The organism is Rhizobium sp. 10N414 (assembly GCF_056394785.1).
Genome location: NZ_JBFTIN010000018.1, coordinates 1 through 111,001, shown reverse-complemented (window position 1 = coordinate 111,001; position 111,001 = coordinate 1). Strand labels below are relative to the sequence as shown.

At 59.5% G+C, this 111,001-nt stretch carries 115 protein-coding genes and 1 pseudogene (1 of these 116 cut by a window edge); 64 read left to right on the top strand and 52 right to left on the bottom strand.

Annotation, left to right across the window (positions count from 1 at the left end):
- Both AC1DE4_RS17755 and AC1DE4_RS17750 read left to right on the top strand, forming a co-directional pair.
- Window positions 1–389, top strand: the 3' portion of a protein-coding gene (locus AC1DE4_RS17755; RefSeq protein ID WP_062368227.1) for a nitrate reductase cytochrome c-type subunit. The gene continues 115 nt to the left of window position 1, outside the view; only the last 389 of its 504 coding nucleotides appear in the window; its start codon lies beyond the left edge, outside the window; its stop codon occupies window positions 387–389.
- A 5-nt stretch (window positions 390–394) separates the two neighbouring features.
- Window positions 395–1,108 carry a NapC/NirT family cytochrome c gene (locus AC1DE4_RS17750; RefSeq protein ID WP_162706186.1) on the top strand — a complete coding sequence of 238 codons (714 nt, stop codon included), beginning with the start codon at window positions 395–397 and terminating at the stop codon, window positions 1,106–1,108.
- Between the two features lie 256 nt (window positions 1,109–1,364).
- Here AC1DE4_RS17750 and AC1DE4_RS17745 read toward each other — a convergent pair whose 3' ends face one another.
- The 10 genes from AC1DE4_RS17745 to AC1DE4_RS17700 form a co-directional block, all read right to left on the bottom strand.
- Window positions 1,365–2,177 (bottom strand): c-type cytochrome, encoded by an 813-nt coding sequence (locus tag AC1DE4_RS17745; protein ID WP_192240808.1) that lies wholly within the window; start codon window positions 2,175–2,177, stop codon window positions 1,365–1,367.
- Entirely contained in the window at window positions 2,177–3,799 is a 1,623-nt protein-coding gene (locus AC1DE4_RS17740; RefSeq protein WP_477882323.1) for a b(o/a)3-type cytochrome-c oxidase subunit 1, read from the bottom strand. The genes AC1DE4_RS17745 and AC1DE4_RS17740 overlap by 1 nt, the downstream gene beginning before the upstream one ends.
- Window positions 3,789–4,346 (bottom strand): cupredoxin domain-containing protein, encoded by a 558-nt coding sequence (locus AC1DE4_RS17735; RefSeq protein ID WP_192303316.1) that lies wholly within the window; start codon window positions 4,344–4,346, stop codon window positions 3,789–3,791. Before AC1DE4_RS17735 ends, AC1DE4_RS17740 begins: the two co-directional genes overlap by 11 nt.
- Window positions 4,346–4,513 (bottom strand): hypothetical protein, encoded by a 168-nt coding sequence (locus AC1DE4_RS17730; RefSeq protein ID WP_018856232.1) that lies wholly within the window; start codon window positions 4,511–4,513, stop codon window positions 4,346–4,348. Before AC1DE4_RS17730 ends, AC1DE4_RS17735 begins: the two co-directional genes overlap by 1 nt.
- A gap of 7 nt (window positions 4,514–4,520) precedes the next feature.
- On the bottom strand, window positions 4,521–5,780 hold the full coding sequence (locus AC1DE4_RS17725; protein ID WP_192303318.1) for a c-type cytochrome: 1,260 nt from the start codon (window positions 5,778–5,780) through the stop codon (window positions 4,521–4,523).
- Window positions 5,777–6,487, bottom strand: coding sequence for a c-type cytochrome (locus AC1DE4_RS17720; RefSeq protein ID WP_477882320.1), 711 nt, complete (start codon window positions 6,485–6,487; stop codon window positions 5,777–5,779). The genes AC1DE4_RS17725 and AC1DE4_RS17720 overlap by 4 nt, the downstream gene beginning before the upstream one ends.
- Window positions 6,488–7,035: 548 nt before the next feature.
- Complete coding sequence (locus tag AC1DE4_RS17715; RefSeq protein WP_477882318.1) at window positions 7,036–8,547, bottom strand: mechanosensitive ion channel domain-containing protein; 1,512 nt, start codon at window positions 8,545–8,547, stop codon at window positions 7,036–7,038.
- A 455-nt stretch (window positions 8,548–9,002) separates the two neighbouring features.
- Window positions 9,003–9,956: a C45 family autoproteolytic acyltransferase/hydolase gene (locus AC1DE4_RS17710; RefSeq protein WP_477882316.1), complete on the bottom strand. Its 954-nt coding sequence runs from the start codon at window positions 9,954–9,956 to the stop codon at window positions 9,003–9,005.
- Between the two features lie 340 nt (window positions 9,957–10,296).
- Complete coding sequence (locus AC1DE4_RS17705; RefSeq protein ID WP_477882314.1) at window positions 10,297–10,779, bottom strand: hypothetical protein; 483 nt, start codon at window positions 10,777–10,779, stop codon at window positions 10,297–10,299.
- Window positions 10,780–10,794: 15 nt separating this feature from the next.
- Window positions 10,795–10,950: a hypothetical protein gene (locus tag AC1DE4_RS17700; protein WP_018856222.1), complete on the bottom strand. Its 156-nt coding sequence runs from the start codon at window positions 10,948–10,950 to the stop codon at window positions 10,795–10,797.
- Between the two features lie 297 nt (window positions 10,951–11,247).
- On the opposite strand from AC1DE4_RS17700, the gene AC1DE4_RS17695 reads away from it, so the two are divergent.
- From AC1DE4_RS17695 to AC1DE4_RS17670, 6 genes are all read left to right on the top strand, one after another.
- Window positions 11,248–11,787, top strand: a complete 540-nt coding sequence (locus AC1DE4_RS17695) for a cytochrome c oxidase subunit 3 (protein WP_169680306.1) — start codon at window positions 11,248–11,250, stop codon at window positions 11,785–11,787.
- Entirely contained in the window at window positions 11,784–12,071 is a 288-nt protein-coding gene (locus AC1DE4_RS17690) for a cytochrome C oxidase subunit IV family protein (protein WP_477882312.1), read from the top strand. The genes AC1DE4_RS17695 and AC1DE4_RS17690 overlap by 4 nt, the downstream gene beginning before the upstream one ends.
- A gap of 347 nt (window positions 12,072–12,418) precedes the next feature.
- Entirely contained in the window at window positions 12,419–12,871 is a 453-nt protein-coding gene (locus AC1DE4_RS17685) for a c-type cytochrome (RefSeq protein ID WP_018856218.1), read from the top strand.
- An 18-nt stretch (window positions 12,872–12,889) separates the two neighbouring features.
- Window positions 12,890–14,230 (top strand): cbb3-type cytochrome c oxidase subunit I, encoded by a 1,341-nt coding sequence (locus AC1DE4_RS17680; protein WP_018856217.1) that lies wholly within the window; start codon window positions 12,890–12,892, stop codon window positions 14,228–14,230.
- A gap of 27 nt (window positions 14,231–14,257) precedes the next feature.
- The gene (locus AC1DE4_RS17675; protein WP_062368241.1) at window positions 14,258–15,070 is read left to right on the top strand and encodes a CbbQ/NirQ/NorQ/GpvN family protein; all 813 of its coding nucleotides are present in this window, start codon (window positions 14,258–14,260) and stop codon (window positions 15,068–15,070) included.
- A 7-nt stretch (window positions 15,071–15,077) separates the two neighbouring features.
- On the top strand, window positions 15,078–16,970 hold the full coding sequence (locus tag AC1DE4_RS17670; RefSeq protein ID WP_477882309.1) for a nitric oxide reductase activation protein NorD: 1,893 nt from the start codon (window positions 15,078–15,080) through the stop codon (window positions 16,968–16,970).
- A 525-nt stretch (window positions 16,971–17,495) separates the two neighbouring features.
- On the opposite strand, the gene hemN is transcribed toward AC1DE4_RS17670, so the two are convergent.
- Window positions 17,496–18,848 (bottom strand): oxygen-independent coproporphyrinogen III oxidase, encoded by a 1,353-nt coding sequence (gene hemN / locus AC1DE4_RS17665; RefSeq protein ID WP_169680310.1) that lies wholly within the window; start codon window positions 18,846–18,848, stop codon window positions 17,496–17,498.
- A 219-nt stretch (window positions 18,849–19,067) separates the two neighbouring features.
- On the opposite strand from hemN, the gene AC1DE4_RS17660 reads away from it, so the two are divergent.
- The 5 genes from AC1DE4_RS17660 to AC1DE4_RS17640 are packed head-to-tail and all read left to right on the top strand — an operon-like array spanning window position 19,068 to window position 21,828.
- On the top strand, window positions 19,068–19,352 hold the full coding sequence (locus AC1DE4_RS17660) for a DUF2249 domain-containing protein (RefSeq protein WP_062368245.1): 285 nt from the start codon (window positions 19,068–19,070) through the stop codon (window positions 19,350–19,352).
- 15 nt (window positions 19,353–19,367) lie between these two features.
- On the top strand, window positions 19,368–20,741 hold the full coding sequence (locus AC1DE4_RS17655; protein WP_477882306.1) for a hypothetical protein: 1,374 nt from the start codon (window positions 19,368–19,370) through the stop codon (window positions 20,739–20,741).
- Entirely contained in the window at window positions 20,725–21,243 is a 519-nt protein-coding gene (locus AC1DE4_RS17650; RefSeq protein ID WP_477882304.1) for a DUF2249 domain-containing protein, read from the top strand. Before AC1DE4_RS17655 ends, AC1DE4_RS17650 begins: the two co-directional genes overlap by 17 nt.
- A complete protein-coding gene (locus AC1DE4_RS17645) occupies window positions 21,236–21,538 on the top strand; it encodes a metal-sulfur cluster assembly factor (RefSeq protein WP_025660776.1) in 303 nt (100 codons plus the stop codon). Before AC1DE4_RS17650 ends, AC1DE4_RS17645 begins: the two co-directional genes overlap by 8 nt.
- A gap of 29 nt (window positions 21,539–21,567) precedes the next feature.
- Window positions 21,568–21,828 carry a DUF6522 family protein gene (locus AC1DE4_RS17640; protein ID WP_025660777.1) on the top strand — a complete coding sequence of 87 codons (261 nt, stop codon included), beginning with the start codon at window positions 21,568–21,570 and terminating at the stop codon, window positions 21,826–21,828.
- 181 nt (window positions 21,829–22,009) lie between these two features.
- On the opposite strand, the gene AC1DE4_RS17635 is transcribed toward AC1DE4_RS17640, so the two are convergent.
- Window positions 22,010–23,224 carry an NnrS family protein gene (locus tag AC1DE4_RS17635; RefSeq protein ID WP_477882302.1) on the bottom strand — a complete coding sequence of 405 codons (1,215 nt, stop codon included), beginning with the start codon at window positions 23,222–23,224 and terminating at the stop codon, window positions 22,010–22,012.
- 201 nt (window positions 23,225–23,425) lie between these two features.
- Between AC1DE4_RS17635 and nirK the strand changes: the two genes are divergently transcribed.
- From nirK to AC1DE4_RS17610, 5 genes are all read left to right on the top strand, one after another.
- Entirely contained in the window at window positions 23,426–24,574 is a 1,149-nt protein-coding gene (nirK, locus tag AC1DE4_RS17630; RefSeq protein WP_062368251.1) for a copper-containing nitrite reductase, read from the top strand.
- A gap of 78 nt (window positions 24,575–24,652) precedes the next feature.
- A complete protein-coding gene (locus AC1DE4_RS17625) occupies window positions 24,653–25,612 on the top strand; it encodes an SUMF1/EgtB/PvdO family nonheme iron enzyme (RefSeq protein ID WP_477882300.1) in 960 nt (319 codons plus the stop codon).
- Complete coding sequence (locus tag AC1DE4_RS17620; protein ID WP_025660781.1) at window positions 25,602–26,297, top strand: Crp/Fnr family transcriptional regulator; 696 nt, start codon at window positions 25,602–25,604, stop codon at window positions 26,295–26,297. The genes AC1DE4_RS17625 and AC1DE4_RS17620 overlap by 11 nt, the downstream gene beginning before the upstream one ends.
- A 6-nt stretch (window positions 26,298–26,303) precedes the next feature.
- The gene (locus tag AC1DE4_RS17615; protein WP_169680317.1) at window positions 26,304–26,684 is read left to right on the top strand and encodes an Rrf2 family transcriptional regulator; all 381 of its coding nucleotides are present in this window, start codon (window positions 26,304–26,306) and stop codon (window positions 26,682–26,684) included.
- Window positions 26,685–26,869: 185 nt separating this feature from the next.
- Entirely contained in the window at window positions 26,870–27,040 is a 171-nt protein-coding gene (locus AC1DE4_RS17610) for a hypothetical protein (protein ID WP_477882297.1), read from the top strand.
- A 230-nt stretch (window positions 27,041–27,270) separates the two neighbouring features.
- Here the strand turns inward: AC1DE4_RS17610 and AC1DE4_RS17605 are convergent, their stop codons facing one another.
- Genes AC1DE4_RS17605 through AC1DE4_RS17590 form a run of 4 tightly spaced genes read right to left on the bottom strand, consistent with a single transcriptional unit; the run spans window position 27,271 to window position 30,369 of the window.
- Window positions 27,271–28,644: a 4Fe-4S binding protein gene (locus tag AC1DE4_RS17605; protein ID WP_477882295.1), complete on the bottom strand. Its 1,374-nt coding sequence runs from the start codon at window positions 28,642–28,644 to the stop codon at window positions 27,271–27,273.
- Window positions 28,641–29,495: an FTR1 family iron permease gene (locus tag AC1DE4_RS17600; protein WP_477882293.1), complete on the bottom strand. Its 855-nt coding sequence runs from the start codon at window positions 29,493–29,495 to the stop codon at window positions 28,641–28,643. The genes AC1DE4_RS17605 and AC1DE4_RS17600 overlap by 4 nt, the downstream gene beginning before the upstream one ends.
- A complete protein-coding gene (locus AC1DE4_RS17595) occupies window positions 29,492–29,827 on the bottom strand; it encodes a cupredoxin domain-containing protein (protein WP_025660786.1) in 336 nt (111 codons plus the stop codon). The genes AC1DE4_RS17600 and AC1DE4_RS17595 overlap by 4 nt, the downstream gene beginning before the upstream one ends.
- Window positions 29,827–30,369, bottom strand: coding sequence for an iron transporter (locus AC1DE4_RS17590; protein WP_477882291.1), 543 nt, complete (start codon window positions 30,367–30,369; stop codon window positions 29,827–29,829). The genes AC1DE4_RS17595 and AC1DE4_RS17590 overlap by 1 nt, the downstream gene beginning before the upstream one ends.
- A 161-nt stretch (window positions 30,370–30,530) precedes the next feature.
- On the opposite strand from AC1DE4_RS17590, the gene AC1DE4_RS17585 reads away from it, so the two are divergent.
- A complete protein-coding gene (locus tag AC1DE4_RS17585) occupies window positions 30,531–31,211 on the top strand; it encodes an NnrU family protein (RefSeq protein WP_477882289.1) in 681 nt (226 codons plus the stop codon).
- On the opposite strand, the gene AC1DE4_RS17580 is transcribed toward AC1DE4_RS17585, so the two are convergent.
- Both AC1DE4_RS17580 and AC1DE4_RS17575 read right to left on the bottom strand, forming a co-directional pair.
- On the bottom strand, window positions 31,166–31,801 hold the full coding sequence (locus tag AC1DE4_RS17580) for a UbiX family flavin prenyltransferase (protein WP_477882287.1): 636 nt from the start codon (window positions 31,799–31,801) through the stop codon (window positions 31,166–31,168). The two genes, AC1DE4_RS17585 and AC1DE4_RS17580, sit on opposite strands and share 46 nt — an antisense overlap.
- Window positions 31,788–33,296: a UbiD family decarboxylase gene (locus AC1DE4_RS17575; protein ID WP_477882285.1), complete on the bottom strand. Its 1,509-nt coding sequence runs from the start codon at window positions 33,294–33,296 to the stop codon at window positions 31,788–31,790. The genes AC1DE4_RS17580 and AC1DE4_RS17575 overlap by 14 nt, the downstream gene beginning before the upstream one ends.
- 101 nt (window positions 33,297–33,397) lie before the next feature.
- On the opposite strand from AC1DE4_RS17575, the gene ubiT reads away from it, so the two are divergent.
- The 6 genes from ubiT (at window position 33,398) to AC1DE4_RS17545 (ending at window position 36,945) form a co-directional block, all read left to right on the top strand.
- A complete protein-coding gene (gene ubiT, locus AC1DE4_RS17570) occupies window positions 33,398–33,904 on the top strand; it encodes a ubiquinone anaerobic biosynthesis accessory factor UbiT (protein ID WP_169680324.1) in 507 nt (168 codons plus the stop codon).
- Window positions 33,895–34,872 carry a ubiquinone anaerobic biosynthesis protein UbiU gene (gene ubiU / locus AC1DE4_RS17565; protein ID WP_477882283.1) on the top strand — a complete coding sequence of 326 codons (978 nt, stop codon included), beginning with the start codon at window positions 33,895–33,897 and terminating at the stop codon, window positions 34,870–34,872. Before ubiT ends, ubiU begins: the two co-directional genes overlap by 10 nt.
- A 3-nt stretch (window positions 34,873–34,875) precedes the next feature.
- On the top strand, window positions 34,876–35,805 hold the full coding sequence (gene ubiV / locus AC1DE4_RS17560; protein WP_477882281.1) for a ubiquinone anaerobic biosynthesis protein UbiV: 930 nt from the start codon (window positions 34,876–34,878) through the stop codon (window positions 35,803–35,805).
- A complete protein-coding gene (locus tag AC1DE4_RS17555) occupies window positions 35,802–36,218 on the top strand; it encodes a hypothetical protein (protein ID WP_477882279.1) in 417 nt (138 codons plus the stop codon). The genes ubiV and AC1DE4_RS17555 overlap by 4 nt, the downstream gene beginning before the upstream one ends.
- Window positions 36,215–36,397 (top strand): hypothetical protein, encoded by a 183-nt coding sequence (locus tag AC1DE4_RS17550; RefSeq protein WP_477882277.1) that lies wholly within the window; start codon window positions 36,215–36,217, stop codon window positions 36,395–36,397. Before AC1DE4_RS17555 ends, AC1DE4_RS17550 begins: the two co-directional genes overlap by 4 nt.
- Before the next feature lie 191 nt (window positions 36,398–36,588).
- On the top strand, window positions 36,589–36,945 hold the full coding sequence (locus AC1DE4_RS17545) for a hypothetical protein (protein WP_477882275.1): 357 nt from the start codon (window positions 36,589–36,591) through the stop codon (window positions 36,943–36,945).
- A gap of 86 nt (window positions 36,946–37,031) precedes the next feature.
- On the opposite strand, the gene AC1DE4_RS17540 is transcribed toward AC1DE4_RS17545, so the two are convergent.
- The gene (locus AC1DE4_RS17540) at window positions 37,032–37,244 is read right to left on the bottom strand and encodes a hypothetical protein (protein WP_018856187.1); all 213 of its coding nucleotides are present in this window, start codon (window positions 37,242–37,244) and stop codon (window positions 37,032–37,034) included.
- A 123-nt stretch (window positions 37,245–37,367) separates the two neighbouring features.
- Between AC1DE4_RS17540 and AC1DE4_RS17535 the strand changes: the two genes are divergently transcribed.
- The 3 genes from AC1DE4_RS17535 to AC1DE4_RS17525 all read left to right on the top strand — a co-directional run bounded on the left by AC1DE4_RS17535 (window position 37,368) and on the right by AC1DE4_RS17525 (window position 39,127).
- Window positions 37,368–37,931, top strand: a complete 564-nt coding sequence (locus AC1DE4_RS17535) for a threonine transporter RhtB (protein ID WP_477882273.1) — start codon at window positions 37,368–37,370, stop codon at window positions 37,929–37,931.
- 95 nt (window positions 37,932–38,026) lie between these two features.
- A complete protein-coding gene (locus AC1DE4_RS17530; RefSeq protein ID WP_025660797.1) occupies window positions 38,027–38,359 on the top strand; it encodes an ArsR/SmtB family transcription factor in 333 nt (110 codons plus the stop codon).
- Window positions 38,360–38,404: 45 nt separating this feature from the next.
- Window positions 38,405–39,127, top strand: coding sequence for a CBS domain-containing protein (locus AC1DE4_RS17525; RefSeq protein ID WP_477882270.1), 723 nt, complete (start codon window positions 38,405–38,407; stop codon window positions 39,125–39,127).
- A 292-nt stretch (window positions 39,128–39,419) separates the two neighbouring features.
- On the opposite strand, the gene hutC is transcribed toward AC1DE4_RS17525, so the two are convergent.
- Together hutC and AC1DE4_RS17515 are read right to left on the bottom strand one after the other, a co-directional pair.
- Window positions 39,420–40,142, bottom strand: a complete 723-nt coding sequence (hutC, locus tag AC1DE4_RS17520) for a histidine utilization repressor (RefSeq protein ID WP_477882268.1) — start codon at window positions 40,140–40,142, stop codon at window positions 39,420–39,422.
- Window positions 40,143–40,198: 56 nt separating this feature from the next.
- Window positions 40,199–41,560, bottom strand: coding sequence for a formimidoylglutamate deiminase (locus tag AC1DE4_RS17515; protein WP_477882266.1), 1,362 nt, complete (start codon window positions 41,558–41,560; stop codon window positions 40,199–40,201).
- A 121-nt stretch (window positions 41,561–41,681) separates the two neighbouring features.
- Here AC1DE4_RS17515 and hutI point away from each other — a divergent pair, with 121 nt between their 5' ends.
- From hutI to AC1DE4_RS17470, 9 genes are all read left to right on the top strand, one after another.
- On the top strand, window positions 41,682–42,944 hold the full coding sequence (gene hutI / locus AC1DE4_RS17510) for an imidazolonepropionase (protein WP_477882264.1): 1,263 nt from the start codon (window positions 41,682–41,684) through the stop codon (window positions 42,942–42,944).
- Window positions 42,941–44,476, top strand: a complete 1,536-nt coding sequence (gene hutH, locus AC1DE4_RS17505; protein ID WP_477882262.1) for a histidine ammonia-lyase — start codon at window positions 42,941–42,943, stop codon at window positions 44,474–44,476. The genes hutI and hutH overlap by 4 nt, the downstream gene beginning before the upstream one ends.
- Before the next feature lies 1 nt (window position 44,477).
- Entirely contained in the window at window positions 44,478–45,278 is an 801-nt protein-coding gene (gene hutG, locus AC1DE4_RS17500; RefSeq protein WP_477882260.1) for an N-formylglutamate deformylase, read from the top strand.
- A gap of 26 nt (window positions 45,279–45,304) precedes the next feature.
- Window positions 45,305–46,993, top strand: a complete 1,689-nt coding sequence (gene hutU / locus AC1DE4_RS17495) for a urocanate hydratase (RefSeq protein ID WP_018856178.1) — start codon at window positions 45,305–45,307, stop codon at window positions 46,991–46,993.
- 185 nt (window positions 46,994–47,178) lie between these two features.
- The gene (locus AC1DE4_RS17490) at window positions 47,179–47,787 is read left to right on the top strand and encodes a HutD/Ves family protein (RefSeq protein ID WP_477882258.1); all 609 of its coding nucleotides are present in this window, start codon (window positions 47,179–47,181) and stop codon (window positions 47,785–47,787) included.
- Window positions 47,788–47,998: 211 nt separating this feature from the next.
- On the top strand, window positions 47,999–49,012 hold the full coding sequence (gene tauA / locus AC1DE4_RS17485; RefSeq protein ID WP_113471735.1) for a taurine ABC transporter substrate-binding protein: 1,014 nt from the start codon (window positions 47,999–48,001) through the stop codon (window positions 49,010–49,012).
- Window positions 49,013–49,086: 74 nt separating this feature from the next.
- The gene (locus tag AC1DE4_RS17480) at window positions 49,087–49,878 is read left to right on the top strand and encodes an ATP-binding cassette domain-containing protein (protein WP_112644600.1); all 792 of its coding nucleotides are present in this window, start codon (window positions 49,087–49,089) and stop codon (window positions 49,876–49,878) included.
- A complete protein-coding gene (locus AC1DE4_RS17475) occupies window positions 49,875–50,729 on the top strand; it encodes an ABC transporter permease subunit (protein WP_113161653.1) in 855 nt (284 codons plus the stop codon). The genes AC1DE4_RS17480 and AC1DE4_RS17475 overlap by 4 nt, the downstream gene beginning before the upstream one ends.
- Before the next feature lie 65 nt (window positions 50,730–50,794).
- Window positions 50,795–52,150, top strand: coding sequence for an LLM class flavin-dependent oxidoreductase (locus tag AC1DE4_RS17470; protein ID WP_477882255.1), 1,356 nt, complete (start codon window positions 50,795–50,797; stop codon window positions 52,148–52,150).
- On the opposite strand, the gene AC1DE4_RS17465 is transcribed toward AC1DE4_RS17470, so the two are convergent.
- The 3 genes from AC1DE4_RS17465 to AC1DE4_RS17455 all read right to left on the bottom strand — a co-directional run bounded on the left by AC1DE4_RS17465 (window position 52,151) and on the right by AC1DE4_RS17455 (window position 54,794).
- Window positions 52,151–52,804 (bottom strand): methionine ABC transporter permease, encoded by a 654-nt coding sequence (locus AC1DE4_RS17465; protein WP_477882253.1) that lies wholly within the window; start codon window positions 52,802–52,804, stop codon window positions 52,151–52,153.
- Entirely contained in the window at window positions 52,785–53,867 is a 1,083-nt protein-coding gene (locus tag AC1DE4_RS17460; protein ID WP_477882251.1) for a methionine ABC transporter ATP-binding protein, read from the bottom strand. The genes AC1DE4_RS17465 and AC1DE4_RS17460 overlap by 20 nt, the downstream gene beginning before the upstream one ends.
- A gap of 93 nt (window positions 53,868–53,960) precedes the next feature.
- Entirely contained in the window at window positions 53,961–54,794 is an 834-nt protein-coding gene (locus tag AC1DE4_RS17455; RefSeq protein ID WP_477816997.1) for a MetQ/NlpA family lipoprotein, read from the bottom strand.
- Window positions 54,795–55,076: 282 nt separating this feature from the next.
- Here AC1DE4_RS17455 and AC1DE4_RS17450 point away from each other — a divergent pair, with 282 nt between their 5' ends.
- Window positions 55,077–56,501 carry an FAD/NAD(P)-binding protein gene (locus AC1DE4_RS17450; protein WP_477882249.1) on the top strand — a complete coding sequence of 475 codons (1,425 nt, stop codon included), beginning with the start codon at window positions 55,077–55,079 and terminating at the stop codon, window positions 56,499–56,501.
- Between the two features lie 30 nt (window positions 56,502–56,531).
- Here AC1DE4_RS17450 and AC1DE4_RS17445 read toward each other — a convergent pair whose 3' ends face one another.
- The gene (locus tag AC1DE4_RS17445) at window positions 56,532–57,068 is read right to left on the bottom strand and encodes a carboxymuconolactone decarboxylase family protein (protein ID WP_477882247.1); all 537 of its coding nucleotides are present in this window, start codon (window positions 57,066–57,068) and stop codon (window positions 56,532–56,534) included.
- 214 nt (window positions 57,069–57,282) lie between these two features.
- Between AC1DE4_RS17445 and AC1DE4_RS17440 the strand changes: the two genes are divergently transcribed.
- From AC1DE4_RS17440 to AC1DE4_RS17420, 5 genes are read left to right on the top strand one after another with little or no spacing between them, the layout of a single operon-like run.
- On the top strand, window positions 57,283–57,954 hold the full coding sequence (locus AC1DE4_RS17440; RefSeq protein WP_018856166.1) for an amino acid ABC transporter permease: 672 nt from the start codon (window positions 57,283–57,285) through the stop codon (window positions 57,952–57,954).
- Window positions 57,954–58,625 (top strand): amino acid ABC transporter permease, encoded by a 672-nt coding sequence (locus AC1DE4_RS17435; protein ID WP_477882245.1) that lies wholly within the window; start codon window positions 57,954–57,956, stop codon window positions 58,623–58,625. Before AC1DE4_RS17440 ends, AC1DE4_RS17435 begins: the two co-directional genes overlap by 1 nt.
- Window position 58,626: 1 nt before the next feature.
- The gene (locus AC1DE4_RS17430; RefSeq protein ID WP_477882243.1) at window positions 58,627–59,361 is read left to right on the top strand and encodes an amino acid ABC transporter ATP-binding protein; all 735 of its coding nucleotides are present in this window, start codon (window positions 58,627–58,629) and stop codon (window positions 59,359–59,361) included.
- A gap of 8 nt (window positions 59,362–59,369) precedes the next feature.
- A complete protein-coding gene (locus AC1DE4_RS17425) occupies window positions 59,370–60,287 on the top strand; it encodes a glycosylasparaginase (protein ID WP_477882241.1) in 918 nt (305 codons plus the stop codon).
- Window positions 60,288–60,307: 20 nt separating this feature from the next.
- The gene (locus AC1DE4_RS17420; protein WP_477882239.1) at window positions 60,308–61,099 is read left to right on the top strand and encodes a transporter substrate-binding domain-containing protein; all 792 of its coding nucleotides are present in this window, start codon (window positions 60,308–60,310) and stop codon (window positions 61,097–61,099) included.
- Window positions 61,100–61,137: 38 nt separating this feature from the next.
- On the opposite strand, the gene AC1DE4_RS17415 is transcribed toward AC1DE4_RS17420, so the two are convergent.
- Window positions 61,138–62,139, bottom strand: coding sequence for a LacI family DNA-binding transcriptional regulator (locus AC1DE4_RS17415; protein ID WP_477882237.1), 1,002 nt, complete (start codon window positions 62,137–62,139; stop codon window positions 61,138–61,140).
- Window positions 62,140–62,291: 152 nt separating this feature from the next.
- Between AC1DE4_RS17415 and AC1DE4_RS17410 the strand changes: the two genes are divergently transcribed.
- Window positions 62,292–63,656 (top strand): Xaa-Pro aminopeptidase, encoded by a 1,365-nt coding sequence (locus AC1DE4_RS17410; protein WP_477882235.1) that lies wholly within the window; start codon window positions 62,292–62,294, stop codon window positions 63,654–63,656.
- A 48-nt stretch (window positions 63,657–63,704) separates the two neighbouring features.
- On the opposite strand, the gene AC1DE4_RS17405 is transcribed toward AC1DE4_RS17410, so the two are convergent.
- The 4 genes from AC1DE4_RS17405 to AC1DE4_RS17390 form a co-directional block, all read right to left on the bottom strand.
- Window positions 63,705–63,959 carry a DUF2934 domain-containing protein gene (locus tag AC1DE4_RS17405; RefSeq protein WP_477882233.1) on the bottom strand — a complete coding sequence of 85 codons (255 nt, stop codon included), beginning with the start codon at window positions 63,957–63,959 and terminating at the stop codon, window positions 63,705–63,707.
- Between the two features lie 111 nt (window positions 63,960–64,070).
- Window positions 64,071–64,484 carry a VOC family protein gene (locus AC1DE4_RS17400; protein WP_477882231.1) on the bottom strand — a complete coding sequence of 138 codons (414 nt, stop codon included), beginning with the start codon at window positions 64,482–64,484 and terminating at the stop codon, window positions 64,071–64,073.
- Window positions 64,485–64,487: 3 nt separating this feature from the next.
- Complete coding sequence (locus AC1DE4_RS17395) at window positions 64,488–65,585, bottom strand: Gfo/Idh/MocA family protein (protein WP_477882229.1); 1,098 nt, start codon at window positions 65,583–65,585, stop codon at window positions 64,488–64,490.
- Window positions 65,586–65,595: 10 nt separating this feature from the next.
- Window positions 65,596–66,606 (bottom strand): Gfo/Idh/MocA family protein, encoded by a 1,011-nt coding sequence (locus AC1DE4_RS17390; RefSeq protein WP_477882227.1) that lies wholly within the window; start codon window positions 66,604–66,606, stop codon window positions 65,596–65,598.
- Window positions 66,607–67,439: 833 nt separating this feature from the next.
- Here AC1DE4_RS17390 and AC1DE4_RS17385 point away from each other — a divergent pair.
- From AC1DE4_RS17385 to AC1DE4_RS17365, 5 genes are all read left to right on the top strand, one after another.
- On the top strand, window positions 67,440–69,314 hold the full coding sequence (locus AC1DE4_RS17385; protein ID WP_477882225.1) for an adenylate/guanylate cyclase domain-containing protein: 1,875 nt from the start codon (window positions 67,440–67,442) through the stop codon (window positions 69,312–69,314).
- Window positions 69,315–69,415: 101 nt separating this feature from the next.
- Window positions 69,416–70,747, top strand: a complete 1,332-nt coding sequence (locus AC1DE4_RS17380) for a gluzincin family metallopeptidase (protein ID WP_477882223.1) — start codon at window positions 69,416–69,418, stop codon at window positions 70,745–70,747.
- 17 nt (window positions 70,748–70,764) lie between these two features.
- Window positions 70,765–71,358, top strand: coding sequence for a hypothetical protein (locus AC1DE4_RS17375; RefSeq protein WP_477882221.1), 594 nt, complete (start codon window positions 70,765–70,767; stop codon window positions 71,356–71,358).
- 30 nt (window positions 71,359–71,388) lie between these two features.
- On the top strand, window positions 71,389–72,072 hold the full coding sequence (locus AC1DE4_RS17370) for a hypothetical protein (protein WP_477882219.1): 684 nt from the start codon (window positions 71,389–71,391) through the stop codon (window positions 72,070–72,072).
- A gap of 744 nt (window positions 72,073–72,816) precedes the next feature.
- On the top strand, window positions 72,817–73,068 hold the full coding sequence (locus AC1DE4_RS17365; protein ID WP_477882217.1) for a helix-turn-helix domain-containing protein: 252 nt from the start codon (window positions 72,817–72,819) through the stop codon (window positions 73,066–73,068).
- A gap of 432 nt (window positions 73,069–73,500) precedes the next feature.
- On the opposite strand, the gene AC1DE4_RS17360 is transcribed toward AC1DE4_RS17365, so the two are convergent.
- The 4 genes from AC1DE4_RS17360 to dgoD all read right to left on the bottom strand — a co-directional run bounded on the left by AC1DE4_RS17360 (window position 73,501) and on the right by dgoD (window position 77,362).
- The gene (locus AC1DE4_RS17360) at window positions 73,501–74,262 is read right to left on the bottom strand and encodes a FadR/GntR family transcriptional regulator (RefSeq protein WP_477882215.1); all 762 of its coding nucleotides are present in this window, start codon (window positions 74,260–74,262) and stop codon (window positions 73,501–73,503) included.
- A 110-nt stretch (window positions 74,263–74,372) separates the two neighbouring features.
- Window positions 74,373–75,152 (bottom strand): SDR family oxidoreductase, encoded by a 780-nt coding sequence (locus tag AC1DE4_RS17355; protein WP_477882213.1) that lies wholly within the window; start codon window positions 75,150–75,152, stop codon window positions 74,373–74,375.
- 94 nt (window positions 75,153–75,246) lie between these two features.
- Window positions 75,247–76,128 carry an aldose 1-epimerase gene (locus AC1DE4_RS17350; RefSeq protein WP_477882336.1) on the bottom strand — a complete coding sequence of 294 codons (882 nt, stop codon included), beginning with the start codon at window positions 76,126–76,128 and terminating at the stop codon, window positions 75,247–75,249.
- Between the two features lie 85 nt (window positions 76,129–76,213).
- On the bottom strand, window positions 76,214–77,362 hold the full coding sequence (gene dgoD, locus AC1DE4_RS17345) for a galactonate dehydratase (RefSeq protein WP_477882211.1): 1,149 nt from the start codon (window positions 77,360–77,362) through the stop codon (window positions 76,214–76,216).
- Window positions 77,363–77,549: 187 nt separating this feature from the next.
- Between dgoD and AC1DE4_RS17340 the strand changes: the two genes are divergently transcribed.
- The 10 genes from AC1DE4_RS17340 to AC1DE4_RS17295 all read left to right on the top strand — a co-directional run bounded on the left by AC1DE4_RS17340 (window position 77,550) and on the right by AC1DE4_RS17295 (window position 88,071).
- Window positions 77,550–78,533: an arabinose ABC transporter substrate-binding protein gene (locus AC1DE4_RS17340; RefSeq protein ID WP_025660836.1), complete on the top strand. Its 984-nt coding sequence runs from the start codon at window positions 77,550–77,552 to the stop codon at window positions 78,531–78,533.
- 65 nt (window positions 78,534–78,598) lie between these two features.
- The gene (araG, locus tag AC1DE4_RS17335) at window positions 78,599–80,125 is read left to right on the top strand and encodes an L-arabinose ABC transporter ATP-binding protein AraG (protein ID WP_477882209.1); all 1,527 of its coding nucleotides are present in this window, start codon (window positions 78,599–78,601) and stop codon (window positions 80,123–80,125) included.
- A gap of 2 nt (window positions 80,126–80,127) precedes the next feature.
- A complete protein-coding gene (araH, locus tag AC1DE4_RS17330) occupies window positions 80,128–81,078 on the top strand; it encodes an L-arabinose ABC transporter permease AraH (RefSeq protein ID WP_112644552.1) in 951 nt (316 codons plus the stop codon).
- A 663-nt stretch (window positions 81,079–81,741) separates the two neighbouring features.
- A complete protein-coding gene (locus AC1DE4_RS17325; protein ID WP_477882207.1) occupies window positions 81,742–82,614 on the top strand; it encodes an LssY C-terminal domain-containing protein in 873 nt (290 codons plus the stop codon).
- 167 nt (window positions 82,615–82,781) lie between these two features.
- On the top strand, window positions 82,782–83,108 hold the full coding sequence (locus AC1DE4_RS17320) for a hypothetical protein (RefSeq protein WP_477882205.1): 327 nt from the start codon (window positions 82,782–82,784) through the stop codon (window positions 83,106–83,108).
- A gap of 522 nt (window positions 83,109–83,630) precedes the next feature.
- On the top strand, window positions 83,631–83,915 hold the full coding sequence (locus tag AC1DE4_RS17315) for a helix-turn-helix transcriptional regulator (RefSeq protein ID WP_477882203.1): 285 nt from the start codon (window positions 83,631–83,633) through the stop codon (window positions 83,913–83,915).
- The gene (locus tag AC1DE4_RS17310; protein WP_477882334.1) at window positions 83,905–85,233 is read left to right on the top strand and encodes a type II toxin-antitoxin system HipA family toxin; all 1,329 of its coding nucleotides are present in this window, start codon (window positions 83,905–83,907) and stop codon (window positions 85,231–85,233) included. Before AC1DE4_RS17315 ends, AC1DE4_RS17310 begins: the two co-directional genes overlap by 11 nt.
- Window positions 85,234–85,528: 295 nt before the next feature.
- The gene (locus AC1DE4_RS17305; protein ID WP_477816215.1) at window positions 85,529–86,095 is read left to right on the top strand and encodes a TadE/TadG family type IV pilus assembly protein; all 567 of its coding nucleotides are present in this window, start codon (window positions 85,529–85,531) and stop codon (window positions 86,093–86,095) included.
- Window positions 86,082–86,675 carry a TadE/TadG family type IV pilus assembly protein gene (locus AC1DE4_RS17300; protein WP_477882201.1) on the top strand — a complete coding sequence of 198 codons (594 nt, stop codon included), beginning with the start codon at window positions 86,082–86,084 and terminating at the stop codon, window positions 86,673–86,675. Before AC1DE4_RS17305 ends, AC1DE4_RS17300 begins: the two co-directional genes overlap by 14 nt.
- A gap of 22 nt (window positions 86,676–86,697) precedes the next feature.
- On the top strand, window positions 86,698–88,071 hold the full coding sequence (locus tag AC1DE4_RS17295; RefSeq protein WP_477882199.1) for a TadE/TadG family type IV pilus assembly protein: 1,374 nt from the start codon (window positions 86,698–86,700) through the stop codon (window positions 88,069–88,071).
- A gap of 281 nt (window positions 88,072–88,352) precedes the next feature.
- On the opposite strand, the gene AC1DE4_RS17290 is transcribed toward AC1DE4_RS17295, so the two are convergent.
- The 3 genes from AC1DE4_RS17290 to AC1DE4_RS17280 form a co-directional block, all read right to left on the bottom strand.
- Window positions 88,353–88,646, bottom strand: coding sequence for a type II toxin-antitoxin system RelE/ParE family toxin (locus tag AC1DE4_RS17290; RefSeq protein WP_477882197.1), 294 nt, complete (start codon window positions 88,644–88,646; stop codon window positions 88,353–88,355).
- On the bottom strand, window positions 88,646–88,900 hold the full coding sequence (locus AC1DE4_RS17285) for a type II toxin-antitoxin system ParD family antitoxin (protein ID WP_477882195.1): 255 nt from the start codon (window positions 88,898–88,900) through the stop codon (window positions 88,646–88,648). Before AC1DE4_RS17285 ends, AC1DE4_RS17290 begins: the two co-directional genes overlap by 1 nt.
- 812 nt (window positions 88,901–89,712) lie before the next feature.
- A complete protein-coding gene (locus AC1DE4_RS17280; protein ID WP_477882332.1) occupies window positions 89,713–90,165 on the bottom strand; it encodes an MEKHLA domain-containing protein in 453 nt (150 codons plus the stop codon).
- A 207-nt stretch (window positions 90,166–90,372) separates the two neighbouring features.
- Between AC1DE4_RS17280 and AC1DE4_RS17275 the strand changes: the two genes are divergently transcribed.
- Window positions 90,373–90,657, top strand: coding sequence for a hypothetical protein (locus AC1DE4_RS17275; protein WP_477882330.1), 285 nt, complete (start codon window positions 90,373–90,375; stop codon window positions 90,655–90,657).
- 236 nt (window positions 90,658–90,893) lie between these two features.
- Here the strand turns inward: AC1DE4_RS17275 and AC1DE4_RS17270 are convergent, their stop codons facing one another.
- The 14 genes and pseudogenes from AC1DE4_RS17270 to AC1DE4_RS17205 all read right to left on the bottom strand — a co-directional run bounded on the left by AC1DE4_RS17270 (window position 90,894) and on the right by AC1DE4_RS17205 (window position 105,590).
- Complete coding sequence (locus tag AC1DE4_RS17270) at window positions 90,894–91,634, bottom strand: MOSC domain-containing protein (protein WP_477882193.1); 741 nt, start codon at window positions 91,632–91,634, stop codon at window positions 90,894–90,896.
- A pseudogene (locus AC1DE4_RS17265) lies at window positions 91,635–92,647 on the bottom strand (GlxA family transcriptional regulator).
- A gap of 16 nt (window positions 92,648–92,663) precedes the next feature.
- The gene (locus tag AC1DE4_RS17260; protein ID WP_477882191.1) at window positions 92,664–93,515 is read right to left on the bottom strand and encodes an ABC transporter permease; all 852 of its coding nucleotides are present in this window, start codon (window positions 93,513–93,515) and stop codon (window positions 92,664–92,666) included.
- Window positions 93,512–94,360: an ABC transporter permease gene (locus AC1DE4_RS17255; RefSeq protein ID WP_477882189.1), complete on the bottom strand. Its 849-nt coding sequence runs from the start codon at window positions 94,358–94,360 to the stop codon at window positions 93,512–93,514. Before AC1DE4_RS17255 ends, AC1DE4_RS17260 begins: the two co-directional genes overlap by 4 nt.
- Before the next feature lie 23 nt (window positions 94,361–94,383).
- Window positions 94,384–95,475 carry a quaternary amine ABC transporter ATP-binding protein gene (locus AC1DE4_RS17250; RefSeq protein ID WP_477882187.1) on the bottom strand — a complete coding sequence of 364 codons (1,092 nt, stop codon included), beginning with the start codon at window positions 95,473–95,475 and terminating at the stop codon, window positions 94,384–94,386.
- A gap of 83 nt (window positions 95,476–95,558) precedes the next feature.
- Window positions 95,559–96,410, bottom strand: a complete 852-nt coding sequence (locus AC1DE4_RS17245; RefSeq protein ID WP_062368316.1) for a glycine betaine ABC transporter substrate-binding protein — start codon at window positions 96,408–96,410, stop codon at window positions 95,559–95,561.
- 80 nt (window positions 96,411–96,490) lie between these two features.
- The gene (locus AC1DE4_RS17240; protein WP_477882185.1) at window positions 96,491–97,837 is read right to left on the bottom strand and encodes an NAD(P)/FAD-dependent oxidoreductase; all 1,347 of its coding nucleotides are present in this window, start codon (window positions 97,835–97,837) and stop codon (window positions 96,491–96,493) included.
- Complete coding sequence (locus tag AC1DE4_RS17235) at window positions 97,834–99,351, bottom strand: aldehyde dehydrogenase (RefSeq protein ID WP_477882183.1); 1,518 nt, start codon at window positions 99,349–99,351, stop codon at window positions 97,834–97,836. The genes AC1DE4_RS17240 and AC1DE4_RS17235 overlap by 4 nt, the downstream gene beginning before the upstream one ends.
- Entirely contained in the window at window positions 99,344–100,258 is a 915-nt protein-coding gene (locus AC1DE4_RS17230) for a dihydrodipicolinate synthase family protein (protein WP_192303469.1), read from the bottom strand. Before AC1DE4_RS17230 ends, AC1DE4_RS17235 begins: the two co-directional genes overlap by 8 nt.
- Window positions 100,255–100,971 carry a GntR family transcriptional regulator gene (locus AC1DE4_RS17225; protein ID WP_169680419.1) on the bottom strand — a complete coding sequence of 239 codons (717 nt, stop codon included), beginning with the start codon at window positions 100,969–100,971 and terminating at the stop codon, window positions 100,255–100,257. Before AC1DE4_RS17225 ends, AC1DE4_RS17230 begins: the two co-directional genes overlap by 4 nt.
- Before the next feature lie 388 nt (window positions 100,972–101,359).
- Window positions 101,360–102,706 carry an NAD(P)/FAD-dependent oxidoreductase gene (locus AC1DE4_RS17220; RefSeq protein ID WP_477882180.1) on the bottom strand — a complete coding sequence of 449 codons (1,347 nt, stop codon included), beginning with the start codon at window positions 102,704–102,706 and terminating at the stop codon, window positions 101,360–101,362.
- Between the two features lies 1 nt (window position 102,707).
- On the bottom strand, window positions 102,708–103,595 hold the full coding sequence (locus AC1DE4_RS17215; protein WP_477882178.1) for a dihydrodipicolinate synthase family protein: 888 nt from the start codon (window positions 103,593–103,595) through the stop codon (window positions 102,708–102,710).
- A gap of 155 nt (window positions 103,596–103,750) precedes the next feature.
- Window positions 103,751–104,458, bottom strand: a complete 708-nt coding sequence (locus AC1DE4_RS17210) for a GntR family transcriptional regulator (RefSeq protein WP_477882176.1) — start codon at window positions 104,456–104,458, stop codon at window positions 103,751–103,753.
- A 244-nt stretch (window positions 104,459–104,702) separates the two neighbouring features.
- Window positions 104,703–105,590: a LysR substrate-binding domain-containing protein gene (locus tag AC1DE4_RS17205; RefSeq protein ID WP_192303475.1), complete on the bottom strand. Its 888-nt coding sequence runs from the start codon at window positions 105,588–105,590 to the stop codon at window positions 104,703–104,705.
- A gap of 108 nt (window positions 105,591–105,698) precedes the next feature.
- Here AC1DE4_RS17205 and AC1DE4_RS17200 point away from each other — a divergent pair, with 108 nt between their 5' ends.
- From AC1DE4_RS17200 to AC1DE4_RS17185, 4 genes are read left to right on the top strand one after another with little or no spacing between them, the layout of a single operon-like run.
- Window positions 105,699–106,952, top strand: coding sequence for an aromatic ring-hydroxylating oxygenase subunit alpha (locus AC1DE4_RS17200; RefSeq protein WP_477882173.1), 1,254 nt, complete (start codon window positions 105,699–105,701; stop codon window positions 106,950–106,952).
- Window positions 106,942–108,030 carry an FAD-binding oxidoreductase gene (locus AC1DE4_RS17195; protein ID WP_477882171.1) on the top strand — a complete coding sequence of 363 codons (1,089 nt, stop codon included), beginning with the start codon at window positions 106,942–106,944 and terminating at the stop codon, window positions 108,028–108,030. The genes AC1DE4_RS17200 and AC1DE4_RS17195 overlap by 11 nt, the downstream gene beginning before the upstream one ends.
- Before the next feature lie 51 nt (window positions 108,031–108,081).
- Complete coding sequence (locus AC1DE4_RS17190) at window positions 108,082–109,356, top strand: M24 family metallopeptidase (RefSeq protein ID WP_477882169.1); 1,275 nt, start codon at window positions 108,082–108,084, stop codon at window positions 109,354–109,356.
- Window positions 109,357–109,414: 58 nt separating this feature from the next.
- Window positions 109,415–109,909, top strand: coding sequence for a DUF1643 domain-containing protein (locus AC1DE4_RS17185; protein ID WP_477882166.1), 495 nt, complete (start codon window positions 109,415–109,417; stop codon window positions 109,907–109,909).
- 43 nt (window positions 109,910–109,952) lie between these two features.
- On the opposite strand, the gene AC1DE4_RS17180 is transcribed toward AC1DE4_RS17185, so the two are convergent.
- A complete protein-coding gene (locus AC1DE4_RS17180) occupies window positions 109,953–110,903 on the bottom strand; it encodes an electron transfer flavoprotein subunit alpha/FixB family protein (protein ID WP_477882164.1) in 951 nt (316 codons plus the stop codon).
- Window positions 110,904–111,001 lie beyond the last annotated feature (98 nt).

The following is a 111,001-nucleotide window of genomic DNA, read 5'->3' as shown; positions in this document are numbered from 1 at the left end:
CGGCACCGCAACTGGTCGGGCGAGTGCCGTCGATGGCGATCGGCCCGGCGGCGCCACTGCCGAAGTGGATCGTGGACGACCGCCGCAGGATGCGCGCCTATCCCGACCAGCCACCAGTGATCCCTCATTCGATCGAGGGATACGAACTGTCGGTGAACGCGAACCGATGCCTTTCCTGCCACAAGCGCGAGTTCACCCAGGACTCCGGTGCGCCGATGATCAGCGTGACGCACTACATGACCCGTGACGGCCAGATGCTCGCGGATGTCTCGCCCCGGCGCTACTTCTGTACCGCCTGCCACGTGCCGCAGGCGGACGTGCGCCCGCTGGTGAACAACCTGTTCAGGGATATGAGCGAAATGGGCGTCAAGCCTGCCGGAAGCGAGTGACGCCGATGATCTCATGGATCAAGAAAGCGATTGTCTGGGCCTGGTCGATCCTGACGACGCCTGCGGCCACGATTGGGCTCGGCGTCCTGACGCTCGGTGGTTTCATTGGTGGGGTGATGTTCTGGGGCGCGTTCAATACGGCGCTGGAACTCACCAATACCGAGAAGTTCTGTACCTCCTGTCATGAGATGCATGACAATGTTTACCAGGAGCTGTCTCGCACGATTCACTTCTCGAACCGCTCAGGCGTCAGGGCCACCTGTCCGGATTGTCACGTGCCGCATCAATGGACCGACAAGATCGCTCGCAAGATGCAGGCATCCAAGGAGGTGTGGGGCAAGATATTCGGCACGATCAATACGCGGCCCAAATTCCTGGAGAAGCGGTTGGAGTTGGCACAGCACGAATGGGCGCGTATGAAGGCCAACGACAGCCTGGAATGCCGCAACTGCCACACCGCGGTGGCAATGGATCTGCAGAAGCAGACGCAGCGGGCTGCCGAGATTCACACCCGATATCTGCTATCCGGACAGGCAACCTGTATCGACTGCCACAAAGGGATCGCCCATGAGCTTCCAAACATGGAAGGCGTCGACCCCGGCTGGAAGATGCCGAAAGAGCTGGAAGGCAATGCGATGACGAGATCGACGCCGATCGAGGATCTGCAGGATGCCATAGCCAGAGCGCATGGATCCGCCTCTTCGCAGATGGTTGATTGATCTGCCGCGGAAACCGCACGCGAAGTGGCCATTCATTGGAAGGACGGTAAGTGGATGAGACCGCCTTCCGCGGAGTGACCGATAGCCGAACACGATCGCGGTGAGGACCTCGCCCTACCCCGTCAGAGGAAATGTTTTATCGGTCGTTCTTCTTCACGTGGCGTGTAACCACACGGGCGCGATCGAACGAGATGACAGTCGCCATTCAAGCACCGTTCGAATCACCGGCATTTTGACGACACTGCGACGGATCGGTTCATTCGGTGGACAGATAGGGCGGCGGCTGGTTAGCGTAGTACCGGGCGGCCTCTTCAATCTCTTCGGGCGTCATCGCGCGCGCAACGTTGCGCATCTGACTGCTGATGTCGTTCTGCCGCGAGCCAGATACGAAGGCCTGGAGCTGGGTCTTGAGGTAAAGTTCGGACTGGCCCTCGAGCCACGGACTGCCCAGCTTGTTTTCAATAGTGCCATGACACGAACCACAGGGCGCGATTCCTCTCGTTGGCGCGCCGCTGATCACGATCCGCGGGGCCGGATTGGCCCCGGCGGGATGAAAGCCCGGCAGTCGCGGCAAGAAGGCATAGTATGCAGCAAGATCCTGCATGTCCCGCTCGGTCAGTTTCGCCGTGAACGGGCTCATGACAGCATTGACACGAACGCCGTCCTTGAAGTCGCGAAGCTGTTTATAGACCACGCTGGCATACTGGCCGGCCAGATTCGGGGAGTCTGCGCGGCTTACGCCTGTGGGGCCGTGACAGATGGCGCACTGCTGCGCAAGCGTGGCCCCTCTCCCTATCGCCTCCTCGTTGCGAGTTCGCGAAACTGCGGTTGCAATCTTCACAAGAGAAGTCTTGTAACCTGGCTGCACGGGTTCAGAAGCTTCTCCGCGCTGCGGCAGCCCGGCTGCCCGGCAGATGGTATCCCATAAGCCCACCACCTGCTCCCTTGCGTCAAGGCGCGGAAGCAGCACAAAGCCCAATAGCGCGGCGACAACGAAGATTGCGGCTGTGACGAAGACGCTGGTCAGCGTCCACCGGTTCCGAAAGCTGGTCAGCCTGTCGCCGTTCATCACCTTTCTCCCACATATACCGCTGGCACGGAGGTGTCATTGCGTATGGCAAGTTGAAGGATCGGATATCCATAGTTCGTGATCGTCAGTGCTACCATCAGGCCAACCCAAAGACCGTAGCTGTTCAGGGCCGCAGGAACTCTGGTGGTAGGATGGACGGCCAGCGCGAACCGATACTCCTCCGGCTGGCTTGGCGAAGCGAGATGCGAGCGGATAAGAACGACCAGGAAAAGAATACCAGAGGCAACGAGTATGAACCCGCCAATTGCCGAGAGCACGACCGAAACCGCCTCGTTCGCAAGCGCCGGATCGGTATAGTCGAAGAAGGACATCCGGCGCGGCATGCCGAGGATCCCGACATAGTGCCATGGGAAAGTCGTCACGATCATTCCGATGAACCAGAGCCAGAGCTGAAGCCTGACCAGACCAAGGCTGACGAGAGGACGTCCCGTCAGATGGGGCCACAGGTCATAAGCGATGGCGAAATACATTATGACGATCGCGCCGCCGAAAATGAGATGAAAGTGTCCGGTGATCCACTGTGTGTTGTGGATCGACGCGTCGAGCTGGTAGCTCATGTTTATGAGCCCCCCGGCCCCGCCGAAGCCGAGCATGATGAAGGAAAACGTCACCGCCAGCATCATGGGGTTGCGCCAGGGAAGCGCGGTCAGCCAGCCGAAGGCGCCCCTGCCCCCTCGCGCACGCGCCGCGATTTCCACAGACGCCAGTATGGTGAAGACCGTCAGCAGCGTTGGAAGTGCGACCAGGGCGGTGAAAGTGGAATGGATGAACTTGAAACCTGCACCGACCTGAGGGTCGGCGAAGGCGTGGTGGATGCCGATCGGCATGGCAACCACGAGAAAAAGGATGAACGAGATACGCGCCATGGTGTCGCTGAAGACGCGACCGCCGATCGCCCGCGGAACGATCGTGTAGTAGGCGATATAGGTCGGCATGAGCCAGAAATAGACGATTGCGTGCAATGTCCACGAGAAGAACACGCGCGCAAGACCGGCGTCGATCGTCGATTTGAACCCGAGCGCAACCGGGATGATTTGCAGCAGTAGCTCCAGGGCGGCGCCGACGGCGGTCCATGCCCATAGATACGAGCCGGCCACGTTCGCAAACATGGCGAGTGGCACTGGAGCGCCCGGATTGGCCTTTTTCCAAACTCTCAGATTGATGGACATGAGAGCCACCCAGATCCAGGAGCCGACAACGACCATCACAACGCCGATATAGTAGAGCGCGCTTCCGATCAAAGGCGGGTAGAAGGTATAAAGCACTGACGCCCGACCAAGGGACACGGGGATCATCGCGATGACAGCGCCGACCGCAATCAGCCAAAAACCGGTCCAGGCCCAGCGGACTCCAACGAGGGCCTGTTTCAGGGAAGCCTCGCTGATCGCATAGCCGAAGGCCATTGCGACAAGCGTTGGGAACACATAACCCATCACCGTGCCATGGGCGGTCAGGGAACGGTAATACCATTCAGGATTGCTGATCCAGGGGGAGAGCGGACTGCGGACGTACATCTGCCAGGCGCCGAGCGGCAGGGCAAGGCCAAAGGTCGCGAAGGCGAGCCAGAAGTGCGCCAGAATTAGCCTGCGATTATGGAGCACAGGAAAGCCTCCTCTTGTCCGCAATTTCCGAAAGGAACTGCTGCTTGTCGACGGCCTTCACTTTCGCCCACATGCCTTCGTGGCCAACACTGCAGAACTCCTGGCATGGCATGAGGTGTTCACCGGGTTGGTCGAAGCTGGCCTTCTGAACCGATACGTAGCCAGGAACGAGCATCGTGTTGATGTTGGTGCCCTGGATGAGGAAGCCATGCACGACGTCGGCGCTGGTGGCCCTGAAGGTAACCGGGGTCTGAGTTGGAACGACGATGCAGGGCGGGGAGAACGAATACTGCTGGCCGATCGCCCTTACCGTCACGGAGCCATCCTGCTCCACCGCGCTGCCMAGATTGGATTCAATGAACTCGCCCTGGAGATGGATCGTGGTCGGGTCGATGGTTTCGACCGCTGTCTGCGGCATGGTCGCCTGATGTATCCCGGCGAACGCCGCCATCCCCGCCAAAAACACAATAATCAAGATCGCAACGGTCGCCCAGCGCCGTTCGATGCGCTCAGCGACCGCCGCCGCTTCGTTGTGAACATCGCTCATCAGACGCTCCGGGGCACGAACACAAGCAGATAAAACAAGACCCACATTGCAACGACGGCGGCGGTCGCAATCCCGGCCACAACAACTGCTCCTCGTGGCCCTTCAGCGACAATGCGTTCGACCATCCGGTCGTCGGGGATATGGGCAGGCTCGTCAGGATTGATCATGTCGTCCTCATTGCAGTGGAGCAGATCGAAGCTTGTTCGCCTCGGCGGCGCTGACCGGGGTGCCACGGTTGCCCCATGCCGTCCTGATATATGATGCTACCGCGGCGACCTCGTCATCGGAAAGCGTGACGGCAAATGGCGGCATGCCATGCGGCATGGGGTTCTTGGCGGTAGCCGGCGGATATCCGCCGTTAAGAACCATGCGAATACCATTTACGGCCGATTCCATCTGGATCGACTGGTTTCCGGCTAGCGGCGGGTAATGAGGAGGCTTTCCTTCGCCCTCAGCCCCATGACAGCTCGCGCAGTGCTTGTCATAGACGGTCTTCCCGAGACTGATGAGGAGGCTTGCTTCTTCGGTCCTGACGGAAGGTTTTGGCGGGGAAGGTTCATCCTGCGCGATGCTTTTCAGATAGACGGCCATTGCGCGCGTGTCCTCGTCGGTCATGTACTGAAGACTGTTGTACACGACCTCGGCCATCGGCCCGTAGACCGCTCCGCGCGTCGATATTCCCTTCTGCAAGAGATCCGAGATCTCCTCGATCGACCAGTCGCCCAAGCCTGCTTCCTTGTTCGATGTCAGTGATGGAGCATACCAGTCCTGCATCGGAATCAAGCCGCCCTGAAATGCTTCGGACTCGCGACTCCCGCCGAGTGCGTTGATGGGCGTATGGCACATGCCACAGTGGCCAAGCCCCTCCACGAGATAGGCTCCCCGGTTCCACTCGTCGGACTGCTTTGGATTCGGCTTGAACTCGCCCTCATTGAAGAAGAGGGTTCGCCAGCCGAGGATCAGAGACCTGTTGTTATATGGGAATTGCAGGTCATGCGGCCGGTTCGTCTGGCGCACGGGCGCAATCGTCTTCAAATAGGCGAAGATCGCATCGCTGTCGTCGCGCGTGACCTTTGTGTAGGAGGCAAAAGGCATCGCCGGATAGAGGAGACCGCCGTCCGGGAACCTTCCGCTGTGCATCGTCCTGTAGAAATCGTCCGCCGACCATTTCCCGATGCCCGTTTCGGCGTCGGGCGTGATGTTCGAAGTATACAACGTGCCGAAAGGCGTGGGCATCGAACGACCCCCAGCAAATAATTTGCCCTCGGGCGCCGTATGGCATGCGACGCAGTCCCCGGCTCGCGCCAGATACTCTCCCTTTTTTACGACATCGCCCGATTGCGGCGACTGTGCGGCAGCCGGCACCAGCGTTGCGGCTATCGCCAGCATCGATGACACGACAAGAGCGGTTGATATTCGAAAACGCGCGCTCATGGCGTCCTCCCCTTCTCGGGCTGGCTGCCGCACGCAAAGGGCAACGAATAAGATCCGGCGGCAGATGGCGCAGGATCGGCGGGCTGAGCCTGATTGGCGAGATAAGCTGCGACGGCTCGAACATCGTCTTCCGTCAAACGTCCCGCGACGAGCTGCATGCAGTCGGGCGCAGTGGCCGTGCGTGTTCCATATCGCCATCCTCCGAGCTGAGCGCTAATGTAACTGGCGCGCAAGCCGAGGAGGCCGGGAATGCCAGGCTCCTGGCCAGTCAGGGAGCCGCCATGACAGCTCACGCAGGCCGGAATGGAGCGGTCCAGGTCGCCCTGCGTCACAAGCGCGTGCCCGTGATCAAGCACTGCTGCGCTGGCATCCGTTGGCGGCTTCTCGGGAAGCGCCGGCCGCTGATCGGCGAAATATGCCGCAAACTGCCGCAGATAGTCGTCCGTCAGGAACGCGAGGAGATAGTTCATCGGCGGATATTTCCGCCTGCCCGATTTGAACGCTTCCAGCTGGTTGTAGAGATATCCGGCGGGCTTGCCCGCAAGCCGTGGGAAATACGGATCGTTCGTGCCCTTTCCCTGCTCCCCGTGACAGGGTGTGCAGGCCTGGACACGGTCGGCCATGTCCGGAGGATAGGCCTCCTCAGCAGACGCCACCGCGCCCAGGAGGCTTAGACAGCTTGCAAGGAAAACCCCTCGTACGAACACCAGCGTCACCCCACAGCATCGCACTTTGCTAAAAATCGTGATGCGATAGGATATCGCGCGAAGGCGCCTGTCAAGAGTGCCGAGGTATAGCTTTTCAGTCGGCGGTCGGTCGGCTAGTCAAAGCAGTTTTGTCGCTTAAGGGCAGAGTTTCTTTAGCTGACTTTGCCAACGAAGCCGCGCTTTCGATTAGTAACCTAGCACGGGCAAGCCCATGACGATCGGCGTCGGCCTTTCCGGCTGCCGGGATGGCAAGCCGTAGAGATGTCGTTGACGACACAGCGTAACCCGAAGACGCGTTCCATGGCTGCTTCGGCAGCGCTTCGTGTTGATCGTGCGAGGTCGACGTCGCGGATCTTTTGTGTTCCGTAGTGGAACTGCTCAACAAATCCCGGTTTGGGCACTGTTTCACTGCCGAGAGCAAGCTTACGCCATTGATCTAACCGACCACGCCATTCACAAGGCAGCGAAATGAACACACTGAAAGATGCCCGCGCTTGCGCCGCCGTCCCTCCAGGACCACGGTCGAATAGGGGTTCAGGATAGACACGTCATCCGAGACCAAACAAATGCCGGATCCTTGCCGATACCGACGACGCATGTTGCAGAGGAGAAAGATGGTTCGCCATGTGCAAGCGCTCCTCCGCTTTCGACCGAGCGGACAATAGCATCGCCAGTTCTTCCGCAATGGCGGGACGTTCTCGCATGATCACGCCGAGCCGCTCCTTGGGAATCTCATATACTACGGCGGCTGTGATCGCCTTGATATCGCCCGGCTCCAGTGCTCCCATCAGCACTCCGCGCTCACCGAAGACGTCACCCGGAGCAAGGCGTTCAAGCTCGATGGTTTGGCCATCCTCAATCTCCTCGACTGTCATCACACCGCTTCGAAGGATCATCAGCGACGTCAAAGAGGTGTCCCGATGGGCGGCGATATCGCCTTCTTTGAACGACAGCCTGTTCATAGTGGAGGCCAACTCTTCTCGTTCCTCGCTTGTCAGAGAGGAGAACAGAGAAATCGCATCCAGAAGACGACGCCTTGACGTTTGACGTGGGACACTCATCTCGGGTGTCTCCTGGGTGAGGACTACCCTGGTAGCTCCTCCGTCGGCGGCAAGCTGAAGACCTGACGCCTCGGTGTGACGAAAGACGAGATCGTATAATTCGTTTCGAGCACGAGGCAGTTGACCGCGTTCCGACACCCGAAATGACAGTTCGATCTCCAGATAATTCGCATCCATCGCCGTAAAATTCGCGGTGGGAGGGGGCGTTTTCATGATCGCATTACTGCTCAACAGTACACGTTCCATGGTCAGGAGGATTACCGATGGCGGCTTGGTCGGGGCCAGCTTGAATTTCAAGGTTGAGCCGTGTGTGTTGTCCGGACTACTGATGTTGACGATCCGGCTCTTGGCGAGGACGCTATTGGGCACAATGATGAGGTCGTTGGTGCCGCTAAGGAGTTCGGTGGACCGCCAGTTGGTTTCCACAACGCTTCCTTGCGTGTCGTCTTCCAATCTGATCCAGTCACCTACGGACAGGGGCTTTCCGAGATTCAGCGCAATGCCGGAAAAAACATCGTTGAGGGTACTTTGCAAAGCCAGACCCAAAACGATAGCGAACACACCGGAGGTGGCGATGAGGGTGCCCACTGGTAAACTGAAGACGTATGCGATGATGCTCAACGCGGCGCCAAGATAGACAATCCCGACTACCAGGTCCTGCAGAAGTCGCCCTTCCCTCGGTTTCCGTTCGAGTGTCAAAAACGTGCGGACCAAACTGGCAAGGAGCATCGCTCCTCCGATCCACCAGATCGCTTTGAGTATCCCGGAGCCGATACGATCAGCCACCGTTTCCGCAGTTATATCAGGCGCATACGGCGGAATTCTATGGTAAAGGAGCAAAGCCGTTAGGGCGACGAAAAATATGATGTTGGCCGCGAGCCGTCCAATTACGCGATCGCCCGTCAATGGCGTCGCGAGCATTCTCAGAAGAACGAGGATGGCAAACTGGACAACAGGCTCTTTCAGCAGACTGGCGAACTGATCAGAATACGATAGCATCAACCGTGACCTTGTCTAAAATCTCAGCCCGTAGCGAACTTCTCGACCTTTCTGATTTCAAAAGCACTATTCCCTCGCGCACGCAACTGCGTCGCAAGTCTGCGGCCCCGGCAACATCATCCGGGACCGCGGAAGCCACCACGAACCTGCCCAAGAAGACCAAGCCTTCCCCCGGGGAGAGAGCCACGAAAACACACGTCGGCAACGCCGCGACCTGCGACACGAAGTGGAAGAACGCGAACGACACCTCGACCGCCGGCGGCAAGATCCTGGGGGCTGGCAAGCTTATGGACGGAGCAGGCGTAGTTGCGAAGCCCACTCGGTCAGTCTCCGCCAACACGCCAGCCATTTGCTGTCGATATGCGCGAAGATAGACACGATATATCCGCCGAGAGAGGTGGCGACTGCTGCTGATTGTTCGGTGGCAGAACTATCGCTGTGGAAGGAGTGAGTGGCTAGCCATAGCTGTGCATATACTCGTCTTCTTCGAAATCCTCGAAACCTTGGGACCAGCGCTTGCCGGGCCAGATATAGTCCACTCTCCCTTCCACGGGGCGGTAGACGGCAGTGTAAAGCGTCGGAAAGGAACCGTTCCTGGAATACAACGGCGGTAAAAGAAATAGATCGGTCAGTCGCGAGAGTGTCATGGTTGGATCATCAATCGCCTGCTGAATCAGATGCTGGCGCGCCAATGATGACGATGAGGGCCTGGCGGTTCGCTGATGGTTCGTGCAGGCCTTCAACCTGGTAACGATCGGCCGCTGGTGGGGAGCGAGCAGCACTGTGGCGTAGTTCCCTGAACGGTCGAGGACGGTCACGTTTTGTGGGAGCGCTACTGGTATTCGGCAGAGCGTCGCCACCGCCTGACTTACATCGTGGCAAGTTTCGAGGATGTAGCGGACGATCAAAATGATCGAGAAGCCAAGTCCTTGAGCACGGCTGCCGCCAAGGGTGACACTGGCGACAAGTCCGTCCTCGTTCATACCATCGACACAGCCTCCCCAGGGCCGCTGCGCCTTGCAGATCACCCGCATTCCCGACCAGGCTGTGATCTCAAATCGTTCCGAAACAATATCGGGCGGGTAATCGAAATTGCGGATGAGGGCTGGCCCTCCTCTTCCCAACCAGACGGCCTGACTGCAGCCATGGCGTTCTGGCGCAGGACGGAAGTGACTGAGCATTCGATGCGCCACGTCATCGTCGCCAACGAGGTCGCAGGCGCGGTCGTAGTGGAGCGTCAACTTCGGCATGTAATTCACCAAGGCCGCGCGGCAATCCTTCGCCGTTGGCGTCGGTGATGCTTGATGGCCGAAATACCATCGTTCCGCTTCCGCTCGCCCTGCAACGAACCGGGAAAGCCAAGCCTTTCCGGGGCGATCTTCCCGTTCCATGAGGAATCTCTTGAACATTGTGCAGCTATTGTAACCCGCTGCAAGCGGTGCGGCTACGTCGCTCTATTGCTCCAAACAACAACCGGTCGTTCGGTTCTGCTGCGGCGGCAACTCGGCGTAGTCACCCGGTTCAAGTACAGGCTGCACCCGCTGGGCCTGGTTGCCTGGTCGCGCGCAGCTACAATTGGAAAGGAGGATTTTGGGCGGATATCACAGATGAGGCGATTGATTCGTGGCCCGGTTGAAGATTGGCGGCCCCATTGCCGAGCTGCTCGAGGGTGGCGTCGGTTCCGCCTTTAAAAGGTCGCCGGCGACGACATCACAATCACCCCGAAGTTTACTGTTCAAACAGACGCACTTAGACGATCTCAGTCGCGAGCTGTGCGTTCAGAACGGTCATGCCCTCATGTCGCGCAAGTGCTTTCCGGATCTGCCCTACGATTTCCCGTTCGGCCTTGATGCGTCGCCGCATCAAGCAGAAGAACGATCGCAGGAGATATCCGATGGCATCCCACGACAGCCTGCAGTCGCCGTTCTTCAAAGCCAGCAGGACGTCGACTACCTCTTGCGCGGCATCCATGTCGAACAGGCGTTCGGTGGATCTTCTATTTTCGGCCTCCACGCGATCATGGTCCGGCATGATTGCATGCAGTGACGCAGAAACAACATGTTCCTCCAGGCCATGGGTTGCCTGGAGCAGCGGGATCAGGCCGCCCGTCACGGTGTCACACAGCCTCTCGTCTACGTGGCAGGGAAGAAAATCGGCAATCGCTTCCAGAAGGTCGCACCACGATACAAGCTGCCCGTAGCAGGCCTCGAGCTCGGCGAATTTGTTCGGCATTTGCATGATCGCCATCTACCTTTGCAGAAAGAGGCTTGCGGCGATCGCAACGGCGGCAAGGACGGCTGACACGACGCCCGTCCGCTGCAGGACGCCCATGCGGTAGAGCGTGATTGCGAAAATGACGATCACAGGGGTGGCTATGGAAAGTCCGATCTGGGCGTCGGTCATTATGTTCTCCTTTGAAGCGGACCATAGGCCGGTCGAGAACAGACGTCTTTGAGATCGATCAAAGAGACAACAGCAGGCCCGGAAGCGACGGAAGGAGCAAGAAGAAGTGGGGGAACGGGCTGGCTACTCAATACGAAATGCCAGCCTTTGCCGTCCCGGATATCGTCTAGGACGGCACCAAGGTCTCATGTCTTGGTAAACAAAACCTTGCCGACAGGATTGACCGCTGATGCGAGGACCCTGGGGTTTTTGCGTTTCCTCAAAGAAGAAAGTAGATCCATTGCCTATCGAGGGCGCATGACCTCGACGACATCAGACGATCTCGCGGAGCCTGGAACTGGCGACCTGCTTGTTTGGATTCTTGCCTGGAGCGAACTGGCCGCGTTCGGGGCTCTCCTGGCTGCGTTTGTGATAGCCTCCTGGATTAGTCCGGAGGACTTCCTCGCAGGCAGGGCAAGGCTGGACACCACCATACCCATGGCAAACACGGTCGTCCTGCTTGCAAGCGGTTGGTTTGCCGCAATGGCCGCCCGGCAAACGAAATTGTTGGAGCGGCGGTTATTGTTGCTCGCAGCTGCGGCAGGAGGGTTTCTCTTCACTGCCCTGAAGGTCCATGAGTACGGTCGGGAGGGAGCGTCCCTTCTTTCAAACGACGCGTTCTCGACGCTCTATGTGCTGATAACGGGCTTCCACCTGGCGCATGTGCTCTTCGGCTCTTGCGTGCTCGCCCTGATAGCTCGCTTCCCTTCCCGTGAGAACGTCCACCTGATGACGACCCTGTGGCACGTCATCGACATTGTGTGGCTCGTAATGTTTCCGCTGGTCTACCTTCTATGAAAATCGAAACCCGGACTTCCGCACGTCCGACCAAGGCGCTTGCCTATCTCTTCGCGCTCACCGGATGCATTGCCATCGGATCGACCTATCTGGGCGTCGCATCAAGACCGGCGTTCATGGCGCTTGTGGTCGTTGTTGCGATCGCAAAAGTCAGGTTGGTTGCTGCCGATTTCCTTGGACTTCGCGGTCGCCGTTCGCCGATTTACCCAGCCTTGATTGCATGGGCGATGACCATCCTTTCCATGGCATTGCTGAAGACCCTCGCTTCGGGCACGTTTTTCTAGATCGCACGGGTCCAGAGCAGACAAAGCTATCCGTCGAGCGCGGCAAGGTAATCGGGTCGGTGCTGGCGCAGGTGCCCCTCGCAATGACGTGACGCTATTTTGCTATCGACGGAGCGGGCTTCGACGTCTTCCCGGTGTCCAGCCCGGCAACGTTGGTCTGTCGACATCCGGCTGCCTTTCTATGACGTCCGCCGCCGTGCTCATACCTCACCAACAATGCGTAATCCTTCGCTTACTTGCGAATTGACAAAGACCCCCCGGCGGAATTCGGCCATCCACCAATAACGAGCCCCTGGCTCGATTTCCGACGTCACGGCGGCACCGCCACTGACATGAAAGGATGATCGATGGCTGAACGCCTGACCAAAACCGCGGCCCGAAACGTGTTCTACGGCGGGTCCGCTTTCTTCTTCGCTATATTCGTGGGCCTTACGGCCCACAGCCACTATTACATTCGAACGGTGTCCACCAACGAGGCGACCCTGACAGAAGGCGTCGCCCGCGGAAAACACATCTGGGAAAAGAACTCCTGCATCAACTGCCATACGCTTGACGGTGAAGGCGCCTACTTCGCGCCGGAACTGTCGAACGTCTGGATACGCTGGGGCGGCGACAAGGATCCGGCAAGTGCCCGCGAGGCGCTTCATGCGTGGATGGCCGCTCAGCCATCAGGCATCGAGGGGCGCAGGCAGATGCCACAATTCAATTTGACTGACCAGGAGGTCAACGACCTTGCCGATTTCCTCGAATGGGTCAGCAAGACGAACACCCAAAACTGGCCACCGAACCAAGCCGGCTGACAGGGAGAGGTTTTTAAGATGAAGTACAAGACTCAGAGCGTTGCGATGCTCTACTTCTACGGAGCGCTCGGCCTCTTCATGGCACAGCTCCTGTTCGGCGTGATCGCGGGCACAATCTACGTGTTGCCCAACACTCTCTCCGTCATGCTGCCTTTCAACATCGTTCGAATGGTACATACGAACGCACTGATCGTATGGCTGCTCATGGGCTTCATGGGCACCACATACTTCCTCCTTCCCGAGGAGTGCGAGACGGAGCTTTACAGTCCGAAACTCGCAAAGGCGCAGTTCTGGATCTTCCTCGTGGCCGCCGCAGTGGCGGTCGTCGGATACCTCTTCCATATTCACGAAGGCCGTGAATTCCTGGAGCAGCCCTTTGCCATCAAGGTCGGTATCGTCATTGTCGCCCTGATGTTCCTGTTCAACGTCACGATGACGGCTCTCAAGGGGCGCAAGACCACCATCACCAACATCCTTCTGTTCGGTCTATGGGGCGTTGCAATCTTCTTCCTGTTCGCCTTCTACAACCCCGTAAACCTTGCTCTGGACAAAATGTACTGGTGGTACGTCGTTCACCTGTGGGTCGAAGGCGTGTGGGAACTGATCATGGCCTCGGTTCTGGCCTTCCTCATGATCAAGTTGAACGGTATCGACCGGGAAGTCGTCGAGAAGTGGCTCTATGTCATCATCGGCCTGGCCCTCTTTTCGGGGATCCTCGGCACCGGCCATCACTATTACTGGATCGGCGCACCGGGATACTGGCAGTGGATCGGCTCGCTGTTCTCCACCCTCGAAGTCGCACCGTTCTTCACCATGGTCGTCTTCACCTTCGTCATGACCTGGAGGGCTGGACGCAAGCATGAGAACAAGGCGGCCCTCCTCTGGTCGATCGGATGTTCTGTAATGGCCTTCTTCGGGGCCGGCGTTTGGGGCTTCCTGCATACGCTGTCGTCGGTGAACTACTACACCCACGGCACGCAGGTCACCGCCGCTCACGGTCACCTCGCCTTCTTCGGTGCATACGTGATGCTGAATCTCGCCGCCATGGCCTACGCCATTCCGCAGATCCGCGGACGCGCGCCATACAACCAGTGGCTCTCGATCAGCAGCTTCTGGATCATGTGCGGGGCGATGTCGGTCATGACTTTCGCGCTGACCTTCGCGGGCGTCATCCAGGTTCACCTGCAGCGCGTTCTCGGTCAGTCCTACATGGACGTCCAGGACCAGCTCGCCCTCTTCTACTGGGTCAGGCTCGGCTCCGGCGTCTTCGTCTTCATCAGCGCGCTGATGTTCATCTGGTCGGTGCTTGTCCCCGGACGCGCACGCATGCCCAACGCAGCAGTACAGCCCGCCGAATAAGGCGGGCCCCCTCACTGGAGATCAGTCATGACAATAGCCCTCAATCATCCGCTGCATCCAAAGGACGAAATTCCCTACTATGCGCCTCAGGGCAATGAATGCGCCCTTTTCGAGAGCGCCTGGACCCGGCAACTTCCGGTCCTGCTGAAGGGCCCGACAGGATGTGGCAAGACCAGGTTCGTACAGCACATGGCAGCCCGCCTGGGGCTGCCCGTATCGACGGTATCCTGCCACGACGACCTTACCGCGGCAGACCTGACCGGTCGCTACCTCCTGAAGGGAGGCGAGACCGTATGGATCGACGGCCCGCTCACAAAGGCGGTTCGCAACGGTGGCATCTGCTATCTCGATGAGATCGTCGAGGCGCGCAAGGACGTGGCGGTGGTCCTCCATCCGCTAACCGACGACCGCCGGATCCTTCCCCTGGAAAGAACAGGCGAGCTTCTCGAGGCACAGTCGGGCTTCATGGTCGTCGTTTCCTACAATCCCGGCTACCAGAACCTTATGAAGGCGCTGAAGCCCAGCACGCGGCAGCGTTTCGTCTCGATCGAATTCGACTTTCTGCCGCGGGACAAGGAAATCGCCACCGTCTCGCGCGAGAGCGGGCTTCCTGAAGCCAGGGTCGCGTCTCTCGTCGATCTCGCCCGACGGCTCCGCTCGTTGAAGGGACAGGATCTCGAGGAAGGCGTTTCGACCCGGCTCCTGATTTATTGCGCGACGCTTGTCGAGGCCGGAATTCCCATGGTCGAAGCCGTCAGGGCCGCAATTATTGAACCACTGACCGACGAGGCCGATGTCAAGGCGGCGCTCGTTGAAGTTGCCAAGGCGACGATAGGCTAGGTGCGAGATGCTTGAGTTTCTGGAGCTGGAAGAAACCGTTGGACGCACCTGGCATCGCCTCGTAGGCGATACCAGCTCCTGGAAGCGCCATCCGGAGCATGCTGTCCATCTTGCCGACCTAAAGGCGCAGCTCGCGGTCTGCTTCCGCGCCTTTGGTGGCGGGCGCACGCTTCAGATCCAGAAAGCGCGCCAGAAAACCTCGTCTCATCGTCTGCGGCTTCGCCAGGTTGTCGGTCTCGGCGAGGAAAGAAGCGATCATCCATCCTGGGACAGTTCCGCGATCCATCTACCGGCCACGATCGACCTCTTCCACGACGAGAGGCTCAATCGTGACCTCTACTTCTGGCTCGCGGGATATATCGCTGTCGCACAGATGCCGGGGCCGGCCTCCAGCGACAGGATGCTGGGCGACATCGCCCGGATCGAGGCGGGGCGCAGCAATTGTGCGCGGTTGGTCAGGGAATTCCCCGGAATGGCAGAGCGATATGCCCGCCTCAGCCATGCGGTCCTTTCCTGCCGCGTTCGGGGGAAACTCCCTCAGGCAGAGATGCTTGTTGAAGATTTCGTGAAGAGTGCCCTCTCGTTCCCCTTGGAGCATGCCCTCCCGTCGGGGTGCAGGCCGGCTCTTGCGGCGGCTCCTCCCGGATACCTGCCGATGCTTCCCGTTCCCCTCTGGCCCGACTTCACCGGGCGGGCGGAATGCCAACCGACCGACCGAGACGACCTTCCATCCGACGACACATCATCTGATGACGATGGAAAGCGAGTTTCTCACGAGGCAAAGCGAAAGGACGATGCCGCCGACCGAAAGCGCGACCCGTTTATTCTCAACCGCTTCGAGAAGATCCTCGCCATGGCGGAAATGGTCAATGTAGACCGCCCGACGGACGACAGGGAGGACGACGAAACGTCGGCTGCCGACGAGCTCGACGACATCACGCTCAGCGGAACCAAGGAGCGGCCGAAGTCAAAGTTCCACTTCGATCTCGACCTCTCCCCCGAAGCCGTTGATCCTTCGCGAATAGAAGGCGAGTTGCTCTATCCGGAATGGAATTTCAGGACACAACAGTACGCTGAAGACCATTGCCGGGTCGTGCTCGGGACAATTCAGGACACGGAGATTTCCCCGATTGCAGGCGACCAGTCCGTGATCCGGAAGGTACGCAAGCAGTTCGAGATCCTTCGGCCACGACGTGAGATCTGCCGAGCACAGTTGGACGGAAACGAAATCGATCTTGAAGCGGTGGTGCGCTCGCGCATCGATCTTCTGGCCACCGGTTATCCCGATGACCGCATCTACGAATCTTCGCGTCCTGCGGCCCATGAGCTGGCCACATCCATTTTGGTCGACGTCTCGCTATCCACGGATTCGTGGCTCGACAATCGGCGGGTGCTCGACGTGGAGATGCAGGCGCTTAACGTGCTGGCTCGTGGCCTCGACGCCTGCGGCGACAGCTTTGCGATCGACACGTTCACGTCTCGCCGACACAGCTGGATCCGGGTGGACAGTGTAAAGCGCTTCGAGGAACAGTTCTCCGCCACGACCGCCAGGCGCATCGCCAGCTTGAAGCCCGGCTACTACACCCGCATGGGCGCGGCGATCCGACACGTATCTAAGCAACTCGACTTACAGGGGGCAAGGAAGAAGCTGCTGCTGATTCTGACCGACGGAAAGCCGAACGACGTGGATCATTACGAAGGCCGGTTCGCGCTCGAGGACTCCCGACGGGCGGTGATGGAGGCCCGCAATCGCGGCCAGGCAGTGTTTGCGGTCACAGTCGACCGCAATGCTGGCGATTACCTTCCCGCGATCTTCGGGCGGTCGGGCTTCTCGCTGGTCTCAAATATTGCGAAGCTTCCGAGCGCTCTTCCTGTGATCTATCGAAACCTGACGGCATAGCGGGGCTACGATCACTGCCAGGGGCGTATGTGCGGTCGCCTGTGCGGGCGGTCCAGGCGGTCCTTTTGGCATTGGATGGGGGCCGACGTCGAGGCTGAGGGGTTGGGAAGATTTCTGGCGGCGATCGCGCGCAAGCCAAGTCGCCCTTGGTTCTGCGGCTGGTCACCCGCAAAAGGGGCGCCGGACAGGAGCATCGAAACAATGATGTTGCCATCTCGCGGACCATCCCCCATGTCACGCCGATCATTTGACGAACGATGCCGCCTTCTGGCGGCGAGTTTCACCGAAACAGGCTCACCGAACTTCCATCCACGAGATGCTGCGCGGCAGGATTGAGATTGGCAGCGCGGCGACGGTGCTCGCAAGGGGAGCCTGGCCGCCAACCCTGCCAATGGCGACGAGCGAGACCCCAGAGATTGCCGGAAATGGCGGATACGGTCTGGCGGGTTGCGTCTGGCCGAAACCGTCCCGGCCAGCAGATAACGCGAAAGGTCAACACCCCATGAAGAAGCGGGCGCGACCAGCTTAGGCTGCCTTGCTGTGAGACCGTCCCAAGGACCCGAAATAGGCGTCGAACGCGGCAGCAACCGCCCTGACCATAAAGCGGGAACTCCTTGAAACGACCACCCGGCCCTCCTCGATCGTGACTACGCCGTCCGAGACAAGCGCCTGCAACCGGTCGTTCCTGTCGAGCAGAAAACCGCTCTCGTATCCTGATTCCTCGGCCAGCTTCGGCAGATCCACCTCGAAGTCACACATCAGGCGCTCGATCACTTTGGCACGAAGCTTGTCTTCCCCGGTTAGCATATAGCCTTTCGCCGTGGGCAAAACACCGGATGCGACCCGTTCAGCATAGCGGCCCAGCGCCACGTGATTTTGGTAGTAACCGGACGGCAGCCTTCCTATCGCGGAGGCGCCAAGGCCGATCAGGGTGGCACAGTCATCCGTGGTGTAACCTTGGAAGTTCCTGTGGAGGGTGCCGGCGCTGGAGGCGACTGCGAGCTCGTCACCTGGCAACGCAAAGTGATCCAGGCCAATGCGGACATAGCCACAGTTGACAAGTTCCTCCGCCACCGCCTCGGCCTGCTCGTTTCGCTGCGCGGCATCCGGCAACGCGGCTTCATCTATAAGCCGTTGATGCTTCTTGAAGGCCGGGACATGAGCATATCCAAAAACAGCGAAGCGCTCGGGGCTCAATTCGACTGCCTGTCTGACCGTATCCACGCACGATTGGACAGTTTGATGTGGCAGGCCATAGATCAGGTCGAAATTGATGCTCGTCACCCCGAAGGAGCGCAACCCTGCGACGGCTGCCTGGGTCTGACCAAAGGTCTGGATGCGGTTGATGGCCTTCTGAACGACGGGATCGAAACTCTGCACGCCGAGGCTGGCACGATCAACGCCGTTCTCTCCCATCGCCGCGATCATTTCTGGCGCGAGTGTGCGCGGGTCGATTTCGACTGCCACGCTGGCGTCGTGCTCGAACTGAAAGGCGCTCCTGAGTTTCATCATGAGCGCCGCGAACTCGTGGGGCTTCATGATCGTGGGTGTTCCACCTCCGAAGTGGACGTTCTTGACCGGCACATTGTTTCCGGCCGCAAACGACACCAGTTCGATCTCCTGGCTCATGACGTCGAGATATTCCAGGATCGGTGCGTCCTGCCGGGTGATGGTCGTGTGGCATCCACAGTACCAGCACATCGAGCGGCAAAAGGGCACGTGCAGATAGATCGAGACAGGGTCCGAGGCGGATATGGCTTGAAGCCCTTGCGCGTATTCGTCAGGTCCAACTGTCGCAGCGAATGCCGGTGCGGTTGGATAGCTTGTGTAGCGCGGGAGTCGGGCGTCGCCGTATTTGGCGACCAGAGCTTCCGACATGTCGATCTCCTTTCTTGAGGATCATCGCGCTCTTATGTCTGCCCGCCGCCTGCATTTCCTTGTCATATGTCAATGAAAACGAATTCGCACGGGTCAAACCTCCTCGATGTTTGTTCGCTGTCAAAGTGCCCCAATCCGCGCAAGCCTATCGTTGCCAACTGACAACGGATGCGCCGCGGTCCCGTCGATCATCATGCCAGCGGCTGAAGGAACAATCACATGACTGACGCGCCCTCCACGCAAAGCGAAATCACGCATATCGACGTGCGTGTACTACCGCCATTTGAGCGTCATCCCCAAATCTTCGGCACGCTGCATACGCTGACGCCTGGAAAGGTTTTGCATATCACCAGTGATCACGAACCCCGGCCGCTTCAATACCAGTTGGAAACGGCACTTCCTGGAAAGTTTTCCTGGGAATACCTGGAGCAGGGGCCGGAGGTCTGGCGTGTGGAGATCACCCGTCTCGACGCCGGCTGCGACTGCTGCTGCGGCAGCCACTAGCACCGGAGAAGCACGATGATGCCAATGGGCGCCAGTCTGTCGCGATGGACCATGTGCTACTTCGGCGCAGCTCTCCTCTTTCTGCTGTTTGCGGAGGTTCTGCTTTCAACAGGAAGCTGGGCGCCATCCGTCGACGTCAGCGATCCTCGCGCCCTCATCGTCGTGCACTCTGTAACGATTGGATGGCTTGCCCTCTTGATGATCGGCGCGCTGCTCCAGTTCGCACCGGTTCTTACGGGGTTGAGCCTTCCCAAAGGACGGTACGACGTCCTTGGCCTCGGCGGCATCGTCGCCGGGCTTGCTCTTCTGCTGCTGGGCTTCCATTTGATCGACCGTGGATCCGAACTCGCGGGCGGGGTGATGCTCGCTGCGGTCGCCACTCTGGCGCCTTCGCTTTCCTGGGTGGGAACTGCGTTGCTGCTGGTGCTGTGGCGCGGTCGCAAAAGTCATCCGGCATCGCCCCTCGTCCTGATCGCAATCGGTTGCCTCGCGGCAACAGCCGCCCTCGGCTCGCTCTTTGCTGTCACCGTTTCGGGTGTCTCCCAGGCACCGGTTTTCATCGTCCTTCTGCTCCATGGGATTCCCTTCCACGCAAGCTTCGGCCTCGGGGGGTGGATGACGTTGGCGGCCATCGGCGTAAGCTATAAATTGCTCCCGATGTTCCTGTTGTCCGACGACATGAAGCGGGCGCAGCTTATCGCCAACATGGCTGGCGTGAGTATGGTCGTGCTGGCGGTGGCGACTGCGATTTCACTGACGTGGCCGACCGTTTCCCAATGGTTGCTGGCAGCGGCAGCAATAGTGTTCGCTGTAGCGATCGCCATATATGTACTGGAGTTGATATCGGCCTACAAAGGACGCCGCCGCGGGCCTCTGGAGGTGAACATGTCCGGATCACTGCCGGCCTTCACGCTACTCGGACTGTCAATGTCGATGCTGGCCACAGGCCTCGCATCCAATGTGGGGAGCCATTTTCTCGCAGCCGCGGTCTATCTGTTCGTCTTCGGCTGGCTGACGGGCCTGGGTCTTGCCCAATTGCTCAAGATCGTTCCCTTCCTGACGTGGATCGAGGTCTTCGGCCCCCTCCTCGGACGCCGGCAGACGCCGCGTCTCTCCGATCTCGTATCGGGAGGCCGGGCCGCGATCTGGCTTTGGCTCTTCTACGGCGCGGTTGTCGTCGCGTCGTTTGCAATATCTTTGGCTTTCGACGGCCTTTTCCGTGTTGCCGTCATCCTCCAGACCTTCTCGACCGCTGCTCTCATCATCGAGCTTGTCCTTGCTCGCTCACTCGCAAATATAGATGCTTCGATGAAGACAGCACCATTCAAAAAGCCGGCGCTTCTTTTCGCCGTTAATCAAAGGGGTAACGCCAATGGTTCAGCTTCGTGAACTCGACGTACGTCAGATCCTGCGGGACGGCGGGATGCCGTTCCAATTGATCATGGATACCGTCTCCAGCCTTGATCCTGGCGAGGGACTTAGGCTCCATGTGATATTCCAGCCGGTTCCCCTGATCCGTCAGCTCGAGCAGCGGGGCTACTCGCACGTCGCTCGAAAGCTTTCGGACGATGACTGGGAGATCGATTTCGTCCCCGGCGTCCAAGCTGTCGAACCTGACCTGGCGGCCCCGGCGACGGAAGCCATCTGGCCCGATCCGGTTTGGAACCTCGATCTAACCGACCTTCCGCCTCCCGAACCGATGGAGCGTATCCTCGCGCGGCTCGAGACGATGGAAAGCGGCGAAGTCCTTTTCGCCCTGCTGAACCGTGAACCGGTTTTTCTCTTCAATGAGCTGAAGGACCGCGGCCATGAGTGGATCGGGAACTTCGACGACAGCGGAAAGGTTTACAGGATCATGATCAGAGCGACGCCGGCAGGTTCGGATGGCTGATCTCTCTCGGAATATGATCCTCGACGTGCTCCGGGGAATCAAGGACCCGGAGGTAGGAACCAGCATCGTGGACCTGGGTCTCATCTACGAGATAGATACCGACCCCACAGGCATCGTAAGGATCAAGATGACCACGACCACGCGCTTCTGTCCGGTATCGGGCTTCATCGTCGAGGCGGTAAAGAACCGTGCCGCCGAGGTCGACGGCGTGATCGATGTCGTTGTCGATCTCGTCTACGATCCTCCATGGTCGCCAGACATGGCCGCGCTGTTTTCAATCGAACAGCCAGCCTGACGACGGCCAAGATAGAAAGGCATCAAACTGTGAACATCGACCTTGATAACCTGGCCGTAGATGCTTCCTATCTGGCAGGCCGGTTTGGCCTGTCGGCAGAGACGCTTCGAGGCTACATGAAGCGGGGCCTTGTCCGTGGCACAGTCGAGGCCGGTGTTGGTGACGACGCCGGCAGGACGCGCCTTTCGGTCCGTTTCGGCAACCGCATGTGGATTGCAATCGTGAGCTCAAACGGCAGCATTTTGAGCGAAGAGACAAGATTTGTCGCAAAGGGACCGCAGGGCTCGTAATCGGGTACGAAGCGGTTGCCCCGCCCTGTCGCTTGTTCCCGCCCGTCTCTCTGGAGCGTTCGCTTGCTGATGGCCCCGACCTCGTGAGCGCCACAGGACCGTCATCGCGCGTCTTTCCGCTTCCCCTTTCGGCTGTCGGACGACCGCGCCGAAACGCTCGGCGCGGAACGCTGCCCGACACTCATTTTCCCCTGACGGTCAACGGCTTGCGGCCAGTGCAGAGCATCGGGGCATGCTCGAATGCAAACATTGCCAACGCAGCCATCCATCCGATCGCCGAAGTCATCAATATCTGTGCAGTGAACGATGGCGCGATTTCTGCAAGCGGTCGCAGAAGAGCCACGAAGGCAAGAACGACATAGGATGCGTTCGTCATCCTGCTCGATTTGAGCTTGCGTCCGGTATGGCCGCGAGTGGCACGCGTCATGACGGCCAGCATCATCAGCGAAATGGCGCCGATGGCGAAGACATGCAGCACTGCGATCTGGGGTAGTCCTGCGGCACCAAGAGCGACGGCGGCAAATCCCAATGGAACGAAGGCAAAGGCGGCATGTAGAACGAACACGATCGGCTCCGCCCAAGTGGTCCAGCCGCGCCAACGGTACAGGCGAATGACATTCATCACCGTCGCGACAGCGGCGACGATGCCGGTCGCGATCGCGTCTGGCCAGACCGCCCAGGATCCGAGCGCGACTGCGCCCACGATGATCGTTGCCGCGTCATACCGATTGTACGGTACGGGAAAGTCGGTTCGCCCGAACTGGTTCAGCCAGTTGCGGGTAAAACTGGGAAGGATTCGGCCACCGACGATTGTCACCAACAGCACGTAGGCGCTCAGCCCGAGACGAATAGGCAGCTCGGGGTTTATCCCGTTGATTGCCTTCACCTGGAAGCAGATGTTGGCGACAGACAGGATGAAAAGTCCGGCGACAACCTTCAGGTCCTTCCATTTCTTGCCTGCGACTACTTCTCGCGTGCACAGGACAAGCATTGCGGGCAAGAAGAGGGCGTCGACAAAAGCGGCTGCCACAACCCCTGTAAGACCGCTCGCCAACATCGCGAGGCGACCAGCGCACCAGATCGAGAACAGGAAGGCCAGCGGTCGCCCAGCTATCGGAAGTCTGCCCGTCCAGTTCGGTATTGCCGTGAGCAGAAATCCCGCCAGGATTGCCGGCGCGAAGCCGAACAGCATCTCGTGGGCGTGCCAATATAGTGTCCCATAGTCTTCAGCGACCGGAACGCCAAGCGTCAGATAAGCGGTCCAGAGGCCCATACTGACAATGCCCCAAAGCGCGGATGCTAGAAAGAATGGCCGGAAGCCATACGAGAAGAGGACAAGGCCGGTCCGCGACATGCCGCGGGGGACGCGCGTCTCGGCGTCCATGGTCTTCTGCATGATCGTAGTCTCCAAATTGACGGCCAAGCAATGCCAAGTTTTGGAGCGCAGGTCGTTGATATTACGCAAATAGGGACAGTACAACTTTGCGCTGCCACAAATAGCAAATTTGCGCCAAGTCAAAGAGTTTGACCGCCTTTTCTCTACTCTCCTTCTCGACAGGGCGGGGTTCGCTCGCTCTTCGACCACAGGAGTTGGGAAATGACAAACACAATGCAAATGACCCGGCGCACCATGCTGACCGGCGCCGCTGTCGCAGGGGCGCTTACACCCATCATCGTCGCGAGCACCGCTGCCCATGCCGACGATCATGCCGCCCCCGCGGAACTCAAGGGTGCCAAGAAGGTCGACCTGTCGAAGCTGGCTCGTGAAAAGGTCGAACTCGTAAAGCCGCCGTTTGTGCACGCTCACGATCAGAAGGCCAAGGGTGGCCCAAAGATCAAGGAATTCACGCTTACCATCGAAGAAAAGAAGATGGTGCTGGACAAGGACGGCACGGAAGTGAACGCCATGACGTTCAACGGCTCGGTCCCCGGCCCGCTGATGGTTGTCCACCAGGATGACTATGTCGAGCTGACGCTCGTCAATCCCGAAACCAACACGATGCAGCATAACATCGACTTCCACGCCGCGACCGGCGGCCTTGGGGGTGGCGCTCTGACCGTCGTGAACCCCGGTGAAAGCACCGTCCTGCGCTTCAAAGCCACGAAGGCAGGCGTCTTCGTCTACCACTGCGCTCCTCCCGGAATGGTGCCTTGGCACGTGACATCGGGGATGAACGGGGCAATCATGGTGCTGCCGCGTGAAGGCCTGACAGACGGTCACGGAAAGCCGCTCGTCTATGACAAGGTCTATTATGTTGGCGAACAGGACTTCTACATCCCTCGGGATGAAACCGGGAAATTCAAGAAATACGAAAGCCCCGGCGAGGCCTACGAGGACACCGTTGCGGTGATGAAGACCCTTACGCCGACCCATATCGTCTTCAACGGCGCGGTCGGTGCACTGACTGGCGACAATGCGATGACCGCCAAGGTCGGCGAAACGGTCCTGATCATTCATTCGCAGGCCAACCGCGACACGCGTCCGCATCTCATCGGTGGCCATGGCGAATACGTCTGGGCAACCGGCAAGTTCGCCAACGTGCCCGATATCGACCAGGAGACCTGGTTCATTCCGGGCGGTACCGCAGGCGCTGCGATTTACACCTTCGCTCAGCCTGGCATCTACGCCTACGTGAACCACAACCTGATCGAGGCGTTCGAGCTTGGTGCGGCGGCCCACTTCAAGGTCACGGGGGACTGGAACGACGATCTCATGACGTCGGTCAAGAGCCCGCAAGCAAGTTGACCATTGGCGGGGGAGGTGCGCGGACGGGGGTGGTCCGCGCACCGTTTTTTATAAGGAGGCGCTACTCGCGAAAAGACCATGAACAGGCACGCTGAGACTGGATCGGTTTCAGGCATTTCGATCGCTATTCCACTCGCTCTTCTGGCCGCGCTCTCCGGAGCGGTTGCCGTGAAGGCGGGTTTTGCTTCGTCCGGTCAACACGACGGTGAAGTTACCGCTCCGGAAGTGGTCACCATACAGCCTCATTCTTTCGAGTATCGCGAGGCGACCGAATACTTTCGCAAGGGGCTTGCCGTCGACGCGCCAAAGCACGACGCGAAGGTCCGCCTCCCGCTCGACGTCATGAAGTTTCAGACGAGCCGCGCAGAATATCAGCGCTGCGTGCTGGACGGCGCGTGTGCACCGGCCGAATATGAAGGCCAGGCCGGGCCTGACCTGCCGGTCACAGGGGTGAGCTACGACGATGCAGTGCAGTACGCGGCATGGTTATCGCAGCGGACAGGCGAGAACTGGCGCCTGCCGAGCGACTTTGAACTTGCATACGCCGCAGCCGACCGCTTTCCTGACGATGCGCTCGGCATCGACGCCGACGACACGAACCCGGCGACACGTTGGCTTGCCGATTACGAGCGCGAGGCCCGCCGCGCGGCGTCGACCAACCCCAAGCCGCAGCCGAGAGGTTCGTTCGGCATCAGCACGACCGGCCTTGTCGACTTCGCGGGCAATATCTGGGAATGGACCTCCACGTGCAACAGGCGCGTCGATCTAGACAAGGCAGCAGAGACGGAGACACTGGATCCGGCAGGCTGCGGCATTATAATAGCTTCTGGTAAGCACAGGTCGCCGATGAGCAGCTTCGTTCGAAATCCCAAGGGCGGTGGCTGCGCAGTCGGAGCGCCGCCCGACAATCTCGGTTTCCGGCTCGTCCGCCGTCCCACGTTTTTCCAGAGCGTGGTGGCGTTCGCCCGCAGGGCCGCAACGGACGCTCTTGGCCCCCATATCAGCGCCCAGACGGAGCAGAACGAAAATGAAGGTTGATCGCGCAGTAGTGAAGTCCCTGCCGCTCTTCGAGCGGATGACGGACACCGACCTCGACACGATGCTCGAGCATGCTGTGCCGCGTCGCATCGCCCAAGGAGATACCGTTTTCGAGCAAGGGGCACAGGCGAAGTCGTTCTTCCTGCTGCTGCATGGGCGGCTCAAGGTGACGCAGGTGACGCAGGACGGCCAGCAGATCATTGTCCGGATGGTACACCCCGGCGACTTGTTCGGTTTCGCCATGGCGTTTCGCAGGACCGACTACCCAGGCACGGCCCGTGCCGCGGCCGAGAGCTTGATCCTTGGATGGCCGACGGACATGTGGGGACGCTTCGTCGAACAGAACCCACGCCTGGCGATGACCGCGATGCAGACCATCGGCCAGCGGCTTGAAGAGGCCCACGTCAGAATTCGCGAGATGTCGACGGAGGAAGTTGAAAAGCGCGTCGCGCACGCCGTGCTGCGCCTGTCCAAGCAGGCGGGAAAGGCCGACGGTGTTGGCATCCGGATCGACTTCCCGATATCGCGGCAGGATATCGCGGAGATGACCGGAACGACGCTTCACACGGTCTCACGCATCCTCAGCGCGTGGGAATCAAAGGGTATCGTCGAGGGCGGGCGGCAGAAACTCACCGTCACCGATCCGCAGCGCCTTCTGAAACTGGCCGACGGCGAACGCGAGTAGACCGCCATGGCCGTGATGTTGGACAACGGCATACGGCTGCTTCTTTTGGCCGCTGGGCGCCATCCCTTCCGGGTTACGATCGCCGAGACCGCCGAGGCTTTCGGGGCGTCACACCCACACCTTGCGAAGGCAGCGAACCTTCTGGTTCGTCGCGGTTTTTTGGCGAGCCGGCGCGGCAAGAGAGGAGGCCTTTTCCTTGCGCGGTCGCCAGAGACGATCTGCCTTGCGGAGGTTGCCGCAGCGCTCGTTTCCTGCGAGGCCAGGTCGGATGCGCTGGACACTCTCCAAGGATGGCGGACGATAGAGCAAGGAGCTGCCCTCGCCTATAAAGGTCATCTGGCCAGACATACGCTCGCTGACCTCCTTGAACCCGCCAATTCCAGGTAGCTCCCCCTTACACCTTTGAAGCGCTGCGGCATGCGGGATGTCTTCGCCAGGGGCGCATGCGTCGATATTCGCCTTCCGTTTCCCGATAACGTTGATGGAGGTCAAAGTGCGCTCTTGCCCGCTTCGCTAGGCTTCGTGCAGGCACTGAATCAATTGCTCGCTCAAGCGGGTTCAACGGAAAAGAAATGAAAAGAACCATGAGACCACAGCAGAAGCCGCTCGTCGTAGAGATCAAGAAGCGCAGAGCTCCCCGTGCAGCCGGAGCCGAACACAAGCCCGACCTTGATGCGCGCACCGGCAAGGTCGACACGGACAAGCTTTGCCGGCTGGTCTTCGGTCGTCTGCAGCGTTCCTGAGACAGGCTGATGCCTTGTGCGCGGCCGGCGATTTTTCCAAACCTTCCGGGCACTCAGAAATCCCTCCGCTCCAGCGGTTTTCCATCTCGATAGTGTTTTGCGATGGAGAGCTTTGATCGGTCGCAATCGATGGTCACCGCATCTGATTGGTTTGCCTCGCCGACGGCTGAATGATGCCCTCTTCCCACAAGAGGTGTCCTTGTCAACAGACCAGCAACCCTGGAGCGTCGCTAGCTGAACGCCGCCCAGCCGACTGCAAAGGTCAACGTCGGAAGCGCCAAGAGGCACGTCGCCAGGAGCCGCCGGCCGAAACACCGGTCGTACAGACCAGTGATCTGATGGCAAAGTGCGACAGACCAGACGGCGGCCGCCAGAACCAGAGCGCTTCTTAGATCGTCGGCGATGGGCAACATGATCCCGTCCATCCGCAGCTGCGATATCGTGAGCGACAGTAGGCCCGTGAACAACGAAGCGGAAGCAAGGGGAATAAGGGATTGTGCGAGGTGATGCATCGGGCGGACGCGATCGCGAAGGATCCAGGCGCTCGCTGCCAGAGGGAACCCAAAAGCGAGGGTCGCCAAGGCAGCTGACAATGCGAGAAGCGCAAGCAGGGACACCGCATCGACGACCGTCATGATATCGCCGGCTGCAGGATAGTTGGTCAACAGCCACCATGGCAGCCGTAACGAAAGCGGCCACATCAGCTGTGCGTCGAGGCAGACTTCCACCAGCCACTGGCGTATGGCCAGAAACCAGTCGCTGCCCGACCAGGTGAGCGCTGCCGGGACGAGACCAAGCATGACCGGGAGCAACATCGCAGTCTCCCATCCGGTCGCCATCCGGCCGGATCCTCGCACGATGTCGATCGCCGGCTTTCGCCACGCCAGCCGGATCGCGCCCCTATGTCCGGAACAACGGCCGCACATGTGACAGGCGGCAGCGCCCTGCATGGTCTTGATGGGGACCAGGGGCGCACAGTTCACGGCGTCGGGTCGGCCGCCTGGCGCGTGGCGCCAGCTCGCGGGATCCACCCTGAAATGGAGGGGCGCTATCTTCGACACGATGCCGAATATGCCGCTGACAGGACACAGGAACCGGCACCACACTCTCTTGGCCTTGCCATATCGAGCGCCAACGGCGATTGCTGCGAATGTCGAGCCACCGAGCAGAAGTGCGGCCGGCTTGGGATACTGATAAATGCTCGTAAGCTGACCGTACACTGTGGTGGAAATGAACGACAGGACCGGCCAACCCGACCACTTCATCCAGCCAGGAATCGCCCTCCCCGCGCCCCGTTCACTGGCAAACTCCGAAAGCGCGCCTTCCGGGCAGAGTATCCCGCACCAGAACCTGCCGACGAGCGCCGTTGCGAGGATCACAAACGGCCACCAGAGGCCCCAGAACACAAATTGAGCAAAGCGCGTCAGGTTCGTCCATATGAAATCGGTCCTCGCAGGAAGAGGCAGGACGACGGGCACGGCCAGAAGCGCCGCATAGCCTGCCACGATCCCCCATTGAAGGCGCCGGATGAACACCTGCCACCGCAGGAGAAGATCGCCAAAGCCGCCAAGAAGCGCCTGCGCGCCAATCTGGATGGAGGTCATGCAGGAGCCTTCGCGCTTAGCGGCGGCATGTAAGCCAGAGAGGCGGTGAGCCAGTAGGCGCCGATGCCCAGAAGAGGAAGAAGTTCTGGACGGGCCCGATAGCCTGCGAGCCCGGCGAGGAAGGCGCCGCCCCCCCTGCCATCGTCGAGAAGCCAGCTCAAGTCCCATAGCGGTGCGGTCAAGGGCGTCAGGATCCCAAGGGAAATCGACTTGTCGATGACGGTCATTGCCAGGCCGCTGCCGAGGATGATGAGGAGCGCCTGACTGATCCGCGACAACACCTTCTTGGATGCCATCGCCGCACCGGCCCTAAACGCCCAGAACGTTCCCGCGGCCAGCACCAGACCAACTGCTCCCGACACGACGACAATGCCGGTCTGCCACCCTTCGGACCCAGAGAGCATTCCATAGAGAAAAATGACTGTTTCGGCTCCTTCCCGGGCTACGGCAAGCGCCGCCAGGGAAGCCAGACCCAGCCAGTTGCCAGCCCGTACATGCCCGAGCGCCTCATTGCGCAGTCCCCCGGTATCGCCCTGTTCCATCCGGCGCATCCAGAACACCATTCTCAGCATGAGGACTGAGGCCAGCGACGCCATGATCATCTGGAGTATTTCCTCGGCATCCCCGTCGAGCAGTGCGGAGGCCCGGCTCATGATCAGCGCCAGGGCGGCGGCGAACAGGATGCCAGAGGCAACCCCCGCGGCAATCCATCCGACGGCTGTTCTTTGAGCGGAAGGCCCCTCCCGCAACGACCAAGTCAAAAGGATTCCGACGACGAGCAAGGCTTCAAATGTTTCCCGCCAGACCACGGATGCGATCTCGAAGGACTGCAGATAAAGATTCGCGCTCATTTGGCGACCATGCTCGCCGGTGGCATGTCGAGGTGAAAGTCGTCGAAGAAGGCATAGGTTCCGACATCCAACGAGCGAAACACGAGAAAGCTTGAGGCGCCCGGAGCGAGCACCTTTTCCTTGCGCAGCGGAATGCTTTCGAATTCGACCGGCGTCGAGCCGTCGTTGTGAAGCTCAAGCTTGAAACGCGTGTTGGCTGGCACCTCGATGACGGACGGCGAGATCATCCCATTGCTGAAGTGAATCTGGATGACCGGATCGTCGCCCTGCGCAACGGCGGGCGTGACCGCGAGGCAGACCGAGAGCCCCGAAACGAGTGTTCGCAGCCACATCAGTAGCCGCCCTTCTTTCCGACGCCGGCAAACACGAATTCATATTTCAGGGTAAATGCTTCAGGCCACGCGGCCACTCCGGTCTCCTTGTCGACATGCCGGCCGAACGACATCATGCCGTGACCGCCGGGGTGCACGGTGAGTTCAAGCGCATAGCGGCCCGGCCCTGAGAGCTTGACGTTGTCGCCGTAGTGCGGCCCGTCGCTTGCGACCATCGCCTCAAGGGCACCCCCCTGTTCGGCGCCGTTGTCCAGGTTCTTCACCCTGTATTCGACATGAAGACCCGGCACCCAGTCGCCCTCGGCAAAGCCATTCGCGTTCTCGGCCGTGGCGTGTATGTCCGCTTCCAGATGAACGTCGGATTCGGCCGTTGCAAGCATCATTCCCGGAGGATCCATTTCGACCGGCTGAAGATAGACGGCTGCCACTTCCATCCCACTCGCGAGCTGCGGCGCTCCGATCGGATATTCCGCGGCGCGCACAGCAAAAGGCATGGCGGCGAGAAGAACAGGCGGGAGGCAAAGGCAGGTAGCTCGAAGCATTGTGTGTGATCCGTAAAAGGTGACTGAACGGCTCACCTTTATCAGCGCAATTGCCCCACTCTTTGCGCTGGCGCAAAGATGAGGACTTCGCAAGGCTGATTTGACATTCCTCAACGCCCGTTCGTGCAGATCGTGCCATCGACAAGAAAAAGGAGGCGAGCGTGACCGAATTTCTAGCCGCGTTTGTGGTGTTTCTGGCGCTTCATTCGATCCCTGCTACACCAGCGGTTCGAGCAGGCATCATCAGTCGGATTGGCAGGCGGACCTACTTCGTCGCCTATTCAGCGGCCTCGCTGCTGGCCCTGGCATGGTTGTTTGCCGCTGCGCTAAAACTTGACTACGTGCCTTTGTGGGACCTGCAGCCCTGGCATGCGGCGATCACGTTTGTCCTGGCCCCCCTGGGCGGCTTCCTGGTGATTGCAGGACTTATTAGTCCCAATCCCCTTTCGATCACCGTCCGGTCATCGGAGAGACCTGGCGCCGTGGTTGGCATCACCCGCCATCCGGTACTCCTCGGGTTCGCGATCTGGGCAGTGGGACACATCATCGCCAATGGCGATCTGCGGTCCATTCTGTTGTTCGGCGGTTTCGCGCTCTTTGCCATCGGCGCCATACCGATGATCGAGAAGCGGGCAAAGCGGCGGCTTGGATCACGGTGGGAGAGCCTGGCTGCGCCGACCTCGATCCTGCCTTTCCGGGCGTTTCTGGCTGGAAGGCGACCCGCCTTCGACGTGCCCTTGGTCGCCTCCATTCTCCTGACCGGTATCCTTGTTGGCTGGCTCTTGTTTGGCGGCGGTCATGCCCTGCTTTTCGGCGCCGACCCTTTTGCAATATTCGGCTGATCGAATAACGCCTCGCCAAGCCAGGCGCGCGATTGATGCGGGACAGGAAGTCCAAGCAGATCGACTGCCCGACGAGCGAGGTGGTCTACCACGTCCTGGATGGACTCGGGCCGATTGTAGAATGCCGGCACGGGCGGCATGACGATCGCTCCCATTTCCGTGACGGTGACCATGTTGCGAAGGTGTCCGAGGTGCAACGGCGTCTCGCGGGTGAGCAGGACCAGCCTGCGCCTTTCCTTCAGTTGAACATCCGCCGCCCGAGAAATCAGGTTTTGAGACAACCCCGTGGAGATCGCTGCCAGCGTCTTCATGGAGCAGGGTGCAACAATCATGCCGGTGGCCGGAAACGAACCACTCGCGATAGCCGATCCAATGTCGTTGTTGTCATATGCCCTGTGTGCCTTGAGCAGCATGCGCCCGTGGGCTTCAGCCCCAACTTCGTGAGCGAGTGTCCGGCAGCCACTGTCGGAAACAACGAGATGCACCCTCACATTCAGCGAGACCAGCAAATCGAGCGCGGCGACGCCAAGCGCTGCGCCTGACGCTCCTGTCACTGCAAGCACGACATCCTTGTGTTCAGATACCCGCATCACGTCGCAGCCTTTCCCATATTCGCGCGGCCTTTTCCTCAAGGTTTTCGGGCATCTCCAGCACTCGACCCCATTCCCTTTCGGTCTCAGCACCGATCTTGTTAGTGGCGTCCAAGCCCAACTTGGCGCCGAGCCCGGACTTCGGAGACGCGAAGTCGAGGTAGTCGATTGGCGTGTTTTCCAGCACCACCAGGTCCCGCGAGGCATCGAACCGGGTTGCGACCGCCCACATGATCTCCTCCCACTTCCTGACGCTGATATCCGGATCGACGACGATGATGAGCTTCGTATAGTTGAACTGCGGGAGCATCGACCAYAGCCCCATCATGATGCGGCGTGCCTGACCCGGATAGCGCTTGTCGATCGAAACGACGACTGCCCGGTAGGAGCAAGCTTCCGGCGGAAGCCACAGATCCCTGATCTCCGGAAACTGGCGCTTCACGATCGGGATGAAAAGCTCGGTCATCGCCTCGCCCAGCCGTGATGGTTCGTCTGGCGGGCGCCCGGTATACGTCGAGAGATACACCGGCGAGCGCCGCGTGGTTATCGCACTCAACCTGACGACTGGAAACGGTTCCACGCAGTTGTAGTACCCGGTATGATCTCCATAGGGTCCCTCTGGCGCCGTTTCCTCAGCGGAAACGTAGCCTTCGAGAATTATTTCGGCATTTGAAGGGACCGCAAGCGGGACGGTGAGCGCGCTCGAGACCTCGGTTCTCGATCCGCGCAGAAGGCCGGCGAAGTTCAGTTCGCTCATGCCTTCGGGAAGTGGAATGACGCCGGCGAGAAGCGTCGCCGGATCGGCCCCGATCACAACGGCGATCGGCATATCGAGGCCCTTACGCTGCCACAGCCGGAAATGCTTCGCGCCACCACGATGGGCCAGCCACCGAACGATCAGCGACGAGCGGTCGCGGACCTGCATCCGGTATATGCCCACGTTCACGTCCCTGGGGTCGTCGGGATTGCATGTAATCACCAGCGGCCAGGTCACGAGAGGCGCCGGCTCGCCTGGCCAGCACCATTGTACCGGAAACTGCCCGAGATCGATCTGCGGTCCCTTGTAGACGACCTCCTGCGAGGCAGCCGCCCTGCGCAAGCGAGGTCGCATGCTGCCCACCGCCTTGAGCATTGGCAGCTTGCTCCATGCATCGGCGAGCGACACGGGTGGTGTCGGCCGCTGAAGCTCGGCCAGGTCATTCGCGAGACCCGTCAATCCCGCTTCGCCGACGCCAAAGCCGAGCTCGATCCGCTGCCTTGTACCGAACAGATTTACAGCGACGGGTATCGGGGAGAACCGTCCGTCGGCGTGTACGGGTTTTTTGATGAGGAGGGCGGGGCCACCCTCGGAAAGCACTTTCTGGTGCAGGGCGGTCAGTTCATGCACGAGCGACACGGGCTCCTCCACGACAAGCAGCAGCCGTCGCTGCTGCAGATCGAAAAGGAAGGACTGCAGGTCGCCATGCCGTTTGGCTTTTGGTTCTTCATTACGCATGACGCTGAAATCGACGAGGAAACCGTCCTTGTCTTTGTCTCAGATCAAACAGAGCCTCGCCAAGAAAAACTAGGATGGCTTGTTCAATCTGAGAGGCCGTAATGCTCGCCCCATCTCGCCTGATGGCGACCGCCCGCATCATTCCATTGCCGATCGTCGGGCGCATCGCCGACTTCCTGCTCAAGGAGGTTCTTTCAATTCATCCGAAGCTCTTCGACCGGCTCGGTGAGTACAGCCAGTCCCGCTTTGCATTCGTGCCGTCGGACTTCCCGTTTTCATTCCTGATTTGCCCAAAAGATCGCACTGTCCAAGCCTTTCGTCGCGGTACCCACATGGCCGCTGACACCACCATCTGCGGACCGCTGGTCCTGATGCTGGCCCTTGCCGAGGGCAGGATTGACGGCGACGCCATATTCTTCGCCAGAAAGCTCACTGTCACCGGTGACATGGAGGCGGTGCTGGCACTTCGAAACGCCCTTGATGACAATGAAATAGACCTCGTTGACGCCGTCGGGAGATTGTCGGGCCCGATGACCCGTTCCATCACCGGAGCCCTCGGTTCGGTCCGTCGGCAAGCGCTGAAGGCGCATGGTGTCCAATGGAACTGATCTGCCCTGCAGGAACCCCTGCATCGTTTCGCGAGGCCGTCGATGCGGGGGCTGATGCCGTCTACTGCGGCTTTCGCGACGAGACAAACGCGCGCAACTTCCCGGGTTTGAACTTTGATGTCGCCGAGCTTCGTGATGCAATCGGCTACGCACGCGCGCGAAAGGTGAAGACGTTTGTCGCTCTCAACACTTTCATGACCGCCGGCAAGGAAGATCTCTGGTACCGCAGGGCAAGGGAAGCGTCGGAAGCGGGCGCCGACGCCCTCATTGTTGCAGACTTCGGATTGATGGCGCATGTCGCGGAACATCACCCGGCACAGCGCCTCCACATCTCCGTTCAGGCGTCTGCCTCCAATCCCGAGGCCCTTTCATATCTGGTCGACTGTTTCGGTGCTGCCCGCATCGTGCTGCCGCGTACCCTCACCATCCAGGACATCGCCCGCATTGCACGAAGCGTAGACTGCGAATTGGAGGTTTTCGTCTTTGGCGGATTGTGCGTCATGGCAGAGGGGCGCTGCTCGCTGTCCTCCTACGCGACCGGCAAGTCGCCAAATATGAACGGCGTATGCTCGCCAGCCAGCCACGTACGCTACCGGCAGGCCGGCGGCGACCTGGTGTCTGAACTGGGTGGCTTCACCATAAACCGGTTTTCCGAAGAAGAACCCGCTGGCTATCCGACGCTGTGCAAGGGTCGCTTCGCAGTGGGACAAAGCGCGACCTACGCTTTCGAGGATCCGGTGTCGCTGGACGTCATGGACCAGCTCGACGAACTTCGGGCGGCCGGCGTCAAGGCATTGAAGGTCGAAGGCCGTCAACGCGGCAAGGCCTACATCTCGGAGGTCGTTTCCACGCTTCGCGCCACGCTGAAGGCGGCGCCTGCGGACCGCCCGGTCCTCATGTCACGCCTTCGCAAACTCAGCGAGGGACAACAGACGACAAAGGGCGCCTATGAGAAGCGCTGGAGGTAGTCGATGAAATCTCCCTTGAAGCTTACCTTGGGGCCGCTCCTCTATCTTTGGCCGACAGAGCGCTGGCGCGACTTCTATTTCGCAATCGCCGACCAGTCGCCTGTCGACGTCGTGGTGCTTGGCGAGACCGTCTGTTCCAAGCGGTTGCATTTCATGGAACCCGAGTTCGTGGCTGTCGTTGAACGCCTGGAGGCGGCGGGAAAGGAAGTCCGTCTCTCCACGCTCGCCCTTGTAACCCTCGATCGTGAATCGAAATATCAGAGATCAGTTGCAGCCGATGAAGGTCACCTGGTCGAAGCCAACGATCTTTCCGCCCTTCAGATGCTGAAGGGCCGGCGTCACACCGTCGGACCCTTCGTCAATGTCTATAATGGACCATCGGCCAAGCTTCTCGCACGAAATGGCGCGGCCAGCATCTGCCTGCCCCCGGAGCTGCCGGCAGCGTCGGTCGCCGAGATCACGCGATCCTGCCCCGGAGGCGATTTCGAGCTCTTCGCGTTCGGCCGCTTACCCCTCGCCATCTCGGCGCGCTGCGCGCATGCCCGATCCAAGGGAAAGACCAAGGACAATTGTCAGTTCGTTTGCCAGGAAGATCCCGACGGCCTTTCCGTAGGCACGCTTTCAAACCAGCCGTTTCTCGCATTGAACGGCGTACAGACGGTCTCCCACTCCTGCCAGGCGCTCCTGGAAGGGCCGGAGGAGTGGGACGCACTGGGCGTCAGCTCACTGCGCCTCTCGCCGCAGGATTGCGACATGGTTGCCGTGTCCGCGCTCTATCGCAAGATGCTCGACGGTCACCTCGAGCCGGCGGAGACGGGCTCAAGAATACGAAGCATCTATCCCGACGTCCCGTTGTCGAACGGATTTCATCACGGGCGCGCCGGTGCGGAATGGATCGCAAGACAAAGGAACACAGAAGGAGCGAGCAGATGACAGGGAAGCAATCGCGAAGCGGCAGTCTCGCCGATAATCATATTCTTGCAGCGGTTCGCCAGATCAAGGCTTTTGCGAAAAATCCGGCGGTCGATTGCGGCTGCTCCACGGTTGTGGGCCAGGTCCTGGTCAGCCTGGTGCCGAAACAACGCGCTGCAGTCGTCCAGGAGCTCTTTCTGTCTGCCATGCGACAACGGGACAAAGTGTCGACCCTTATGGAACTTCTGAAGGAACTCGACCAGTTCGGACCGGCAACAGAGATCGGGGAGGTTGAGGAGGCGGCGTTGATCTTCGACGACCTGGCCCAGCAGGCGCGGTTGGGATCGCAGCTCCTGAGAGCCTTCGCCTTCAATCGAAACGACATACTCGCTCCATCAACCAAGCATGTTGAGGTGCAGGAGGCCTTGTCGTGAATTCCGAACGGAGCTGGCAGAGACATATCGACGCTCTGGAGTTCGTCAGCCTTTGGGGAGCGTCTGGCGGCGAGCAGCGGGCCGTCCTGGAGGCGTACCTTTTCCACACCCGCGGGTGGTTCTCGAAAGATCCGGGTGACCTGCAGGACCGGCTTTGCAGGGAACGCTCCGGTGAATAGCCTTCATTCCAGTTCGCGTTCATCGAGTGCGAGTTCGAGCCGGCTTCACGAACGTATTTGGGCCCGGCAGGTATGATGTCACGGTTTGACGCAGATCAAGGTTTTGGGAGAGCGCATCGCTCATCTTCGCAGAACTTCGGCAAGGGATCGGCGTCAGCGGCGCTATGGTGCGCGGCAAGGAGGGAGCAAGTTTGCGGTATACGGTAGTCGCTGCGTGGCTGGACGGAAAGGAGAGATCCGGACGCATCGTTTTGCAGGCAGCCGGTCGTTCACGGACGATCGTTGTCACGCGACGTGCGCTCCTCAATGTCGACACCCCTCCCCGCGCCACGGAGGAACGTCTCCTTCAACATCTTGATAGTTTCTGTGAGATGGCGCTCGCCTTCATCGGCGATCGCCAGGACGACTGCGAGACGCTCCTTGTCACAGCGACCGACGTTCGCAACCGCAGAAAAGCAGAACCGGTTCCGGAGCCGCTGTGGACCTGGCAAGACCAGTGGGGCTCCTGGAAGCAGAAAGGCAGTCGTTCTCGGCTCGGGTTGGTCTGAGCGGCAGGATCGCCCTGGTCGTCAATACTAGCGCCGCTCGGCGCTCATGCCTTCGGCTTTGCGCATTTGCGCCGGACTTTCGGCGTTCAAGGTTCATCAAGCCACAGCGCCGTCGCCAGGTAACCGGCAGCGATCGTGCTGCCGAACAGATAGACAAACATGCCCTGGGCGACATAATAGTCGGGCACTTCAATACCTGCGCCCCAGGAGCCGACCCTCCAGATAGCCAATCCAGCCACGGATCCGATTGCGAATCCGGCCGAAAGGCGGGTAAGCAGAAACCAGATCAAGTGAGGCATCGCGGTACCTCCATCCATGTCCCAGCATAACACGTCGTGTGGCGACAAGTTCTCCCAAAATGATCAATGTCAATGTGGCCGACGTCGCATCGTGCGAGCAGCGAGTTTCACAGGATACGGACCATGAATGACCTCAGCTTTGCACTTGGTGCTTTCACACTTCTGATACTGCCGGGACCGACCAACGCATTGCTCGTCATGGCGTCGCACGGCCTATCTCGCATTGGCTTGCTTGAGGTGCTCGCCGCTGTTGTCTTCGCTTACCTTGCGATCATAATTCCCGTTTCAAGCGTCGCTGGTCCTTTCCTGCATGCTCACCCTCTCGCGCTGCAAGTCGTGAAGGCCATCTCCGCCGTCTGGGTGATCTATCTTGCATTCAAGCTTTGGGGGCGCAGTACCGTCGCCTCGACGGAATTTGCGGGTCCCCGGCACGTGTTCGTGACGACATTGCTCAATCCGAAGGCAATAATAATCGGATTGACGATCATTCCCTCCGCGCAGGATGGACTTGCGCTCAGCACGATGATGGCGTTCGTCGCCGTGGCACTCTCGACTTCCCTGATTTGGCTTACCGCCGGCAGGCTGGTGATCGGCGAAAGCGATCACATGCCCTTGATCGCCAGGCGTTGCGGTTCAGCAGCCTTGATGATCTTCTCCATCGTTTTGACGGCGAGTGCTCTTCGCTAGGAGACGAGCCGTCTTTCCCCAGCAATTTGCGCTGGCTCAATGAAGGGATCCGGGAGGTCGCTACTATTCGCTCCGTTCATACCGGAGGAAATGCGATGCTCGGCGACGACGGCGAACTCGCTGCATATTTCTCGGCGCTCGCGAATGCCCATCGCCTGGCCGTGTTGAGAACACTCGCCGAGGGAGAAATCTGCGTCAGGGAACTCGCGTTCCGCATCGGTCTGGGCCGGTCTGCCCTGTCGCAGCACCTGAACATCCTTCGACGGCATCAGCTGGTCAAGCAGCGTCGTGAAGCGCAGACGATCTACTATTCGCTGTCTGGCAGCAGAAGCGACAAGGCGCTCCTGCTCGTTAACACCATTCTTTTTCCTTATGGAGTCCAGTTGTCGATGTTCGGGTTCTCGGACGTCACGCGGGACGGCGTGTAGGCATTCCTAGAAGCGGATCCCGTTTGCGCCCTGGAGGTGCCTGAAATGCGCGTAAGTCAAATCATGACTGAAGGCGTCATCACGATCACTGAGCGGGCGACCGTGATCGATGCTGCAGAACTGATGCTCTACCATCGCATTAGTGGCCTTCCGGTGTTTGATGCGCGGGGCGGCCTGGTGGGCATGCTGAGCCAAAGCGACCTGGTGCGGAGGACGGAGGCGCAGACCGAGACGCGCGGTTCATGGTGGCTGCAACTCTTGACGGGTCAGGACTGCCTTGCCGACGAATATGTGGCCTTGCGCGAACGGCGCGTTGGTGAAGTCATGTCGCGTCCGCTTGTGACCGTCTCTCCTTATGCGACGCTGACAGAGGCGGCAGAATTGATGGAGCAGACAAGTGTAAAGCGGCTGCCGGTGGTCGTGGGGGACAGCCTCGTCGGCATCATTGCCAGGAAGGACTTCCTCAAGCCGCTTCGACAATCGCGATCGGTCTCGGTCTTTCCGATTGATGACAGGACGATCCTATCGAACGTCGAGGCGGAATTGCAGACCAGAAAATGGGCTCGATGTGGACAGATCCGCGTCAGCGTCAATGCCGGCATTGTCGTGTTGAGAGGGACGGTTCCCGACGAACGGGTGCGGGCGGCCGTAAGAGTGGCGGCGGAGAATGTCGCCGGCGTGCAGGACGTTCGGGACGAACTCACCTGGATCGATCAGAGCTTCAGGATTTTTGCGCCGTCACCAACCGTCGACGAGAGGCTGAACTGAACGCGCCTCAACCGGCGGCTTGACCGTTCCGGAAAGCCGCATGGCCGGCCCCGACCCGATGACGGGAGAGGCAAAAGTGCTGACGCCAATATGCATTGCGGCAGTCTTGCCGGCGATGGCGAGCTTGCTGCGGCGTGCGAGACATCAACCTTCTGCAGTTTGAGATGTTTTGCGTCACGTTCGGTTGCGTTCACTGGCGAGCCACGAAACTCGGGTAGGAGACTTGCGCTTCGAGGAACCAGGTGTCTTGCTGACAAGGCCGTCTGACAGCGCCGTCTGACAAGCCCGTTCGCTATTGCGACGCCGGGGTGAAGCGCGCTACCAGTGCGTGCCGGTCGCCGGGATAGGTGAAGCGCACGTGAGTGACTGGCCCGACATTGCTCCAGGTGCGGCGTTCGACGACCAGACAGGCCGTGTTGCGCGGGATGTCCAGGGCGACAGCCTCGTCCGCGCCGGCCGATACGGCATGGATGCGGTGCTCGGCGCTACTCCATGGGATCTGATTGATCAGCCAGGCGCCGGGTGCCATCTCGGAAAAATCGGCGTCGGCTGCCTCGGGTACGGTCGACAGACTGATTAGCCTTTCCTCGAGGCAGAATGGCCGTCCGCCCGCGTGATGAATGCAGGCCACGTCGACAACGGAAGAGCCCGGCATGACGTCCAGGCGTCCGATGTCCTCGGCCCTGGCCTTGCGTTGCACGCGCTTTGAGACCGTGAAGGCATAGGTGAGATTCAATGACTTGACCTCGGCGCCGATGTCGTGGATCTCGAGGACGGCCGATTGTGCCTGCGGCTGTGTGACGAAGCTGCCGGACTTTTTCCGACGCTCGATGAGGCCCGCCTTGGCGAGCTGGGTCAGCGCCTTGTTCACGGTCATGCGCGAACAGTCATATTGCTTGGTGAGATCCACTTCGAACGGGATGCGGTGACCCGGTGGCCATTCGCCCGAGACGATGCGGCCTTCGATGTCACTCACGATCCGCTGATGCAAGGTGATGTCCTTGCTTTGGTTCATCGTCACGCTCCGGTTATACCTCCCGCTCTAATGTGAATGTCGGGACCTGGAAAGCCCTATGCTGAAAGAAGCTCGCCCATCGCCTTCAGGAACCGGCGATTGATTGCCTCGCGCGCTACGTGGCGGCCGCCTTCCACCTGCTTGCGGCCGAGCGCCCAGACACTATCGACCGCGACACCGCCGGCAAAAATCCAATGATCGAGCAACTGGTCGCCTGAAAGGTAGGGCACGGCCGTCGTGTCGAGCGAGATGAGATCGGCGTGATGACCGACGGCAATTCCCCCAGGGGCCTTCAGGGCGGCGCCGCCGCCGGTTATTGCATGATCGAACAGGCTGCGCGCCGTTGAGCCGCCGGGTGCAGCCACCACATTGCGGGCCCTCAACGCCAGACGCTCTGAGTATTCAAGCTGGCGCAGTTCGCCGGAAAGCGAGATCGCCACGTTGGAATCGGAGCCGACGCCGAGACGTCCGCCTTCCTCGATGAAGAGCGGTGCCTCGAAGGTGCCATCGCCGAGGTTGGCCTCGGTAATCGGGCAAAGGCCGGCGATCGCGCCGCTACGGGCCATGCCACGGGTTTCCTCGTCGCTCATGTGCGTCGCGTGGATCAGGCACCAGCGATCATCGACGGGTTGGTTGGCAAGCAGCCATTCGACGGGCCGGGCGCCCGACCAGGCAATGCAATCCTCGACTTCCTTGACCTGCTCGGCAATGTGGATGTGGATCGGGCCGTTGCCGGCAAGCGGGACGACCGTGGCCAGTTCCTCGGGTGTGGCGGCGCGCAGGCTATGTGGGGCAAGGCCGAGCTCGGCACCTTGAAGCCTCATCGTCACCTTGCGGCAGCCGTCCATCAGGGCGGCAAAACTGTCCAGCGAATTGATGAAGCGCCGTTGACCCTCGATCGGTGCGGCGCCACCGAAGCCAGAATGGGCATAGAATACGGGAAGCAGCGTCAGGGCGATACCGCTGACATTTGCCGCCGCCCCGATGCGCTCGGCCAGCTCGGCAATGTTGGCGTAGGGTGTGCCGTTCTTGTCGTGGTGCAGATAGTGGAATTCGCCGACCCGGGAAAAGCCGGCCTCCAGCATCTCCATGTAGAGCTGGGCGGCAACGGCTTCGACATGTTCGGGCGTCATCGACAATGCGAACTTGTACATGACCGTGCGCCAGCTCCAGAAGCTGTCATTGGCTGGTCCCCGCACTTCGGCAAGGCCGGCCATGGCGCGCTGGAAAGCGTGGCTGTGGAGATTGCCCATCGCGGGCACAAGCGTGCCGTGACGATCATCGGCTGGCGTCGGAGCGACGTTGGCCTCGATGGTCGCAATCAGGCCGTCCTCGATCGTCACGCGCACGTCCTTGCGCCATCCCTGCGGCAGAAGTGCCGCGCTCGCATGAAGTCTGGTCGCCACCGTCTGAGCCATAACGCTTTTTCTCCTCTTTGGCGCCGCGCATCTTTCTTTTCCATGGAAGCGCACAAAATTTCACTTGTCATCGGTTTATTATGTATATACATGTTTCCGCATAAGGAAAGGCGCAAAGCTGATGAATGGGAACAAATTTTCAAGCCATGAGTCATCCGGCGACGTCCGTCCGCATCTGTGGCGGAATGTGCGCTTGGCAACACTCGACCCGCAAAAGCAGGGCCTCGGCATCGTCGAAAAAGGCGCCCTCGTCACCGAGGGTGGGCGAATAAGCTACGTCGGCTCCGAGGCCGAACTGCCGGTTGCCGCGATCGAGCGCGCCGAGATCACGGATCTCGAAGGCCGCTGGATTACACCGGGCCTCGTCGACTGCCACACCCACATCGTCTTTGGCGGCAATCGCGCCCGCGAGTTCGAGATGCGCCTCGAAGGTGCGACCTATGAAGAGATTGCGCGCGCCGGCGGCGGCATCGTCTCGTCCGTCAAGGCAACAAATGCGCTCTCGGTCGAAGGCCTCGTCAAGGCGGCGCTTCCCCGCTTGGATACGCTGATCCGCGAGGGGCTGACGACGATCGAAGTCAAGTCCGGCTATGGGCTGAACGTCGATGGCGAGCTGAAGATGTTGCGCGCTGCCCGCCAGCTTGAGCGCCTTCGCCCGGTGCGCGTCGTCACGTCCTATCTCGGCGCTCATGCAACGCCGATCGAGTACAGGGGGCGCAACAGCGACTACATTGCCGAGGTCGTCCTCCCAGGCCTCGAATACGCCCATGCCGAGGGCTTGGTCGATGCAGTCGACGGGTTCTGCGAGGGCATCGCCTTTTCCACCGCCGAGATCGCCCGGGTCTTCGACAAGGCAGAGGCACTCGGTCTGCCAGTCAAGTTGCATGCCGAACAATTGTCCAATCTTGGCGGCGCCAAGCTCGCCGCCTCCCATGGTGCGCTCTCTGCCGACCACCTCGAATATCTCGATGCCGAGGGTGCTGCCGCCATGGCTGCGGCCGGTACGGTCGCCGTTCTCTTGCCTGGCGCTTTCTACGCCATCAACGAAAAGCAGAAGCCGCCCGTTCAGGCGCTGCGCGACGCCGGCACCCGTATTGCCATTGCGACCGACTGCAATCCCGGCACCTCGCCGCTCACCTCGCTGCTTCTGACGATGAATATGTCAGCCACGCTCTTCGGCCTGACTGTCGAAGAATGCATTGCGGGGGCGACCCGTGAGGGTGCACGCGCCCTTGGGCTTCTGGGCGAGACAGGAACGCTCGAGACCGGCAAGTCCGCGGACTTTGCGATCTGGGACGTCGAAAGCCTCGCGGAGCTCGTTTACCGCATCGGCTTCAACCCGCTTCATGCACATGTTTTCAAGGGCGAAAGGATCGACCGTTGACCATTACCCTTCATCCAGGCTCCGTCTCGCTCAGGGATCTGGAGACGATCTACTGGACCGGTGAACCGGCGAGGCTCGACGCATCTTTTGATGCCGGTATAGCCAAGGCCGCTGCCCGCATTGCAGAGATCGCGGCCGGCAATGCACCGGTCTATGGCATCAATACCGGCTTCGGCAAACTTGCTTCGATCAAGATCGACAGTGCTGACGTGGCGACGCTCCAGCGTAATCTTATCCTGTCCCACTGCTGCGGCGTCGGCGCGCCATTGCCCGAAAACATCGTTCGCCTGATCATGGCCTTGAAGCTCGTTTCGCTCGGTCGCGGCGCCTCCGGCGTCCGGCTCGAACTGGTGCGGCTGATCGAAGGCATGCTCGAAAAAGGCGTCATCCCGGTCATCCCGGAAAAGGGTTCCGTGGGCGCTTCGGGCGACCTTGCGCCGCTGGCCCACCTGGCCGCCGTGATGATGGGCGAAGCCGAAGCCTTCCTTGCGGGTGAACGCCTGTCAGGCGCGGCCGCCCTTGCGAAGGCTGGCTTGAAGCCCGTTGTGCTGGCGGCCAAGGAAGGCCTTGCGCTCATCAACGGCACGCAGACCTCGACGGCATTGGCGCTTGCCGGTCTCTTCCGGGCTCACCGCGCAGCTCAGGCAGCACTGATTACCGGTGCCATGTCGACCGATGCGGCGATGGGCTCGTCCGCGCCTTTCCATCCCGATATTCACACGCTACGCGGCCACAAGGGCCAGATCGACACGGCCGCGGCACTTCGCGCGCTCCTCGAAAGCTCCGCCATCCGCCAGAGCCATATTGAGGGCGACGAGCGTGTGCAGGATCCCTACTGCATTCGTTGCCAGCCGCAAGTCGATGGTGCCTGCCTGGATGTTCTGCGCTCGGTCGCGCGCACACTGGAGATCGAGGCAAATGCCGTCACTGACAACCCGCTGGTGCTTTCGGACAACTCGGTTGTCTCGGGCGGCAATTTCCATGCCGAGCCGGTTGCCTTTTCAGCCGACCAGATCGCCCTCGCCATCTGCGAAATCGGCGCGATCGCGCAGCGGCGCATCGCCTTGCTGGTCGATCCCGCGCTTTCCTATGGACTGCCGGCCTTCCTGGCAAAGAAGCCGGGCCTCAACTCAGGCCTGATGATCGCCGAGGTAACGTCGGCAGCGCTGATGTCTGAGAACAAGCAGATGTCACACCCGGCCTCCGTCGATTCGACGCCGACATCCGCCAACCAGGAAGATCACGTTTCGATGGCCTGCCATGGCGCGCGTCGTCTGCTCCAGATGACCGACAACCTCTTCAGCATTATCGGCATCGAGGCATTGACCGCAGCACAGGGCGTGGAATTTCGTGCGCCACTCACAACCGGTCCCGAACTGCAGAAGGCGATCGCCACCATCCGCAGCGTGGTACCGACGCTGGAGCTCGATCGCTACATGGCGAACGATCTGAAGGCGGCGGGCGACCTCATCGCGACAGGCGCGCTCAATGCATCAGTCTCAAGCGGCATCCTGCCGGCTCTGGAGGTCTGAGATGGCTGTCGTCGACGTCAAACAGGGTTCTTCACCCATTATCCTGGGTTTTCCGCACACCGGCACTGACGTGCCCGCCGGCATCTGGGAGCGTCTGAATGATAACGGCAGGATTCTTGCCGATACCGACTGGCACATCCACGACCTCTATGACGGCCTGCTTGCCGATGCGACGACGGTGCGCGCGACGTTCCATCGCTACGTCATCGACGCCAACCGAGATCCGGCAGGCGTCAGCCTCTATCCCGGCCAAAACACCACCGGCCTGGTTCCTGAAACGGACTTCGACGGCAAGGCGATCTGGAAGGATGGACGGGCACCTGATGAAGCCGACATTGCGGCGCGGCTCAGGGACTTTCATGCTCCCTATCATGCAGCCCTTGCCGCCGAGGTCGAGCGTGTGAGAGCAATTCATGGCGTGGCGATCCTCTATGATTGCCACTCGATCCGCTCGCATATTCCTTTCCTTTTCGAAGGCAAGCTGCCGGATTTCAACATCGGCACCGACATGGGCAAGACCTGCGATGGGGCCATCGAACAGGCGACACTCACGGTCGTCGAGAAGGCTGAAGGCTATGACAGCGTGCTCAACGGCCGCTTCAAGGGTGGGTGGACGACACGCCACTACGGGCAGCCAGAAACGGGCGTGCACGCCATCCAGATGGAACTCGCGCAATCGACGCATCTTGAGACCGAGGCGCCGCCGTTTGCCTACGACGCTGCCAAGGCAGAGCGCCTTCGCGTCCACCTCAAAGACATTCTGGTGCGCATCGAGCAGATCGCACCGGACCTGAAACGATAACGATCACTCGACAGGGGGAACCCCGCATGACCTCAAATCCACGTCACAACATTCGCGAGATCCGCGCCCCGCGCGGCAGTGAACTCAACGCCAAGAGCTGGATGACCGAAGCGCCGCTGCGCATGCTGATGAACAACCTCGACCCTGACGTCGCGGAAAATCCAAACGAGCTGGTGGTCTATGGCGGCATCGGCCGTGCAGCCCGCACCTGGGACGATTTCGACCGTATCGCAGCGACCCTGAAGACTTTGAACGAGGATGAAACGCTCCTCGTGCAGTCCGGCAAGCCAGTCGCCGTGTTCCGCACGCATAAGGATGCCCCCCGCGTGTTGATTGCCAACTCGAACCTCGTGCCGCACTGGGCGACGTGGGATCACTTCAACGAGCTGGATAAAAAGGGCCTTGCCATGTACGGCCAGATGACAGCCGGCTCATGGATCTATATCGGCACGCAAGGCATTGTGCAGGGAACCTACGAGACCTTCGTCGAGGCCGGCCGCCAGCACTACGATGGCAACCTCAAGGGCAAATGGATCCTGACCGGCGGTCTTGGTGGCATGGGTGGCGCACAGCCGCTCGCAGCCGTGATGGCGGGCGCCTGCTGCCTGGCCGTCGAATGTGACGAGACGCGCATCGATTTCCGTCTGCGTACACGCTACGTCGACGAGAAGGCGAAGACACTCGATGAGGCCCTGGCGCTGATCGACAAGTGGACGAAGGCCGGCGAAGCAAAGTCGGTCGGACTGCTCGGCAACGCTGCCGAAATCTTCCCGGAACTCGTTCGCCGCATGAAGGCCGGTGGCCCTCGCCCCGATATCGTGACCGATCAGACATCCGCGCACGATCCGCGCAACGGTTACCTGCCAGCTGGCTGGACTGTCGAGGAAGCCAAGGCCAAGCGCGAGAGCGATCCGAAGGCTGTCGAAGTGGCCGCGCGCGCGTCGATGAAGGTCCACGTCGAAGCGATGGTTGCCTTCTGGGATGCTGGCGTCCCGACGCTCGATTACGGCAACAACATCCGTCAGGTTGCCAAGGACGAGGGCCTGGAAAACGCCTTCGCCTTCCCGGGCTTCGTGCCTGCCTATATTCGCCCGCTGTTTTGCCGCGGCATCGGTCCCTTCCGCTGGGCAGCCCTGTCGGGCGATCCGGAGGATATCTACAAGACCGACGCCAAGGTGAAGGAGCTTCTGCCTGACAACAAGCACCTGCACAACTGGCTGGACATGGCCCGCGATCGCATCGCTTTCCAGGGATTGCCGGCGCGCATTTGCTGGGTCGGTCTCGGCGATCGCCATCGTCTCGGCCTTGCGTTTAACGAGATGGTCAGGAACGGCGAGTTGAAAGCACCCGTTGTCATCGGCCGCGACCACCTCGACTCCGGCTCCGTCGCTTCACCGAACCGCGAGACGGAAGCGATGAAGGACGGCTCGGATGCGGTCTCCGACTGGCCGCTTTTGAATGCGCTCCTGAACACCGCATCGGGTGCGACCTGGGTGTCGCTCCATCACGGTGGCGGCGTCGGCATGGGCTTCTCGCAGCATTCCGGTATGGTCATCTGCGCCGACGGCACTGATGAGGCGGCGCGCAGACTTGAGCGTGTTCTCTGGAACGACCCGGCAACCGGCGTCATGCGCCATGCCGACGCGGGCTACGAGATCGCGATCGAGTGCGCCAAGGAACAAGGCCTGCGCCTGCCCGCGATCCTCGGAAACTAAGCCTCACATCGGTCGAACAAGGCCGCCGCATCGTGCGACGGCCTTGTCGACGGAGAGAAGGATCAATGCCTCCGAAAAGCCTGTGCCATGAGGAGAGGATCGAAGCCATCCCTTAAATAGGGGGAAGGGTTCCACTGTCGCTCATTTCCAGCCGGTGACAGGGAGTTCACAATGATGGAGCAAAAATGACCCGCGCCACCGTCCTCAGAGCCAGCAATTATCGCCGCATGCCGTGGAAGAACGGCGGCGGCGAGACCGTTGAGGTCGCCGTCTCGCCCGAGGGGGCGGCCCTTTCTGATTTCGACTGGCGCGTCAGCATGGCAACGGTCGCGACCGATGGCCCCTTCTCGATCTTTCCCGGCATCGACCGGACGCTTTCGGTTATCGACGGCAACGGCATGCAGCTCGCAATCGATGGGGATAATCCGCTGTTGCTGACGCAGGACAGCGCTCCCCTCGCCTTTGCCGCCGATGTCGCTGTCACTGCAACGCTTGCCGAGGGACCCATCACGGACCTGAACGTCATGACGCGTCGCGACGGATTGCGCCACCGGGTCGAGAGGGCTGATATCGATTCCAGGGTCACCTTTCAGCCCGCCGCGCCGACGTGGCTTCTCCTGTGTCATCAGGGCGCGCTCACCGTTGAATGGAGTGGTCAAAGCGTGGATCTTGGCCCAGGCGATACGCTTCTCCTCGAGCAACCCGGGGATGTCGAGCTTCCGCTCGAGCAACCCGGGGATGTCGAGGTGAGCGGCAGAGCGCGCTGCTTCCTGATCTTTATCGATCCGGTCTGACGCCATTTCCCAATTATGATGCCGATCGAGGCCCCTCAGCCGGCCGAGGCGCGAATGTTTGCGCCTCAACTCAATCAAAAAACAATATTGTTCTTATATTCTATAAAATAGATAGTTTTGCCTGTGTCCGCTGAAGCATCCGCCCTACGGTTATAAGCGTCGAAACAAGTTCAGGCGCTGAGGCTGACGCTCAGCCGCAAGGGGGCGAAACATGAATATCAGGACATTATTGGCGGCGATCACACTCGGTTCCGCGAGCCTGCTGGCAACATTTACAGTACAGGCAGCCGACAAGAAGGTCGTGGTGGCCTATCAGACGGACGCGCTGCCGTCGTCGGTCGCAATCGCCAATGGCGAATTTGCGAAGGCAACCGGCTACGACATCGATTTCCGCAAGTTCAACTCCGGGGCCGAAATCTTCGCGGCCATCGCTTCGGGCGATGTGCAGGTCGGCTACGTCGGCTCGAGCCCGTTCGCAGCTGCGACCTCGCGCGGACTGGAGGTGAAGGCCTTCTACCTTTCCTCGATCTCCGGCATCGACGAGGCTCTGGTTGTTCGCAACGGTTCGGGCATTGCGTCTCTGTCCGACCTCAAGGGCAAGAAGCTCGCTGCCGCGCCGGTATCGACCGACCACTATCAGCTTCTTGCGTTGATCAAATCTCTCGGACTGACGGAAAAGGATGTTCAGGTCTTTGCAATTCCGCAGCCCGAGATCGTCGCCAGCTACAACCGCGGCGACATTGACGGTGGTTTTGTCTGGGATCCGGCGCTGAGCGAGCTGAAAAAGAACGGCAAGGTGCTTGTCACCTCCAAGGATGTCGCCGACAAGGGCGCGCCCACTTTCTCCGCATGGGTTTCCGCATCGAAGTTCGCCGATGAGAACCCGGCGTTCCTGAAGGGCTTCGCCAGCGTGGTCAACAAGTACTACGCCTCCTTCGCGGCAGACAAGAAGGCCTGGGACGCCGACAGCGAAAATGCCAAGCTGCTTGCCAAGACACTTGGTGGCACACCCGAGCAGCAGGCTGCCGCACTGAAGAACCTCACGCTGCTGACCCCTGAGGTGCAGGCGTCCGAGGCTTGGCTCGGTGGCGGCGAAAAGTCGGGCGCAGCCAAGATCCTCAAGGACACGGCCGCCTTCCTGAAGGATCAGGGCAAGGTGAGCGAGGTGCTGCCGAGCTACGCGGCTTTTGTCACGCCGGATGCACTTGTCAACGCAAGTAACTGAAATAACGAACAATCCTCCCATCCTGCTACGCTGGCGCGATATCGCGCCAGCGTCACAACATGAAGAGACGGCACATGCTCAAAGTCGATCACGCAAGCGTCTATTTCCGGACGCGGGATGGCCGGACGGTCCATGCCCTGGATCGCGTTTCTCTCGATATTCCAGACAACAGCTTCGTCGTGGCACTTGGTGCATCGGGTTGCGGCAAGTCCACACTCCTCAATGCGATTGCCGGCTTCCTGCCGCTTTCCTCGGGCACGATTACTCTTGATGGGCGACCGGTCATGCGCCCTGGCGCGGACCGAGGCGTCGTGTTCCAGAAGGATACCCTGCTGCCTTGGAAGTCGGTCGTCGACAATGTCGCACTTGGCCTTCAGTTTACGGGTACTCCAAAAGCTGCGCGGCGTACCCGCGCGGAAGAGCTTCTGTTTCTCGTCGGTTTGAAAGACTTCGCGAAAGCCTTTCCCTACGAATTGTCGGGTGGCATGCGCCAGCGCGTCGGGATTGCCCGCGCCCTTGCCGCCGATCCTGATGTGCTTTTGATGGACGAGCCTTTCGGAGCCCTGGACAGCCTGACGCGTGAACAGATGCAGGAACTCCTCGTATCGATCTGGAAAACAACGGGAAAACGCATTTTCTTCATCACGCATTCGATCGAGGAAGCTCTGTTCCTCGGGACGCAGCTTGTGGTGATGTCGCCGCGTCCCGGCCGCATTGTGGCGCGCTTCGAACTCGATTTCGTTCGCGAATTTGCCCGCACTGGCGACGCCCGATCGATCAAGATGGCACCGGAGTTTGCCAGTTTGCGAGAAGAAATCCGGACCATTCTACATGGCTCCGACGAGATCAGGAGTGCGGCGGAATGAGCAATGTCATCGAAACGACGGGCGTGGTCGTGCGGGCCGAAACGGATCAACCGAAAACCGTCGAGATGAACGGGTTCGGCGTCGGCGAACGCAATACGCTTGTCATCAGCTTCGCAACAGCGGTCGCTTTGATTGGAACCTGGTGGCTGATCGCCAGGCTGGGGTTGGTACCGCGTCTTTTCCTGCCGACACCGCAGGAGGTCGCCACGCAACTCGGAGCCGTCTATCGTGACGGCTATGCCGGCGCGTCGCTCGGCGAACATATTTCGGCAAGCCTGTTCAGGATTGCAACGGCAGCTGCCATCGCCATTGCCGCCGGCATCCCGATCGGCCTGCTGATGGGGCTCAATCGCTGGGCGAAGGGCATATTCGACACACCGATCGAATTCTACTGGCCGCTGCCGCCCCTCGCCTATCTGCCACTGATGATCATCTGGCTCGGCATCGGCGAGACGTCGAAGGTAACGCTTCTCGTGCTTGCCATGTTCGCACCGATTTGCCTTTCGGCGCAGGCTGGCGTGCGCGCCCTGCCGATCGAGCGCGTCAACGCCGCACGATCGCTTGGCGCCCGGCCCTGGCAGCTTCTTGTCAGCATCGTTTTGCCATCGGCTCTGCCGGAGATCCTGACGGGTATCCGAATTGCGCTTGGCGTCGGCTGGGGCACGCTCGTCGCTGCGGAGTTGATCGCCTCCAACCGCGGCATCGGCTACATGATCATGTCGGCGTCCCAGTTTCTGGCAACCGACGTTGTCTTCGTTGGCATCGGCATCATCGCTGCCTGTGCATTTGCTTTCAGCGCTGCCGTTCGGCTCTTGGAAGCAACCCTCGTTCCGTGGAAAGGTAAGAGCTAGGGGTACGCAAAGCGTCCCTCGTGGCTCAAGGCGGCGCCGGGTCTACCGGCCCAGGGAATGATTGTATGGAGCAGATGCAGATCTACGCATTCGACATGAACTGCGTCGGTCATATCAATCACGGCATGTGGACGCATCCACGCGATACGTCCCCTCACTATACCGACCTCGACTACTGGGTGGACTTTGCCCGGACAGCCGAGCGGGGCAAGCTGGACGGGATATTCCTGGCGGATATCGTTGGGGTCTACGATGTCTACAAGAAAAGTCCGGCACCCGTCATCGAGGCCGGCGCGCAGATCCCGGTCAACGACCCGCTGATGCCGATCTCGGCAATGGCCTATGTCACCAGGCATCTCGGCTTCGGGGTAACGGTCAACACGACCTACGAGCCGCCGTACTTGTTGGCGCGGCGCATGTCGACGCTCGACCACCTGACAAAGGGTCGCATCGGATGGAACATGGTCACCGGCTATCTCGACAGTGCTGCGCGTGCGATGGGTTTCGACAAACTGCCGGAACACGACGCGCGCTACGACGCGGCCGAGGAATATCTCGAAATCCTCTACAAGCTCTGGGAGGGCAGCTGGGACGACGATGCGGTACTTGGTGACAAGGCGCGAGCCGTCTTCGCCGACCCGTCGAAAGTCCGAGCCGTCAAGCACGACGGCCAATACTACAAGATGGAGGGTATTCATCTCTCGCAGCCTTCGCCACAGCGCACGCCTCTGCTCTTCCAGGCAGGCGCTTCGACGCGCGGGCAGGATTTCGCGGCCCGACACGCCGAATGCGTCTTCATCGCGACGCCGACCCCGCAGGCGGCAAGGCCGACCGTGGCGGCCCTGAAGCACAAGGCGGCGGCATCAGGGCGCGGGGCGGATGCCTTGCGTGTTCTCGGCCTTGTGACGGTTGTCGTTGGTCGCACCGAAAAGGAGGCATTCGAAAAGCTCGAAGACTACCGCCGCCATGCGAGTGTCGATGCTTCCCTGGCGCATTATTCGGCCTCGACAGGCGTTGATTTCTCGAAATACGGCCTCGACGATCCAATCGAGCAGAGGTCCACCAATGCCAATCAGTCTGCGCTCGCCGCAATCACCAGGGAAGCGTCAAAGCCGGTGACGCTGCGCCAGATCATTGATCAAATGGTACTCGGCAGCCGTATGAAACCCATTGTCGGCTCGGCCGAGCAAGTGGCGGACCGCCTGGCGGCATGGGTTTCCGATGGCGGTGTGGACGGCTTCAACCTGGCACGTACCGTGGCGCCGGAAAGCCTGCGCGACTTCGTCGATCTCGTCGTTCCGGTGCTGCAGGAGCGCGGGCTGTTCAAGGCGGACTACACCGAGGGACCACTCAGGCAGAAGCTGTTTGGCGGCAGCGGCAGGTTGCCATCCTCGCACCCTGCCGCTGCGTTTCGCCGCTGACTATTTATGGTCAAGCCTTTCGACCAGTCGATCGCCGAGCCACTGAATGCCGCAGACAAGCACGATCAAGACGGCAACGACTGCCACCATGACGGTTGTCTCGAAGCGCTGGTAGCCATAGCGGATGGCAAGGTCGCCGAGACCGCCAGCGCCGATCGCACCGGCCATTGCCGAGGCCCCGATCAGGGTCACCAAGGTGACCGTGAAGCCGGCGACGATGCCGGGTAAAGCTTCCGGTACCAACACTTCGCGAATGATCGTCCAGCGATTGCCGCCCATGGCGCGCACCGCATCGATCAGTCCGCGATCGACCTCGCGCAGCGACACTTCCGCGATCCGTGCATAATAGGGCGTTGCGGCAATGGCGAGCGGGACGATGGCCGCCCAGGTGCCAAGCGCAGTGCCGACGATCAGGCGCGTCACCGGGATCAGGGCCACCAGCAGGATGATGAACGGCACGGAACGGAAACCATTGATGATGGCCCCAAGGATGCCGTTTACCCAGGCGTTCTCGGCGATGCCGCCTTTGTTCGTGAGAACGAGCGCGAGACCGAGCGGCAGGCCGAAGACCAGCGAAATCAGTCCGGATGCACCCGTCATCAGGATCGTTTCCCAGAGGGAACGAAGCAGAAGATTAAACATGATCGGTGTCATAGCCAAGGACCTCCACCCGCGCAGAGCGAGCCTTCAGAAACTGCAGAACCTTGTCCTTGAGCGCAGGGTCGCGCATCGGGACAGCAATGAAGAACCGCGCCACCGGCTGGTTCTGGATATGGTCGATACCGCCGTGGACGAGCCGGAAGGATTGCGGCAGCGCCGCAGACAGGTCGGCAAAGACCGCGCCCTGTGCGGCGAGGCCCGCCATGTCGATGCTTATGATCGCTTCCTCCCCTGATGTCGGCGAAAGGCGAGCGGCGATATGCTCCGGCAATTGCGGGCGGCTGCCGGACAGCAGACTCCGGGTGATCGGCGCTTTCGGGTCAGCGAACACCGACCATACCTTTCCTTCTTCGACGATCCGGCCGGCATCGATGACTGCGACGCGATCGGCAATGCTGCGGACGACTTCCATCTCATGCGTGATGAGGATGATGGTGAGGCCGAGCTTGCGGTTGATGTCCTTCAGAAGGGCCAGGATCGACCGTGTGGTCTCGGGATCGAGCGCCGATGTCGCCTCGTCGGACAAGAGCAAGGCAGGGCGTGCGGCAAGCGCGCGCGCAATGCCCACCCGCTGCTTCTGGCCACCGGACAGGGACGATGGATAAGCCTTCGCCTTACCCGCGAGACCGACAAGCTCCAGCAATTCATGTGCGCGCCTCAGGCGCTCGGTCTTTGCCACGCGGGCGATCTTCAGCGGCAGTGCGACATTCTCCTCGACCGTCCTGGAGGCCAGCAGGTTGAAATGCTGGAAGATCATTCCGACGCGGCGGCGAAGCGGCTGCAACTCCTTTTCGTCGAGACCAACGATGCTGCGCCCCTCGATTTCGATTGAGCCGCGATCCGGACGCTCCAGGCCGTTGAGGCAGCGGATCAATGTGGATTTGCCGGCTCCACTGCGCCCGATTACACCCAGGATTTCTCCCTTGTGGACGGTGAGCGCTACGCCATCGAGGGCCGGGGTGGTGCCGAAATGCCGATGTACGTCGACCAGGCGGACCACCGCCTCAGCAGTTGCTTGCGGCGTCTCGATTACAGAGGCCGTTACGATTGTATTCATAGTCATTCCCTTCGGAAACGCCCAAGGCGGCCCGGGCAAGGAACGCCCGGGCCGCCTTGTTCAACGCGCCTAACCCCTCGGCGCGAATGTCGATCAGTAGGCGCTGAGGCCGGTTCCCTTATAAACCTTGTCGAACTCCGCCTTGACCGCATCGTTCTGGTAGGACGAGACCAGCGTCTTCACCCAGTCTTCGTTCTCGCTGCCCTGCTTGACAGCGATGAAGTTGCGGTACGGATTGTCAGCGATAGGTTCCTGCGCAATGCGGTCGGCCGCCGAGAGCCCGGCCTTCAGGGCCCAGTCGGTGTTCACCACTGCCGCATCCAGATCATCGATGGCGCGGCCGACCACACCGGCATCAAGCTCCTTGATCTCGACGTTCTTCGGGTTCTCGGTGATGTCGGTAACGGTCGCGAGGATGCCTGTGCCGTCCTTGAGCTTGATGATGCCTTCGTTTTGAAGAACGCGTAGCGCACGACCCTCGTTTGACGGATCGTTCGGCACGCCGATCGCCGCACCTTCGGCGAACTCGGCGATGGTCTTGTGCTTCTTCGAATAAAGGCCGATCGGCCAGACGCCGGTGTATCCGACGGGGACGATATGATAGCCATGCTGCTTTATCTGATTGTCGAGATAGGGCTTGTGCTGAAAGGCGTTGGCGTCGATTTCGCCGCGCTCCAGCGCCTCGTTCGGCTGTGTATAATCGTTGAAGACGATCGCTTCGATCGTCAGGCCCTTCTTGGCGGCTTCGGCGGCCACAACGCGCCAGACGTCTTCGTCCTCGCCACTCATGATGCCAACCTTGATCGACTTGTCTTCGGCGAAGGAAGCGACAGGCGATGCAAATGCGATCAGAGCGATGGTGGAGGCGGCGATCGCGGCAAGGCTTGCGCGACGCGTCAGGCTGGATTTGGACGTCTTCTTGTTCATTGTGGTGTTTCCCGTCTTGAATTGATGAGGCAAGCCTCGAACGGCCAGATGATTTCAAAATCGCCGAGGATAAACCAAGCAAGCCCATCTCTATTGCGCTGCAGCACGGAAAAACTCTTCGGTGCTTTGGCGGGATGGCGGGATAAAAATTCTACTAATTTTGTAGAATATTGAAGTTGCTGTCCTGGCTGTGAGCCTTTAAATTGAGCCTTGGGGCGTGAAGGACAAAACGCGCCTAACAAGGAAGGCGATCTGGGTCGCGGTCAAGTGAAGCAGGGCAGCGTGACATCTCGACAGGACACCCGTGGCAAGACGTGTCGCCCCGTAGTGGCGATTATCGGCGGAGGCGTTTCTGGTGCGGGCGTTGCGTACCATCTGGCATCCTCCACATGCAGCCCGCCACCAGCAATCGTGGTTTTCGAGCCACGAGAAGAGCTTGGCAGAGGGCTCGCCTACGATACCACCGATCCAACGCATCGGATCAATGTTCCCGCCGCCCGGATGAGCCTGTTGCCGGATCGGCCGGAGGACTTCCTCGAATGGATGGCCCGCAACGATGCTGTCGCGGACGATCCGGACGCGTCCCGGCCGGATGGCAACCTCTTCCCCCGACGCCATGTCTTCGGCACCTATATTGCTTCGGCGCTCGCTCCCCTGGTGCAAAGCCGGAGCGTGCATCATCGCCGTGCGGCCGTTGTCGAGGTCCGTCGGGACGGCAGGCGCTGGGAGATCCTTGATGACGAGGGCGGACGAACGGTTGCCGATTTCCTGGTGATCGCCACCAGCCATCCCGCGCCGTCAGCGCCTCATGCACTCAGAGTTCTTGAAGGACACCCCCGCTTTGTCGCCAACTCCACCGTTGCGGCCGCGCTCGACGTTGTCCGTCCGGCGGACCGGGTGCTGGTCGTCGGCAACGGCCTGACCGCGGCCGACATCGTCGCTTCGCTGACGCGTACCGGCCATCGCGGGCAGATCACATCGATTTCGCGCCGCGGATTGAGATCGAGAGGGCATGCTCCGTTTCCACAGGAGCCGTTCGGTGCGTTCGAGACCCCGGCTCATAGCGCGACGGCGCTGCTGCGGGGGATCCGGCGGACCATTGCAGAAGCCACAGCCGCCGGATTGACGTGGCACGCCGTGATCGACCAGGTTCGCGGTCACGGCCACGCGATCTGGCAGAGCCTGCCGATTGCCGAACGCTGCAGGATCGTACGCCATATCAGGCCATATTGGGATGCTCACCGGTTCCGCATCGCTCCGCAGGTGGAAGAGGTGCTGGAGCGAGCGATTGCAGAGGGAAGGATGGAAGTGTTGGCGGCCTCTGTCGCTCGGGTGCAACGTGACGGCGAGGCAATCCATGTGGAACTGAGACGGCGGCACGCCGCACCACTGCAGAAGACCTTTGATGCCGTTATTGTCACAACCGGTCCCGCGCATGGAAGCATTTTGGAAAGCCAGGCGTGGCTCGCTCGCCTGCGTGATCAGTCACGCTTGCAGCTCGATCCGACCGGCCTCGGCATTGCATGTACCGAACGATCGGAGGCGATAAGTGCCGATGGCCGTCCTGATCCGACCTTGCTGATTTCCGGCCCCTTGGCCCGTGGGACATTTGGGGAGTTGATGGGACTGCCACAGATTACAGAACATGCCGTCCTTGTGGCCCGTGAGCTGGCCACAAAGGTGACGGCAGCCGGCGAATACGCTTAGGCTCGCCTGACCTCGACAGGATGCGGTCCGTCAGGACGCCGATCGGCCGGGTTCGGCGAAGGGCTCGAGCTCTGGATCGAAGTCAACCTCCACGACATTGTTGAAGACCGCTGTTGCGAGCATGATGCCGGCAAAGGCCACGAGATCGACCAGCGTCTTGGCATCGTAGCGCCCTTTCAGCTGCGTCCAGATCTCGGCGGGAACCGCGTTGGAATTGGCAACGATCGCCGTGCCGAAGGCATCGAGCAGCGCCTCTTCCTCGGAGAGTACCAAGGCCCGCGGGTCGAAACCTGCATTGATCAGTGCCCGGCGAAAGAAAGTGATGGCGATCCTTGAGTTCGCAGCTTTTGAAATCGAATGCGAGAAGATCCAGATCGGTCGATCCGCGATTGCAGAAAGCTCTGCGCGCAGCGTGAACCATTCGGCATAGATGCGGTGGGCGGCAGGCGAATGCAGCAAGGTACGCTTCATGTTCGTCATGCGCCCCCGTACCCTCATCTCCTCGTCATGCGCGGCCCGAATCTCTTCAGAGGCTGTGGTGTAGTCGATCTGCGGAATATGGCTCATGGCGGTGCTCGTTCGGTGGGTAAATCTAAATGACGCTTGAAAAATCGGAAAGGCCGGTGCTGCCCCAGCAGCTTCAAGCACGGTGCAATTCCGCCGGACGAGACGAATCTCTCCGTTCGCGCTGGATATAGCAGGAAATCTCCAGGGCGTTCTTGACAATGTTCGGCCACCGAGACACGATGAAACCGGTTTCACTCGTGCTCATGGAGAGATCGTGCGGCTCGACCTGTCGATTCTCTTGCCCCATCTTGGCTTTCTCGCACAAGGCGCGCTGCTGACAGCAGAAGCGTGTGTTCTCGCGCTCGTCGGCAGCGTCATCATGGGCGCGTTCGTGGCAATCGCGCGCACATCCTCGTCAGCGGCGCTGCGGCGAATTGCCTTCGTCTACGTCGATATCTTCCGCAACGTGCCATTCATCGTGCAGCTGTTTTTCTTCTACTACGGCCTGCCCGAGATCGGTCTTTACATCGATGCGTTCACAACAGGCGTGATTGCGCTGTCGATCGCAGGCGGCGCATACGCGTCCGATATCATCCGCGCCGGCATCCTGGCGATCGATCAGGGCATCATCGAAGCAGCGGAGGTGAGCGGCTTGTCACGCAGGGTGATCTTCACCCGCATTGTCCTGCCGATCGCACTCAGGACATCCGTGCGCCCGCTCGGCTCGGTTCTGATCAACATGATCCTCACCTCGTCGATCCTGTCCACGATCACGCTCAACGAACTGACCGGCTCGGCGCAGATCGTGGTGTCTCAGACCTACCGGCCGTTCGAAGTCTATGTTGTGCTTCTCGTCGTCTATGCGGCCTTGACCTATCTCGTATCGCTCGCGATTGCGATCCTCCATCGCCGTCTCAACCGTGACATGATGGAGGCGGTTGCCTGATGCGCTTTGCCGATTTTACAGCCTTTGATCTGGTTCTTCTCGCACAAGGGCTCGGGGTCAATATCGCGCTCTTTCTCGCGACCTCGCTGATCGGACTGGTGATCGGCATTGCCTGGGCAATTGTGCGCTACTACCGTGTGCCCGTCCTCAGCGAAGTGATCACCTTCGTTTCTGAACTCCTGAAGAATTCGCCGGTGCTGGTGCAACTGTTTCTGGTGTTCTTCGGTCTGCCAGGGCTATTCCATATCCGCGTCACGCCGGTTACCGCGGCGACGATCACGCTGTCGGCAAATACAGCCGCCTTCATCTATGTCATCGCGGTTTCGGCAATCGAGTCCATCGGCCGTGATCAAATCGAGGCGGCAAGAGTCTTCGGCCTTACACGGTGGCAGGTCCTTCGACATGTGCTCGCCCCGCAGGCTGCCGCCTTCGCGGTCGGGCCACTGATTGCACTTCTCGTCAACCAGTTGCAGGTCACATCGCTGATCTCGGTGATCGGCGTGGTCGACCTTACCAAGATCGGCAACATCCTCAACATGCGAACGCTGAAGCCGTTTGTTGTATGGACGGCCGTTGGCTTGCTCTATTACGCCGCCGCCAAGCTGGTTGCCTTGCTTGGGACGCGCTTCGAAAATCGCCTTCGCGCCCACAGCGCCTGGAAGGGGCTCTGACATGATCAAAGTTGAAAACGTAAAAAAGGCCTTCGGCCAGACCACCGTGCTCGATGGTATCGATCTGACGATCGAGCCGGGCGAGGTCGTCTCGATCCTCGGCTCCTCCGGCTCGGGAAAGTCGACACTGATCCGGTGCATCAATGGCCTGGAAAAGCTGAACGGCGGCCAGATCACGGTCGATGAATTCGATGTCGGCAAACCCCGGGAACTGGCGGAGGCCCGCAAGCGGTCAGGTACGGTCTTCCAGCTCTTCAACCTCTATCCGCATATGACGGTGCTCGGCAACATCACGCTGGCGCCGATCGAGGTGTTGAAGAAACCGCGCGCTGAGGCGGAGGCGACGGCGCTTGCACTGCTCGAGTCGGTTGGTCTCGGGAGCCGGGCTGATGCCTATCCAGCGCAGCTTTCGGGCGGTCAGCGCCAGCGTGTCGGAATATGCCGGGCGCTTGCCATGCAGCCGCGCTATCTGCTGCTCGACGAAGTGACCAGCGCGCTTGATCCGGAGATGACGGCAGAAGTGCTGGCGATCCTTGCAAAGCTCGCCCAGCAAGGCACGACGATGCTGTTCGTGACGCACGAGGTCGAGTTCGCCAGGCAGATTTCGGATCGTATCGTGTTCCTCGACAAGGGCCGCCTGCTGGTCGACCTGCCGACCAAAGAGTTTTTCGCCGCCGACGGCGGCATGGCACAGCCGCGCGTCGCCCAGTTCCTTTCCAAGATGCGCAAAGATTAGAGGTTCAGATGCTGCTTTTGGCCAATAAAGAAGCCTGGCCGGGTTTCCCGACCTCCGTGGAGATGCTGCGGGACGGTGCAATCAGCCTTGATGCAATGGTCGCCGGGATCAGCAAGGTGGAGAGCGAAGTCAAGGTCCGCAGCGTCGGCTACGGCGGCTGGCCCAACATGCTCGGCAACATGGAACTGGACGCTGCGGTGATGGACGGCAACACACGTGATGTCGGGACAGTCGGTGCCGTGCCGAATACGCTGCCGGTGGTGCGTCTTGCCTATGAGGTGATGAAACGCCTTCCGCACGTCATGCTGACCGGCGACGGCGCTCGGCGCTTTGCAACTGAAATCGGTTTCGCCGAGGACGACGTATTGTTCGAGGACAGCAGGCGGGTCTGGTGGGAACGATTGGAAAAGGAACTTTCGCCGGAGGATCTGGCGAAGTTTCCCAATATTCCGCTCGCGCCGTTGAGCCGCGCCATCACTGATCCGGAGCGTGTGCGCGATACGACCGTCTTTCTGTCGGCTGATTCAGCGCGCGGCATTCACGCCGCAACGTCCACCTCCGGCTGGGCGTGGAAATATCCAGGCCGCCTTGGCGATAGTCCGATCCCCGGCGCCGGCTTTTATGCCGACAGCCGCTATGGCGCGGCTGCCTGCACCCACACGGGTGAGATGACGATGCGCTGCTCGACAGCACGCACCGTTGTTCTTGCAATGAAGCTTGGCTATTCGCTCTCCGACGCGGTGAAGCTTGCCGTCGATGAGCTCGATGAACTCTCCTCCGGATTTCTCGCCGGCGTCGTGATCCATGCAGTCGACGCCAAGGGAAACCATGAGGTCGTGAATTTCAGATGCGAGGGCGAAATTCGCTACTGGCTCTGGGAGGAATCGATGCCCGAACCGGAACTGCGGGCAGCGAAACTGGCATAATCAAAAGAGGGAATGAAACCATGAAGCGTATTCTGACTACCCTTGCCGCCCTCGCCATCGCGGCCGGCTCGGCATTTCCGTCCTTTGCGGGAATGATCGATGACATCCGCTCGCGCGGCACCGTTCGGATCGGCGTATCGCTCGGCGGCGAGCCGATCGGCTTCCGTGACGCGCAGAACAATCCTGTTGGTTACGATGTCGACGTTGCGACGCTGCTGGCCCAGAAGCTCGGCGTACCCGTCGAATTCGTCGACGTCTCGGGTGACGCCCGGATCTCGATGCTCGTTTCGGGCCAGATCGACGTCGCGGTTGCCAATACCTCGGCAACGCTCGAGCGCGCCAAGACGGTGAACTTCACTATTCCCTACAATCGTGCTGGCTTGCGCGTCATCGTTCAGAAGGATGCAGCTATCAAGGAGTTGAAGGACCTGGCCGGCAAGAAGGTTGTCGTCGGACGCGGCACGACGGGCGAGAGCTTCCTGAAGACCGCCGTTCCGGATGCCCAACTCGTCTACGTCGATCAGTTTGCTCCGGATGGCGTTCTGCAGCTGCAGCAGAAGCGCGTCGATGCGGCCATCGAAGATTCATCGCTGCTCGATTATCTGGCTACCAAGAATCCGTCGCTCGTGACGCTGCCGGGCCTCTACTCCAACGATCCGATCGGCATTGCCGTTGCCAAGGGTGACCCGGAATTCGTGCGCTGGCTCGACATGTTCGTTTCCGATTACATCCAGTCGGGTGCTTATGCGGCGAACTACAAGAAGTGGTGGGGTCCGGAGTCCAATCCCCCTGCCCTGACCCCCCTGTGGTAACTTGAACTGCGGGCTGCCTCCTGGCAGCCCATTTTCGTTTAAGCAGTGAGGCGAGGCACAAAACGTGTGGGCACCGTGACCGGCGGTTGACCCGGCGTGAAATTGCCGGGGTTGGCGACGGATTCAACGATATGGCGAACATAGAGCAGCTTGTCGTAGCCAATGGACGAGATCGGATAGGCGTCGAAATCGGTCAGCGACAGATTGTCGAAACCGTAGAGCCGGAACCGCGATGGCCGACCAGCAGGAAAATCGGTCCGACAGACGTCAAGGATGCCCATCGCCATGGCATCGGATGTACAGAAGACCGCATCAGGACAATCGGCGCCGGCCAATGCGTTGGCCGCGGCATGCCCGCTCTCATAGGAATAGTCGCCCTGGACCGTCCGGGTGAGATTGATGCCGTAGCGCGAAAACGCCTCGTGGTAAGAGCGAATGCGTGCCTGCTCCACGGGAGAGGAGGCGCGGCCGGTGACGAGCCCGGCTGTGCGCACCATCTTCGACGCAGCGTCGGCCACAGCTTCCGCAATGCCAGCATCTTCGTCCGGGATGATAGCGGGGGAGAACTCGTCGTGCAGACCGTTCAGCATGACAACGCTGTCGGAACGGAACAAGCGACGGACAGTCGGGGCGTCTGCAAAGTCGGAGAAGACCAGCGCTGCGTCGACATGGTAGGCGACGCCGTTGCGCAGGAACTCGTCCACGCGCGCAACCGAGCCGATCCGGATCAAGATGACCTGCTTGCCAATCGACTGGACCTGATCAATGAGCCGGTCAAACAGGTCGAGATCAGACAGATCGTGGATGTGGTTGACCACGACGGCGACCAGGTTGACGGTTTTGGTAGTCAGGCTCTGTGCCAGGAGGTTCGGCTTGTAGCCAAGGCTTGCGGCGGCGGCAATTACGCGCTCGCGCTTCTCGGACGATACCGGTCGCGGCTCGTTCGACAGCGCCCGGCTCGCGACGGCGCGCGAGACACCCGCCAAGCGCGCGACATCGGCAATCGTGGGAGGAGCGTCGCGGCTATTGTCGTGATTCATGATCGAGAGCTTTCCACCTTTGAAGCGGTGATATCGCAACGTTGCGTGCTTCGGCTATGCTAATCTTTTGTTGCTTGGCGGCCAGGCCGCGGCTGTACACGTTTTTGCGCCTTTATCTTTGACTGGCTTTGATTTTCGCTTGGAGGAACTTGATGTCGATTAGTCTAGCACCTGTTGCATTGCCAAATTTCGGACCACTTGGAGCGCAGCCGAAAATCCCGTCGACGACCTACGTCGCGCGCGCGGACGCAGCCCTTGAGGCCGCTGGCACCGATTGGTTGGTCGTCTATGCTGATCGCGAGCATTTCGGAAACATCATGCATCTTTCCGGCTTCGAGCCCCGTTTCGAGGAGGCGCTGCTACTCCTCGGTCCTGGCGGGCGCCGGATCATCATCACCGGAAACGAATCCGAGAGCTATACGGCAATTGCCGGTCTTCCAGATGTCGACGTATTGCGCGCGCAAACCTTCAGCCTCCTTGGACAGGACCGCAGTCAAAACCCGCGGCTCAGTGATCGACTGCGCGAGGCAGGGATAAAAAGCGGAGATTCCATTGGACTGGTCGGCTGGAAATATCTCGCGGCCGAGGAGGACGAAGAATATGGGCAGAGTTTCTTCGTTCCCCATTTCATCGTGAATGCGCTGCGCCGGGCGATCGGTCATTCGGCGCGACTGGTCGATGCGACGCCTGTGCTCATGCACCCGGAAACCGGCCATCGCGCGATCATCGATGTCGATCAGCTCGCGGCCTTCGAATGGGCCGCCGTGCGGTGCTCGGACGCGCTCTTCAGGGTCGTTTCCGGCGCAAGGGAGGGAGATACGGAATTCGAGGCTCTTGGCCGCCTCGGCTACGAGGGGGACCCTGTAAACGTCCACACCATGTTTGCTTCCGTCAGTGCCGGCGAGAGCATCATTGGTCTGCGAAGCCCGACGACCCGCCGCCTGAGGAAAGGAGACGGCGTAACGACCGCACTCGGTTACTGGGGGGCGTTGTCTTCGCGCGCCGGCCTTCTCACCGACCATGACGAGGAATTCCTGAAGCCCTCGAAGGCCTATTTCGAAGCCTTGATCACATGGTATGAGACCGCAAATATCGGCGTGACCGGCGGGGATCTGTTCTCCGCGGTCACCGAAAAGCTCAAATCCGCGGATCTCAACTCCGCGCTGAATCCCGGTCACCTCGGAAGTCATGAGGAATGGCTTCATTCACCTGTACGCCCGGGCTCGACCGAGCGCTTGCGATCCGGCATGCCGTTCCAGGTCGACGTGATACCGGTGCCGATGCCTGCCGGTTGGGCTCTCAATTGCGAAGACATGGTAGCCTTCGCGGACGTTGGGCTGCGCGAAGAGATACGCCAGCGCTATCCTGACATGCATGCCCGCATTGCCGCACGGCGCGCGTTCATGGAAGATCAGCTCGGCGTGGCGCTCTCCGACAATATTCTGCCGTTCTCTTCGACGCCGCTCTATCTGCCGCCATTCTGGCTGCGGTCGGGCAACGTCCTCGTGCGGAAATGACGGAGGCTGGCGCGGCGCCTGAGCGGTGATCGGGCGCCGGTTGGTTGCTCACGCAGATGCCTTTTGTTCCTCAGCGCGGACACCGACGCCGTTTTCAACGTCGCTCGAGTGCATCAAGCGGCGCATGGTCCGCAGCCGCTCGATGAGGTCGCTGCCGTCGACCGAGGCGCGGGTCAGTTCGAGCTGCTGATACTCGCGTGCGGCCTGCTGCCAATGTTCGCCACCGCGCCCCTCCGGCCGTCCTTCGGCTTCCCAGAGTGCGTAAGCGCGCTGATTGATCCAGTCGTCTTTGCTGCGTGACATACCAAGCCCAGCCGTGAAGGAACCTATTGTTGCCTTCAGGCTGACAAACGAGCATTACGGAGTCGTTACCGCAGTGCAAAAAATACGCTGCGGGGGCCTTCTCGTTTGCGATCAATCGAGCTTCCGTTCATGACGGCGTTCGGCAAGCTCGACGATGATACCGTCGGGGTCGCGAAGGAATGCTACTCGGTCCAGCACCTCCGAATTGACGGCTGGACGCGGTCGCTCCTTAATTGCCACTCCGGCAGCCTCCAGCTTCGCGAAGCTTTCATCGACGTTATCGACAAGGAAGGTAATGTGCAGCACGCCCGATGTTGCGGCTGGAAGATCAGAGGCAGGCCCCGCGCCGCCGGGTGGCCCAAAAATCTCAAGCATGCCATTGCCACTATCCAGGAATGCCACTTCAGTGCCGTTCGCCATCGTCTTCCGTAAATGAAGGCGCAGACCCAGGAGGTCGCGGTAAAAGGCCAGTGACCTGTCCATGTCGCCGGTGACCATGCCGACATGCTCGAAGCTCTTGATCATGGATCAGGCCCCGGCCGCCAGACGCCGCTCTTCTTCGGGTAGCCAGGAATGGTAGAGCGGATGATCGGAAAGGATCGGCAGCGGTGTCGGCTTGCCGGTGCGCTGCGAATGATAGGCCGCGGTGACGAGCTCCAGTGAGTTGCGAGCATCCTCCAACGTCACCGGCGGCTCGCCTCCCGATGTCAGCGCATGGTGGAACAGTTCGAACTGTCTGGTATAGCCGTCTTCCTTAACCACATAACCGGCCAGCGCCTCATCGACACGCTGCTGATGCTCCTCGGTCCCGGCAACGAAGCTCCAGGGGTCCCGGCCCATCGTGTAGGGCTCGAGAATGCTTTCCGCGACGAGATTTGAAAAGCAGAACCGCAGACGCGAGATTTCTTTCCGTGAGCCAAGTGTCATCGACAGCGTCGCCAGCGAGCCGTTCTTCATCTTTACCGAAAGGGCTGCCGTATCCTCTACCTGGATCGGGTTTACGAGTGTCGCCCCGTAGGAAAAGATTTCGGCGCAGGCGCCGTGAACATAGTTCAGCATGTCATGCGCATGGATCGCGTGACCAAGCAGACCGCCGCCAAGCTCGGTCACCCATTTTCCGCGCCATGGGACGGCATAATAGTCGGGGCCGCGCCACCAATGCGTTTCGATCGTGGTGAGGAACGGCGTCCCGGTCAGGCCGAGATCGATCAGCATTTTCAGCTTCTGAAGTCCCGAGCCATACCGGTACTGAAATATCGGCATCAGTTGCGGACCTTCGGCTCGCGCTACGATCCTAGCCATCTCGTCCACTTCGGCGATAGAGCCGAAAAGCGGCTTCTCGCAAATGACATGTTTTCCCGCCTCGATTGCCTTGCGGCAGAGCTCGAAATGCGAACTTGGCGGGGTGCAGATATCGATGATGTCAAGATCCGCACGAGCGATCATCGTCTCGGCATCCTGGGTATATTCGGGAATGCCAATTTCCTCGCAAAGCGCTTGGCCGCGTTCCTCGTCCAGCGAACAAAGGACCGCGACCTCAAACAAATCCTTGTTCCAGGCAAAGCCTGTCAGGTGGCGCGAGGCGATCCCCGCTCCGATGACGCCGACACGAAACCTCTTGGACATGGCGGATTCCTCAACGATGACCCAGGCGCGCTGCCCTTGATTGTGCTTCCAGCGAAAGGCGGCAGACTTCGTAAACATGAGCCTGGGACATCGCCGTCTCCGTACGGTCGCGCACGTCGGCGGCGAAGGCATCGAAATAGTCGAGCTTTTCACCGCTGCAATCGATGTGCGTCATCTCCGAGCCGTTGACGAGGAAGAGGTGGTCCTTGCCAGGCCGTCCCGCGATATCGATGTATTTGCGCAGTTCGATGTAGCCTTCGGTGCCAAGGATGGTCAGGCGACCATCTCCCCAGGTCGGCAGCGCCTCCGGGGTGAACCAGTCGACACGCAGATAGCCTGAGGCTTTCTCGGAGCGAAGCAGCACCTCACCGAAGTCCTGAAAGGCCGGCTTGTCGGGCATGCCGAAGTTTCCGACCGAGCTTCCGACAACCTCGCCGCTGGTCGAGCCCGTATAGAAGAGAAACTGGTCGACCTGATGCGAGGCAATATCCACGATGATGCCGCCGAACTGCTCCGGATCGAAGAACCAGGCGGGGCGTGTGGGCAACTGCAGCCTGTGCGGCCCCATGCCGACCGTCTGGATCACCGTGCCGATCGCCCCCTCCTTGACGAGCTTGCCCGCCTTGACAGCGGATCGCACGCAATGGCGCTCGGAAAAGCAGATCGAAAAGATGCGACCGGTGTCGGCGACGGTGCGCTTGACTTCCTCGAGTTGGGCAAAAGTCGTCACGCCTGGCTTGTCGGTCATAACATCCTTGCCGGCCTTCATCGCACGGACGGCCAATCCGGCGCGGTCGCGCGGGATTGCGGCGATGCAGATCACGTCGATCGAAGGATCAGCGAAGATCCTATCGCGATCGATCTGCGGCGTATCCGGATAGGTCTTCTTGAAGTTTTCCAAGAGCGCTGGCACTGAGGTCTGCGGGCAGTATCCAACGAACTCGGCACCGGCCGCAAGCAGGCCCTTCACATGATCAAACGTGTGCCCATGATCGATCCCGACGACGGCAAATCTCAACATAACAGCAATGTCCTCCTGGAAATTTCTAGCGTGCAGTCTTGAGCCCTGCGCGGTCTCCTCTGGTCGAAGCAGACAGCGAAACTCAGAGGCTGTCAAGCTTGGAAAGGCAGTGTAATTTCGGAGAAGTTATGCTAACCAAAGGAAAATACACGAGAAATTTTTGTATCTAAATAGTTATTTAATTGATTGAGGTAAGCTAAGACATGTCGGCGCGCTACTACGTGGTGGCCTGGCCTGCCTGCTGTCCCTTGTCCTTAGATTTGCGCCCAGACCCCTAGATTGGCGTCAGTGGTCCCGCTAGAAACGCGGTGGGCCACGGAGAAAGTTGGCCGAGAAGGATATAAACACTCTGGAAATAGGCCGGAGGTTCGGATGATGGAAGGGCTGAGCCTTTAGTAGACGGGACGTCTCATCTAAGGCCTGGTGTTTCGTGCAGTCGAGGCACTGAACGACCCCCCGGCCCTCCGAGCTGGATGACCTTGAACGTGCTAGCAGCCGTCTTGCTCGTCTCATCGACGCTGTCGTCCAAGTTCCGGACCTTGCGGCAAGTCCACGATCACAATTTGACGCCCCACATCCTCGTCGATTGGTCCAATCGACGAGGCTATCCCGAATGGGCCACTGTTGGCAATGAAGGAAGAAAACGTCTCCAGCGAGAGTACCGCCTCAGTGATTTCTTCGTTTGCTCCACTTGTAGTCGAGTTGCAGGACCAAGGTTACCCCAACTTAGCTCTCCTTGCATCGCAACCTTCCTATCTGTCCAAGCGATCCTATACTGTTGGCTAGGTCGCTTTTTTGAGTAATATTGCTGAGATGTAGGTTGGGGGACGGGCATGTGCGCCGAGCATGTTGAACGTCGATTAACGGCTATTCTGGCTGCCGATGTGGTGGGTTACAGCCGTCTGTTGGAGGCCGACGAAGAGGACACACTTCATGCCCTCCGTCTACTTCGACGTGAGCTCTTTGATCCGACTGTCGCAAACCACAGTGGGCATATAATCAAAGTCATGGGCGACGGCTTTCTGGTTGAATTCGCCAGTGTACTCAGCGCCGCGCGGTGCGCCGTTGAAATTCAACGTGGCATGTTGGAGCGCAATCGCGGGATACCCCCGGACAAGCAGATCGAGTTTCGAATTGGTCTGAATTTGGGCGACGTCGTCTTCGAGACGGACGACTTTCACGGCGACGGCATAAATGTGGCCGTGCGACTGCAAGCTCTTGCTACTCCCGGCGGTATCGCATGCTCGTCCCCAGTGCGCCACGAAATTGGCAATAAGCTCGGTCTCGACTTTGCTGACCAAGGTCACAGGACCGTCAAGAATATTTCTCGTCCCGTGCACGTGTACTTTGCCGATTGGGGCAAACAAACCTCAGGGGCAGTGCTTTCGCGTGCCGCCAGCGGACACACACGAGCGGCCGTCAATAAGCCCTCGGTAGCGATCCTTCCATTTGCTAACATCAGTAATGATTCCGACCAGGAGTTCTTCAGCGACGGCATCACCGAGGACATCATTACCGATCTATCAAATGTGTCAGGCCTGTTCGTGCTGAGCCGCAACACGGTCTTCACCTGGAAGGGCCGAAACGAGAACTTGCAGCGTATCGCCCGGGAGCTGGGTGTCGAATACGTAGTCGAGGGCAGTGTCCGCAGGGCCGGGAACCACGTAAGGATCAATGCCGAACTGATCGAAGCAGCCAGCGACGGTCACCTATGGGCCGCGCGTTACGACCGGGACATCACTGACATCTTTCAAGTGCAGGATGAGATCGCGAAGGCGATCGTCGACCAACTCAGGGTCAAGCTCCTCCCGGAGGAAAAGAGAGCAATCGAACTCGCGCCCACCGGGAGCGTGGAGGCTTACACACACTACTTGAGGGGCCGGGAATACTATCACATGGCGTCGAGATCGAGTCATCTCATGGCTAGACAGAGTTTCGCCCGAGCCATCGAATTGGACCCCGGCTATGCCCGGGCTTATGCCGGCGTAGCGGTTTGCGATGCACGCCTGCGATCCCAGTTTGGGATGGAAATCAGGGTGGATGACATCCTTGCCAACACGGCGAAGGCGCTCGCTATCGACGACCGGCTGGCGGAGGCACATGCCGCCCGGGGGGTTGCGTTGGCTGTAGTCGGCAATCGCACGGACGCCGAGACTGCATTCGAGCAAGCCTTGTTGCTCGGGCCGAATTGCCACGAAGCCAACCGTTACTATGCAGAATTCTGCGTCACCGAGGGTAGGTTTGAACCAGCTGCGACATATTTTCAGCGCGCGTTGGAAATCAAACCCGCCGACTATGCTGCCCCGATGATGCTCGTGAACGTCTTTCGTTCACTCGGTCAGATAGAAAGGGCCAAGAGCTACGCGCAGATTGCCGTACAGAAGGCCGAAGAGGAAATGCGATTACATCCGGAAAACGCCAACGTAGCCTGTCTTGGAGCGACTGCATTGGCTTTTCTTGGTGTCCGCGATCGAGCGCTGGAGTGGTTGGCGCGCTCTCTCGCTACCGATCCCAATGACATAAACATCCAATATAATGCCGCGTGCACTTACGCACTGCTTGGCGAAATCGATACGGCAATCGACCTGCTGGAAACCTGGATACCGCAAGTTGGCGTGGAAATGAGGTTGTGGTTCGAGAATGATTCCGACCTCGATTCTGTCCGCGCTCACCCACGGTATTCAAAGTTGCTTGGGCTATCGGAATAATACTCTTCTGGTTTTCAAAAATACAATCCACTACTTTACGATGAGCTAATTTATTGTTAGCTTATTGGCCTGTCTGGCTAATATAAAGTCTCGGGGGGGAAATGGGCAGCCGGTTCAGGCTTTTTGCACAGCCTCCATTCACGGACGCTCAGTCAACGCCCGAGATTGTTGAGGTGTCATCTCCGCAGGGCAGCCTAACGGCTGGTCCGGCGGATGATCTAATGTTCGTTGTGGAGCCCGTTGGTAAGGCGCGTGCTTACGGAGCTAACCGCGGGCCGTTTGGGACCCCGTATATTTATCTGCCACCCTGGAAGGGAAAAATCCTGGAGCCGCCCGCACCCGACCGGTACGGCAACTTCGACTATCTACGACCTTCTATGCCTGGGTTTGAAGCTGCCCATGTCTTCGGTTGCGTACGGTTTACGCTCGACGTGTGGGAGGGTTATCTTGGGCAGCGGCTTTTGTGGCATTTTCGAGATCACTGCCCTCGCCTTGAAATCTCTATCTTGCCGGAATGGGACAATGCCCAATACGGATATGGCTTTCTCGAGATCGGGAGTCAGTTCGAAAAAGATGGACGTGTCCTTCCTTTCAGCTTGGACTTCGACGTAGTTGCCCATGAAGTGGGACACGCAATTATCTTCAGTGTCCTTGGCGTACCAAGCCCTGGAACTGAATACCCCGAGTATCTCGGATTCCAGGAGGCCTTCTCGGACTGCGTTTCCCTAATCGCCGCGATGCATTTTCCGTCTGTGATCGAGAGTGTGCTAATAGAGACAAACGGCAATCTCCAACGCGCAAACCGCTTAGCGCGATTTTCAGAGTTCTCACCGCATCGCCAGATACGCTCGGCAAGCAACGATCGGACAATGGCCGATTTCATCCATTGCTGGAAGGACGAACATGAACTGTCGCAGCCGTTGACGGGCGCGATATTCGACATCCTTGTCGACATCTTTCACGAGGGTCTGGTCGCTCGAGGAATTCTTCCGCGTGACGTTGAAACACTCGCAGATATCGCCGAGTTCGATCCAACCGCCGAGTCTACGGTGCAACATGCGTTCGACCGCGCCTTCGCGCGCAACTCGGACGGATTTGTGGAAGCACTGCTCGATGCAAGAAACACAGTCGGGTCTTACCTAGCCCAGACTTTGTGGGCTCTCGCTCCCGATTTTCTCGACTATGGCGACGTAGCAAGAACCGTGCTCGCAGTTGATTCAGAAAAAAGTGGCGGTCGTTTCACAAGGATCATCAGCGAAAACTTCAGAAACCGTGCAATCGGCGTGTTGCACGCCGAAGCGCACCTCCAGGGCGACGCGCACAGCAGCCATTTCTTCTCCGCGCGCACGTTGCTGCCGATCGATTATCTAAAGCTTCCGAAGATGAGCTATCGCGAGAGACTTTTGCTCTCAAAGCAAACTGACAGTCAATAATCAAGTAGGAGGGAAACGTGGCAGACAGCGAGACCTTGTTGGGCGTATCCACGATACATTTGTTCGGGCGTCCCCTTAGTGATCTACTCTTCAGGGGCGCGGCCATCTATCCAAATCAAAGCATTCCAAAGACAGGAAAAAACAACTTCTTAATGGAGCAGCTTGCATCGTCCGACGCGCTTCTGGCGCGGATATATGCTTTCTCGTTCCAAGGAAGTTTCATGGAACTCGGCCGGCCCGCAATTTTCGTTGTTCACGGTGACGGCATAATACCTGACGATCCGCCCCCGAGGAACGTCGACGGCAATATCGAATACGACAGACTGGCTCGGTCCCCAGGGTCAAGCGCTCGGACGGGTCTCAGTTCACAGGTTGGAGCTTTGGCCAGTGACCTGAGGGTCTGGATATACGATAAGGCCGATTTTTCGATGAGATTGGATGCGGAAACCGGAAGCTTCGAGCGAATCCTGCTGGAGGCTGAGATTTCGACCGATCCAAGGGGGATGGCGAGCGGCGGGATGTCCAGATCGGGCGGGGCTATGTCCAGATCGGGAGGGGTAATGTCAAGGTCAGGTGGTTTCTTGCCTCGACGATCCGGCGATAGCGATTGATGAACTCAAAAATTGGACCAGGAGGCTGGCATGCCAACCAAAACCGCTAAAGCTAAGATTGAGCGCCTTGAGCCGGAGACCGTAGCTGCTCCGTTACTTGTAAGAACGCCCTTTAAAATTCTAGGTGAAGGTCTCAGTTCGGACATGAAGGTGTATGTGTCTACAGAAAAAGATGGCAGTGACGAGGTTTCGGAAATTGAAATAAAGTTTGACGATTCCTCGCCCGCTACGGATAAGGTACTGTCCCTGATTGCCACGCCAGCGATGAACTCTCCCACAGATAAAGACCTGTGGGTCGTCGTAACATTGGATGACGATATTGTAGCCGTCGTTCCAAAATTCAGGCCTACAGAAGTCACAATAGACCGTCTTGATCCGACATCGGGGCCTGAGCCCGTAGTTGCTCCATTGCTAGTCAGGACGCCCTTCAAAATGATAGGTAAAGGCCTTGATCGAATTTTGTACTTCTATCTATCGACGAAAGCGGATGGAAGTGATGACGTTTCGAATCCAGATGGCAGCACCGATCCTAGCACCTATAAAGTCAGAATAGATCCGGACACCTCTTCGCCGAGCACTGACAGAGTAAGATCACTAGTAGCGCTAGCTCAACTCAGCGCGACGAATACAAATCAGTTGCTATGGCTTGCTGTGAAATTGAATGACGTGAATGGTAGGTTTGTGGGCGCGCGAAAGGCCTTCATGATCGTCTGATTTTCCGGACACGAGCTGGAAGAATAGATGGGCCGCGTTGGGGTCGAACGGAAGATAGCCAATAGACGCAAATCTAGGGGCTCGGAGCACCTGCAGCTACGTCCCCCAGAATCCTCCCGGTGGCGCGGTGGTTGACGCCAAAGTGCCATTAAGCTCTGGCCAGCTTGGTTTTACGGTTGCGAACCGCGCATGGCCGCTGATACTGGTCCGGGCAAAACCAAGCTCGGAATCGGCAGTGCTTATCTCGGTAGTCTGGGAGCGCCTGCGCCGAGGTTTTGCAGTCGGCGACGCTTTGCTTCCTGAGCCAAGGCAATGGTTCAAGGCATCGTGAAGGGGTTCTGTCCACAAGTGTTGCGGAGCCATCGTGGCGAAGCTGTCGATCTCGCGCCATTGGCCGCTTGTGCGAGGTACAAGGCGCAGTGGACGCTCGTGTTCCGTTCCAAGCGTTGCGTTAACGATATCTTGACGTGAAATTTGACGTCGCCTTAATTTCTGCGATGTTCACCCCGAGGGCATTGAGGGGTTTTATCACAGTGAAAATGAATGAATTGGCTCGGCGTCTCGGCGCCGTGGCGATCTCGCTCGCGCTGGCGAGTTGCACGACAACGCCAGATGGTGCGATCTCTCTTTCGCGACCACGTAAGGCGCCAAGAGTCCGGCTATTTGTCGAAAGAAAAACGAAAACAAAGGGTTAAACTCTGTCCTTAGTCCTTTATGGGAAAACCACCACGCGAAAAGGAAATCATGGATACGACTGTACGAAAATCCGGGGACACGGACAAGGAGATGGGCGAGCGCGTTCGGGCGATGAGGTTGCGCGTTGGAATGACGCAAACGGAATTGGGCACTGCGCTTGGGGTCTCATTTCAACAAGTTCAGAGATACGAACGCGGTGTAAACCGGCTCTCCATCGGCATGTTTATCGCCGTCTGCAGGACACTCAAGGTCAATCCCATGGACGTGATTGGCCATTATTTCTCTGAGGGGAAGGTGTAAAACTCGTCCCAGGTGCGAAAATGACGATCGGTTGGAGCAAGTACCACGTTCGAGCGAACGGATCGCGGCCACCAAGTAGCTCCGGTCCAGGTTGGATATCGGGGCGAACTAGGGGGCGTTTCCGCTATTGTTCGAAGCGCCGTGACTTCAGCAGCGGAAGTGGAATTTTTCCACCTCAGTCAGACGCAGCTCGACTTCGGGTGAAAACCGGGCATGTTTCCTTCTCTCAGAGAAGCCGAACAAAACCCAGTGTTCACACCTCGCGCTCTACAGCAGATACTGCCACTAATGCGCTGAATTCTAATATTATTCACGCTTCGATGCCACCAAAAATCGGAAGTCGTTTGCGACGCCCCGACGACACAACGAGCGGGGCTTCCCGATTGGACCTCCTCGATGCGCCGCCGCTAGCGACGAGTCGTGAGCCAGACGCTAGTCCTCGCCCTTTGAATCCTTGGCCTTGCGTCCCGCAAGATCGATATCGTGGGCTGCCTGTTCTATGAGCTTGCTCGCAGCCGCTCCGGCACCATCGACATCGCGCATGCGTAACGCTTCCACCACGACGTGATGACACCGAACGGCATCGTCACGATTGAAGACGGTCTTGTTGGAGGTCTCGAACGAGTAGGTGAGGGCTGCATCGATCAGGCTGCTAATCTGCCTCAGAACGGGATTGTGGCTGGCTCGATAAAGAATACGGTGAAACTCGACATCGGCAGCTGAGAACTTCTCGACGTCCTCGCTGGCTTCTTTCATGAGTTGCCAAGCGCCATCCAGGTCAGCGATCTCGCGGAGGGTCGCCCGCTCAGCGGCCAGACTGGCAGCGAGCGGCTCAAGCACACGTCGGGTTTCCAGGACCGCGCCAAGGAGGTTAGCATCGAAGAGCCCTGGTCCGTGCCAGCTGATCACCTGAGGATCCAGCAGGCTCCAATTGTCCGGGTCAGAAACGACCGTACCCACCCGGGGCCGCGTCACCACCAGACCCTTAGCGGCGAGAACCTTGATCGCCTCTCTTATGACCGTGCGACTGACTCCGTACGCAGTCCCCAATTCGTTTTCAGTGGGAAGCGCAGTGCCGGGAGCGTATTTTCCTGACAAAACTTCCTCGGCTAGCGCTCTTGTCACATCGGGCATCACCCGGGGGCGCTGGCCTCCAGAAGCGCTCGTTTCTCCGATGTTTTGCGCCGAGCGCATCACGATTCTCCTCACTCTTTGACGCCACTTTTCTATCAGATCGCGGAGTCGGGAAACAAGCTAGTTAGGCCAGCGATATAAATTCATCGGACAAGCATGACTGCGGGGACTCACGCCGGATGCTGTTGGACACTCAAGCCCCCATCTACGGTGAGGCAGGTAGCGTTCATGAACGGGCACTCGTCGGAGATCATAAAAACCGCCGCCATTGCGATCTCTTCAGGAGATGCAATTCTTCCGCTGGGATGAAGCTTCATCGTCTCGGCCTTCGCCGCCTCGGGATCGGGAAAGCTATTCCAGTAGTCGATAACCTTCTGCGTGGCGACATAGCCAGGAGCCAGCGCATTCACGCGAACGTTCTTCGCCGCGTATTCCAGTCCCAGCGACTTCGTCATGCCGAGAAGGGCGTGCTTGGCCAGGGGGTATGGAAACGTATGTGGAATGATCGTGAAGGCATGGGTGGATGCGATGTTGAGGATCACCCCACCCCCCTGCTCGATCAGCCCGGGTAAAACCGCCTTCGAGCAGTTCCACGCCCCTTTCAGATTGATGTCGAAGCAACGGTTCCATTCGTCGTCTGTCGTTTCCAGCGCCTCCGAGAAAACATTGACCCCGGCATTGTTCACCAATGCGTTTATCTGGCCAAAATCGTCGGAAGCTTGGCAGGCAGCCTGTCTGATCGCGGCGCCATCCGTGATGTCCACCGCGTGTGCTATCACTCGATAGCCCTCTTCTCGCAGCTTCAATGCCTCGGCGTTCAGGAGAGCCTCGTCACGGTCGATGAGAAGTAGGCTTGCGTCTTCTCGGACAAATCCTTTGGCAATGGCAAGGCCAATGCCCTGTGCCGCGCCCGTTATCATGATGCGCTTGCCTGACAGCCGCTTCGACATGAATGCTTCCTCCTCCGACTTTCCTGTAATGCCGCCATCCCGGTTCACACCTGCTGTACGGCAACCGTTGTATGCCTGTACCGTATGCCATCCGTCAGCTTGTCTCGACCCGCAAACGGAAACCTCCCATAAGCGACTCGCCCGGTGCGAGAACCGTAAGCCCACCAAGGCCCGGTAAATTGTGCCCGTTCGCCAGGTGAGACATGGGCTCGAAGCAGAAATAATCCCGCTTGAACCCGGGATCGAAGGTCGTGTCCGACAGAAAAAGGATAGCGTGCCGAAGTATCGGATCAGCCTCCATACTGAGAGAGACGCCATGCTCGGGCCACGAGATTCTCGCGTGGCCGTTCCAGTTCTCAAATCCGTTGTTGACCCATCGATGAGGCAGACCGATGGCTCGGCTGAAGTCCAGATCCGCTGGAATGCTCGTCCGCTCTCCTGGCAGCCATCCCTCGACCTCCGTCCAGAATGCCTCGGCGCGGGCCTCAAGTGTGGTCTGGGGCGTCAGCGGGAAATATGGATGCCAGCCGAGACCGAATGGTAATTTTTGACGACCGCGATTTTCGACCGTCATCGCGATTGTCAGGCTGTCATCGTCGATCGTAAAGCACTGGCTCGCCAGATACTCATAGGGCGTGTGCCCGCCCCCGTGCTCGAAGCTCATCTCGATCGACCTGTGGGTCCGGCCGCCGAGGTGCCAGTCAGCTAGCCAACCATCTCCGTGGAGGTAGTGAGGGTCCCATTCGGTATTCGGGCGAAGGGTAAACACAGCTCCGTCGAAGACAAACCTGTTGCCCCTAATGCGATTACCGAAGGGGACAAGCGGAAAGCAGGACGCTTCGGGTGCGCCTGCATCGACTGTGGGTGCAGGTCTGAGCAAAGGCACTCTCCGGCCGCCGCCCTGCTTCCACAGGCCAAGGATCGATCCCCCATGGGTGCTTACCCGAAGCGAAAGTGATCCTAAGCCGATATCCACGAGTGTCACAGCTTAGCCCTCTGGACCATGATCCATAACGGTCGATCGAGAAGTGTCCTCAGCTGGGCTTGAGAGATGCGCACTATCACCACTCGGCAAAGCTGCCGTCTTCGTGACGCCAGATCGGATTGCGCCAGCGATGACCTTCCTTGGCCCGCTCGATGACGTACTCCTCGTTCACCTCGACACCCAAACCTGGGCCTTGCGGAATGCTGACGAAACCGTCGGCATAATGGAACACTTCCTTGTTGGAGATGTAATCCAGAATATCGTTGCCCGTGTTGTAATGGATACCCAGGCTCTGCTCCTGGATGAAGGCGTTGTAGCTGACAGCATCGACCTGGAGGCACGCAGCAAGCGCGATCGGACCGAGCGGGCAATGCGGCGCGACGGCGACATCATAGGCTTCTGCCATCGCGGCGATCTTTCTACACTCTGTGATACCGCCAGCGTGGCTGAGGTCCGGCTGTATGATATCGACATACCCGTCCGCCAGCACGGACTTGAAATCCCAGCGCGAATAGAGACGTTCCCCAAGCGCGATCGGGGTCGAGCAATGGTTGGCGATTTCCTTCAGCGTCTCGCGATGCTCGGAGAGCACGGGCTCTTCAATAAACATGAGCTTGTAAGGTTCCAGTTCCTTGGCGAGAACCTTTGCCATCGGCTTGTGAACGCGACCATGGAAATCCACACCGATTCCGATGTGCGGGCCGATTGCTTCCCGGATTGTCGCGATTGTCTGGACAGCCTTGTCGATTTTCTCGTTCGTATCGACGATCTGCATCTCTTCGCAGCCATTGAGCTTGATCGCTTTGAACCCGCGAGCGACGACCTCCCTGGCATTTGCTGCAACATCTGCCGGGCGGTCGCCACCAATCCAGGAGTAGACCTTGATCTTGTCGCGCACCTGGCCGCCGAGCAGCGAATGGATCGGCTGCCCCAGTGCCTTGCCCTTGATGTCCCAGAGCGCCTGATCGATTCCGGCAAGCGCCGACATGTGGATGGCTCCGCCGCGATAGAAGCCGCCGCGGTACATCACCGTCCAGTGGTCCTCGATCAGGAACGGGTCCTTGCCGATGAGGTAGTCTGCCAGCTCGTGCACTGCCGCCTCGACGGTTAGAGCGCGCCCTTCGACGACCGGTTCACCCCAACCGACAATGCCCTCGTCGGTCTCGATCTTCAAAAACAACCAGCGCGGCGGAACGATGTATGTCGTTAACTTTGTAATCTTCATCCGTACTCTCCTCGGCGCGTCGAAGTCAGCTCAAACGCGGTTCTGTGGCACATCGACGCGGCATTCCTCCCGCTACCAAGGCATGTAGCCAATTTTTCATACAATAGCAATTGACTGGTATGATAAATTGAAATAGTTCATCTACATGCCAGGGAGGCATAGTGTTTCCACCAGGAGGGAGAGAGAAATGCGCATTTTTCGTGCAGCAGTTTTGTTCGGGACCGTGGCTCTGATGGCCGCAAGTTCGGCATTCGCGGCCGACGTCAAGATTGGCTTCATCGTCAAGCAGCCCGAAGAGCCGTGGTTCCAGGACGAATGGAAGTTCGCCGACGTAGCGGCCAAGGAAAAGGGCTTCACGCTCGTCAAGATCGGTGCGGAAGACGGTGAGAAGGTTCAGTCCGCCATCGACAACCTGGGAGCACAGGGTGCTCAGGGCTTCATCATCTGCACTCCTGACGTCAAGCTTGGACCAGGCATCGTAGCCAAGGCCGCGGCCAATGACCTCAAGATCATGACCGTCGACGACCGCCTGGTAAACGCCGATGGCAGCCCGCTTGAGGACGTGCCTCACATGGGTATCTCGGCGACCAAGATCGGTGAGGCCGTTGGCCAGACGATCGCCGACGAGGTCAAGAAGCGCGGTTGGGACGTGAAGGAAGTGGGCGTAATCCGCGTCTCCTACGACCAGCTTCCGACTGCCGTTGACCGTGTGAATGGTGCCCTCTCTGTGCTCAAGGCTGCCGGGTTCCCGGAAACCAACATCTTCGACGCCCCTCAGGCCAAGACCGATACGGAAGCCGCCCTCAACGCGGCCACGGTCGTGCTCAACAAGAACGCTGGTATCAAGAAGTGGGTCGCAGTCGGCCTCAATGACGAAGCCGTGCTTGGTGCTGTTCGCGCCACCGAAACGGTTGGCATCCCCGCCGACAGCATGATCGGCGTCGGCATCGGCGGTGCGGATTCGGCAATCAACGAGTTCAAGAAGCCGACGGCAACGGGCTTCTTCGGCACTGTGATCATCTCGCCGAAGCGCCATGGCTACGAAACCGCACTCAACATGTATGAGTGGGTAGCCAACGGCAAAGAACCTGAGAAGCTGATCCTGACGGCTGGCCAGCTCGCGCTGCGCGACAACTACGAGGTAGTCCGCAAGGAACTGGGTATCGAATGATCATCTTCTAAGATGAATTCAGTCCGGCGGCTTTCTGTCGCCGGACCTTCTTATGGGATGCTGTCATGCAGGACTTTCTCGAATTCAAAGCGATATCCAAGGGATATCCCGGCGTGCAGGCGCTCGCCGATGTTTCGTTCTCTGTAAAGAAGGGAGCGGTCCACGGCCTGATGGGCGAAAACGGAGCTGGCAAGTCAACGCTCATCCGCGTTCTCTCCGGTGACCAATCCGCCGATACCGGCGAAATCTCGATTGATGGCTCGACCCAGCACTATCGCTCGGTTCGTGATGCCTTCGATGCGGGCGTTATTGTCATTCACCAGGAACTGCAGCTCGTCCCCGAACTGACGGTAGCGGAAAATCTCTGGCTCGGGCGCTTTCCCGGGAAGGCCGGGGTCATCGACCGCAGCCGCCTTACGAACGTCGTTCGAGAAAAGCTCAGCGAGATCGGGATTGAGATCGAGCCTGGTGCCAAGGTGGCCTCGCTATCGATCGGCGAACGCCAGATGGTGGAAATCGCGAAAGCCGTGATGGCGGACGCTCGCGTGATCGCACTCGATGAGCCGACGTCGTCGCTGTCCTCGCGGGAGAGCGAAATTCTGTTCTCCCTGATCGAACGCCTACGCTCTCAGGGCAAGGTCATCCTTTACGTATCGCACCGCCTCGACGAGATATTCCGTCTTTGCGACAGCCTGACGGTCCTTCGTGACGGCAAGCTTGCAGCACATCACGCGGACATCACCGCTGTTACCCGCGAGCAGATTATTTCGGAAATGGTCGGGCGCGAGATATCCAACATCTGGGGATACCGGCCGCGCGAGCTCGGCGACGTCCGTCTTGAGGTCAAGGACATTGCAGGCCGCAAGCTCCGCACACCAATCCGCTTCTCGGTTCGCCAAGGAGAAATTCTCGGGTTCTTCGGCCTGATCGGTGCTGGCCGCAGCGAGATGACGCGTCTCGTTTATGGCGCGGACACACGCTCGCAAGGCACGGTCAGTGTCGACGGCGTAGAGGTAGTGGCCGACAGCCCTCCGCACGCAATTCGCGGGGGAATTGTTCTGTGCCCGGAGGATCGGAAGTTCGACGGCATTGTGCAAGGCCGCAACATCGAAGAGAACATGGCGATCTCCTCTCGTCGGCACTTCTCGCCGTTCGGGATCCTTCAGCCCAAGAAGGAAGCCGAACTCGCCGAGCAGTTCATTGCCAAGCTGCGTGTACGCACGCCGTCCAGGAAGCAGGACATCGTCAACCTGTCCGGCGGCAATCAGCAGAAGGTGATCCTTGGCCGCTGGCTGTCCGAACAGGGCGTGAAGGTGCTGATCATTGACGAGCCCACACGCGGTATCGACGTCGGTGCGAAGTCTGAAATCTATGAAATTCTCTACGAGCTTGCTGCACAGGGCATGGCAATCGTCGTTGTCTCAAGCGAATTGCCGGAAGTGATGGGCATCACCGACCGCATCGTCGTGATGTGCCAGGGTCGCGTCGCAGCAGATATCGAGCGCGACGACTTCGACGAGCGCCGAATTCTCGCCGCCGCCCTCCCCGATGTGGCCAATGCCAGCGAACTCCCCAACCAGCAGGTCCAGTAGCGATGACGTCTTTGAAAAAACTCCTACTCGGCGAGCAAGGTCTCGTCGTTATCTTTGCCATCGCTTTCGCCATCGTGGCAGCAACGGTTCCAAACTTCCTCACCGAGCGAAACATGCTTGGGCTTCTGCAGTCGGTCGTCACCATCGGTATTGTCGCCTGCACCATGATGTTCTGCCTTGCATCCCGCGATTTCGACCTTTCGGTCGGATCGACCGTCGCGTTCTCAGGGATGATAGCCGTCATGGCCTCGAACGCCACCGGTTCGATCGTCCTTGGACTTATAGCAGCGCTCCTCTGTGGTGGTGCTGTTGGTCTCGTAAACGGTGTGGTTATCGCCCGTTTTCGGATCAACGCCCTCATCACCACGCTGGCGACGATGCAGATCGTTCGCGGTTTGGCGCTTATCGCATCCGATGGCCGCGCAGTCGGTATCAACGATCCCGGCTTCTACCAGTTGGCACTCTCGAAGTTCTTGGGCATCCCAACTCCAATCTGGGTCATGGCGATCTTCTTCGTGATCTTTGGCTTCATACTGAACCGGACGGTCTTCGGGAAGAACACGCTGGCGATCGGCGGCAACCCGGAAGCGTCGCGTCTCGCGGGTGTCAATGTCTCCAGAATGCGCATCTGGATCTTTGCGCTGCAGGGACTCGTTTGCGCCGTGGCGGGTGTCCTGCTTGCGTCGCGCATCACATCGGGTCAGCCGAATGCTGCAACCGGGCTGGAACTGTCGGTCATTTCGGCCTGTGTTCTGGGTGGCGTATCGCTCGCGGGTGGTCGTGCGGCCATGACCGGAGTGATCGTCGGTGTCCTGATTATGGGCATTGCAGAGAACGTGATGAACCTCCTCAATATCCAGGCCTTTTATCAGTATGTCGTGCGTGGATTGATCCTTCTGCTCGCCGTTCTGTTGGACAACCTGAGATCTGCCGCGGCTGGGAGGCGCGGCTGATGTGAGGCGGCGCATTACGGCAATCTCAGACCAGCGTAAGCCAATCACGGCACCGCGTCCGAAAGCCTTTTGTGGTGAACAAGGTTGTTAAAAGCGCGCGTTGGGAACGGGCTTGTCGAAATCGCCGCCACCCCATATCCGCTGGGCGTTCGTCTCCTGATAATCGATTATATTGATTATCGGATGCCAAGTACAACAGCCCATCCCGGAACTGAGGGCCAAGGTAGCAGCTCCTGAGGTTGCTCACTCTTGCAGTTTGACGGACCATACATTTAATGGGAACGGCGTGCGCGGATCTCATCATGGCCTGGCTGCAACAGCAGCCCTCTCGGGAGGGGCCGGATAGATTTACGCAACTGGAATCGTCATTTTGTGATGTCGCGGTCCCTCGCAACGACGAGGCGGACCATACATTTTTTGCGAGAAGCTCGCGGAGTGCGCTGCATCCAACATCCGTTCGGAGACAGCGTCTTAAGCCTCGTGTTCTCGTCCTCGAGCGCCTTCAGCCGCTTCGCCTCTGACACCTCCATGCCGCCCGCTGGATATTGCCCACAATAAGCGACGGCGATGCTATCATTTGCATACTCTCGGGTGCTAAAATCCCCGCGACGAACAGCGGGGGCGACTGCCAGCCCATCAGACGCCAGACGAGGAGCCCGTGTCTTGAGATTGCTGACGCGCCTTTTCCGGAGGTTTCTGGTTTTCTGTCTGGGTGTACTCAGCGTTTGGCTGATCGTCTTCGTTATTTTCGATACTGCGGACCACAGGTTTCCATGGCTCGTTGCGGTGTGCCTCACATATGGCCTGGCTGCTTACGTCATTCTTCCGAACGTGGTCCGATTGTCACTGAAGGTTCTTCATCGGGGGCTGATCCCCAGATACACGATCACGGCGGATGGCCTGCCCGGCGATCCTATAAATTTCGCCCTCATCGGCAATCTTCAACAACTACGCGAGGCCTTTGCAACGGCGGGCTGGACTACGGCCGACCATTTGGGGATCGCAAGCACGTTGCGAATGATACGCGCTTTCCTGATGAACTCTGCCTATCCGACCGCACCTTTCAGCACCTTCTATCTCTTTGGAAGACGGCAGGACATAGGATTCCAGGAGCCCATCGACGATAGCCCCCGCAAGCGCCATCACATCCGTTTCTGGGCCCTTAGTCTTGCCCATTCCGAGGACGACATGAGCACGGCGAGCTTCTGGTTGAATACCGACAGACCATCGCCCGAGGAGCGCGTCCTATGGGTTGGGGCGGGCACCAAAGATACCGGGATTTCTCTGACTTGGCTGACATTCCAAGTCACACATAAGACCGATGCCGATACGAACGCCGAGCGCGACTACATAGTCCATGAACTGAGGGCAAAGCAAGTAATCGGGGAGGTCGCGCGGCACCAATCCGGCTCCCGTTTGAACACCGGAAAGGTCAACCATTACATTACCGATGGGGAGATCGCGTTTGCCACCTTGACTGTCAGTGTCACGGGCGCCGGTCACGCCGGTGCCGTTGTCGGTCCGGATACACCCTGATCCGACCAACCCGACCGAATGAGTTCAAAGTGCCGCGCTCTCTTGATCGAGAGAAAGACCGAACTTGACTAAGACTTAACAAGAGAACAAACTAGGAACACATCCAATTAACCTGACCGTTTGACTGCATTCTCCACGAGAGCGCCGTCGCGGCGACGGAGTTTCGCATGCTAATGCGCGTTCAAAAACGGACCACGGAAACGGAAACGGCCTTTAACGACTGGTGGTCGGCGCAATCCAGCGATTTTAAAGCGCTTCACAATATGGATGAACTCCTGCGTGCTTTCAAAGCTGGCTTTACTGCCGGACGGAGAAAGAAGGTTCGCCGCTTCACGTTCACTGCCGGTAAAATGAGGGTCACCGTCTGGGCCGCGAACCACGGCACGGCAAAGGCCATGGCAATGAGGGAGGCAGACAGAAGAGCGCAAGCCATCGGTATTTCACCGCCAAAGGCTGGTTGGACGTTGCGCATTGTTGGGATTGCCGCGCCGTGAGTATCGACGGACGCAGCAGCGCGGCAGCAGCAACCATTCACGTGAACCATTGGTGTTCCGTTGCTGGCTGCGAGACATGGGGCGGTTTTGGCCATGCTTCATCGAAGTCGATTGAGACGCAATGGTGGTGCTGGGAGCACTATCCCTACAAGCCTAGTGCAACGACAGCTGTTGCAGATGCCCTTGCCACCCAGGTGCAGCAACCTAGCGACTGACAATTTTCTCGTCGTTTCTTTTTTGCTGGTGCAACGAGTCCTCGGACATCTCGACGGGTCAGCCGTGCCCGGTCGGCCATCAAGTCCATCGACTGACAATGTTCGGCGCCTCTCATGTACAAAATTCTAGGCGCGAACCGCCTTTATGGCCAATCAAATGAACAGAATTTGACTAGACGCCGGCCCGATGCCATGATGTACAGAATTCTGGACGTGAGAAGGTCTCATGTCCACTCAAATGAACAAATCGGGTATAACTGTGCCTCGTCAGAGAAGCTACTCTAGAGTCACGCGCCAGGCCCTCACGATGCTCGGCAAGCTGATCCGCGTCGCCCGCGCCAAACGCGGCCTAACCGCGCAGGAATTGGCCGACCGCGCCGGCATCAGCCGTACAACGCTCTCCAGCATTGAAAAGGGCGCGCCGGGCCCTGAGATCGGCATCGTCTTCGAGGTCGCTTCGCTCGTCGGCGTTCGCCTGTTCGACTACGACGAGCGCATCCTAGAGATGCATAATGCCCGCCTCGACGAAAAACTGACCCTGCTGCCCAAGAGCGTCCGCCACGCCGTGAAGGAGGTCGATGATGACTTCTAAGGCGGATACTCCCGAAGCCTTTGTCTGGAATTGGCTGCCGGGGGCGACGGAACCGGTGGTCGCGGGCCGCCTCGATCAGGACGGCGATCGCCTGCTCTTCACCTATGGCGCCAGCTACCGGCGCCGCAAGAGCGCCATTTCCCTCTATGAGCCGGAACTGCCGCTTCAGGAGGGCACGATCGCCCCGATCACCGGCCTGTCGATGGCAAGTTGTATTCGCGACGCCTCGCCTGACGCCTGGGGCCGCCGGGTCATGATCAACAGGCTGACGGGCAAAAAGCCCGACGCAGCAGGCGTACCGGAGATCAGCGAACTGACCTTTCTGCTCCAGTCAGGCTCCGACAGGATTGGCGCGCTCGATTTTCAGGCATCGCCTACGGAGTATGTCCCCCGCCTTGCCGCGCAAGCTTCGCTCGCCGAACTCGTCGAAGCGGCCGAACTCATTGAAAGAGGCGTCCCTCTTCCCCCGGCACTCGACCAGGCCCTCAATCACGGCACCTCGATCGGCGGCGCGCGTCCCAAGGCTCTGATCGATGACGACACGAAGAAGTTCATCGCCAAATTCTCGGCGACCAACGACACCTACGGCGTCGTGAAGGCCGAGTTCATCGGGATGAAGCTGGCGACCGCCTGCGGTCTCAACGCCGCTTCAGTCTCCATGACTCGCGCCGCACAAAAAGACGTCCTCTTGATCGAGCGCTTCGACCGCACACACACAAAGGACGGCTGGATACGCCACGGCATGGTCTCGGCCCTGACCATGCTGGGCCTGGATGAGATGATGGCCCGCTATGCCTCCTACGAAGACCTTGCCGAACTCATCCGCCACCGCTTCACCGATCCCAAGGAGACCCTCAAGGAGCTCTACGGGCGGATTTGCTTCAATGTGCTGTGCGGCAATACCGAYGACCATGCCCGCAACCATGCCGCGTTCTGGGACGGCAAGAAGCTGACCCTGACACCGGCCTATGACATCTGCCCRCAAGGCCGCACCGGCAACGAAGCCACGCAGGCCATGCTGATCAAGGGCGAGAGCCGCGCCAGCACGCTCGCCACCTGCCTTGCCGCGGCGCCGGACTATCACCTGAAAGAGGCGGAAGCCGCCGCGCTGATCGAACACCAGATCAAGACCATCGCCGAGCATTGGCAAGCCGCCTGCGATGAGGGCGAACTGAGTGCCGTCGACCGCAAGCTGTTTGCCGGGCGCCAGTTTCTCAATAGCTATGCCCTTGACGGGCTCGAAGGTCACAAAGCGCTGCAAGGCTCATTCGCTGCCGCCCGGGCTGCGCTGATCGCCAGCGGAGGCGTCCAGGGATGAAACGGCCAAGCAGCTCAAAGGACGCGCATGGCCGGGAGCCCTTCCCCCACGACCCCGCTGCGTGAGGTCGTTATGGATACCAGGGGGCATAGCGGGCACGAGCTTGGATCTTCATGGGAGGTTCTCCCGTGAAACCGATCGCCATACTCAAACGCCTCCAGCTCGGCCGGAATGTAGCCAATTGCTGATAAAAGGCACAGTTGCATAGAATTTTATCTATCGCGTTACATTCCTATGAATGTTTCGGCGCTAGAACACCCAAAAGATCGCGGAATGGATGCGAATGGGGTGTTTCGTGAGGGGACTTGTATTGACGCGCTTCCGCACCTCGGTGGACGGAGCGACCGCAGTCGAATTCGCAATCATCGCTCCCGTTCTTATTTTCCTGACATTTGCTATTGCCGAGTCCGGTATTGCCTTTGCTGCCGACATTGTTCTCAAAAACGCTACCTATGACGCAGCGAGGACCGGCCGAACGGGGTTTGTGTCGGAAAACTCGACACAGGATGCGACCGTAAAGGCGAAAATTCGCAACCAGGCGGGCGTATTCATGGATGCCGACAAGCTCGTCATCACCAGCCTGTCCTACAAGGGCTTCGATGCTCTCAAAAAGCCCGAGCCATTCACAGACAAGAACGGCAACGGCGTTCGCGACGATGGCGAAAACTTCACCGACGTCAATGGGAACGGTGTCTACGACATCGACCAGGGGGCGAACGGCTACGGCGGCACGGCACAAGTCGTCCTCTACACCGTAACCTACCCATGGACCTTCCACACTCCCGTCCTCAAGCAGCTCGTTGGCAACGACGGCACCGTCGAACTGACGGCAACAGCGGTGGTGCAGAATGAGCCGTACTGACCTGATCTCCAAGCCCTTGCGCGTTCTCTCTTCCATAACCCGTCGGCTGGCGGCAAACGAGGAGGGCGTCGCAGGTATCGAAATGGCGATCATCACGCCCGTGCTGCTGCTCCTTCTTTGCGGCGGCAGCGAAGTCAGCCTCTATGCCCGCTCGCACTTCCAGACTGCGCAGATGGCATCGACGGTAGCGGATGCGGTTGCGCGCTACGAAGCGATCACGTCGTCGGACATCACTTCGATCTTTTCGGTGTCATCCGAGGTCATGGGAAACGAAGACTTCAAGGAGAATGGCTACGTGATCCTGACGTCGGTTTCCCGCACGGGCGGCGCTGCACCGGTCGTTGCCTGGCAGTGCAAGGGCGGCTCTGACGCCCAGACGAGCAAGATCGGTGTTGTCACCAAGGCCGCCACACTTCCGGGCAACCTCACCCTCGATGCGACCGACAATGTGATCGTCGCCGAGGTCTTCTATCGCTACACGCCGCTATTTTCCAATTTTATGCCGGTCGAGACGCAGCTCTACAAGACGGCGGTCTTCCGCCCTCGTCTCGGCAGCCTCACGAGCGCGCCCGGTTGCTAGTCCACAAGGAAAGGATGATCCAATGTCGTTGATGTCCATGATCTCCCGCTTCCGCAAGGCCGAGGAAGGTGCCGTCCTCCCCTTCGTCGGCATCGTCAGCCTGGCGCTGATCGGGGCAACAGGGTTCGGCATCGACGCGGCTCGCCTGATGCTTCTCCATTCGAGCCTTCAGCGCGCCATCGACGCCGGCGCCCTTTCGACCGTTGCCAAGCTGGACACCGCCACCATCGACGTGGAGCTGCGAAAGTTTGCGGTCGCCAATTTCAACAATGGGGAGATTGGCGGGACGCTCGACAGTCTGACCTGGACCATTAGCTCGGACAACAAGACACTGACCGTGAAGGCATCGGCCAGCGCTCCCGCGACGTTGATGAAAATCCTCGGCGTGCAGACGATCAGCACCAGCGCGGAAAGCGTCATCGAACGATCGACCAATGGCCTTGAACTGGCACTTGTTCTCGACAACACCGGCTCCATGTCCGGAACGCCGCTCGAGAGCCTCAAGTCTGCGGCCAACACCCTGGTGAACATCCTCTATGGCAACGACGCAGTTGCCGAAAACCTCTATGTCGGCATCGTTCCGTTCTCGCAGTCGGTCAATGTCGGCACGAGCCATGCCGGCTGGATGAAATCGGGCTCCATCGCCGCGCACGATTGGGGATCGACATCAACGGGTGGCTCATGGGGTGGCTGCGTCGAGGCGCAGGCCGTCAAGGCCGACGACATTTCTGATGCGATTCCCACCAGCAAGCCGATCACGCCCTACTATTGGCCAGACGGCACGGATAACAACTGGATCAGAAAGGGTAAATACTCCGACCCTCTCACCACGTCCCTCGGTCCCAACAAGAACTGCCCCGCCGAGGTGACGCGCCTGACCCCCAAGAAAGCAACGGTCGTTGCCGCCATCGCGGCGATGAAGGCGGTGGGCAATACCCACATCAACTTCGGGGCCGTGTGGGGCTGGCGGATGCTGTCTCCCAAATGGCGTGGCCTCTGGGGCGGCGACATGTCGACCTACAATCTGCCTCTCGACTACTACTCGAAGAACATGAACAAGGCGGCAGTCATCATGACCGACGGCGAGAACACCATGTCCTCGACAGTCTATACCGCCTATGGCTGGCTGGCCGACAAGAAACTTGGGACGACCAACGCTTCGTCCGCGGTGACAGAACTCAACGACCGTCTGTCCTCGGTCTGCACGGCGATGAAGAACTCCGGCATCATCATTTACACAATTGCCTTCAATGGGCCCGACGAAACCACCCAAAAGCTCTTGAGCAGCTGCGCCAGCCAGAACGCCTTCTACTTCAACTCGCCGACAACGGCCGCGCTCCAGTCGGCCTTCAAGCAGATCGGGGATTCACTTTCCAACCTCCGTGTCAGCAAATAGAAATCGCGCGATAGTGGCGAATGCCTCTCCATCAGACGCGGACCCACAATATGTCCGACTGTCGGAAACAGATGCTGGCTACCGATAGGCACTCTTCACTACTGAGAGCAACACGGTCACATCTTCAGCTGTGTTATCTGGCTGTCCCTTGGGGAGGATCGTCCTGATCAGTGTTGGAGCGGATCGACGTAAGTCGAGGCAGCAGCCTATAGTTGCGGGTTGGAGAGCTCTGCTGCCGGGAAGTCCAAAGCCTTAGTTGCAAAACGCGATACTGCGGCGCGTTAGAGGGAGTTTCCAATCCACTCTTCGTGACCATGACGGATACGGATCACGAGAACGCTCCCATCATCGTTGATCCGATAGATTACCAGGTGAGCCTTGAATGTATGGATTCTGACAGGCGGCGAAATCTCATGGCGCTCACGCGTCATTCGAGGACTCGCGGCTATGAGATCGAGCATATCAAAAAGCTCATCGTGATATCGTTTGGCGGCCAAGGATCCGAAGTTGCGGCTACCTTGTTCGGCGATTGAGACGATATCCTCTTCCGCTTCAACAGAGAGCCTGAATGGCATCAATCACGTCTGCGGGTGATCTCGGCACGCGCAACGGCAGCGGAAAACAACTCGTCCTTCGAACGGCCTCCTTCGCCGCTTTTCATTCCGTCATCGACGAAACGTTGCATCTCCGCAATTTTGTTAGTCCGGGCCTGGTCTCTGCGGATAAGGTCTCGAACGTAGTCACTCGCGTTCGAGTATCGACCGGTCTTGGCTTGCGCTTCGACCCAGTCTTTCATCGGGTCCGGCAGGGATACATTCATGGTTGCCATTAGAGTCTCCTTGAGGTCTCAGGCTACCCTGTGATGGCAAAGTTTGTCAAACTATTGAAGCTCACTAAGAAAGCTCCTGAAAGGGGTTCTGCGATTGGCGGCCTAACCCCAACTGCAAGTCCAGCGCATTCCGCGGCCAGGACGGCGACAAGTAAGGTCGCGGCCACAGGAATGCGTAAAGGTCATTGCGGTTCGCCCACGTCCACTGCCGCGCGGAATTGCCTCGCGTGCAGCGATGTGAGCGTCCGCGGGGCAGTGCCTGAGCTTGCCTTTTGAGTTTTTGTCGGTGGGGTGCCTGGGTTTTTAGTTGTACGTTTTGCGGGTGCTGTTATTGCCACGCAAAGACCGTCTCGTTCTTGGTAATTTTGGGCACAGACGAGCGGGCAGATCCTGATCTTCTGCATGCGAAGTTGCTCAAGGAGCACCGATTCTTGACCCATGTGTGTCAAAGCCTCTTGCGCGATTTGCAATGCGTTCGCGCCGAGGGCTACGCCGCACGCCTTCTCATCGTTCCCGGCCGCCATCAACCCCTACGGAAGGCACGTTGCTGATCCGATCACAACCGCCTCGATCTCGACTCCATTACCGCAAATTCTGCAAAGGCGTCTCGATCGCACTTTCGACGTGGCGTGGTTGGTAAAGCAAGAAGCAGGGACGCAATCGCAATGCACGAGGAGACGAATGGGTAAGTGCCGTCTCGCGAGTTTCATGCCGACATCAACGGCACAAACACCAGGTGATTGCCGTGGAACTCCAAGTCACTGGCCAGGCAATCCGGCATGCCATTGGTCCCGGTGCGCTCCCCGATAGGCTTATGCTTCCGTCCAGCTGGAGAACGTGGCAGCCTGCCCCAGCCGAATTCCGGCTTCTGACCGCAGTTCCCAGACGAGCCCGTCCTCCATCCAAAAATGCGCGCCGGACTTGCGAACTCTAAGCCCACGATAATTCGCGATAAATCCTTGCCGTGCGACTGCATCGAGAAGAGCCTGGCGCTCCAGTCGATCCGGCGCTTCAGCAGATAATCGAGAAGGTAATTTCGTAAACTCGTCCCACGAGTATCCGAAACATCGCTGTGCCGTGAGATTTGCATAAATGAACCGAGGATCCGGCTCGGTATTGTGAGCGACAACCACAAAAGGGGCGTCAAGGTAGAGCCATTCGGCTCCCTGCCCTGGCTCAACAAGCGGTCGGCCGACAGCACGCAGAAAGCTTTGCGCAAGGAGTTCGAAGAAGGCTTGACCGGTTGAAGGCTCATCAGGCGACATTTGGCTATCCTTGCTCCAGTTTAGGCTCTTGTTGAGGCGCGCCATGATGCCGCCGACTTTGACACCAAGAACCAGGATAAGGTCGCTGGCGTGTGATCCGGCCACCTTAAGCTATTTTCAGATCCACTACCCGATATCGGAGTTGCAATGAAAACGATACTTACCTGGGCAGTCATGGCCTCTTGCGGCGTTGCCGCTCTGTTGCCGATGGCCGCGCCCGCCTCTGCCCAGGAGTGGCGAAGGCCACATTATGACAATCCGCCGCCTCCACCGCGGCGCCATCACCATCACGACAATGGCGCCGCGATTGCCGGTGGTCTGGCTGCCGGCGTCATCGGTGGGTTGATCGGTGGCGCGATCGTAAACAACAGCGGGCCGCGCTACATCGATCCGCCGCCTCCACCACCGCCGCGTTGCTGGTTCGAAGACCGGCGGGTGCCGAATGCCTACGATGGTGGATGGCATATGGAGAGCTTGCGCGTCTGCCAGTAGCAATTGGCTGATGTTTCTCAGGTCTCAGCGCCTCGTTGCAACGCCAACGTGGCGCTGGCCACGGCCTTGGCGAGGACTGCAAACGGGTGCGAGCTTGAAAACTACTCACCCGCCAAGGCGAAGTTTCCATCCTGCTGGTTTTTCGTTCAGTGTTGGTCGGTCACGTCGGCCTTCGCTGGCGGTCCAAAGGTTCAACGAGGATGACAGCCTTTAAGCTGAGAGATGCAGCCGGACGGTCATGTAGAAATGAAAACCGCATCTCCAACACGGACAACCCCTGGCTCGTTGGGTCGGCAGTAGACGCCCATGTTGCGGTTACCAAACTTCATCACATTTCGGAGGATTTCCGGATCGTTCTCCAGTCCGTCCTGAGCGATGATCGTAAACCCGCATCGTTTGGTCGGTGCAATCACCGTTGCGCGGACATGTCCTATACTTACAGGTGCATCGACCCACTGCAATTCGGCGAAGCCGGAGAGATCCGGCTCGGCTTCAAGAAAAATGTTCGGGCGAAATCTGCGCCGGTCGGGATCTCCCTTGGGATGGATGGCCTTCAAATGGTCGACCGACGCGCTTGTCAGAAGGTGAAGCGGTGAAACGTCATACCGGTCGATGGCAAAGGTGGTTCGATCATCCGCCGGCCTTGCGCGTTCATAGGGCTTTACAGTTACCTCGAACTCGAAGAACGCCGTGAGAGCTTCCGTCAGCCCCGGCGCATCGACGGACAGCCAGTCGTGGCCCGGCAACTTGATTTCCACGGTGCCATCCGAGATGGTCCTCGATCTGATGAAGATTGCTTTCTGCCATCGCTTGTCGCGCTCAGGATGAGCAACGACACCGGTCGCTGCATCAACGAGCGCAAGCCGACGATCGCCGACGACACCGGTCGACGTGACCTCGCATTGCTCGATCAGTTCGCCTGCGGTGGAACTGACTGGGTAGCGCCACAACTCGCTGATTGTTCCGACCTTGCGCATCTATTGAAACCCCAGTGCAGAGGCCCGAAGTTGCGTTGGCGTCTGGCCGAATATGCGTTTGAACGTGCGGGTGAAGTGGGAGGCGTTCTCGTATCCGACATCGAGCGCGATTTCGATCAGGGAGGCCTTCGATTGCACAAGCAGCGCGCGTGCCCTCTCCATTCGAACGCGCGTATAGGCTTGCGCGGGAGACATCCCCGCCTTCTCCAAAAACAGTCTCTCGAGCTGTCGCCGCGACAGGCGAACCGACGTCGCGAGCCTGGGAATGGTCATGCCCCCTCGACATGCTGCTCCATCAGGATCATTGCCGCCTTGACGCGGTTATCTTCGTAGTCGTCGTGTAGCGGGCGCCGGGGCTGGATATCGCCGGCGGAACGCGCCTTCTCGATCTGGAGGACCTCCAAGGCATTTCTCTCGGCCTCCCGGCTGATGTACCGCCGCACCAGGGTTGCCGCGATATCGGCCGCACTGCTGCCGCCGGCACAGGAGCCGCGTTGCCGATCGAGATTGAATATGCGATCCGACCGCACGGCGAGATCGGGAAAGCGCTCGCGAAACTCCCTGTAGTGAAGCCAGCTCACGCAGGTCTCGTGGGCGGCCATCAGCCCCGCATCGGCAAGAATGAACGATCCGGTGCAGAGACCGATCAACGGGATTTTGGCGGCATCCGCGCGCTTGAGAAACCTGATCGTATCGTGATCGACCGGATCCTTCGCGGTGAGAAGCCCACCAACGACCACAATGTAATCGAACCTCGCCGGGTCCACGAAATCCGAGGTCGGGGCCACCTGCACGCCACAGCTGGAGGCGATCAGATGCCTCGTACTTCCGAGCACCTGCCAGTCCGCCATCACGCGTCCGGAACGATCATGCTCGTCGCTGGCAAGCCGCAGCGTATCGACAAAGAGCGCGAACGCCGATAGCGTGAAAGACCGGGCAAGAACAAAACCAACATTCAGTCGGCTGGCGGATTTGCCGACGGCTCCTGCCTGCCGATAGCCTTCTGGTCGCATCTCAATCTCCTTCATGTCAGGCCGCCCGAGGTCCTCTGTCGCGATCGAAAAGACCACGGCTCACTCGATCGAGCAAGAGAGCAACAGCCACGATTGCGAGACCCGCGCGCAAGCCCAGTCCCATTTCCATCCTGGTCAGACCGCGCGTCACCTCGGCGCCAAGGCCACCTGCCCCCACCAGGCCCGCCAGAACGACCATGGCCAGGGAAAGAAGAATGCATTGGTTGAGGCCGACCAAGAGCGTCTGCTTGGCGAGCGGAATCTCAATCTTCCAGAGCACGGAACGAGGGGGCGCTCCGATGGCGCTGCCAAGCTCGACGTATTCGTGCGGCACCTGGTTGAATGCCAAAGTCGTCAATCGCAGCATCGGCGGAATGCCGTAGACGATCGTTGCGATGATGGCCGGCACCCGCCCAAGGCTGAAGATCATCACTGCGGGGATGAGATAAACCCACGGCGGCACGGTTTGCATCACATCGAGGACTGGGCGCACGAAGGCTTCGAGGGTCTTGTAACGCGAGCAGAGGACGCCAATCGGAAACGCGATGAGCACTGAGATCAAGACGGCGACCGTCACCAGTGCGACGGTCTGCATCGATGCCGTCCAAAGCCCCACGATCAGGCAAAAACCCAGGCACAGGCCGGCAAGGATAGCCGCGCGAAGATTGACCGCAAGGAAGGCCGCGACGACGACAATCGCAATAAGGGCGAAAGGCTGGACGAACAGGAGCGCTGCCTCGATCGCCGACAGGACGGCCTCCACCACATAGCTGATTGCAGCGAACAAGGGGTGCAGGTTCGTGTTCAGCCAGTCGACCGCCGGAGCGAGGAGAGCCCCTGGCGAAAACTCGAGTATCGAAGGGTTCATGAATGCCTCCCTGCGCCAAGCCGGCCCGCACTTTGGGTCATGCGGTCGATGACCATGGTCAGAACGACGATGGCGATCGCCCCGTTGATGGATGTCGCAATGTCGAGCGTGCGGATCGCGCCGTAGATCGTTTCGCCGAGGCCGCCAGACCCGACGATGCCGGCGATGACGACCATGCCGAACGCCATCATCAGGCTCTGGTTGATGCCAGCCATGATGCTGGGAAGAGCAAATGGCAGGCGGATCTTGAAAAACATCTGGCTCGGGCGCATTCCGCTTGCCTCACCAAGCTCGATGAACTCCCTTGGCGTCATGCGGATACCAAGCGAGGTCAGCCGGATTGCCGGCGGCATGGCAACCACGATGGTGGCGATGAGTGCGGTCGCCGGGCCGTAGCCCAAGAGCGCGATGGCAGGCAGGAGATAAATGTACGGCGGAAGCGTCTGGATGAGGTCCAGACCCGGTTCCATGAACCGGTCGAGTGCCGTAAAGAAGCCTGCCAGTATCCCGACAGGGATGCCGACCGCGAGCGCAATCACCGTCGCCGTCAGAACCAGTGCCAGGGTGCTCATTGTTTCGGACCAGAGCCCCATGGAAAAGCACAGGAAGAGCGCAACGCCACTGAGGATCGCAAACCAGGCATTCACCAGCCGCCAGCCCACCAGCGCCACCACGATTGCGACGACGTAGAAGGGCGGAAGCTGCAGCAACCAGAGGATCCCGTCGTAGAGGCCCTCAAGAACCCACCTGACGTGGTCGAAGAGGGTTTCTCCGTTTTCGCTTACCCACTCGAGCGCGGTGTCTGTCCATTCGTCGAAGATGTCTGTGAAGCTTGATATGTCCATGTCACTCAGCTCCCGTTCTGCGATCAGGCGGCCACGCGATCGCTGTTGGAGGTGCCCTTGACGCCCATGAGGAGGCTGCGCGGCGTGACGACGCCGACAACCTGATCGTTGTCGACGACGGCGATAGCGTCGCGGTCTGTCTGCATGGTCAACGTGATCAGTTCGTCGATGTCGGCGTCCGGCGTGGTTCGCACCAGCGATGAGATGTCGTTGTGTGGCTCGCTGCGCTGAAACTCGCTGACACTGTGCATCACCGAATGCGCCTTGATCAGGTGAAGTCGCGATATGCCTGCGACGAACTCGGCGACATAGTCATCCGCCGGATTGAGAATGATCTCCTCGGCGGTACCCGTCTGGATAATGACGCCATCCTTCATGATGGCGATACGATCGCCGATGCGGATCGCTTCGTCGAGGTCATGGGTGATGAAGACGGCGGACTTGCCGAGCGATTTTGTGAGTTGGCGAAACTCGTCCTGAAGCTGACGACGGATCAGCGGATCAAGCGCGCTGAAAGGCTCGTCCATGAGAATGATTTCCGGATCGGAGGCAAGCGCGCGGGCCAGGCCGACGCGTTGCTGCATGCCGCCGGACAATTCCTTCGGGTAACGGTCGACCCAGTCTGCCAGCCCGACCGTCTCCAGCGCAGCCTTGGCGGTCTTGCTGCGCTCGGGCTTGGGGATGCCCTGAACTTCCAGCCCAAAGGCCGCATTTTCGAGCACCGTACGGTGCGGGAGCAGCGCAACGCTTTGAAATACCATGCCGATGTTCTTGGCGCGCATCTGCCGGAGGTCGCCCGGAGACAAGGCGGCAATATCCTTGCCCTTTACGAACACCTTTCCGGCGCTTGGCGTGATCAGCTTGTTGAGCAATCGGATGAGCGTCGACTTTCCACTGCCTGACAGGCCCATGATGCAGAAGATCTCGCCGCGCCGGACCTGCAGGCTGGCGTTGGAAACGCCGACGACGCAGTTGAACTCCTTCAGCACGTCCTTCTTGCCAAGTCCGCGCTCGGTGATCGATTTCATCGCGGCGGCGGACTTGTCTCCAAAGACCTTCCAGAGGGATTGGCAGTCAATCAGGACTTCATTGGTATCGGCATTTGCGGCTTTCATAGCGATCCCCTTGAGCCAATTGGTGCTGGCTTTTCTCGTTGGGCTTCAAAGGCCGTCCGACCGGATCGGACGGCCCTGCGCAACTAGTTCTTCTTGATGTTTTCCCAGCGCTTGATCAGGTCAGCGTGCGCTGCGATCCAGCCCTCGACGGCCTGATCCATTGTCTTGCCGTCCTTGACCTCGCCGTTGATGGCGGTGATGTCGGCGATCGGAACGTAGACGCTTGCCATGACCTCACGGGCGTGAGGGTTCTCTTCGGAAAAGCCTTTCTGGCCGATCCAGTAGTAGCTCTGCGGCGGCGGGAAGACGCCCTTCGGATCCTTGAGATACTTCACCTCGTATTTCTGGACCATCCATGACGGCTCCCAGATCGTGACGGCGATCCACTCCTTGCGGTCATAGGCCGACTTGAGCGCCGCCGTCATTGCAGCCGTGCTGCCTTCGACAAGCTGCAACTTGATATCGTAGTCCTTGACGGCGTTGGAGGAGTCCCGCATCAGGCCGGCGCCCGGCTCGATGCCGATGATCTTGCCGCCAAACTTGTCGGCGTTCTCATTGAGCTGTTCCAGAGAGTCGATCGGAACGTATTTCGGGACGGCGATGCCCTGGTAGAGACCGTGTGAAACCGGTGAGATCTTCTCCAGCCGGCTCTTGTTCTTGTTCCAGTAATCCTGAGCGACATAGTCCGTCTGCGAGGTGAGAACCTGGATGTCGCCCTTGGCAAGAGCAGCATAGGCGATGCCCCATTCGGAGAACTCGGTCACCTTGACGGTATAGCCGGCGTCTTCGAGAACCTTCTTGGTAATACCGGTGATGGGCGTCAGGTCCTCCCATGACATCGTGCCCATGGTGATCGTCTTTTCTTCCGCCCGGGCAGGAAGAATGCTGATCCCGACCATCGCAGCCGCGCAGAGCGCTTTCCACAAAGCCTTCATTGCTCTAACTCCTAGTTCTTTGTTCCCATTTTCATTGAAGACGTGCGGGTAGCTCAGTCTTCACATTGCGCGGCGAGGGATCATCCCTCGCGGCCTGCACGCAATTCCTGCAACCGGATCACAGAATTGATCCCCAGCCATGCCAGCGGCTCGGGCGGCAGTCTCGTGGGCGCCGCATGATCCATGTATTTGTCGAGTTGTTCCGAGCCGGTTCCTGTCGCCAGCTCCGCCGCCAGCACGCCGGCAAGCGTGCTCTTCACGGTCCCGAGGCCATTTTCGCAGCAGGCCGAGAACAAGCCGTCGTCGATTTCGCCGAAGGCCGGCACATGATTGCGACTGAGGCAGAGACGTCCGGCCCAACTGTATTGGAACGGCAAATCGGTCAATTTCGGAAAGCGCGCATCCAGCGACCGACGATGAGCGGCCGCGAGCTTGGCCAGCCGCCTGTCGGTGACGGTGATCGTTCTGTCATAGGTGTATTTCGTCCGAAGCACGATCCGCGAAAGGCCGTTCGATGTGATCTTGCGAACCGTCGCCCCCATGGCATCGGCCGGGAGCAAGGCCCACCGGTCTTGTCCGGAAGCTTCGTGCGCAGCATCGTCCGCGGCAAACGGAGCCGTCATCGAGGCGTAGGCAAATATATGGATCAGCCGTCCGCGAAAATGGCCAAAGTCCTCGATATGTCCGTTGACGCCCAGGATGACCTTCGGCGCTGTGACTGCCCCGTTTGTCGATTTGGCGGTCCAGGTCCCTCCCTCACGCCGCAGTTCGTGTACAGGCGAGCGCTCGAAGATCGTCACACGTTGCCCGACCCCGGCCGCAAAGCCGCGGACGTAGTCAGCTGGCTGGATCATGACCGCGCCGGGCGTGTAGAGGCCGCCAAGGTAGTAGTCCGAGCCTGTGAGCTCGCGCATTTGGGCTCGATCGAGAAACATGTGCTTTTCGCCGATACGCCGGAGCGACTCGCCATAGCTGACGTTCAGCCTCATTCCCCTCGCCGTTGCAGCGGCATTGATCTTGCCCGACGGGTCGAATGTTTCCCGGGACATCCCGTATTCGACCGCAGCACTTTTTGCGAAATCGATCGCAAAGCGGTTTTGCGCCATCTCAAGCGTCGTTGCCGTCTCGCTGGCGCCGGAATATTCGCCCGCCGAGAGGTTGTGCGGCACATCGATCATGTAACCGGAATTTCGGCCTGCCGTGCTCTTTGCCACCTCGCCGGCTTCCATGACGACGATCTTGTCGTGCGGTCGGATTTGCGAAAGTCGTCGCGCCGCAGACAATCCCGCAAACCCCGCGCCGACGATGAGCCAGTCGGCCGTCACGCTGCCTTCGAGCGTCCGCATGGGGGCAATGCGGTTGCTGATCGCCTCCCAGCCAGAGACGCCGGATTCAGCAGGAAGCCGTCTGACCACAGTCTTCGTCATCGGATCGTCTCGTCGACCGAGCGATCGGAAACGTCGATCCAGATCGTCTTCAGCTCACAATAATTGTCGTGGGCGAAGATGGACTTGTCGCGACCGCCGAAGCCGGACTCCTTGTAGCCTCCGAACGGCGTCGTCGCATCCCCCTCTCCAAAGCAGTTGACTGTCACAACGCCTGCGCGGATTTCGCGTGAGAGCTTGATCGCGTTCTTGAGACTTCCGGTATAGATCGAAGCCGTCAGACCATAATTCGTATCGTTGGCGAGGGCGATCGCCTCGGCGATGGAATTGAAGGTCGTGACCGAGAGAACAGGCCCGAAAATCTCCTCCTTGAAAAGCCGGCTGGACGGGATGACGCCTTCGACCACCGTTGGCTCGACGAAGATGCCGTCGCGCGTCTTGCCGCCGTGCGCGACAGAAAGCTTTTCCTTCTTCGCATCGTCGAGGAAGGTAGCGACCTTTTCGAAATGAGCCTTGTTGACGAGGGCACCGATGCGGTTTTCCGGGTCGAGTGGGTCGCCGGTCTTCCACTCACGCATGTAAGCGCCGATCCGGTTGAGCAGCTCGTCCTTGACGCTTTCATGCACGATCAGCCGCGATGTGGCCGAGCAATTCTCGCCCATGTTCCAGAAGGCGCCATTGACGACCTGCTCGGCGACAAGGTCGAGATCTTCAGCGTCGTCGAGAACGACTGCCGGATTCTTGCCGCCGCATTCGAGTACCACGCGCTTCAGATTGGAGTCCGCCGCATAGCGCAGGAAGCGACGTCCCGTCGGCGTCGAACCCGTAAAGGCGATCATATCCACGCCCATGTGCAGGCCGAGTGGCTCGCCGACATCCTTGCCGCTTCCGGTGACGACGTTGAAGACGCCGGCAGGGATGCCCGCCTCATGAGCAAGCTCGGCGATGCGAAGCGTCGTCAGCGTCGTGTCCTCAGCGGGTTTGACGACGACGGAGCATCCCGCGGCGAGAGCGGGGCCGATCTTCCATGCAAGCATAAGGAGGGGAAAGTTCCAGGGCAGAACGCAGCCGACGACGCCGACAGGCTCGCGCACGATCATTGTCAGCGCATTCGATCCGACGGGCGCCGTGTTGTCGTAGAGCTTGTCAACCAGCTCGGCATGCCAGCGCAGCGTATGAATGGTATCGGGAACGTCGACTGTCTGGCACTCGCGGATCGGCTTGCCGCTATCGAGGCTTTCCATCACGGCAAGCTCGTGACGATTGCGCTCAATCAGCTTGGCAAGCTGCAAGAGCACGCCTTTGCGCTCGGATGGCGAGCGCAGCCGCCAGCGGCCATCATCGAACGCTTCCCTCGCCTTGAGTACGGCATAATCGACGTCAGTGCTGTCACAGGCTGCAACTATGGCAAGGGTCTCGCCGGTTGCGGGATTGCTGGACTTGAAAGTCTTGCCAGAGCGTGCCGGACGGAATGCGCCGTCAATGAACGCGTTCGTCGGAAACTGTATGTCGGCTGCGATCGCCCTGTATTCGGCGGCGGTCAATGGTTCATGCATGACAATTGGCTCCCGACGTGATCTGGCCGACCGTGCGCTTCAAGGTGGCAACGACGGTCTGGAGTGTTCGCTTTTCTTCCGAATTGAGCGGGCGAAGCGGCGCGCGCACCGAACCGGCCCCAAGGCCGATGATCTCGCAGCCGTGCTTGATCGACTGGACGAACTTGCCGCATTCGAGGAAGTCCATCAGCGGCAACATCGCGGTCATGATGGCGCGGCCCTTGTCGAAATTCCTCTCGACCACACAGGCCTCATAGAGAGCGACGTGCTCTTTCGGCAGGAAATTCGATCCCGCGCAAACCCAGCTTCTTGCGCCCCATGCGAAGAACTCCAGCGCCTGGTCGTCCCAGCCACAGGAAAGCGCGATATGCGGGAACTTCCTGGCGAGCAGATGCAGGTTGCTCATGTCGCCGGAACTTTCCTTGATGGCGACGACATTCCTCGACTTGCCGACGCGCGAGAAATACTCCTCGCCCATCACCACACCCATGCGAGCCGGGTAGTTGTAGAGCATGATCGGCAGATTGGCCGCACGGTCGATGGTGAGCGCGTGAACCGCATTTTCCCGCTCGGTCGGGAGCGCATAGGGAGGCGTGGAAACGAGGATCGCATCGGCGCCGATTTCCTTGGCGGCCTTCGCGTATTCGACCGAATCCTCAGTCCTGGTCGCGCCCGTTCCGATGATGAGCGGCAAGCGGTTTGCGATGACGTCCTTCGCATGGGACGCCAGGTCGAAGCGCTCCTGGCTTGTCTGGGCGTAGTACTCGCCGGTCGATCCGCCGACGATAATCCCGTGAACCCCGGCCTCGATCAGAGACTCCAGCACCGCCGCGAAAGCCTTCCGGTCAATCTGTCCGCTTGCATCGAGCGGCGTGATGGCCGGGGTATAGATCCCCTCGAACTTCACTGTGATTTCTCCAATGTTTTGGCGGCGGGACCGCCGATCAGGACGTCCGCCTTGAGCCCCTGCGGCGCGATGAACATCTCCATGTTCTCGCGGGACAATTCCCAGTGCTCGAAGACGAGATCGACGACGGCATCTTCGTCGTGCGCCGAAAGCGCTTCGATGAATGCGTCATGGTGTTCGACCGCCAGCTGAAGCCTGCGCTTCATGTCTTCGTTCTTCGGTCGGAAGAAGGTGTGGCCAATTCGGGCGTGGTCGATGAGCAGACGGCCGAGGCTTGGCTGCAAGTACACGTTTGCCGACATCTCACCGAAGATCTCGTGGAAACGATTGTTCTCGAGGACCATGTCCAGCGCATCGCCGTTCGCGCTCGCCTTGCGGAAGCGATCCTGCGTCCGCTTCAAGTCTGCCAGCTGCTGTGACTTGAAGTTCTGCACCGCCAGACGCCCGATGGCCGCATAGATCATCGGCGCAACCAGGAAGAAGTTTCTGAGCGTGGCGTGGTTCATCGGAATGACGCGCGCGCCGCGGTTCTCACGAATATCGACATAGCCCTCGCCTGCCAGCCGCCGGAAGATGTCCCGCACCGGCGTCCGGGAAAGGCCATAGCGTTCGCTCAGGCTGGCTTCGTCGAGATCGGCGTCTGGATCGAGTTCCATCGTCAGGATTTGACGTTTCAAGTCCTCGTACAGGTTGCTCTTCACGGTCTTCGCCATGCGTCACTCCACGCCGTTGGTTGGGCTATGGCTAAAACATGGCACGCATCTAATATGCTGTCAATAAATTGTGTACTTTGCGTACACAATAAAAGTTTCATGGAAATACAATTTCAGAAGAGCGTGTCTTTATGTAATTGATCTTCCTTGGTATTTTTCTATTTCATCGCTCGCAGAAACGGGAGTGAGATGTCCAATATTGGCCTTGGAAAAGCGGGGAGAGGTGCAGATCAACGATGGCGACCGGCTGGGACTCTCGTCGTCCAAGAGCGAATGATCGAGGACCACAAGCGGTGGTGCGCACCCAGCTCCAGCGCGGCTTTCGCCGACGAGGCCGATGGCTTAGCGCTTTAGAGTACTAAGAAAACCCTTAGGTCGGACCAGGCGATCACTCTGCCCCGGCACGCCATTCGCGATATGCAAGATGGAGCTTCGCGCCGATCGTTGTGAGCGGCTGCGGCGGCAGTGCCGTCGGCGCGGCCAGTCTGGCGTAGACCCGGCCAAGTTCGGACTCGTGACCCAGGGCGAGTTCGGCGGCAGCAATTCCCGATGCCGTCGAGTTCGAGGCCCCAAGGCCATTGCAGCCGCATGCTGCAAACACGTTGCGCGCGATTTCGCCAAAGGCCGGGACATGATTGCGTGTCAGAGCCATGGCGCCCGCCCAGCGATACTGCATTCCCACACCGTGTAGGCTGGGGAAACGCTGAACAAACTTCCCGTCATGCAGGTACCCGGCCCGCACGATCGCGGCGTCATTCACCTTGATGCCCGAATTGTAGCTGTAACGCGAGCGGATCAGAATCCGGTCACCGCCTGTCGTGTTGATACGGCGAACGGTGGTTCCCATCGGCAGAGCTGGCGTTGCCGCCCATTTCCGTTCTCCGCCAAGGCGGGAGGGATCGAACTCTTCGGTAAGCGAGGCGTATGTGAAGACATGCAAAAGCTGCCCCCGGAAGAAGCCGAAGCTTTCCGCGTGACCGTTGTTTGCCAGGATGATCTTTTCCGCCTGCACCGAGCCCTGCGGCGTCTTGATGAGCCAGCCGTTCCCGAAACGCTCGAACGAAAGCGCCGGCGTCTGCTCGTAAAGTCTGATCGGCTCGTTCAAGCCGTCGGCAACAGCGCGAATATAGGCGGCCGGTTGAACAATAACCGTACCGGGCATAAAGAGACCGGACGTGTAGGCGGACGATCCGGTCACGGCCGCAATGTCGCCGGCACTCAGCAATCGGTGATCCTCGCCCATCTTGGAAAGACGCGCTGCGTAATCCGTGAGGTGCTTGTCGCCTTCGGGACTGATCGCAACACTATATCGCCCGCACGGGTCGAAAATGTCGCTGCCCCAGCCATATTCGACGGCCATTTCCGTGGCCAAGGCAATCGCCGAGCGCTGTATCAGCACGGACTGGCTGAACCTGTCCTCGGATTCTCCATTGAAATCGTCGGCAGAAACCTCGTGCGGAAGGTCGATGATGAAGCCCGAATTCGCACCTGCGGGCCCCTCACCGACGATCCCTGCTTCCAGGATCGCAACATGTACGGAAGGGTCGAGGCGCGAAATCCGCCGGGCCGCGGAAAGGCCGGCAAAGCCGGCGCCGATGATCGCGACATCAGCGGTAGACGAACCATGCAGCGCTGGATGCGGCCTTCGCGACGGGAGCGTCGCCACCCAGCCTGAAACACCGGCGCGTTTCGGAAGCCTGGATGCGACGAAGACCTCGTTGGAAGTGCGCGGCAAGTCAAATCGCCTCCCGCTCGATGAGCGTTTCGATCGACTGTCGCAGCGCCGGAATGCGATCGGACGAAAGCGCGCGCAGGGGCTTTCTCGGGGACCCGGCACCGTATCCGGCCAGATGCGCGGCAGCATAGACGGTTTGAACGTAGTCGCCCTTCGAAAGAAGGGCCATCATCGGCTCGAGCAGCTTCCAGAGCTCACGGGTCTCAGCCCAGTTCCCCCTGGCGGCGGCATCGACGATTGCGAGGCATGTTCTGGGCGCAAAGTTCGCGCCTCCCCAGATCAGACCGTGGCAGCCGGCATAAAGCGCGTAGGCAACGAGATTGTCGGCGCCATTCATGACGAACTTGCCGGTGCGAATGAGTTCCGCCTGCTTGCCGAGATCGCCACCGCTATCCTTGACGGCGCAAAAGCCGGGAATTTCGCTTAACTTGAACAATAGCTCCGGCGTGATCGCGACACCGACAGCCTGCGGAACGTTGTAACCGATCACCGGAAGGCCGACCCCGGCAACCTCGGCGTAGAAGTCGACGATGCCCTGGTCGTCGGTCGGCCCTTCGAAGAACGGCGGAAGAACCATCACGCCTTCGGCGCCGGCATCGCGGGCGCGCGCCGTGCGCTCGACAGCCTCTTCAACCAGAAGCGCGGAGGTTTGGGCGATGATCTTGGCCCGACCGTTCACGATCCGCGCCCCACGTCTGATCAGCCCTTCGGATTCCTCCTTGGAAAGATAGACGTGCATGCCTGTTCCCGAACTGAGGAGGAAGCTGCGAACGCCAGCCGCCAGATATCGCTCAATATTGTGTTCCAGACTGATGTAGTCGATCCGCCCCGCGTCGTCGAAAGGCGTGGTGATCGCGAGATTGAGGCCTGGAAACTGGAACTCTGACATTCGTTTGATCCTCCTGAGGTAACCTGTCGGAAGCTCGTGCAAGATTGCCGTGAGCAGCCCGCATTGTTCGGCCGCGCGAAGATCGAATGTCGCGCGCCGCATGATCAGAATCTTACCCCCCGGCAGGCGCGCGGATGAGGTCGCGATGTCGGCCTCTAGAGCGTCGGCGCCTCGAGGCCCTCCGGGGTGGCATACATCGCCATGTTTCTGCGAGAGAGTTCGAGATGCAGGCGCGCAAGCTCACCCGCAGCGTCGACGTCGCGCCGTTCGACGGCTTCGATCATTTCCTCGTGCTGCCTGGAAGCAAGTTCGAGCTCCTCCTGCATACGCGGCGTATTTGGATGCGTGTAGAAGATCTTCCCGATCCGGGCGTGGTCGATCTGAAGCCTGCGGAGGCTCGGAACGAGATAGACGTTGTGAGCCATTTCGCCGAGCTGGCGATGAAACTGATCGTTGTAGAACACGCGACCGTCCACGTCCTTGGCATCGATCGCCTTCTGGAAGGATTGCTGGATCTGCTTGAGAACGTCGAGTTCCGCCCGGGTCCGGTTCTCGGCGGCAAGCTTGTTTGCCGTGATGTAGATCATCGGCGCCAGAAGAAAGAAATCCCGCAGGGATTGGTAGCTCATCGAGCTGACCCGTGCAGCCCGGTTGGCCTCCAACTCGATGTAGCCTTCGCCGGCCATCTGGCGCATCAGTTCTCGCACCGGCGGGCGCGACAGGCCGAACTCCTCGCTGAGCGCCACCTCGTCCAGGACCGCGCCCGGAGCAAGCTCCATCGTCAGGATCCGTTGTCGCAGCGCAAGACCGAGGCTGGCCTTACGGTCGATGTTCGGAGGGTCGGTGATCATGCCGTCAATCATTGGATCTCCTTTTGGAAGACATTATGTAGACATATGATAGACAGTCAAGTCACACGTCAAATTTCCTCTTCCTGGATCTGCTCAAGGAAGCTCGGACGCTAGATATCAACGACAGTTTCGGGATGGCTTCAAACGTGCTCTTGGGTGCCCGGCCGGCGCGCTTGGCTGCCCAAGAAATGGCTGGGAGTCAGATTTCTTACACGGTTGAAGCCAATGGTCATTGTCGCTTAGGACGGCAGCACAATCACTTGTGAAGCGCAGCGGTAAGCCACGACGAGGCCCGGTCGATCGCCACCGTCCTTCTGGATTTCAATGGCAGCAGGACATTGTACCTGCCTTCCGGGGACAGTCTCGTCTCATCGAGCGCCACCAACGTGCCGTCATCAAGGAATGTCTGAACAAGGGTGCCCCAGCCAAGCGCAACCCCCTGACCGGCGCGCGCAGCGAAGATCGTCTCCGTGTAGTGACTGAAGCGCAGAGACGGCTTCACCTCGAAGTGCACGCCAAGTTCGGCGAGCCATTGGCCCCACGACAGCCAGGATCGGTCTTCAGCATCGGTCTCGATGAACTCGTCAGTCGCGGCCAATGGGCCGTTGCCACGCCGGTCGAGGTAGTCCGGCGAGCAGACGAGCATAATGACGTCGCCTCGCGAGGCGATCACCGTTGCGTCGTTGAAGGGTGGCAGCCCGAAACGGATGGCGAGATCGACGGCACCGCTGTCCAGATCGATTTTCGCATCCTGGGAGATGACGCGGATCTGAATGCCCGGATTCTGAGCGCGAAAATCGGCGAGCCGCGGAAGCAACCAGAAAGACGAGAAGGCCACGGTCGCGCCGATGGTGACCACATCCTGGGCCGCCCCCTTGATGGCATCGATCGCATCGGAAATGTTCGAGAAGCTCTGCGCGAGCGACGCACCCAGCACGAGGCAGGCGGCAGTCGGCTCGATCGCGCGGTGCTTGCGCACGAACATCGGCTGTCCCAGCTCTTCTTCCAGCAGCGCGATTTGCCTGCTGACGGCCGCCTGGGTAACCCCGAGCTCGCCTGCCGCAAGGGTAAAACTTTTTCGGCGAAGGACCGCTTCCAGCATGATCAGCGCCGTCATCGACGGCAAACGCCTGCGAAACTGCATTTCATGCCCCGTCACATTACCATTTATTATGCGAACTTGAGAATTTATGCCGTTGAAGAGCCTTGCGAGCAAGAGCAGTCTGCAGGAAGGCAAGCATAAGGGACTCTCATGCTAAACAAACTTCCCTCTTCCATCTCCGCCCTTCTCGACGCTCGCACGAACGGGTACTCGCTGCCCGCCGGTCTCTATACGCGTGAAGACGTCTTCGAAGCGGATATCGACGTTTTCTTCCACAAACACTGGATCTGCATCGGTCTCGACTGCGACGTCCCGGAAGCTGGCGACGCCGCTGTCATCGACATCGGCAAGACGAGCCTCATCCTTCTGCGAGATGACGACGGCGACATTCGGGTATTGCACAATGTCTGTCGCCACCGTGGCTCGCGCCTGTTGGACGCAGGAAAGACGATCGTTTCAAAACTCGTCTGTCCCTACCACACCTGGACCTACGAGCTTACCGGAGAGCTCAGCTATGCTCCCCACATGGGCAAGGACTTCGACAAGGACTGTCACGGACTGAAGCCTGTGACCTTCAAGTCGATCGGCGGGCTCATCTATGTCTGCCTTTCCGACACCCCACCAGAGGACATCGACGTCCTCGAAAGCACGATGGTCGAGCGCCTTGCTCCCTACGATATCCGCAATGCGAAGGTTGCGCACCAGACTGACGTGATCGAGGAGGGCAACTGGAAGCTGACGATGGAGAACAATCGTGAGTGCTACCACTGTTCGGCAAACCATCCCGAGCTCTGCGTGTCCTTCGTCGATCTCGACTTCGGCTTCGACCCGGAAACCTTGAGCCCGGAGGATCGCGCGCAGGCTGAAGAGCATTTCCGGCTGTATGAGGAGCGGACCAGGGCATGGGAGGCGGATGGCTTCCCATCTGCTGCCGTCGAGCAACTCTCCGACTGCGCCACGAATTTCCGCACGCAAAGGCTGATCATCGCAGGCGCAGGCGAGTCCCAGACCCATGACGCCACCGCCGCATCATCGCGGCTGCTCGGCCAGATGACGCGGAAGGACCTGGGGGACACCCATCTCTGGGGTCACAACTCCTGGAACCACTTCATGGGCGATCATGCTGTGATCGCCATCGTGATCCCGCTGTCCGCGGGCAAGACGCTCGTGCGGACGAAGTGGCTGGTGCACAAGGATGCAGTCGAGGGCGTTGATTACGATCACGACAAGCTCACTGACGTCTGGATTGCAACAACCGACCAGGACGCTGACCTGGTGGCGCGCTCCCATGCCGGCGCGCTCGATCCTGCTTATCTGCCGGGCCCCTACTCGCAATTCTCGGAGACGAACCTCGACAAGTTCGCAACCTGGTATATCGATCGGATGCGCGCAAATGGATATTGATTTCGCACAGAAGCAGGACGGCTCAGTCTCGCGCGATACATGGGATCCCGAGCATGACGACACACTGGTGTGCCTGGACGTCCATCAGGAAACTCATGACGTCAAGAGCTTCACCTTTGCGTCGCCGCAAGGCAAGCGCTTCAGCTTCGATGGCGGGCAATACTTCCTCTTCGACTTCCCGATTGGCGATGATGCCGAGGCCCGCTGCTACAGCATCTCCTCGTCACCGCACCGCTCCAACGCTTTCACCGTGACGGTGAAGCGGGTCGTGAACGGAAGAATATCGAACTGGCTACATGACAACATGCAAAGCGGGATGACCGTGAAGGCTCAGGGCCCGCTCGGCTATTTCGTCTGCCCGCGCGTTGCCGCGCCGAAGCTTCTGCTTCTTTCCGGCGGCTCCGGCATTACGCCAGTGATGTCCATTCTGCGCGGTCTTGCGGATCGCTGCGAGCCTGCCGACATCGTCTTTCTTCATGCCGCCCGCTCGCCGGTCGACCTGATCTTTCGCAATGAGTTGAGCTGTCTTGCGGCACGAATGAAGGGTCTTCGCCTGCAGTTTCTGCCCGAAAGCGTCGATGGAGAGCCATCCTGGCCGGGGCTGACGGGGCGCATCTCGCCCGAATTCCTGAAGCTCGCCGTGCCGGATATCGCGGAAAGAACCGTAATGTGCTGCGGTCCAGCACCTTTCATGGCCGCGGCACGCTCGATCACCGCGCAACTCGGGGTGCCCCAGGGGAGCTACATCGAAGAGAGCTTCGATGCCGCCATCATCGAGGAACCGGCGGCCATCGGCGAGGCCACGATCCCAAACAAGGTTTTCCAGGTCGAGTTCGCCAAACAATCGAAAAAGATAGAGGTCGCAGACGACCAGACGGTGCTTTCCTGCGCCAAGAAATCGGGCGTGCGGCTGCCGTCATCCTGCTCCAACGGCGTCTGCGGTACCTGCAAGTCGAAGCTGGTTTCCGGTGCGGTGGATATGAACCACAATGGCGGCATAAGGCAAAGAGAGATCGACGCCGGACTATTCCTGCCTTGCTGCTCCAAGCCTCTCAGCGACTTGGTAATTGACCGCTAGGGCCGGCACAGGCCCGGCACCCTCTCCTTCGACAACAATTAGGGATCGACCATGCTGCTTAGCGACAGCATTTCCGACCAGGGCTCCTCGGTATTCAAGGACGAACGCAAGCAGGCCTATCTCAATCCGGCAGGAACCGACCGGTCGCTCATCAGTCCGATCCCGCTCCAGACGCTCGATACCGCGCGACGATATCGTCTGACCCGCCTTCGATCGAAAATGCGGGAATGGGATTGTTCGGCGCTACTCTTATACGATCCCGTCAACATCCGTTATGCGTTCGATTCATCGAACATGAGCATCTGGACGATGCATAACCCCTCCCGATATGCGCTCATTCTGGCTGATGGCCCGGCAATCATGTTCGAATTCGAGGGCGCGGAGCACGTCAATGACGGACTTCCCGGTATCGATGAAATCCGGACGTCGAAATCCTTCCTGTTCTTCACGTCAGGCAATCTGGTCGAGCAAAGGATGCAAGACTGGGCCGACGAGATCGCAGATATCCTGACGTCCCACGGTCGCAACAAGAGGCTCGCGGTCGACAGGCTGGAACCAGCGCCGGCATCCGAGCTTCGAAAGCGCGGTTTTCAGTTGCTCGACGGCCAGGAACTGGCCGAACGAGCGCGCTCGATCAAAAGCCCCGAAGAAATCGAACTGATGCGCTGGACGATCCGGGTGTGTGAAGCCGGCATGGCGCGCATGTACGAGGTGTCCGAGCCCGGACGAACCGAGCGGGAAATCTGGGCGGAGCTGCACTTTGAAAACGCCCGTAGCGGCGGCGAGTGGCTCGAGACGAAGCTGTTGACCGCCGGCCCAAGGACCAATCCCTGGTACCAGGAGTGCTCCGACTACGTGACAAAGCGCGGCGAGATGATCTCTTTCGATACCGACATGATCGGACCGTACGGATATTGCGCCGACCTCTCGCGCTCATGGACCTGCGGCCATGTGGCAATGAATGACAGGCAAAGGGAGCTTTATTCCGCAGCACTGGACCAGATCGAGCACAACCTGTCGATCATTCGTCCCGGCATGACATTCGTCGAATTCAACGAAAGGAGCTGGCGCATTCCTGAAAAGTACCAGCCTTATCGCTATACTCTGGCAGTGCATGGGACAGGAATGGCCGACGAATGGCCCGGCATCCTGCTGCACCCAGATTTCGACCAGAACTTCGGCGGTTTCATTGAAGAGAACATGGTTCTCAATGTCGAAAGTCTGATCGCGGAGGCAGGTTCGGAGAGCATCAAGCTGGAAACTCAAGTGCTTGTCACATCCCGTGGGGCGGAGCGGCTGGACTCTTTCCCCTGGGAGGACATCTGAAGCAGTGGGTGCGCCCAGTCTGGCAACGCATCAGGATTGGGAGATGACGGAAAGGCGAATGAGCGACTTCACCATCTCGTCTGCACTGTTTTCAGAAAGTGGCTGCTACCGCTACCGGCTGGAGCGGCAGTGGGACCCTCGGAAGGAAGCTGTCGGCTTCCTGATGCTCAATCCGTCCACCGCCGACGCCCACAGCATCGATCCGACGCTTCGCAGATGTATCGCCTTTGCAAAATCATGGGGGTTCGGTGGTCTTGTTATCGGAAATCTCTTTGCTCTCCGATCGCCAAAGCCAAGACTGATCTACGAATGGGAGGACCCCATTGGGCCGGAAAACGATCGTTACTTGCGTAAAATGCCCGAAAGCTGCGAGCGCATCGTCTGCGGTTGGGGAAGGCATGGCGCCTACCTTGATCGAGCCTCCGGCGTTTGTCGAATGCTTGCAACATCGAAGCTCTACGCGCTTGAGGTCACGGCGGGCGGGTACCCGTCCCACCCGCTCTATATTTCCGCCGCAGCCGAGCCAAAGCCATTCCAAATCCCAAACTCGTGACTTCCCCAGCCGCACCCGATCGAAAAGTCGCATTAACGCTGGGCTAGACGGACTGCCCCAGCTCTGGCAGGACGTCGAAGAGATCGGCGACGAGGCCGTAGTCGGCGACCTGGAAGATCGGCGCCTCCTCGTCCTTGTTGATGGCGACGATGACCTTCGAATCCTTCATGCCGGCGAGGTGCTGGATGGCACCCGAGATGCCGCAGGCGATGTAGAGATCAGGAGCGACGACCTTGCCGGTTTGGCCGACCTGCCAGTCGTTCGGGGCGTAGCCGGCATCGACGGCGGCACGTGAGGCGCCGACGGCAGCACCGAGCCTGTCGGCAACCGGCAGGATGACTTCCCTGAACTTTTCGGCAGAGCCGAGCGCACGACCACCGGAGATGATGATCTTCGCAGACGTCAGTTCCGGGCGGTCGGAGGCCGACAGCGCGTCCTTGACGAAGGTCGACAGTGGCGATGAAGAAAGAGCTGCCGTCGAGATTTCCTCGACGGCAGCAGTTAGGCCTTGGGGAACGGCCTGGGAGAACGAGGCGGTGCGCACGGTGATGACTCGTCTGGCGTCGGTCGCCTGCACCGTCTGGATGGCGTTGCCGGCATAGATCGGCCGCTTGAAGGTGTCAGCGGAGACCACCTCTGTTATTTCGGAGACCTGGGCGACATCGAGCAGGGCTGCGACGCGCGGCATGACATTCTTGCCGGTCGAGGTGGCGGCGGCGATGATCGTGTCGTAGTCGGCCGCAATGGAATAGATGAGCTCCGCCAGCGGCTCGGCCAGGTTGTTGGCAAACTCGTCGCTTTCTGCAAGCAGCACCTTGGAGACACCCGACAGCTTGGCAGCGGTATCGGCCGCAGCCTTGGCGCCCTTGCCGGCGACGAGGATGGTGACGTCGCTTCCCTGTTCCTTGGCGATCTGTGTCGCCGCCGTCAGCGCCTTGGCGGTCTGGTCGGAAAGGTGGCTGCCGTCGTGATCAGCCAGAAGAAGAATGGCCATGGATATATCTCCCTTTCTCGAACCTTTAAAGCACGCCGGCTTCGACTTTAAGCTTCTCGACCAGCTCGGCGACCGACTTGACCTTGACGACCTTGACG

Bases quoted from the DNA above. Each gene is read 5' to 3' on its own strand.
- AC1DE4_RS17600 (WP_477882293.1), bottom strand. From the start codon at position 29,495: ATGAGCGCGAATCTTTATCTGCAGTCCTTCGAGATCGCATCCGTGGTC.
- AC1DE4_RS17295 (WP_477882199.1), top strand. From the start codon at position 86,698: ATGTCGTTGATGTCCATGATCTCCCGCTTCCGCAAGGCCGAGGAAGGT.
- AC1DE4_RS17730 (WP_018856232.1), bottom strand. From the start codon at position 4,513: ATGATCAATCCTGACGAGCCTGCCCATATCCCCGACGACCGGATGGTC.
- ubiU (WP_477882283.1), top strand. From the start codon at position 33,895: ATGGAACTGATCTGCCCTGCAGGAACCCCTGCATCGTTTCGCGAGGCC.
- AC1DE4_RS17445 (WP_477882247.1), bottom strand. From the start codon at position 57,068: ATGAGCCATATTCCGCAGATCGACTACACCACAGCCTCTGAAGAGATT.
- AC1DE4_RS17275 (WP_477882330.1), top strand. From the start codon at position 90,373: ATGGCCGCGCCCGCCTCTGCCCAGGAGTGGCGAAGGCCACATTATGAC.
- AC1DE4_RS17320 (WP_477882205.1), top strand. From the start codon at position 82,782: ATGCTAATGCGCGTTCAAAAACGGACCACGGAAACGGAAACGGCCTTT.
- AC1DE4_RS17185 (WP_477882166.1), top strand. From the start codon at position 109,415: ATGAGCGACTTCACCATCTCGTCTGCACTGTTTTCAGAAAGTGGCTGC.
- AC1DE4_RS17460 (WP_477882251.1), bottom strand. From the start codon at position 53,867: ATGAATACAATCGTAACGGCCTCTGTAATCGAGACGCCGCAAGCAACT.
- AC1DE4_RS17490 (WP_477882258.1), top strand. From the start codon at position 47,179: ATGACCCGCGCCACCGTCCTCAGAGCCAGCAATTATCGCCGCATGCCG.
- AC1DE4_RS17425 (WP_477882241.1), top strand. From the start codon at position 59,370: ATGCTGCTTTTGGCCAATAAAGAAGCCTGGCCGGGTTTCCCGACCTCC.
- AC1DE4_RS17480 (WP_112644600.1), top strand. From the start codon at position 49,087: ATGCTCAAAGTCGATCACGCAAGCGTCTATTTCCGGACGCGGGATGGC.
- AC1DE4_RS17380 (WP_477882223.1), top strand. From the start codon at position 69,416: ATGGGCAGCCGGTTCAGGCTTTTTGCACAGCCTCCATTCACGGACGCT.
- AC1DE4_RS17590 (WP_477882291.1), bottom strand. From the start codon at position 30,369: ATGCTTCGAGCTACCTGCCTTTGCCTCCCGCCTGTTCTTCTCGCCGCC.
- AC1DE4_RS17655 (WP_477882306.1), top strand. From the start codon at position 19,368: ATGATGCCAATGGGCGCCAGTCTGTCGCGATGGACCATGTGCTACTTC.
- AC1DE4_RS17195 (WP_477882171.1), top strand. From the start codon at position 106,942: ATGGATATTGATTTCGCACAGAAGCAGGACGGCTCAGTCTCGCGCGAT.
- dgoD (WP_477882211.1), bottom strand. From the start codon at position 77,362: ATGAAGATTACAAAGTTAACGACATACATCGTTCCGCCGCGCTGGTTG.
- AC1DE4_RS17715 (WP_477882318.1), bottom strand. From the start codon at position 8,547: ATGCTATCGTATTCTGATCAGTTCGCCAGTCTGCTGAAAGAGCCTGTT.
- AC1DE4_RS17615 (WP_169680317.1), top strand. From the start codon at position 26,304: ATGGCCGTGATGTTGGACAACGGCATACGGCTGCTTCTTTTGGCCGCT.
- AC1DE4_RS17215 (WP_477882178.1), bottom strand. From the start codon at position 103,595: ATGTCAGAGTTCCAGTTTCCAGGCCTCAATCTCGCGATCACCACGCCT.
- AC1DE4_RS17530 (WP_025660797.1), top strand. From the start codon at position 38,027: ATGCTCGGCGACGACGGCGAACTCGCTGCATATTTCTCGGCGCTCGCG.
- AC1DE4_RS17670 (WP_477882309.1), top strand. From the start codon at position 15,078: ATGCTTGAGTTTCTGGAGCTGGAAGAAACCGTTGGACGCACCTGGCAT.
- AC1DE4_RS17475 (WP_113161653.1), top strand. From the start codon at position 49,875: ATGAGCAATGTCATCGAAACGACGGGCGTGGTCGTGCGGGCCGAAACG.
- AC1DE4_RS17300 (WP_477882201.1), top strand. From the start codon at position 86,082: ATGAGCCGTACTGACCTGATCTCCAAGCCCTTGCGCGTTCTCTCTTCC.
- AC1DE4_RS17540 (WP_018856187.1), bottom strand. From the start codon at position 37,244: ATGCCTCACTTGATCTGGTTTCTGCTTACCCGCCTTTCGGCCGGATTC.
- AC1DE4_RS17250 (WP_477882187.1), bottom strand. From the start codon at position 95,475: ATGAAAGCCGCAAATGCCGATACCAATGAAGTCCTGATTGACTGCCAA.
- ubiT (WP_169680324.1), top strand. From the start codon at position 33,398: ATGCTCGCCCCATCTCGCCTGATGGCGACCGCCCGCATCATTCCATTG.
- hutU (WP_018856178.1), top strand. From the start codon at position 45,305: ATGACCTCAAATCCACGTCACAACATTCGCGAGATCCGCGCCCCGCGC.
- AC1DE4_RS17700 (WP_018856222.1), bottom strand. From the start codon at position 10,950: ATGACCGACGCCCAGATCGGACTTTCCATAGCCACCCCTGTGATCGTC.
- AC1DE4_RS17390 (WP_477882227.1), bottom strand. From the start codon at position 66,606: ATGTTGAGATTTGCCGTCGTCGGGATCGATCATGGGCACACGTTTGAT.
- AC1DE4_RS17695 (WP_169680306.1), top strand. From the start codon at position 11,248: ATGACCTCGACGACATCAGACGATCTCGCGGAGCCTGGAACTGGCGAC.
- nirK (WP_062368251.1), top strand. From the start codon at position 23,426: ATGACAAACACAATGCAAATGACCCGGCGCACCATGCTGACCGGCGCC.
- AC1DE4_RS17395 (WP_477882229.1), bottom strand. From the start codon at position 65,585: ATGTCCAAGAGGTTTCGTGTCGGCGTCATCGGAGCGGGGATCGCCTCG.
- AC1DE4_RS17645 (WP_025660776.1), top strand. From the start codon at position 21,236: ATGGCTGATCTCTCTCGGAATATGATCCTCGACGTGCTCCGGGGAATC.
- AC1DE4_RS17725 (WP_192303318.1), bottom strand. From the start codon at position 5,780: ATGAGCGCGCGTTTTCGAATATCAACCGCTCTTGTCGTGTCATCGATG.
- AC1DE4_RS17680 (WP_018856217.1), top strand. From the start codon at position 12,890: ATGAAGTACAAGACTCAGAGCGTTGCGATGCTCTACTTCTACGGAGCG.
- hemN (WP_169680310.1), bottom strand. From the start codon at position 18,848: ATGTCGGAAGCTCTGGTCGCCAAATACGGCGACGCCCGACTCCCGCGC.
- AC1DE4_RS17255 (WP_477882189.1), bottom strand. From the start codon at position 94,360: ATGGACATATCAAGCTTCACAGACATCTTCGACGAATGGACAGACACC.
- AC1DE4_RS17190 (WP_477882169.1), top strand. From the start codon at position 108,082: ATGCTGCTTAGCGACAGCATTTCCGACCAGGGCTCCTCGGTATTCAAG.
- AC1DE4_RS17750 (WP_162706186.1), top strand. From the start codon at position 395: ATGATCTCATGGATCAAGAAAGCGATTGTCTGGGCCTGGTCGATCCTG.
- AC1DE4_RS17340 (WP_025660836.1), top strand. From the start codon at position 77,550: ATGCGCATTTTTCGTGCAGCAGTTTTGTTCGGGACCGTGGCTCTGATG.
- AC1DE4_RS17200 (WP_477882173.1), top strand. From the start codon at position 105,699: ATGCTAAACAAACTTCCCTCTTCCATCTCCGCCCTTCTCGACGCTCGC.
- AC1DE4_RS17635 (WP_477882302.1), bottom strand. From the start codon at position 23,224: ATGCAGAAGACCATGGACGCCGAGACGCGCGTCCCCCGCGGCATGTCG.
- AC1DE4_RS17605 (WP_477882295.1), bottom strand. From the start codon at position 28,644: ATGACCTCCATCCAGATTGGCGCGCAGGCGCTTCTTGGCGGCTTTGGC.
- AC1DE4_RS17235 (WP_477882183.1), bottom strand. From the start codon at position 99,351: ATGCATGAACCATTGACCGCCGCCGAATACAGGGCGATCGCAGCCGAC.
- AC1DE4_RS17240 (WP_477882185.1), bottom strand. From the start codon at position 97,837: ATGACGAAGACTGTGGTCAGACGGCTTCCTGCTGAATCCGGCGTCTCT.
- AC1DE4_RS17400 (WP_477882231.1), bottom strand. From the start codon at position 64,484: ATGATCAAGAGCTTCGAGCATGTCGGCATGGTCACCGGCGACATGGAC.
- AC1DE4_RS17290 (WP_477882197.1), bottom strand. From the start codon at position 88,646: ATGCCATTCAGGCTCTCTGTTGAAGCGGAAGAGGATATCGTCTCAATC.
- AC1DE4_RS17355 (WP_477882213.1), bottom strand. From the start codon at position 75,152: ATGTCGAAGCGGCTGTCAGGCAAGCGCATCATGATAACGGGCGCGGCA.
- AC1DE4_RS17270 (WP_477882193.1), bottom strand. From the start codon at position 91,634: ATGCGCAAGGTCGGAACAATCAGCGAGTTGTGGCGCTACCCAGTCAGT.
- hutI (WP_477882264.1), top strand. From the start codon at position 41,682: ATGAATGGGAACAAATTTTCAAGCCATGAGTCATCCGGCGACGTCCGT.
- AC1DE4_RS17385 (WP_477882225.1), top strand. From the start codon at position 67,440: ATGTGCGCCGAGCATGTTGAACGTCGATTAACGGCTATTCTGGCTGCC.
- AC1DE4_RS17315 (WP_477882203.1), top strand. From the start codon at position 83,631: ATGCTCGGCAAGCTGATCCGCGTCGCCCGCGCCAAACGCGGCCTAACC.
- AC1DE4_RS17420 (WP_477882239.1), top strand. From the start codon at position 60,308: ATGAAGCGTATTCTGACTACCCTTGCCGCCCTCGCCATCGCGGCCGGC.
- AC1DE4_RS17410 (WP_477882235.1), top strand. From the start codon at position 62,292: ATGTCGATTAGTCTAGCACCTGTTGCATTGCCAAATTTCGGACCACTT.
- ubiV (WP_477882281.1), top strand. From the start codon at position 34,876: ATGAAATCTCCCTTGAAGCTTACCTTGGGGCCGCTCCTCTATCTTTGG.
- AC1DE4_RS17745 (WP_192240808.1), bottom strand. From the start codon at position 2,177: ATGAACGGCGACAGGCTGACCAGCTTTCGGAACCGGTGGACGCTGACC.
- AC1DE4_RS17525 (WP_477882270.1), top strand. From the start codon at position 38,405: ATGCGCGTAAGTCAAATCATGACTGAAGGCGTCATCACGATCACTGAG.
- araG (WP_477882209.1), top strand. From the start codon at position 78,599: ATGCAGGACTTTCTCGAATTCAAAGCGATATCCAAGGGATATCCCGGC.
- AC1DE4_RS17285 (WP_477882195.1), bottom strand. From the start codon at position 88,900: ATGGCAACCATGAATGTATCCCTGCCGGACCCGATGAAAGACTGGGTC.
- AC1DE4_RS17610 (WP_477882297.1), top strand. From the start codon at position 26,870: ATGAAAAGAACCATGAGACCACAGCAGAAGCCGCTCGTCGTAGAGATC.
- AC1DE4_RS17180 (WP_477882164.1), bottom strand. From the start codon at position 110,903: ATGGCCATTCTTCTTCTGGCTGATCACGACGGCAGCCACCTTTCCGAC.
- AC1DE4_RS17690 (WP_477882312.1), top strand. From the start codon at position 11,784: ATGAAAATCGAAACCCGGACTTCCGCACGTCCGACCAAGGCGCTTGCC.
- AC1DE4_RS17675 (WP_062368241.1), top strand. From the start codon at position 14,258: ATGACAATAGCCCTCAATCATCCGCTGCATCCAAAGGACGAAATTCCC.
- AC1DE4_RS17210 (WP_477882176.1), bottom strand. From the start codon at position 104,458: ATGATTGACGGCATGATCACCGACCCTCCGAACATCGACCGTAAGGCC.
- AC1DE4_RS17405 (WP_477882233.1), bottom strand. From the start codon at position 63,959: ATGTCACGCAGCAAAGACGACTGGATCAATCAGCGCGCTTACGCACTC.
- AC1DE4_RS17365 (WP_477882217.1), top strand. From the start codon at position 72,817: ATGGATACGACTGTACGAAAATCCGGGGACACGGACAAGGAGATGGGC.
- AC1DE4_RS17470 (WP_477882255.1), top strand. From the start codon at position 50,795: ATGGAGCAGATGCAGATCTACGCATTCGACATGAACTGCGTCGGTCAT.
- AC1DE4_RS17620 (WP_025660781.1), top strand. From the start codon at position 25,602: ATGAAGGTTGATCGCGCAGTAGTGAAGTCCCTGCCGCTCTTCGAGCGG.
- AC1DE4_RS17245 (WP_062368316.1), bottom strand. From the start codon at position 96,410: ATGAAGGCTTTGTGGAAAGCGCTCTGCGCGGCTGCGATGGTCGGGATC.
- AC1DE4_RS17415 (WP_477882237.1), bottom strand. From the start codon at position 62,139: ATGAATCACGACAATAGCCGCGACGCTCCTCCCACGATTGCCGATGTC.
- AC1DE4_RS17360 (WP_477882215.1), bottom strand. From the start codon at position 74,262: ATGCGCTCGGCGCAAAACATCGGAGAAACGAGCGCTTCTGGAGGCCAG.
- AC1DE4_RS17685 (WP_018856218.1), top strand. From the start codon at position 12,419: ATGGCTGAACGCCTGACCAAAACCGCGGCCCGAAACGTGTTCTACGGC.
- AC1DE4_RS17430 (WP_477882243.1), top strand. From the start codon at position 58,627: ATGATCAAAGTTGAAAACGTAAAAAAGGCCTTCGGCCAGACCACCGTG.
- hutG (WP_477882260.1), top strand. From the start codon at position 44,478: ATGGCTGTCGTCGACGTCAAACAGGGTTCTTCACCCATTATCCTGGGT.
- AC1DE4_RS17535 (WP_477882273.1), top strand. From the start codon at position 37,368: ATGAATGACCTCAGCTTTGCACTTGGTGCTTTCACACTTCTGATACTG.
- AC1DE4_RS17710 (WP_477882316.1), bottom strand. From the start codon at position 9,956: ATGTTCAAGAGATTCCTCATGGAACGGGAAGATCGCCCCGGAAAGGCT.
- AC1DE4_RS17515 (WP_477882266.1), bottom strand. From the start codon at position 41,560: ATGGCTCAGACGGTGGCGACCAGACTTCATGCGAGCGCGGCACTTCTG.
- AC1DE4_RS17555 (WP_477882279.1), top strand. From the start codon at position 35,802: ATGACAGGGAAGCAATCGCGAAGCGGCAGTCTCGCCGATAATCATATT.
- AC1DE4_RS17580 (WP_477882287.1), bottom strand. From the start codon at position 31,801: ATGCGGGTATCTGAACACAAGGATGTCGTGCTTGCAGTGACAGGAGCG.
- AC1DE4_RS17280 (WP_477882332.1), bottom strand. From the start codon at position 90,165: ATGTCGCCTGATGAGCCTTCAACCGGTCAAGCCTTCTTCGAACTCCTT.
- hutC (WP_477882268.1), bottom strand. From the start codon at position 40,142: ATGAACCAAAGCAAGGACATCACCTTGCATCAGCGGATCGTGAGTGAC.
- araH (WP_112644552.1), top strand. From the start codon at position 80,128: ATGACGTCTTTGAAAAAACTCCTACTCGGCGAGCAAGGTCTCGTCGTT.
- AC1DE4_RS17465 (WP_477882253.1), bottom strand. From the start codon at position 52,804: ATGACACCGATCATGTTTAATCTTCTGCTTCGTTCCCTCTGGGAAACG.
- AC1DE4_RS17705 (WP_477882314.1), bottom strand. From the start codon at position 10,779: ATGCCGAACAAATTCGCCGAGCTCGAGGCCTGCTACGGGCAGCTTGTA.
- AC1DE4_RS17595 (WP_025660786.1), bottom strand. From the start codon at position 29,827: ATGTGGCTGCGAACACTCGTTTCGGGGCTCTCGGTCTGCCTCGCGGTC.
- AC1DE4_RS17435 (WP_477882245.1), top strand. From the start codon at position 57,954: ATGCGCTTTGCCGATTTTACAGCCTTTGATCTGGTTCTTCTCGCACAA.
- AC1DE4_RS17205 (WP_192303475.1), bottom strand. From the start codon at position 105,590: ATGCAGTTTCGCAGGCGTTTGCCGTCGATGACGGCGCTGATCATGCTG.
- AC1DE4_RS17370 (WP_477882219.1), top strand. From the start codon at position 71,389: ATGCCAACCAAAACCGCTAAAGCTAAGATTGAGCGCCTTGAGCCGGAG.
- AC1DE4_RS17625 (WP_477882300.1), top strand. From the start codon at position 24,653: ATGAACAGGCACGCTGAGACTGGATCGGTTTCAGGCATTTCGATCGCT.
- AC1DE4_RS17650 (WP_477882304.1), top strand. From the start codon at position 20,725: ATGGTTCAGCTTCGTGAACTCGACGTACGTCAGATCCTGCGGGACGGC.
- AC1DE4_RS17660 (WP_062368245.1), top strand. From the start codon at position 19,068: ATGACTGACGCGCCCTCCACGCAAAGCGAAATCACGCATATCGACGTG.
- AC1DE4_RS17225 (WP_169680419.1), bottom strand. From the start codon at position 100,971: ATGGCGAAGACCGTGAAGAGCAACCTGTACGAGGACTTGAAACGTCAA.
- AC1DE4_RS17260 (WP_477882191.1), bottom strand. From the start codon at position 93,515: ATGAACCCTTCGATACTCGAGTTTTCGCCAGGGGCTCTCCTCGCTCCG.
- tauA (WP_113471735.1), top strand. From the start codon at position 47,999: ATGAATATCAGGACATTATTGGCGGCGATCACACTCGGTTCCGCGAGC.
- AC1DE4_RS17455 (WP_477816997.1), bottom strand. From the start codon at position 54,794: ATGAACAAGAAGACGTCCAAATCCAGCCTGACGCGTCGCGCAAGCCTT.